This window comes from Wolbachia endosymbiont (group A) of Opomyza germinationis (genome assembly GCF_964264765.1).
In the GTDB taxonomy this organism is placed as follows: Bacteria; Pseudomonadota; Alphaproteobacteria; order Rickettsiales; family Anaplasmataceae; genus Wolbachia; species Wolbachia pipientis.
The window spans coordinates 115,344-230,686 of the sequence record NZ_OZ183482.1 but is presented as its reverse complement, the minus strand read 5'-3'; the positions used below and the strand labels follow the sequence as shown (position 1 = coordinate 230,686).

Genomic DNA, 115,343 nt, shown 5'->3' with positions numbered 1-115,343 from the left:
TACATTCATTCAATGAAGAAGTAAGGAAAAGTGGCAGAAATATTAAGTCATTAGTAAGTGATCAATATAAACTTGGTTCTTCTATTGAAGTGCTAAAAGGTAAGTATGGTAAGCTTGGGTCTGCAATACGTAGTCACCAAAGTTTTTTAGCAAGTAAAGCACATTTTAAGTCACAAATAATAGAGACTATTGGGCTAGGGCTAACGCTTGCAGCGCCAATCAAAGTTGCGATTGATTTTGAAAGTGCTATGGCTGATGTTACAAAAGTGGTAGATTTTAAAAAAGGAACGGATGAAGCAACTAAATTTGCAAAGAAGTTAAAAGAGATGTCACGCACTATACCATTATCAGCCGCAGAACTGGCACAAATAGCTGCAAGTGGTGGTCAACTTGGTATCAAGAAAGAAGATCTTTTTATGTTTACAGAAACAGTGGCAAAAATGTCTACAGCATTTGATATGTCTGCAGAGCAAGCAGGTGATTCTATAGCTAAACTCTCTAACGTTTATGGAATTGATGTTAGTAAAATGGAACATGTTGGTAATGTGATCAACCACTTATCAGATAACACTGCTGCTAAAGCAAGAGATATGGTTGAAACTCTAGCAATAGTTGGTGGTACTGCAAAGCAGTTTGGTTTGGATATCGAGAAAACAAGTAGTTTAGCAAATGCTTTCATTAGCTTAGGTAAAACACCTGAAAAAGCTGCAACTGCTATAAATGCTCTACTTAGTAAACTTCAGACTGCTGAAGAACAAGGAGGGGATTTTAAAGCAGCACTAGAGCAAATGGGAATAACTGCAGAAGAAATAGTACAAAGAATAAGCGAAAACGGCGAAGAAGCATTACTCTACTTTTTTCAAACTCTAAAGAAAATGGATAACCAGGAACGTTCTACAATCCTTATGAAACTTTTCGGTCAGGAATATCAAGATGATATTGCATTATTAGCTGGAAGTTTTAACAAATATGAAGATGCTATAAGGTTACTAGCTGACACAGAAGAGTACAAGAGCTCGTTGCAGAAAGAATTTCAAAACCGTGTAGACACCACAGCCAGTAAATTACGACTTCTTCGAAACGCAATAGCTGAAGTTGGTATGAACCTGGGTTCAGTGATGCTGCCTACTTTAAAATCTATAGCTGAATTTTTACAAGAAAAAACTAGAAGCATAGCGTTATTTGCAGAAAAATATCCAACTTTAACCAAAGCAATCATGGGAACTATAGCAGCTTTAATAAGTTTGAAAATCTTAGTAGTGGGCTTAGGTTATGGATTTACTTTTTTAGCAAGTACAGTTCTCGGTTTAAGAGCAAAAATAATTGCAACATTTTCATTTTTATCAGCTACAGTTTTTCCTGCAGTAATAACAGGACTAAGAGCAGTAACACTCGCTGTAATGAGTAACCCGATTGGATTTTTAATAGCAAGTCTTGTTACTGGTGCAGCTCTTGTTGTGACTAACTGGCAAAAGGTGAAAGACTTTTTCTCTAGCTTTTGGAAATCACTTATTAAACCTATAGGAGAAGCTTTTTCATGGATAGGGGAAAGTGTATTTGGAAAAGTACTGGGGAATAGCACATTGAAAGAGCTTAAAAAAAGGAAAAGTATTGTTACTGAAGTAAAAGCAGTCCATACTCCCTTAAAGAGCAACATTTTCAACAGTGGAAATCCTTTGTTAGGTAACAGTATAATTAAAGAATTTTCCAAGAGAAATAAGAATATCTTTAGAGTCAAAAGCCTTATCGAAGAGAAAAAGTCCACAGAAAACGATAAGATACTTGCTGACTTTGCAAGGAGTAAATTTGAAAATAAAGAACAAAATAAAACTCAGAACATCACTAATAATTACACTATCAGCATTAAAGCAGAACCTAACCAAGATGTTCGTAGTCTTGCAGATGAAGTAATAAAAAGGATAAGAGAAAAGTCACGTGATGTTTTATTTGATACGGTAGAGACATTTTATTGATGCTATCTCTTGGTCCGTATAAGTTTGCTCCCACAAGTTTAAAGTATAGCAGAGAAAATCGTTGGAGCACGATTGAGTGTATTGAAAATATGCCACTATTACAAAATATCGGTCAAGGTGTAGAAAATATAGATTTAGAAGGAACGATTTATCTGCATAATCTCAACGGGCTAAATCAATTAAAGAGTGTGAAAGAAGCTGAAAAACCACATATTTTAGTAGATAGTTTAGGTAATATTTTAGGACAATTCGTAATTACTAGGTTAGAAGAAAAGCAGATGTATTTTTTACCTAATGGACTACCAAGAAAAGTTGAATTTAGTTTGAGTTTAAAAAGCTATAGATGACTGTATACTATGTGAGTAAAGAAAATGAGATGTTAGATCTGATTTGCTGGAAACATTACGGATTTACTGATGGAGTAGTGGAATTAGTACTAGCAGAGAACTTAGGTTTGGCAGAATACGGAAGCTTTTTGCCTGCAGGATTAAAGATAAAGCTTCCTACTATTAAGAAAATAGTACAAAAGTCAAAATTAAAGGTCTGGGAATAAATGCAGCCAGATTTTATAATAGATAAATGTGAATCAATTAAAGATAGAGTTATATCATTGCACCTTACAGATGAATCAGGAATAATAGATGATGTAGTTGAAGTGTGTGTTGATTACAGGGATGAAGACATAGATATTCCGAATGAATTGAACATAGCACTAGGTTATAAGGAAATTGGAATCTTTCCAATGGGTATATATACAGTCAACGAAGTGACTATACAGGCTCCACCTAAAACTCTACTAATAAAAGCTCATGCAACAAATTTAAGAATATCTTTGAAGGCAAAAGTATCAAAAGAATGGCATCAAATTACCATAGAAAACTTAGTGAAAGAAATAGCTCAAAAACATGGATATGGACATAAAGTTGCTGAGGAATTTAAGAATGTATTGATACCCCATATTAATCAGGCAGATGAAAGTGATATAAGTCTGTTAACAAAGATCGCAACAGAGCGTGAAGCAATGGCAAAATTAGCTGGTGGGTATATATTATTTATTTCAAAAAACATGGCAAAATCAGCCACAGGAAAAGCTTTAGGAACAACGACTATTAGACCTCAAGATACAATTAACTGGAAAGTGCATTTTACCGTACGTGATAAGTATAATTCAGTAGTGGCAAAGTGGCATAGCTATGAAAAGGGTGAAACTATTAAAGAAACAGTTGGTAGCGGCGAGCCAAGTTATATTATGCTAGAAATGTACTCAAATGCAGAATCAGCACTAAGTGCAGCAAATGCTAAGTTAAAACAACTAAAGCGAAATAATGCAGTATTGGATATCACTATACCTGGTAATCCAGAGTTATTTGCAGAAGCTAAACTTAATCTTATAGCTTTTAATCAAGCGGTAGATGGTGAATGGATAGTTAACAGAGCGGAGCATACTTTAAATAGCTCAGGTTACCTTACTATGTTGTCAGCATCTTTGAGTAAGTAATGTTAATAAAAAATGAGTAAATGATCTATTTAATATTAAAAAGATGTTGAATATGGATAAATTGGGTCAAGATACAAAAAACAAGCTGCATTTTTGGTGGCTTATAACAGTAATAGTATGTATTATTGCTACCTATTCCTACATGAAGGCAAAGGCTGCAGATAATTATAAAACGATATTACGCATTGCTTCTCAAAATTGTAACTTAGAGACTGTAAAATTCTTAGTAGAAAATCTATTAGATATTAATGTGCAGATCCCTAAATTAACAGCACTACATTATGCTGCAGAAGAGGGATGTGCAGAGGTTGTAAAATTCCTAGTAGAAAAAGGAGTTGATATAAATGCTACGAAATATGAAAGATGGACACCTTTACATGCAGCTACATATGAAGGCAAATTGGAGATAATTAGATTTTTATTAGACAAAGGTTCAGACCCTACCATTAGAGATACAGATGGAAAAAATCCAAGAGATGTAGCTGTATTAAGGTCAAGGCACAATAAAGATAAACCTTACAGGGAAATCATAAAGCTACTTGCTAAAGCAGAAGATCAATACGAATCAACAAAAAGTAATCACTAAAGCTGTAAGTTTTCTATAATCTGCATATAAATTTCCAAAACTATCCATAACAAGTTAATATTTTCACATGAAAAAGCAAAAAATCCCAATAGCGGTAATAATAACAATAGTTCTACAGACTGTAGGATTCATATGGTGGTTGGCAAAACTTGACTTACGTGTACACATCCATGATAAATTTATAGAAAAAAACCAAGGACTAATCGAAATAGTCTATCGACTTGAAGAGAGAGTGAAAAACCTCACTGAAGAAGTCAACGAACTTGAAGCTATTCACAAACACAAATAAATTTTACAGTGACAAAGTACATTTTATCTGTAGATGGAGGTGGCATTAGAGGGATAATACCTGCCATTATTCTTGCAGAAATTGAATCTAGGACAAAAAAGCCAATTTCCCAGATTTTTGATTTAATGGCAGGAACCTCAACCGGTGGGATTATTGTTGCTGGACTTTGTAAAAGCAATAAACTTCAATACTCTGCCAATGATTTGGTTGAACTTTATCAAGAGTATGGAGCATATATCTTTCAATCATCATTTTGGAGAAAATCAATTGCTTCTTGGCTGAGTGGTTCTCAGTACTCATATAGAAATATGGAATTTATTCTCAACAAATACTTTGGTGAAAGTACTATGGCCGATGTTGCGAGTAATCTACTACTCACCAGTTATGACATTCACAATAGTTGTGAATTTTTCTTCAAAAGTTGGAAAGAAAAAAACATTAAGTTGAAAGATGCACTCAGAGCTACAACAGCTGCTCCAACGTACTTCACACCAAAACGTCTAAAAATTAGCCAAACAGAGAGAGTGTTGATAGATGGCGGAGTGTTTGCCAATAATCCAGCGGCTTGTGCATATGCAAGTGCTAAGAGGTTATTTCCAAATGATGAGATTATACTGCTATCAATAGGCACTGGTAGAACAGATAGAAGTATAAAGTATGCTAACTCAAGGAAATTTGGCAAAATAGGGTGGGTCAAGCCACTACTGAATGTGATGTTTGCCTCTGGATTGGATTGCGTTGATTATCAACTAGAACAAGTAATAGACGATAAATATATACGTATACAATCGCAACTAAAAATAGCATCACCTGACATGGATAATATTACATCAAAAAATATCAAATCTCTTCAGCAAGAGGCAAAGGCAATGATAGAGGACAATCAGAAAGTGATAGAAAAATTCTGTATAGAAATATTAAATATATAACTATTTTTACTTATATCTTAATATATTGTTTAACACAATTCAATTTTCACAATCACCCAACTCACCAGCAGTTAGACCACTTGCTCGCACAATAATATCAATAGCAACACCTGCCTTTGCTAGATCTTTCGCAATCTTGATTTTCTCTGCTTTTTTAACTTTTTCCTTGCCACTTTTCATATCTTCAGATAGAGATTTGACTAATGATTCTTGTTCTCCGTACTCATCCATTAAACTCAATAGCTTTTTGCTTTCTCTTGTTTTAGGTAGCAGAACTTTAATATTCACTGATAATCCTTCTGCTATTTGATATAATTTATCAAATGATATGGCAGTGTATCCTTTTTCATACTCGTGTATTTCTTTGAGTGTTAAACCAACTTTATCCGCCAAATCTTTTTGAGTATACCTTCTTATCAATCTCCATTCTCTTATTCTTTGCCCTACTCTGTAATATATAGAATCAGTGCAGATTTCTCTCTCTGTATTATCATACTCGTAGATAGATAAGCCGGTTGCTTGGGAAATTATGTCAACTGAAACCCCTTCTTTCACTAGATTTTTTGCTATTTCCAACCTTGCCTCTTCTTGATTGATTTTTTCGCTGATATGAACAAACCTGATTAATGAAGGTACTATCTTACCTAACTTTTGATTCTCGTATATTTTCGTTAGATAGAGTATTTCTTCGTCTTCATCTTTATACTCTCTTACTGTTATTGGTTTAGGTAATAGATCTACAGCATTAACTGATAATACTCTTGCTATTACATATAGTACTCCAATTGGAATAGGAGTATAACCATTCTCATAGCTGTTCACTTCTTGGTATGTTAAACCTACTTGACCTGCTAATCCTATTTGAGTATGACCTCGCATTAATCTACAATCTTCTATTTTTTGCCCTATTTTGTAGTGTATAGAACTAACATCTCTTACAGAAACAAACATATATACCTTACTTAGAAATAAATTTTCATGCAATTTGATCAGCGGATAAACCAACTATTTGCAAAATAATATCAATAGAAATTCCCCCTTTTACTAAATCCTTTGCAACTTTGATCCTTTCCGCTTTTCTTACTTTTTCTTCACAAATCCGTATGCCTTCAAACAAAGATTTTATTAGTGCATTACGTAGTTCTTGACTTTCAATCTTTTTGTATTCTTCAATTAAATTCGGTAGTTCATTTTCTACTTTACTACCTTCCTCTATTAGCAGATCTGTAATATTAATCGATAATGTTTCTGCTATTACATATAATTTTCCCAGTGGAGTAGCTACACGTCCTTGTTCATAGTTGCTTATTTCGTGACGGGTTGTATTCATTTTCTTTCCTAAATCTTTTTGAGTATACTCTTTTACTAGCCTCCATTCTTTTATCTTCCTTCCTATTTGGCAGTAAATAGAACCAACTTTTTCTTCAACACATTCATCAGCAGACAGACCAATTGTTTTTGCAACAATATCAACAGAAACTCCTGCTTTAACCAGACTCTTTGCAATTTTTATTTTTTCCGATTTTCTACTACTTTTCTCACTAACTTTGACAAATTTGGTTAGCAAACAAAACATCTTACGTAACTCCTGATCGTTAATCTTTTTATATTCTTTTACTAGATTTAATATTTCTTCTCCCTCATCTTCAAGACAGCTTTTTGATACAGGAATAAGATCCGTAATACTGATTGATAGTGCCTCAGCTATAGCATATAACCTTTCAATTGAAATTCTACGATTCCCTTTCTCATATTGCAGTATTACCCAGTATTTTACACCAATTTTCTCAGCTAAATCTTTCTGAGTATACCCCCTCTCTAACCTCCAACTTTTCACTTTTTCCCCTACTTCATAGTCTAGAATTTTTTCCACGAAAACAACCATGCGTATAATATTTTCTACTATAGCTCAGATATAACGGTAGAAAAAACCTCTGGAACCTTAAAGTTTGCTGTAGACGCATTAAAGTTCCCTAAAGGTTTCTTTACTACTTCCACATACCCTATTTACCCATGAAGACAATACTTCATCATTGCTAATCTCTTTTATAGCATACTTTTCATTCCATATGCCACATCTAGTGAAATTACCTCTTTCTACCACTTCCTTAAGCTTCACTCCCCCAAAGAGGCAATTTTTTCCTATTTCTTCTCCTCTTTGTTGTAAATCAGCCCACATTTCCTTGTTTTCTACTCTGACTTGTACTTGATCATATTTTTTTACATCATGGCACAATATGATATTAAGCTTACCAATGCTCGTAGGAAATTCTAATACAATAGAGCTTCCATCTGACATATCAGTATAGTTTCTTATATCTCCTTTCTCGCTTTTAACCTCTACTGCATTATTGCCCATTCTTAAAATTAAACCTCTGTTTGCTTCCAGTATTTTGGCTACCTCTACCTTACTATCATCAGAAAATTCTATATACGATGTTGTATTGTCTATCTCGATATCTATTAATTCTCCTTCTTGCACAGCACTTTCGCCAGCTTTCTCTAGCTCTTCTAGTTGCTTATCTATCTGTGGCTGAACTTCTGGCTGTAGCTCATTACAGATTTCACCTATCAGTTTATTCTGTAGTAGAGTATCATGAAACTCTGCACCACTTAGCATTAATTTACGTATTAGCTTTTTTCGATCACTTTTTTCTAATCTGTGAAAATGTGTACCTAATACTACATATTCTGCGAAGCTCCATTCGCCATCATTACATGCATTTAGCCTTGCTCCAGCAGCTAGTGCTTCGTCTACAGCCTTGTGCAGTTCACTTGGACTTTTTGCTCTTACTACAGCACTTTTAAACCAGCTCAACTTTTCGCTTTCGCTTATACTTGGCTTTATTTTTTGCAAAGCTGAAGCAAATGGATTTAACCCTTCTGGATAATCTGCTTGATTACTCAAAGGTTTTGTGCCATAAATATAGTCAAATCCTTTCCCATAGTTGATTTGGTTTTCGCGAACTTCTCTACAAGGGAAAGGTACTACTTCTTTATCTCCAAGCTTTTTAGCATTATTAATTTTGCTTACAAAGGTGGATTGCTCCTTAGTACGACCAATTCCTACAATAGCATTTAACATCTCACCTTTTGATAATCTATCAAGATCAACGTTTAACTCGTAAACACCCCCCTCTTTATCACTAAAAGGTACAATTATTTTATTATTCATATTAGCCTCCGCTATTAAATATACTTTCTAAGTGTACAGTTATTATACACTTTATTACTTATAATAAATCATAGTGAGTAGATTTGCAAATACTTTCTGCTATAACAATCCACTTTCTCTAAAACTAAAATAGCCCCCACTTGTAATGATAATATGATCAAATAATCTAACGCTTACAGTACTACATGCTGCTGCTAAGCTCTTTGTTACTGCTTGATCTTCTTCTGATGGTTCTAAGCGTCCCCCAGGATGGTTGTGTGACATTATTACTAATGTTGCATTCTTTATTAATGCTTTTCTTATAATTTCCTTTATGTATACTGGTGCTTTTTCCATTTCACCAATATAGGATTCTTCTCCGATTAATTGGCGCCTTTTATTCAAGTACAGTATTTTTACACATTCCCTTTCTGAGTGGCCTATACTTACGTTTAAGTACTCTACTAGCCCTTGTAAGTCCATTATTGGCTCACTTTTGAGCTTTTCTCTCAGTACCCTTTCTAGTGTTTCCTTAACACACATAATCATTGCTACTGCAGAATCAGTTACTCCTTCTATAACTTTCAGGTCATCCATTTCTCTACCTAAAATCCTTCCTACTCCCGTATAAGTATTCACCAGATTTTTAGCAATTTCTTGAGCCTGTGGCCTTTCATGTACTGCACTTAAAAACGTTTCCATTATTTCACGATCAAGTAGTGCTTTGCCTTTGCTTTCTAATATTCTGAATTCGATTTCTTCTTTACTTTTATTCATATAATTTACCTTTCACTAACAACAAACTTTTTTTAGATATTTACTGCTGTTTTTTATCAGCATTGGCATAGAGCCATAGCTTTCGAGTGAAGTCAAATCAATTTTTCAATCTTTTTTACTTATTTTTTCATGAATAAGTAAAGATATTAATATATACTGATTTTTTATTTTAAATCTGTTGAATTTCGCCTAAAGAGAGGCCTGTTATTTGCAAAATAATATCGGTAGAAATTCCTCCTTTCACTAAATCCTTTATCTTTTCTGCTCTTTTCACTTTTTCTTCGCAAATTTGTATGCTTTCAAACAGAGATTTTATTAGCGCATAGCGTAATTCTTGACTCTCAATTTTTTTGTATTCTTTTATTAAATCAGTTAGCTCACTTTCTACTATCTCATCTTCCTCTATGAGCAGATCTGTAATGCTAATTGATAATGTTTCTGCTATTGCATATAATTTTTCCAGTGGAATGGCCACACGTCCTTGCTCATAGTTGCTTATTTCATCACGTGTTGTATCCATTTTCTCAGCCAAATCCTTTTGAGTATACTCTCTTCCATTCTTTTATCTTTTTTCCTATTTGGTAGTAGATAGAACCCGTTTTTTCTTCAACACATTCATCAGCAGACAGACCAATTGTTTTTGAAACAGTATCAACAGAAACTCCTGCTTTAACCAGACCTTTTGCAATTTTTATTCTCTCTGTTTTTTTACTACTTTTCTCACTAACTTGAACAAATTTGGTTAATAAACAAAACATCCTACGTAACTCCTGATCGTTAATCTTCCTATACTTTCTTATTAGATTTAATATCTCTTCTTCTTCAGTTTTAAGGCAAATTTTCTCATTTGATACAGGAATGAGGTCTACAATACCAATTGATAACACCTTTGCTATAGAGTACAACTTTTCAATCGAAATTTTTCGTGTTCCTTTTTCATATTGTAGTACTATTTGATACGTTACGCCAATTTTTCCCGCTAAATCTTTTTGAGTATATCCCTTTGTTAATCTAAGATTTCTTACTTTTTGTGCTATCTGGTATCTTGTGGAAATATTTGTCATAAATACTATATAGGTTAATACTACCAAATAAAGATATACAAAATGTTTGCATTTTAGTTGAATATTTCTTCACAATTGTGTATAATTATTAATGCTTTCTAGGTTAATTCGTCATGGCTTTTTCTAAATTTCTCGATCCAAAGAACAACTTTGCGTTTCGGCGCATCTTTGGTACTGAGAAAAATAAGGATATTCTGATTCATTTTCTCAATGATGTTCTAGGTCTAACTGGTGAAGCTGAAATAAAGGATGTACAATTTCTAAGTCCAATTCGAAACCCTGAAATTGCCACTAAAAAGGAGAGTATTGTCGATGTGCTCTGTAGAGATTCTAAAGGTATTCAAACGATTGTTGAGATGGTGCGACCTGAAAGTCTTCGGTCATATTGTTTAAAAGGAGAGGAATTCATTCAGAAAGAAACTGAAAGGATTCTAAAACTTATTAAACCAGATGTTTTGCCATCTGAGTCTACGCATCAGTGCGAATCGGGCAACCGGTTGGTGCCAAGCGATGCGGACAATGAACCTCCTCTTGAAAAAGAAGATGCTCAATCGTGAGAGGGGCATAAACTTCAAGCATCATGTGGTTGGAGGGCTAGGCTTAGTGGTATGGTGAACGTAAGTGAAGCTTTATAAGTACCGATACGATGAAAGAGCTAAAGATGCTGATAAGCTCTGACCAAAAGGTAATGTGGATAAGATACATTTTTCATCTCTGGATGTACGCAAATCACCGGTATAGAGAAGCCACCTAACCCACTGTTGTATGACTGGAGAAACAGGGTAAGCCTGTATTTTCGCCTACATGGCAAGCAAACCGCAAGGAATGCTGATGGAAGTGCAGGTAAAGGAGAATGGAGAAAGCGAATGCCATTTTGTAACGAAATGGATAGAATTTGTAACATTAATTCTCGTGAAAACGAGCAGACTTCCATTTGGTCCCTCGTGACAAGAAACTTTGTTAACCACTTAAGGTAGGAAAGCAGATGATTACAAGTAAACCTGTAAGTGCATCTACCGAAAGCTTTGAAGCATGGAAGCAATTGCCATGGAAGAAATGCCAGAAAGTTATTGTGAGGCTACAAAGACGTATTGTTAAGGCTGTCCAAGAAGGAAGATGGGGTAAGGTAAAAGCTTTACAACATCTTCTCACACGCTCTTTTAGCGGAAAAGCTTTGGCTGTTAAGAGAGTAACTGAAAACCAAGGAAAAACCACAGCAGGTGTAGATCGTCAACTATGGTCAACTTGCAATGCTAAATTTCAAGGAATAAAGCTGCTAAAACAAAGAGGATATAAACCTTCTCCGCTCAAACGAATTTATATCAGTAAATCTAATGGCAAAAGAAGGCCTCTTGGTATACCCACGATAAAAGATAGAGCGATGCAAGCATTGTATCTGCTCGCGTTGGAACCGGTAGCTGAAACAATCAGTGATCGTCACTCTTACGGCTTTAGACCTAAAAGATCCTGCGCAGACGCTACTGTGGCTTGCCACTTATTACTGGCAAGTCGTAATCAACTACAATGGATACTCGAAGGTGATATCAAAGGTTGTTTTGATAACATTAACCATGAATGGCTCATGAAGCATATTCCTATGGAGAAGAAAATTCTTCATAGATGGTTAAAAGCTGGTTTCCTAGAATCGAAAACTCTGTATCCCACAACTGCTGGCACTCCGCAAGGAAGTATAATTTCTCCAATACTAGCTAACTTTACCTTAGATGGTCTTGAACAGTTATTAGAAAGTCGCTTTGGTAAATTAGGTAGCAAAAGAAGAGGAAAAATCAGAAGTGGAGTGAATGTAATCAGGTACGCAGACGACTTTATTATTTCAGGTTTCACACATGAAGTACTGGAAAATGAAGTTAAGCCTTTAGTATCATCTTTTCTTCATGAGCGAGGTTTAATTCTGTCAGAAGAGAAGACAAAGATTACATCTATCACAACAGGGTTTGACTTTCTTGGTTGTAATGTACGTAGATATAATAAGAAGTTAATTATTAAACCTTCGAAAGAAAGTATTAAAAGACTTCTGAATAAAGCACGTACATTGATAAAAGCAAATATAGCGAACACTCAGGCTATAGTAATTAAGTCACTCAATTCTCTACTGAGAGGATGGGGAAATTACTATCACCATGTGTGTGCTAAAAAAGCGTTTAGAAAGATCGACAATGAAATTTGGCATAGTTTATGGAAATGGGCAAAGAAAAGACATCCTCGTAAAGGATTACGTTGGATAAAGAATCGTTACTTCAAAGTAATGGGTCAACGCCAATGGGTTTTTGCTGCACCCATATGCAAGAACAAACCAAAAGAGATACGGTATTTAAGACTGCTTAAGCTGATTGATATACCTATCAGACGACATGTTAAAATCAGAGCGGATGCAAATCCCCTTGACTTAAAATGGAAAAAGTATTTTGATGAGAGAGTAAAACGAACAAGAATGTTGGCAAGCTCCTTTTCAAGAGAAGGTTCTCTACTATTAGTGTCACCACTAAAGTTGATGTATTCTGAGGATTTATGAAAGACAAGCCGGTTCGACAAAAGAAGAACTTAGATAAGGGGCTCAAGCGTAGTGTGGGGAAACCTGCATGCTGCGTTTCTAAGGGAGGGAGTAGTAGTAATACTGCTTCCTTACCTGACCAGCTTGCTCGTGATAAAGGCTTCGAAAAACGAGCTCAATTATACGCTGCTAAGGCTTACTCAAGGCAGGCTGATAAAGGTGGTAAGTACATTGATTTAAAGAAGGTTTTCTTTATTGCTATTTCTAATTGTAATTTATTTCCTGATAAGCTTGATTATATATCTAGCCATACCATAAGAGATGAGAAAACTAACGAGCATGACTTAAAAGATTTTCAATTTATTTTCATTGAGTTACCAAAGTTTCCTAAGAGCAGAGAAGAACAGCTAGAAAATGTAGTAGATCGTTGGCTATTTTTCTTTAAATATGCAGAAGAAACAACTGATGAAGATTTAAGAAAAATAGCAGAAAAGTCACCGATAATAAAGTTAGCATATGATGAGTTAGACAAGTTTCATTGGAATGAGAAAGATCTTGTAGCTTATGAAGAAAGGGTCATGGATTTACAGAAAGAAGCTGCTATCTTAGAACAAAAACTTGATGATGCTAAACATGAAGGCATCCAAATCGGCCATCAAAAAGGTAAAATTGAAGGTAAAATTGAAGTTGCAAAAAACTCACTCAAGGCCGGTGTCTCTATTGATGTTATAGCTCAAATTACCGGTCTCTCTCATTCTGAAATTTTGCAACTTAAGAAAAAAACATAATTATTCACTTTAACATTTATAAAAACCTTTTCTAAGTTAGACATATCCCCTAATTAAGAATCTAGTGAACTGTCTAAAACAGCTATGAAGATTGCACACAGAATTATATAAATTACTATCATAACATTACCCAAACTTCTATATCAAAGCTACGTGCTGTAAGTTCAATATGGAAAACACATTAACCACTTATTTACCAATTCTAGTCTTGTATTTCTTATTCCTATTTCATCCATTTTAGTATTGGGATCATCAAACTTAGTCTGGTATCCCTAATTATTTTGGCTACCCTCACTTTAAATTTTCCACTACTTGGCATATTATAGCTCCACCCCTTATATTATAACTTACCTATTGAGATTACCTCCAAGCTTAGTTACTCCCATCTCAGAAAGACAAGTTGATACTTTTGAATGGCTGTGAACTGAAGCATTACTTAAATAACTTTGAGGCTCTAAACTCATTTGCTTTGCATCATCAACTTCTAATGTACCATCTCTGTTGTGTAATATCTGCTCTATTGATTGATTTAGCAGACCCTTATTAAATTGAGCTATAAACTGATCAAATTTCTTCGGACTTAATTTACCAGCTCCTCTACCAGGGAACGCTTTCTCTACATATGAGCTTAAAATCCCTGAAATTTCATTAAATTTACCACTCATGACTTTTCTAGTAATCTCTTTCTGCATTCCCACATAATCAATATTTAATCGATGCATTGACACACCACTTTTTAATCCAGCTTGCTCTACTACTTTCTCAAATCTATTTGTAATATTGAGTGCATAGCCCTGTGCTTCTAATAAAGAAATAGGGCTTTCTACTAAAGATATATATTTTTGAACCGTAACTTTTCTAATCAATAAATCAAGTAACATTATTGTACCATTTACATCTATTGGTGCATCAATTTGTGAAATTGAACTTGTAGTATTTAATGTCTCCTCAGGTAAAACAGCTTTAGAATTAAATAACCCACCTATAGAGCTTTTTATCCAGCCAAATAAATCATTTATACGTGAAGATAGCTTTTCTGTACTACTACTTACTGCTATGTTAGCTTGATTACCTAATTCTCCGACTGCATGTGATAAATTTTGCTCATTACGATGGTGACGACGATGACGAATTTGCTTTCTACTGTGTTCATGTCTGTGCTTATGCATCAATTTAGGTTGATCAGATAACGTTACTTCTGGACTTCTTTTCTTATTGAAAACATCATTATACACTTGATCCTTATGTTCTTTTTTCACAACATTCACGTCTCTTGCTGTACTTATTTCTTCCTGATGATCTTTTAACACTACCTCTTTATCAGCAAATTTTATAGATAACGTTGCCATTTTAGGTGTTTCATAGAACCTACTAAGTGTAATGCTACAGAGACCATTCTGAGTAATACTAAAGTCAAAAGCATTTGTGATCATTAGATCATTACTATTACTACGAACAAACGTATAATTTCCTCCTTTTCTAGGTATAATAAGCTCAGTATCCTTCTCCACATCTTGATCCGTTATCACAATAACTTCTTTATCCTTTTCGAAGATCAAAGGTTGTGGTTTTAAACACCATTCATTTTTATCAACGCTGATTCTCATAGGAACATTTTCTACTATCACATGAGTCTTATTATACCTCTCTACTCCATCTTTTAATCTCACAGTAAAATACTCATGCTTCTCTGCCGTTGCTCTTAATAATAAATCATTTTCAGATTCAATTACTTGTAATTCAAAATTGTCTTTTGCTTTTTTTACTACATTTCTTAAGTCAATCGTATCTATTGAATTCTCTTCATCAACATCATAAATAATAACCTCTGGAACATTATCAGTCTCAGAGTCAACTACATATATGTTTTCACCACCATTGCCCACTAGATGACTCTTATGTAGTGGATTATTGTGTATTACCTCATGATTACCACTCCCTATTGCAACGGTTTCACTACTTAATAGTGATTGTATAAAAAATGACATTTTATTTAGTCGATTCGCTACAACTAAATACTCCTTTATAATTTCATCAACTGATTTATTCGTGTTCTCAAGCATATAAAAGTTACCTCTATTTCCTATTTTTATTTCAGCACCATTACCTAGTATATAAGAGGCATTAGCTGGAATATCCGAAATAGTTATATTAAATTTTTCATTAGTAGACTCACCTTTTAATGAAGGTGATAGAAAACTAAACGTAACATTCTTTATTGTATGAGTCATCTTTCCATAGCCAGCATAGCGATAACTGATATCTTTAATATTTTCAGTATCAACGCTTACTAAGTTAAAAATAGTATAGTTAAATAAAAAATTATGCTTTTTTTGCTGTGCAAAAGTGTAGTCATGTTCAATATTGATATTGGCTTTCCCCTTATCAGAAGGAATAATGTAATCAAAAATTCCGTGACGTGATTGGTATAAGTTATTTATTTCAGTACTAGGTCTTACTATTATTTTCTTTTCACTAGGTCTATGACAATATGGTATGGTGATATTATCAGGACTGTTGTTACTTAAACCTCCTTGACCATCTATATATCTCACATAGCACCCACAATCCACTATATCCTGTTTTCCTTTCCTACCATAAATTATATTCATATTTTTTATTCTAATATCATTAGAGGACGAGGATATTAAACCATAGTGCTTAAATAGATTAAAATTAACACTTATATAATCTTTATCTAAAGCAAATCCTGCTAAGTTTAATGTGTTATTTCCATCGCCCCCATCTAATGTTCCTATAGTCTTGTTACCCACGAGGATAAAAACGTCATCTTTATCACCTCCAGTCAACTCCTTATTTCCATCATCTACTAAGAAAATATTAGGACTATCCCTAAATCCTGTTGCTCTATCTCGACCTTTTCCCAAAGCAATTAAAGTACTATTTCCGGTCCTATCAGCTAAATAAAATAGACCTATTGCATTATGACAAAGATAAGCATTTTCACCTCCAACTTCAGGACGTATTGGACCAGTCGGAAGACAGAACAACTTACCTACATTTGGATTATCTGGTTTTGCTCTATGCCAAATAACATGATCTACTGTATTGCCAAGAAGTGCTAGATTATCTAAATCCATTTGGAGCTTATGTGATACTTCTTGGTCAGAATCTATAACTAACTCACCAGTGGGAAAAACATACCCTTGAATATCACTATGTTGTTTTAAGTACTCAAGCCCTTGATTAACTAGTTGGTTATTAACCTGTTTCTTTTCGATCAATTCTTCTATATACTGTTCAGGTTGCATATCTATAAATGCACGTAACCCTTCAATAAATTTTTCATTCCCTTTTAAATGAATAATCTGATCAATTTCATCAACTCTCTTTACTGCCATATAAATATCAGTTCCAACAAATACTACAGCGCCAATTGCAGCTCCAATAGGACCAGTGACAGATGATACTCCTTCTAGTACTTCAAAAGCTTCAGCAACTTCTATGCCAATCTCTGCAGCATCAACTCCCAAGTAAATACTATCTCCTACTATGCCAACTAATGCTTCCTCAGTACCATTTTTAAATGCTTTTACCTGATTTACTAGATCGTAGATAACAAAGGCAGAAGTACCACGAGAAAGAAAAGGAGATGCTGCTCTTAAAGAACTGCCAAGTAATAATTTTCCTTCTGAAGCTAATTTTAGTCCTTTAAGAGATGTAGCTTCAGCAACTTTAGCAAACCCCTGACCACCAGCAATAAAGCCTACATTAATTGCTACCCCTTGATAATTACCGTTTAAAAAGTCAGCTAATACATTTTTAGCCATCATTCCATGCATTGCTATACCAGAGATTCTTCCTACTACAGCTAGATGACTCATGATTTTTTGATTACTGATCAACCTATTAACTAGGCCTTGAGATCTGCCTTTAACTCTAGCCTCATCTGCTAGGTGAATTAGCTGAGAGCGTTTTTCCTCTGGTAGGTCTTTAATGTAATTAACAAACTTTTCACTATCTATGTTAATTTTATTGAAGTCTCTTTTCTCACCTCTCTCAACATTAAACTCATCAACATCTTCCCATGTGAATAAACATTCACTTTCTGCTTCTCTTTTGCTCCTATGACTTCTACCTGGTAAGCATTCCTCTAAAGTTCTTTTCGAACCTTCATGATTTAAACGGCTCTTTTTATTTTTGAGATATTGTTCTACATTAAAGTTCCGATGAGCAATTGCCAAGCGTATAGGTAATTCTCCAGCTTCACTAAAGATACTAGGGTCAGCCCCTTTCTCTACAAGATATTCTACTACATCTGAGTGACCATTAAAAGCAGCCCAGTGTAGAGGTGTATAACCAGCGAGGTCTGCGAGGTTAACTTCAGCCCCTTTCTCTACAAGATATTCTACTACATCTGAGTGACCATTAAAAGCAGCCCAGTGTAGAGGTGTATAACCAGCGAGGTCTGCGAGGTTAACTTCAGCCCCTTTCTTTATAAGATATTCTACTATCTTTAAGTGATCATTTGAAGCAGCACAGTGTAGAGGTGTATAACCATTGCGGTCTTTGAGATTAACTTTAGCCCCTTTCTTTATAAGATATTCTACTACATCTGAGTAACCATAAAAAGCAGCCCAGTGTAGAGGTGTATAACCAGCGAGGTCTGCGAGGTTAACTTCAGCCCCTTTCTTTATAAGATATTCTACTACATCTGAGTAACCATAAAAAGCAGCCCAGTGTAGAGGTGTATAACCAGCGAGGTCTGCGAGGTTAACTTCAGCCCCTTTCTCTACAAGATATTCTACTACATCTGAGTGACCATTAAAAGCAGCCCAGTGTAGAGGTGTATAACCAGCGAGGTCTGCGAGGTTAACTTCAGCCCCTTTCTCTACAAGATATTCTACTATCTTTAAGTGATCATTTGAAGCAGCCCAGTGTAGAGGTGTATAACTATTGCGGTCTTTGAGATTAACTTCAGCCCCTTTCTTTATAAGATATTCTACTATCTTTAAGTGATCATTTGAAGCAGCCCAGTGTAGAGGTGTATAACCATTGCGGTCTTTGAGATTAACTTTAGCCCCTTTCTTTATAAGATATTCTACTACATCTGAGTAACCATAAAAAGCAGCCCAGTGTAGAGGTGTATAACCAGCGAGGTCTGCGAGGTTAACTTCAGCCCCTTTCTTTATAAGATATTCTACTACATCTGAGTGACCATAAAAAGCAGCCCAGTGTAGAGGTGTATAACCATTGCGTTCTGCGAGGTTAACTTCAGCCCCTTTCTCTACAAGATATTCTACTACATCTGAGTGACCATAAAAAGCAGCCCAGTGTAGAGGTGTATAACCATTGCGTTCTGCGAGGTTAACTTCAGCCCCTTTCTCTACAAGATATTCTACTACATCTGAGTAACCATTAAAAGCAGCCCAGTGTAGAGGTGTATAACCAGCGAGGTCTGCGAGGTTAACTTCAGCCCCTTTCTCTACAAGATATTCTACTACATCTGAGTGACCATTAAAAGCAGCCCAGTGTAGAGGTGTATAACCAGCGAGGTCTGCGAGGTTAACTTCAGCCCCTTTCTCTACAAGATATTCTACTATCTTTAAGTGATCATTTGAAGCAGCCCAGTGTAGAGGTGTATAACTATTGCGGTCTTTGAGATTAACTTCAGCCCCTTTCTTTATAAGATATTCTACTATCTTTAAGTGATCATTTGAAGCAGCCCAGTGTAGAGGTGTATAACTATTGCGGTCTTTGAGATTAACTTCAGCCCCTTTCTCTACAAGATATTCTACTATCTTTAAGTTATCATTTGAAGCAGCCCAGTGTAGAGGTGTATAACCATTGCGGTCTTTGAGATTAACTTTAGCCCCTTTCTTTATAAGATATTCTACTACATCTGAGTAACCATTAAAAGCAGCCCAGTGTAGAGGTGTATAACCATTGCGGTCTTTGAGATTAACTTTAGCCCCTTTCTTTATAAGATATTCTACTATCTTTAAGTTATCATTTGAAGCAGCCCAGTGTAGAGGTGTATAACCATTGCGGTCTTTGAGATTAACTTTAGCCCCTTTCTTTATAAGATATTCTACTATCTTTAAGTGATCATTTGAAGCAGCCCAGTGTAGAGGTGTATAACCATTGCGGTCTTTGAGATTAACTTTAGCCCCTTTCTTTATAAGATATTCTACTACATCTGAGTAACCATTAAAAGCAGCTAAATGTAGAGAAGCCATACCGCCTTCATTAACAGAATTTAAATCAAAAACTTTCTTGTCGGCAAGATATTGTATTATATCCAATTGTCCATGTGAAACAGCAGAATGTAAAAGATTTCCTATAGATTTATAAAAACCTCCAAAATTTGCACCACTTTCTATAAGCAAATCTAATATCCTTAAGCTACCAACTTCAACCGCAAGAAAAACGGGAGCATGATTACTGTCAGCATTAGTATTAACAACTTCAAGGAGTTTATCTCTATGATTAGTCTTTATAGATTTAAGTATATTATCAACTGCTTGCTCTTCACAATCCTGAATAAGTAAATCTAAGGGAGTATCATAGTAACTACCATATCTAGAATTAAAGTAAAAATTATTAATTAAATCATCATATTTACTTGCATATTTCCAAATAGATGCAACTTGAGTTATACTATCTTCATCCATTTCACTCTTGATTGATGCTAGAACTTTTTTGAGAACTCCTGCTTCTCTTGCTTCCTTTGTTAATTTTAACCTTGTTACTTCTTGTACTAATCTATGAATCTTCAGGAATAATTCCCCTTCTACCATACTCACCATTGAATACCGCTCTACTAACCGAATGGCATAAGATACTTCTTCTTCATCACCATCTATTAATTCTAACAACATTTTTACAGGAATCCTATCAGGAAAAAAATATGCAATGATTTCTAAGAGCTCTTTAGCTTGTTGACCACATTTTTCATCTTGAAATATCTTGTCAATAGTAATTTCCCAAGTTGTAAGGGTAGTCCTAGTATATAAGTTATCACTATCTTCAAGAAATTTAAAGTCAAGCAACTCTTGTTTTTTTTCCTCATAAATTTTTAAGTAATCATCAATACTAAATCTTTTTCTTGCATTTCCTAGTTTATTAGCCTCTTTAATATACGTTACTGCTTGTCTCAATGCTAAAGGAAGAAATCCCAGAATCTCTGATAATTTTCTTATATTTTCTTTTTGTTCACCATCCTCTATGCCTAAACTATCTTGAATAAATAACTTAGCCTCTTCTAGATCAAACGCAGGCAATTCCAATAATTCTATGTCTTGTAACAATTCCCGATCACGAGAAGTAATCAAAACATAAGGCTTATTAACAGCATGCATTGAGAAAGATGATGGTAAAAATTTACCGAAGCTTTTATCTTTCTCAGCGTTATCAAAGATAAATAAGCTCCTCCTCCCATCAAAAAACTTGTACACATCTTCTATAATAGATTTTTTACTCCTTGACCCCCCATCTCCATCTTTTGTAGTAATACCTAATTTATCCCTAGCTAACCTATTAAATGACTCTACAAGAGTTGCCTCACTTTCAGCATTAATCCATACAATATTACCGTCATAATAGCTGTAACAAAGACGAGCATACTCTCTAGCCAACTCACTTTTTCCTACTCCTCCTAAACCAGTAATTAAAGCCCCTCCTGCTGCTGCTAATTTTCCCGAACTGTAATTTATTCCTTTATGTAAAGCATCGATCACGTTTTTTCTTCCAGTGAATAACTTCATTGGTTGTTCCACATCAAACAAAACACTCCTATATGTTTGTTTATTGTTCTGCTGCGCTTTCATATCAGAATGGATTACTTCCAACTTGTCTTCTATTCTACCTACTCCTTTATCTAAGGTTTTTAACTCTTGTTGCATTGAACTTAAAGTGCTAACTCGTGATTCAAATTCCCTGAAAAAACTCTTTATGTCTATGTCAGAAAGAAATCTTCCTTCTTTGTCCTTCATCCAGTTTAGTATTTGTATTTGAAGCTTATTATAAGCATCGATACCTAATTCACCAATATAATCAAACTTTCTACTAAATTCCTCACTTATCTTTTTTTCAAGTATTTTACCAATCTCAACTTCATTAGGCTGACCAACTGCAAATACTAGTTTTTCTAAGAATTCATCTATCTCTTCATTTTTTACTTCATCATTCGGCAATACTTGTTCAGTTTTTTGAAAATAGTATTTATCCTTTCTATATTCTTCATAATCCTCTTCTCCGCAGGTCTCAAAATCACTGATTTTCAGCTGGCATTGTTTAAGAAAAGAAAAAGGTATTCGTTTCTCGAGTAGTGCTTTTTCTAATTTATCCCTAAAATCTTTCAGGCTTTTAGATAATGCGTTGCCTTTATCCTCTTTACCATAATCCAAAAACCCCTCTCTAAACTTTACCTTACCATCTTGCTCTATTAATACATGCCCTGCCAGTTTATCAATATTACCCTTAATAATCTCAGACTGTCTACGAAGAACTATAGTTTCACCTGAAGATATAGAATCAGCAAATTTTTGAGCAAGTTCTTGCACTGGATCGCGAGAGCCTTTTTTAAGAATCTGAAGATTCTCTTCTATCCTAAACATCTTGCCAAAATTCAAAGATATTTTTAAATCCCCACCCTGTAGCTCTTTTTTAAACTCATCCTCTAACAAATTACTTTCTTTCAATAAAATTCTTCTCAGTTTACTTGCTTCTTCAGATAAATTATCATTATTTACAAAACAAGTGCTAAATTTCTTACCTTTGATATCAATTACTTCTTTTGCTAACGCTCTATGATATTTTTTAAAAACACAATTTCTTAAATCCATAACCTTATCACTATTTGTGGTACCACTTTTAAAAACGTACGCAGCTAATTCTTGTCCTAACTCTTTTAAATCTGAAGCGTCTTTCAATAAAGAAACCAAGCTTTCTTTTTCAAGAGAAGTACCTCCTTTAAATTTCAATCTCTTGGCTCTTCCGTTATTACCTTCTTGTATATCTAAAATATCATCCTCGCCTTTCATCAGTTCAAAGCTGTCTTGCAAATTTTCATTAAAATCAGCATTCGTACAAATAACAAAGTCTTCTAATTCACGATTTTTGCCATTAAATTCTAGCTTTTCCTTGATTTTGCGATAGGATATAAAATATTTTTTTAGACTAAATGGACCATTTTTTTCTGCAAGTAAATCATTAACAGTAATTTCTTTACTACCATCTTGTTTATGCTTAGCTTGCAAGAAACGAAATACTGAACCATCTTTTTTTTCATTTTTACGCTCAAAAACTAAGTCATCAAATTTTTCAGCTATATCCATTTCTGTAGCTAAACGGAACACATATTTTTTATCTAATCCTTGCTTTAAAAATAGCATTAGTAACCTTAATTGATAGATAATGCCATGCAGACTATTTGTTAAACCACCTTTAGAATACTCTTGTTTAGTGCTTTCTTTACCATCGTCAGACCTAAGATATTGAATCTCTTTTCTACCAAGGACTGGTTCAAAATGATTATTACCCCTATTTATTATGTGTATAGTATATTGATCATCATAGTCTACACTATCTGATGAAATGGAAAAAGAACCTGAAGAACTAATAAGCTGATGTATATTATCCAATCCATGAAAAGGTTTCATACCTTCTAATAGACCAGATGCTTCTTTAGATTGATCGTTTTGTAATTTCGAAGCAAATGTTTCGTCAGAATTAAAATCCATTATTATCGAGTTGATGTTTTTACCAAACCCTCTTTCACCATCCAATACTCGTTGCTGCAAATGTAAAAGATATGATAACTTTTCAATAACATGAAGCTTTACCTGATACTTTTCACAGAGTATTCTACCTTCAACTTCAGGATCACCCCATCTGTTACTATTGACGATGACACTCGCATAAGAATCTAGAGTTTCAGTACGTACTCTGCCACTATTGTCATGACTGTTAGCAATAGCATTTATGAACCATTCCGGTGGATTGTTTCGTGCAAAATCTCTGCAATAGCATCGCAGTTGTTCAACATTCACTTGTATTCCTAATTGTTGTTCTAGTCCTTGTCTGAACGAATCAAAGAAACAGTCTCCATTTGTAGTTGCCAGCCCTATCTTCAAATTCTCTGGTAATTCTGGATTATCATCTGAGCCTTCGAAGTGGAGAGCCTCTCGTTGTGAAGTTATCTGCTTTACATGTTGCGCTCCTTCCAATGTTTCTGAACTAGATTTCCCTTTCTTTAGATAGTCTATCTTTAGCATAAACCCCCCTGCCTATTTCATATAAAAACCTAAGATTGTATTAGATTTAGCCATATGTTAACAAATGAAATTAGCAATGCAAGTAGTGTTTACTCATACTATAGTATTTTATTTTTAGGCTGTTTTATTTAAGCTTTTGAGCTGAGCTTGTAGCAGAGTTTCATTCTATCTTTGAATTTCGTTTTTGCTGTAAATTACCTCAATTTTTCTTTTTATTCCCAGATGGATTGGTATTAGTTTAGTAGTATATACTATTAAAATTAAATGATCTAACCATTTCCAGCACCCAAAATCAGCTAGTGAGAGAAGAGTTTGTTTTGGGATGGCATGGACTACCATATGTACCATACGAACTTTTTAATATAACAATTTAACTATACGCTAAAACTAGCTATATTAGCCCATTTCATCCATATCTACATACGAACTTTTTTGCCTAAGCTTATTGAAATAATTTAAATCTTCTATTTTTATAACCTTATTTTTACGCGGCTTGTTCTCACAAATATACGACCTTTTTTGCAATCTTAGGAAGAGTCAATAATTCAATTCCTTATAACACTAGCTAGCATGGTATCTTCACTAAAATATTTTTTTAAAAAGTTAGTTGACTTATAAATAATTCTCTACTAATACTAGCATATGTTTGTTTATTCTGCTGAAGTGGCTCCGCAGGTTACTGTATAAGCTTCAGCAGTTTTTGTACTCCTTTAAAGCATCATATTCCTATATATTAAATATAGCTGGTGTTCTCAATTTTGTTGATCTATAGTAAAATTGGCTAAAACTTCCAGTAATAAACAACTTTTAACCTAGCAGTACTCACCATAAAAACTTAACAAAAATATGAGTAGTAAAAAGATTATGTTGAAATTAACTTGACACATACTACACATTCTATATAATATATTCTATATCTAGAGCTAGGAGGTAATATGGATACAGGGTCAGTAAAATATATTGCAGAACCTATCAGTGAACAAAGCAAACACACTGATGAGCAAAAACTGAAGTGTGACCTAAGTGCTTGACAAGAGTTTTCAGAAATAGGTAGCCCAAAAACAGAAGCAACTGGATTACCAGTAGATAGTTATTATGAATTCATTAAGCGAGATTTATTTTCGGCTGATAGAAGTTTGATAGATGATAAAAAATACTTAGAGGATTTAATAGATGAGTGGCTTATTCATGCACCTAACTTAGGACTGGAAGAGAGTCAAAAAAAGTTAAATCAAAAATTACTCAATAGTATTATAAAAGATTTTAATATGGGAAATTATGACTCATTTTCAAATCTTAAGCAGTTTTTAGAAAGTAACGAGAAAAATAAAGACCTGAAGTACGTTCTTAATCTAAAAAGAGGGCATCTAGGAACAACAATATTGAACGTGTTTCTCGAATACGACGAAATTATTCCTTCTCTTCTCAAAGCTGGTGCTGATCTAAATATGCAGGATAATAAAGGTAAAACACTTTTGCATGATACTGCTATTTATTCTAGTGGATATGAAGATCTTGGGTATCTCTTAGATGCAAAAGCTGATCCAAATATACAAGATGAAAAAGGTAACACACCTTTACACTATTATGCTGCTAAGTGTAGTGATCAAAGCAGAAAAACTATGGATTTGCTCATAAGCAAAGGAGCTGATTTAAGCATAAAAAATAACGATGGAAAAACTCCACTGCAAGTTGCAATTGATAATGACAACATTATAGGATGTTTATTAACTAATAGTCAAAAAAAATTAAGAGAGCAACTAGGTAAAATGCTTCTCGCTACAAGTTCTGATGAAGATTGGGATAATGCTTATGATCCAGAGGTTGAAAATCTAAGAAAGTTTTTAAATCAATATGAAAATGACAACGACTTAAAGATAGTTTTAAATGTTAAGGATGATAGTTCAGTACTTCTTGATTCGCCATCTCGTCAATTTCCTAATGTAAAAGCCTTGCTCTTAAAAGCAGGAGCAGCTGATTTTATAGGTAAAAAACAAGACAATTATGAAAAATGCGATAGTTTTTTATCAGAGATTTATCAAATAAATTACCTTGCTAAACGCAATGAGTTTTTAAGTAAGGTAGTAAAAGCTAAAAGCATGATTGAATTACAAGAAGTTGTAAATGAGATTATAGCTTCTGGAATGAGATTAAATTTTGCTAAAGACAAAGATTATTACTTTGCAGATCACGTACTAGAAAAAATTGCTCAGCTAGAAGGAAGCTATGGAATTGCCAGTGATATAGTATGTACATTAATATCAAGAGGAGCAAAGTTAAAAAGGTCAGAAAGTTTAAAAGTCATTGATACAATAGAATTAAAGTTCAAAGCTCATAAGGCTAATATGATCAGTGCTCATTTAGAGTATGTTAGTAATACTGAGGAATTTTTTAGAATTGCAAAGGCTGCTACCAGCGGTCAACTATATGATGGAAAAATCGATAATAATGTATTTTACTTAGAATACTCAGAGGATAGTATAATAGATGTTGCAAGAATCACAGATAGAACAAGAAATCTGGAACTAATTCAGGAATCATATAGAAGGGATATAATAAAAATTGGCAAAAGTAAGATGGAAATTATAACCGAAAACGGCATAAGGTATTACACAGATCTTACAGAAGGCAGCGATATAGTATTAACTTTCTATACTAGTTTGGGAAATATAGACCTTAGACTGTATCCTGACATACAGGATAAAAGCAAGATTATAGTAGAAGTGAGTAATAGAGAAGAAATATTAGAAAAATTCAAAGGTCGCGAAGAAGAGTTAGGCAATGATTGCGCGCTCGGTGGCTACTCGGTCTACAATGCTATTGAACAGGGATATTTTGAAAGGTCTAGAAAATTAATGCGTCCTGAAGTAATAAGCGAGTCTAACAACAAATGGACAGAACGTGAAGAGTTAAGAAGGGATTCTATGGAGGAAATTGCTAGAAGGCATAAGTTATTACAAGATTTACGCAATATTGAGTCTAATATTGTACAAAAGGAGAAGAATTTTGACATAAAAACTTACCTGATAGACATCTTTAAAACTTTATCTAGGTTCTATGAAGAAAAAGGGGATATTTCTAAAACAGACTTAGCTAAAGCAGCAGAAAAGGAAAGTAAAAAATTGGGGTTAGAAGGTAAATACAACTGGAGTAAGATTTTTGGTTTAGAGGAAGAAATTATTGAAAAGGTAGAAAAACAAGGTGATAAAGAGCAAAAATCAAACATACCTGATGACTTCTATTTAGGGCACGCAATCAATAATGGAAGCTGTTTTTTTGATTCATTCAGGCAAAGTCTAGAACAACAGAAGGGAATCAAAGTTACTGTAGAGCAGTTAAGGAATGAGTGTAAGAGATTTGCGCAAGACAATCCTCCAGAGTGGTTTATAAGTAAAATTGGCAATGACTTTGATGAGGTTGAAAGTGAGCTCGTAAATCGTGGAATTACGTGTAACCAATATATCAATAGCATTGGAAAGAATGAATTTTGGGGACGTTCCGATATCGAGGGCAGAGTACTTTGTGATAAGTATGGTGTGAAATTGCATGTTGCAGAAAGTAACCCATTGCACACTATTGATAAGCAACAAGATCCGTTCTTGCATCAGTTAATAGATAGCTCAGGATCAAAAGCAGGTAAGATAGATTATAGTCACAATAGTGCCTTACATATGGTAAATGGAGGCCATGATCATTTTCAACCCCTACTTTATAGAAATAAGGCCTTGGCAAAACAAACGCAAGAACAAAAAGATTCCTTATGCTATTCAAGCTTGCCAAGCTGTAGTATGGATGAGTTAAAAATAGAAAAAGCCAACATAAGGCACTGCTTGTAAGTAGACCATAGCTTTGTATATGACTTGTTACACAACAATGAAGGGGAAAGTTTATTTATTAAGTTAAAAAAGAAATTATTTTACTTAAAAAACTTACTTAGTGCTTATGAATTTTCAAGTACACTTTCAGATTCAAAGAGGCTATAGATTGCTCGACATGTACTACTTCGTGGAGTTGTGTGCTGAAGTTTAGAGTATTGCTTTTTTTGATGTTTACAGAATTTTCCTCCAAATCTACTATTAAAATATGCAGTTAAAGTTGGATACATTTTTTATCACTATTGCATCTGATATGCTAAAATCTTCATTATTTATATTGATATTTTCGCATAATTGATTCTGTAACATTGACTTACTTTTCTATATCAATTTCAACATCTTTTTGTGTGGCCCTTTTCTGTTGCTTTTATAAATCAAGACCATAGAATTTCTCCCTTTGCTCACTCCACAGCATCGGTATTTCTTTTAAATCAACTAACTTCAAACCCCTTGGCTGCCTCCCATTTACTATATCTTCCTTAATCTTTGGTGCTAAATAATTTAATCTTAAAATTTGCTGTATACGTCTTGTACCTACGTTTATTTTCTTACTCAGCTCTTTCACACTTCTATATTTTCCTTCTTCCAATTGCCGTTTCCAGGAATGGGCTCTCACCACTGCCTTCAATAGTGCATTATTTGTTTTACCTTCTGGTTCGATTACTATGCATTTGTTTCCTTTCTTCTTCATTGGTATAAATTTTTCCTCTGATTCAGAACACACTTCTATTCCATCTTCTTTTACCATTACTCCCTTTATTAATTTTTTCATTGCTTCTTTCTGTTCTCTGAAGCTTAAATTTTCTCCATCCCCATATAAGCATTCGGCTCTTTTCATCACTTCTTTTTCTATTTCCCCAGCTACTATAGTTCGATTTACTGATTCACAATTCTTCCCCCTTAAGTGATTGTTGCATACGTAATATCTATACCTTTTGTTCTCTTTTTTTGAGTATGTCAGAGTCATATTTACATCACAGCTCTTGCACTTGATTATTCCCTTTAGCAGTGCTTCCTCATATTTTGCTTTTCTATATGGCTGATTACTTATCAATTCCTGCGCTTTTTGCCATTTTTCTTCTTCTATTATCGCTTCATGCTTTCCTTTATACTGTTTCTCATAATGCCTGATTTTTCCCATATATATTGGGTTTGTTATTATTCTCCTCACTGTTGCCTTTTTAAAGATATCTGATTTTGCTTTCGTTCGATATCCTTCTCTGTTTAACTCTCTTGCCAATTCTGCCATTGACTTCAGCTCCATATACCTCTCAAATATATGCTTTATTATTTTTGCTTCTTTTTCATTTATTATTAATTCCTTTTCTTTTACATCATAGCCAAGCGGTGGATTTCCTCCCATCCATAACCCTTGTTCTTTCGATGTTGCTATTTTATTTTTTACTCTCTCTACTATCATTTCTCTTTCTAGTTGTGCCGCCCCTGATAGCACTGTTTGTACAAATTTTCCCATTGGCGTATTATTGTCGAATATTTGTGTTACTGCTACAAAACTTATCCGGTGCCTTCTAAAAAATGATGTTACTTCTATGCAGTCCTTTGTTTCTCTTGATAACCTATCTAGCGTATATACTACTACACAGTCGACTTCTCCTACCTTTACATCTTCAAACAATTCCTTTATCGCTGGTCTATTCAAATTACTCCCTGAGAACCCTCCATCATCGTACTTTTTTGCCAATACTACCCACCCTTCTCGGCTTTTTATATACTTCTCACATACTACTCGCTGTGCATCTAAACTATTAAACTTTTGTTCTAGCCCGTCTTCATTTGATTTTCTCGTATATATCGCGCATCTTACCTCTTTCAGCATTCTTTCTCCTTATCTCTCATTCCAAATAGGAGCGGTCCATTATAACTCATTCCCATTATTTTGCCGGCTACTGCTGATAATGACGTATAAAACTCTTCTTTATAGATTAAACCCTTATCTGTTACCATTACCGCATGCGTCTCTTCCCCTCTTTCTAATATTAGCTCTGTTCCCTCTACTGGCAGTTTATCGCTACTTATCCTTTTTCCCTTCTCTAGTCGATCTGCCAGGTATTCTAGTCTTTTTGCCCCTTTTCTTGATATTTCTCCGTACGCTTTTTCCTGCATTCTATAAGCTAATCTTGGTATCAGGTATTTCTTTGAGTATCTAGGCGCTCCTTCTCCATATACCTTTTTCCATATTTTCCTCACCTCTTCCAACGCTTTTTTCTCTAAATTCATTACTTTCTTTTCTATTTCTTCCTTTCTTTCCATATTTTCAGCCTCTCATAATTTCTCAAATAACTTTTCTATTCTGTCTGTTTCTTTCTTCAATACTTCAGTTACCTCTTTACTATTTTTCGCATAATCCATCGCTGTCATCCCAAATTTATCTGCTTGTTCTATTTCAGCCCCTGCTTTTACTAGCTCCTCCACTATTTCCACTTTCCCCACCATACATGCAAGGTGCAGCGGTGTGCATTTACTGCCATACTCTTCAGCATTTACATTCCCTCCTGATTTTATCAATTCTCTAACTGTTTCTAGACGTTTCTCCGTTATCGCTAGGTGCAGTGCTGTATATCCTTCTACATCCGCTGCATTCACATTCGCTCCTTTTTCAACTAATAAGCTCACTGTTTTTCCGTCTACTGCATAATGCAGTTCCTTTTTTGTCCCCTTAATATTTTTACCTGAGTTCTCTAATAATTCTTTTAGTGCATCCTCTTTTTCTTTTTTACTCATAACCTACCTCACCTTTTCTTTAAATTTAAGTCCCTTTTTTAATTCTCACCACCTCATCTATCATTTCGTTTACTTGGCACATTATCTTGGTTGCTAAATTTTGACATTCTTTCTTTATTAATGATTTGTCTCTCTTCCTTATTTCTTCGATCTCCATTATTTTTAGCTCTGGCATATAGCTCCTATCCAACTTGTCTGCTATTTCTCCCACTAGCCCCTCTATTCCATAGCACGTCAGTTTTCTACTTTTTGTTACTCCACCTTTTGCTCTCAAAAATTTACTTGCCTTTTCACTCTCTTCCCTATCACATAGACAATACTTTTCACTTTCCCATATGTAATACATTGGTGTTGAACCATACTTATTCAGTTGATTAACTTCAGATCCTGCTTTTACTAGCTCTTTTATTATTTCAACTCCTGCTCCTCCTATTTTACATGCAGAGTGCAGTGGCGTACATCCACTGACATATTGAGTGGCATTTATTTCCGCTCCTGACCTTAGCAGTACTTTTACATTTTCTAAACTTTTTGCGAATACTGCACAGTGCAGTGGCGTATAACCATTTTTATCTCTTGCATTGATCTCCGCTCCTTTTTCTATTAATAACCTCACTGTTTTGTGATCGGAATTTTCTACTGCATGGTGCAATACTGTTTCTCCTTTTTCATCCCTTTTATTAATATTTTTAAATCCATTCCTTGATACTTCTTTAAAAAACTTGTTAAAAGATTCTTTCTTTTCTTCGCTGAACCCCATTTCATACCTCACAAAATTATCTTTTCTAGCGCCAGACAAATTTCTTATATTTACCTGCTGCTATTCAAGTTATGTGCGTTTTGGCATAAAAAGGCAAGTCTTTTTTCGCGTAGTACACCTTTTTAACTAAATACTAATATAGTATATGAAGATATAAATATATATGCTTAATGCATTAAACATATTACTTGTTTCTCTTCCCAACCTCTGTTCAAATGACGATGTTCGTGCCACGTTAGTACGCCTGGGTAAAACACTAAAACGTAATTTTCCGGTTCATGTATTGAATCCTTTTGCTCTGAATTTAAATCCCTTTCAAAATGAATATTGTGCTCTGCCACACCAAATATTATAACTTTTTGGTTGGTAAAATCTTCTACTTTGTAGTGGTGAGTAACGCTAAACCTTTCTAAAATTGGCTTGTGTTTTAAATTCCACAGTTGTTCAGATAGTTTATCACTTCCTAGTAAAAATTTACTTCCTTTCTCTTCTCCACTCGTAACCGGAAAACACGCGTTTATTTCTCCTAAGTTCCAGCTATCTGATAATACTATCTGCGCTTTAGCAAACTTAATCTTAGGTAATAAGCTCTGTGGTAGCGGATATAGCGCTTTGAAGTTATACCACACATGATTTCGTTCATAAATACCGTTGTAGTTCTTAGTATGAGGCTCGGTTTCTCCAAGTATTGCTACATCCAAGCGATATATGTCATTGCTTAAAGCTCGTTCATAATGATCGCGTAGATAGTTTTCTACAATCCTAATAACCGGACCATGAGACCTGAAAAAATTTACTCTTCCAAATGATAAAACTGGCCCATCTTTTTCTATTTTTACCCCGGAATAATCCGATAATAAACTTCCGAAAAAACTCTCATCCAATATGAACCTGCTAATGTTGTAATAATCGTTAAAAATCCTCATTAGCCTCGATCTTGCAGGCAATGATAGTTTTGCTAGTTCTACTACTGCATCAACGAAGAAGTCATTCGGAACATCTTTTATCCCTATCTGCAGTTCAAAGAAGTGCTTGCCAGATGGTTCTTCGATAATTGTAATATCTTCTATATTTGCCCATTTTAGTGCTATTTTCAGTGAAGCAGGTGTTCCTCTTAAACGCTGAAATTTTATCCCTTTTTTTATCGCCTTTCTTTTGTCTTTTACCCAATGTAGGATTTCTCCTAGCCCATATTCCTCTATTATCCATGGCAACACTTTTTCCCCTTGGCTAAATTTAAACCCTCTGATACAACCAGGATCTACTTTGTAATCTATTGCATCAACCAGCGCTTTTTCCTTTTTTGTTGCGTTTGGCGGTAATAGCATTAATTTAACTCAACATTTAAACTTTTTAAGAAAGCGCACTCATTTCCTTTCACAACTATGTCTTCTCTTGGCTCTATTAATTCCACGTTTTCTACTCCTTCCATAAACAAATTGGCTATTATCCATGATCTTGTTACCTTCCATCCTAATCTTTTCGTTGTTCCAAATTTTTCGATAAATTTCTTCTTCACCGTTTCAATAATATCTGGTCTTTTAATGCTAATTTTACTGTGGATATCTATTTCTATCATATTGCAACTTACCACTTCAACTGTATCTGTTAAAATCCTCACATCCTCCCTGTTTAGCTGATTTTTGACAATTTCTAGTAATTCTTCTTGCAGTGTGGATAATTCTGTGGATAAGATTGAAACTTGTACTTTCCCTGGTATAGGTGATTCTACTAATGCATCCTTTACTCTACTATCTGCTGACAGTGCATGATATCGATAGTGTTCTTTACTTCCTCCCGTGCTCCAGCCTATTATCTTTGCTTTAATTATTTTTCTAAAACGTTCGTCATCTTCTTCTTTCTGCCTCTCCACTCCATAAAATTCAGCTAAATTATCAAGATCTTCTCCTGTCGCAAACTTAAGTAAATTACTCTTTACTGCTTCGTTTATCCTTTGTCTCAGCAAAAGCTCTCTCCAGGCTGCTACTTCTAATACCTTCATCGCTGAGTCACTTTCTACTAATGCCGTAAAACTTTCATCTCGACTTATTAATTCTTCTTTCATACGTGAAAAGATTTCTTCGAAGTTCAGTGGCTCAATAATGTTAGTCTGCTGCATCTTTATACTACAACCTCATCGAAGCGAATCTTTTTCCCCATTGGTACGTACAACCCTTCCAGGTCAAGCGTTACTTTTCCCTCTTTTACTTCTGTCATTTTTACTTTTTCTAATTTAAACCTTTTTTCCCATTTTTCCAAAGCTTCTGCAGTTGCTGCGTAAATTTCTAGTGTTAAATCACGATTAACTGGCTTATCCAATAATTCAAATAGCCTAGACCCGTAATTCCTCATCATAATTCGTGATCCTATAGGAGTCGTAAGTATATCAATTATTGATTGCTTTAAGTGCTCTATTCCTTCTAACGCTTTTCCTGTTTTACCATCCATACCCTTCATTTCTATTTTGCAAAGACGCTTTTACTGCCTTTTATTACTTTTAACCCACAAGATACTGAATCCCCTACTCTTCCTACACCATGACCATTTGCAAACACTGTTTTTGATCCTTGAATCATTACTTTTCCTTCGTTAAAATTGTCTCCTTTCCTACAGACTGGGAAATCATTTACAAAAACATTATTACTGCCGCTAATGCAAAAATGTGGTGTTGCTTCTCCACAATAATCTCCTACTCGCACAACTGATTTATTCATTTTCCAATTAATTAAGTTCTATTCTATCTGCTTTCAGTTTTATTTCGCTCCTTGTCATCTCTATACTTGATTCCCCAGCTTTCAATGTTATTTTGTCCACTACTTCAATCTCTAAATGATGCTTCTCTTTATCATATAACAATCTTGTCCCATCTTGAATTTTTACACTATTTATTTCTTTTTTATTCTCTGGTGCAGGGTATTTTTCCTGATATATTCCTGCTAATACCACCCCTAATGATAGTTCTCCTAGCGCAGAAAGTATAATAACCTGTTCATCGATATCTGGAGGAGACCAATTTCTATCTTTTCCTGCTTTACTTGTTATCCATGGCAACCAATCTGTTAAAAATTCCCCTATTTGCACTTTTACTCTCGCTTTTTCATAATCTACTTCTTTCACAAGCCCAATACGTACAATGTTAGCTAACTTTCTTTGCAACTCTGAAATAGCAAAATTACTTTCCAACATTTATTTCACCGATTTCTATTTTGTGTGGCATAAATTTTCCCTCTTCCCAAATAGATCGACCCAAGTGTACTTCATGCACCCAGTCTACCATCCACACTAAATACGCGTCTAATTCTGGCCTAAATCCGTCAATTTCTGCTGATATAAATTCACCTGGCGAAACATTTTTTACGTTCCAAGTATTTTTATTTACTACTCTCGCAACCTCAGCAGCTAATTCTCTGACAATAATAGCTGCATTCTCTATTGTGCTATCAATCACAATTCGTGCCTCAAATCTTGCTTTCAGGGCTAATTCTTCTGTTCCTGAATCTTTTCCTTGCTCTAAACTTGACAATTCCACAAATACCGCTGGTGCTACTATTTCCCTTCTTATCATTGGATATATTTCACATGTCTGTATCGCTGGTATTTCTTTCTTCAACATTCTGCAAATTGCTTTGTGCAACTCAATTAAAATCATACTTTTACAATATAGTTTAATTCACGCTCAAAATATTTCTCAAATATCCCTTCTGTTTCATAATTAACTAGCTCCTTTATTATTTTTGATGCTTCTGGTTCCAGTCCTAATTTTACCTCTTGTATTGGCAAAGCTGTTCTTCCTTCACGCCTAAAAACACCACTATTTCCTCTTGGCATTGTTGCCATAAATCCTCCTATAAACTTATGTTTTCCTACTTTCGCTCCTTTTCTTGTTTGTCTCATCTTGCCAATTGCTGATACCCTAATATCATATAAATTTGCTCTCATTAATACATCTAACCTACTTGTCTTAGCCTTAAAAATTCTTAGCCTTTTTCTCATTACCGTTAATTTTATCTTCTTTTCCTCACTAATTTCCTTAGCTGCTTGCGTTTTTAACCATAGTGCTGTTTTGTTCAATGCCCTCACCGCTGCTTTTTCCACTTTTTTCCTTTCAGCATTTACATTTTCAATTACCTTATTAATATTATCGGTAACTTCTATATTAATAGACATTTTACACCCCCGATGCTTGAATTTTCCATACCATTCCTGAATTATCTCTAAGTGGTGGTGTGTGTACTCTGTATCTACAACTACCTATGGAAAAAGTATCTCCTTGTATCTTGTCAAAAGCATCTGATGTTTTAAGCTTAAGCATTAGGTGGAGAAGGGAAGAACTTTGAATATCTCCTTAGATATAAAATCTGTGTGGTAGACAAGAGTTCCCTTCTCAAAAGTATAGGCTGAACGGTATCGTAGAAAGACCTAAATGGTTATAATTCTGTATCCACAAGGTTAGCCTTACTTTTCATTTTAATAGTAACGTATGGAGTTATATATGATCAACAACTTTTTGGGTATAGACATATCAAAAGATCGCTTTGATGTTTCTCTTTCATTCATAAGCAACAAAGGAAAACGTGAAACCAGGAAAAGGAGTTTCAAGAATAATGATCATGGGTTTCAAGGTTTACTGAGCTTTCTACAAAAGCATAATGTAGAACAAGTAAAAGCCTGCATGGAAGCTACTGGTTGTTATAGTGAAGCCTTAGCTGAATTTCTACACAATACTGGACATTTTGTGAGTGTTGTTAATCCAGCTTGTATAAGATTTTATGCAAAAAGTAAGCTTATACGACAAAAGAATGATCAGACTGATGCAGAGATAATTGCCGATTATTGCCAAAGACAGGAACCTATTCGTTGGGCACCACCTTCTCCTGAGTTAAAGAAATTAAAGCATCTTTATCGTTGCTCGGCTGCGTTAAAAGATGAATTGACATTAGTAAATAACCACTTAGAAAAAAAAGAGAGACTGCCTAAAGAAGTTGCAAATGCTTGGGAAGACCTTGCAATGAACATAAAACAAAAAATAGAAAGAATAAAAAACTCCTTACGTGAACTATTAAATAAACACAAAGAATTGTTGGAAAATTTTCAACTTCTATTGACCATTCCAGGAATAGGAGAAGAATCAGCAGTAGCTATTTTGGCTGAAGTTCCTAACATAAAAGCTTTCAAGGATGCCAGGCAATTGGCAGCATATGCTGGAGCTATACCACGAAATATAACGTCAGGTACGTCTGTACATGCCAAGCCCAGATTAAGTAAATCCGGTTCACGAACATTATGTAAGGCAATGTACTTTCCTGCCATAGTAGCTAAGAATCATAATCCTACTATTATGACTTTTTGCAAAAGGTTAAAAGAGAAAGGCAAGCATAACATGGCCATTGTGGGAGCTGCAATGCGTAAGTTACTCCATATTGTTTTTGGTGTTTTAAGGTCAAAGAAGGCTTTTGATCCAGATCATATCAAAAACTACAGAGCTAGGAGTTTGGCTGAAAGTTTAGTGCTTTAAAATCAAAAAACGCTCCAATTATGTAAAATAGTATCTTACACAAATTTTGTAACTGGTTAGTGAATATGTTGATAAGTAAATTAATTTTATACGTACAAAAAAGCGGAAATTTACTTATCAACATATTCACTAACTATAATCTGTGTACCGTTACACAAAATGTGAATTGGAAGTATTTTTTAATTTTATGATACAGCTTGAACAATTTTTGTAATTTTTTTGTTGACTTGCAAGACGGTATCTACTACTGGCTGCAATACATCGAATATACTCACCTCCAAAATCAATATCTCCCCTACAAATTGTCCTTCACCAATCTCGTATAATTTATCTGGCTGTTGTTTTAATATTTGCACCATATATGACTTATCCTTTGATTCATACAACGCTTGCTGCCCTAGATGTGCAAAACAATCTGCAAATAATCTTTTAATATCTCTAAACATAATTTTTTAGTTGCTTTTTATTCTTTAGTTGATATAATGCTTCCTGTTCGGGGTATTAAAAACAATCTGCACTTAGCTTTACCTCACCTGTTATGCAGCAAGTTTTACAAGTATACCTGGGCGATGGCACATTGGTAGAGGGTTTGATTGGGTATGAAGGTCAGTCCCTCTATCAAATCTTCTTGGCTCTTGTTTTGCATAGAGCGGTTGTCCTAGTGTATTTACCGTTTCATTAAAGTCCGCTGGCGCAAAGTAAGTAGTAAATGTGCTTGCTGTACCAAGTGGAAAACAGTGACCTGTATCTTTCTCAATAAATCTTCTCACGGTTCCTTCAGGATCAGTTGCTTGTCCTCTGTATTCCTCAAATGTTATTCCACAAAACGTAAATCCTGATCTCATATCATTCCGAAGCGCTGCTCCTTCTTGCCATCTTTCATATGCTTCTTTTACTTTACTATGCGAAGTTAATGCATCAAAAAATTCAGGGCTTACCAAAGCATGTACTCCTGTCATATATTCACCACTTAGATTATCTTCTATATGCCGGAGTACTTCCATACACTTACGCTTTACATCTGTTGTTGCTATTCCCAGTGCAAAATTTACTACTTTTGGCGTAATTTCAAATTCGTTGTAAAGATTTAACAATTCACTGCCATCAGCGTCCAGAATAATCCCTTTCAACGCCCCCATTCGCAAATGTTCTAACGTTATCGCGTGCTTGTTCCTCATCAATTCCAGATGATCTGTTACCACGTTAGCCAACGCTTTCAGTTCATTCTCTGACCCAAATGCCCTTATCCCTTGCACTTCCTCAGGTAACACTACGTCATCATGGGGAATATGTGGTATCGTAAACGTTCTTATTTTTCGTTTTCCACGTTTTCCCACTGTTGCTGGTGCTCCGGGAACTTGCGTTGGTAATAGGCTCAAAACACCGTTTTGCTCTTCTATCGTAATATGTCGGAATCTTACCGATCTACTTGGAAATAAATTTAAGCTTTCTGTTCGACCATAATTTATCGGCAATATGTTTATTGCTTTAGTTAATTCCGTCATACTAAATGCTGAATTTGTAAATGGATTTTGCATGTTTTTTCCCCTTTAATGCTGTAGATGTTTGTTGGCTTTTAAGCCCTTTGCGAATGATTAAGATGTTTGCTGGGCTTCTAAACCCCTTTGCGGATAATGATGCCTCGTGCTTCAAGTTGCTTTATTGCTGCAGCTTTCTGCTCTTCTGTTATATTTGCTGGCCACACAACTGCATGATCTGCTAGCATTGCTATACGTGTAATGATTACTGCTTTGGTATTTTCTTTCACGTTTACATCACTTGCTATCACTCCTATAGCTGTTTGCGTACCATCTGTTGCAGTTGGATTGATAATCTTAATTACATTATCTTCAATATTACAGCCAACTACAGTACCCAAGCTTAGGTTTTGCCCCTTTGCTACTGTTATTTGGTCTCTTGAGTATAGATTTGATGCCTCATACTTTAATAGGTCACCAAGGTTATTTTGTTCGGTTATACAACTCATAAATGTTTCTCCTATGATTGTTGTCAATAAGAAATTTCATATTTTGTAAAATCTTTGAAAATCCAGTTGTTTTTAAGAGTATAGAAAATAGTTGTGAGAAACTTCCTAGCAGTAGCAATAATAGCCTTAGCAGAACCACGCTTTTTTTCACACGCTCGTAAAAACTTTTCAGATAAGGACTATAACGTATAGCAATCCAAGTACACTGTACTAAAGAAGTACGCCCAATTTTTGATCCACGTTTAGTAATTCTTCCAATTGTGCATTGTTGATTGGATTGAGAAACTCGCGGTACAACTCCAAAATAAGCTGTAAGTTTTTCAGGATTACTAAAATCATTAATATCACCAATTGTTGCAACAAAAACTGCTGCAGAAATCGCACCAATACCTTTAATGCTGATGAGATTATTAAATCCAGGAAGCTGCTGAGCAAAAGCTATAATTTCCTTTTCAAGTTTTTTGAGACTTTCTCGAATGACTTCCAGATTACTGCTAATCACTTCAATCTCAACCTTTTCCAAGTGACTCCAATCATGTTTACCAAGAGAGCATTCAAATCCCGCTTTGATTGTCAGTACTTCCTTTTTAATCTTTATTCCGTGGTAATTGAAAAGTCCATGTATTTTATTGATTAAAGATACCCGTGATTTTACTAACTGATCTCTTGTTTTAAGAAGAGAAGCTAACTGTTGGCATTGTTTGCTCTTGCATTTTGCTTCAGGCAACATATCTTTGCTGAGAAAAAAAGCAATAGCTCTTGCATCATGTTTATCTGTTTTGTTCACAGAACGACGAATAACTTCAAATTGCAAGGGAGCAACCACAACAACGCGCTTAACGTAAGGTGACACTTCATCATAAAAGAAACAGCTATTTCCCGTTGCCTCTAAGGCTACTTCATCTGTTTCTTGAAGATTTTTGATAAAATTACCTAAATCCTGTAAGCGAAACGTTTTAATATACTCTGGTTTTTCCTGTTCTAAGTAGCAAGCAGTGAAACTATTAGTATGTAAATCAACACCTATGTAACGCATAAATCTTCTCCCTTATTGAATACTCCAACATATCAGAGTAGAATATTACCGGTTGGTCCATTCTCCTATACGCGGTCACTAAATTTTATAGGCCGCACGATGGTTTTCGGTGGCAGGGGCGATTAATCTCCTTCACGAGGTCTTTTTCCTATACTGCAAAAAGCAGAAAGGGCCTCACAAACATTTTCAATCTGCCACCTATCCACTCTGAGAAGGTATTATCTTCTCATGCTTCCAACCAAGCAATAACTATTCATACCATCTCCTTAATTGTTTTACCGCCGCTTTTGTTAGTGTTATATACGGCGGTTACAAGATTTGTTTACCGCGGTGTTTAAAGTTGCTATACGTCGCGGTGAAAACTTTATAATTGGCTATTCTGGCGGACTTGTTTACCGCGGCATTTGTAATTGCTGGTACCTAAATTTCTCAAATGCCAGATTGCGCTCGAGTTCTTGCTACCTGCATCATTAAATCTTCTGATGAACTTTGTGGTATTGTGCTCAGTATCTCTGTCTTCTTCGTTCTCTCCGCCAGTATCGACATTAATATCTCTTGGGCTTGTTTTGCGTTTACATCCTGCTCAATAAATTCTCCTATCTTCTCTGGCATCTTTGACAAATTACACAATCTTATTACCTCTAATACTTCCTTGCGGCACCTCTCATAACCTATTCGTTTTGATTCTTCCATTAACTCATCAGCATCGATGGTGTGGCCCTTATAGTTAAATTCAGCTTTACTCATATTGTTTCTCCTATCTATAAATTCAGAATATGTTATCACTTCATCAGCAAGTCCAATCTCTATTGCTTTCTCACCAAAATATAGCCCTGCTTCCGTTGATTTGATTTTTTCCGTGGAAAGATTCCTATTTCTTGCTACAAGCTCGACAAACATCTCATATAGGCGGTCTACTTCATCTTGTAAGCTTTCCACACTTTCTGATGTTATCGGCTCATGCGGATTTAAATCGTTTTTTCTCTTTCCTGCAAATACTGTGGTATATTTTATCCCCTGTTTTTCATCAAACCCACTTTGATCTATATGACTTGCTATTACTCCTATGCTTCCAACTCCTGAAGTCCTCGTTACCAATACTTTTTCAGCACTTGACGCTATTGCATACGCCGCAGAATACGCATCATCATTTGCTATTGCTACGATCTTTTTTAATCCCCTTGCTTCGTAAATAAAATCAGAAAGGTCGAATAAACCGTTTACTTCCCCTCCAGGGCTGTCTATGTCCAAAATTATTGTTTCTACTTCTTCATCTATTAAAGCTTTTTCTATCTCTTCACGTATCTTCTCATATGATGTCATTCCCAACATGTCATCAAAAGCTCCTGGTTTCTTGGTCAAAATTCCATGTATTGGTATTATTGCTATTTTTTCTACGTTGTTTTCTGCAGTGTGTTTTATGTTTTTAAACGTAGGGTGTTTTCCAGCATGTAATGACAATAATTCAAAACTCCTTTGCTCTATCATCATCGGCTTATTCATCCAATTTATTTGTGTCGTCATATGTTTTTAAAATTTTTTATTTGTGTCTGGGGCAATAAAAACCCATTTGTCATAGAAATAGAATTTTATATCATTTCAGCATTAGAATTCACATCAGAATCAAAACTTAAGCCCAGTTCACTCGCACGTCTTTGATCCTCAGCAATTTCTTGGTCTATTTCTTCTACATCATAACCTAGTTCTGAAACCACTTCCGATCGACTCTTAAATCCATTTCTTACTGCCATTTGCTGTGCTTGCTGGTCTTTTAGTGGATCTACGTAAGCACACCCTTGCGGTATCCATTTTACCTCTTTTGCTGTTTCTTTTGCCCAATTTTCACCTATGTCCAGTTCTCCAGAGAGTAGTGCTAATTCTAGCCACCTATTCCATACTGGCCGGCAAAGCTGAAATACTACCACGTTATGCTGTAACATCGCGCACTTCCTACGAAACTCTATTAACCCAGCTCTTATTGATGAATAATTGACACCACTTAGATCTCCTGTTAGCTGCTCGTAAGTTATCCCTGTGCCTACTGCTATTGCCCTAAGCTGCTGTTTCATGAATGCTTCATAACTTCCCCCAACGTCTGATGGTTCCGAGAACTTAATATCTTCTCCGGGATCAAGTAATTGCATAGTCCCAGGTTCTAAGCCAGACAGCGCTACTCCATGTTCATTACTCTCTCCTTCTCCCATGATGTTTGCTTCAGGATCAAGTCTGGTAATAAATCCCGCAAACATTGCTGCAGTCTTTTTTCTGACTAATTCCGCATCATCGTATTGATCAAGTTCATAGAGCTTTAACAGTACACTGGACAACCATGGTACTCCTCGAATCTGCCCAGGTCTTAGTGGTCTATAGATATGTAAAACATCGTTTGCTGGCACTCTAACTGATTCTCCAAACGAGCCTTCACCCGGATGTTCTCGAAAAAGGTAATACGCTTCTCTTTGCCCAAGTCGGTTAAATTCAATCCCGTTTCTAATTACATTACCATTGGCAAGGGTTTGATTGCTCTTATTGTCTAAATGCTCTGACTCAAGTACTTGTAATTGCAACGGCACACAAAGACCATCTTCTCGTTTTCTTGTTCGAAGTCTTACAAAACATTCTCCTCCTTCTATCATGCTCCTACAAACCAAAGCTTGTAACCCATAAAATCACTTACTCCACTACTGTCTGCTTCATCTGTCCATCTCAGCCATAATTCTTGCACTTTTTTCCGAAATTCTCCATCCTTGGCTTTTGATTGCGGTTTTATTCCCGTTCCAACGCAATTACTCACTATCGTATCGATTATGTTTGCCGCATAGGAGTTCTTTCTTACCATGTCACGTGACCGACTACGCAGGTGTTCAAGGCTCTGGGAAAGACAGGGACAACATTTACAAGCAGGCAATATTAGATCTACTAAAACATTAAGAAAAGACATTTGTGCAGGAATCTCTTGCATAAATAGAAAATGTCAACAGCTTGTTTTCTCCAGCAGCTTGACGTAATTTTAAATAGCGCAACAATTTATTGCCCAATTAATAGTCTAAATGTTACTCAAATCATTCAAACAATTATTCCGCAAACCAAAAATCAAGAGCTCAGCCTGGGATGCGTCAGGCTCAGGAAGAAGATTATTGCACTTTCAACCAGAAGTAGGAAGTATAAATAGCTGTGTCCTATTGAAACAATAGTTACTTTACGTTCTGCAGTATTTACACGATAGACGACACGATAATCATCAACTCTTATTCTTCTGTGTCCTTTTAATCTATTACGTAGCAATACACCATTACCAATGGGATCAGTTGCAAGATACTCTCTTATTGCATCTTTAATTTTTGGCTTTATAGCTTCTGGTAAGGAGGGCAAATTCCTTTTAAGAACATGCTTAAGGTATTTTATAGTGTACCGCTTATTTCCAGATGTCTTCACTATCCTCTACTTCTTCTGAATCGTCAGCATCAAGCTCCCTAACAATTTTGGAAAACGCAATGTCTTCTGCTTCAAGCTCAATTGCTTCTTTGATTAGCTTTTCTGTTAATTTTTGAACAGACTGCTTAGTTGCTTTAGCTAGTTCAATAAGATGCTGTGAAGTTTTTGGATTGAAGGTTACATTAACTCTTGAGTTTACCATATGTTTAACCAAACCTAGATGTTACACTAATTATACAGTATCTCTTTTAATTTTTCAATAAGTATTTCTTTATACAATCCCTTTGTTCGTCGAAATCACAACTCTCCTCTTTACGTCCCGGATCTCCTTTAAATACTTAACAATTGGTTAACCAATTTCCTCAGCTTTTTTCCGTTAGGATAATTTTTTCCGCATTCAATTTAAACCATTAGATGTAGTCTCCCTGCCATAACATGCTCTATAGTAACGTCTGTTAAAAACGTACTCACTTGCTCATTAAAGCTTTCTCGATCATAAGGAATATCTTGTCTTCTACCCAATTCTTCTGATGTTCTTCCTCCAGCACTCCTAATAGCACCTTCTAATTCTCTAAATGCATTGTTATTTATTCTCGGCCTTTCATTTATTCTTGGATTATTACCTTGACTGTCAAACATAATTGCACAATCTAAAGCTGTAAACTGCCTGCCATCAAGAGTCATAATAGTATCATTAATGTGATCTTCTCCTAATTGATTGACAATCTCTAATGCCCTTGTATTACTACTCCCCAAAGAAATAGACCCCATTTCTTCAAGTAGTTCTCTTTGCAATCTTTCTACATTTCCTATCATGTTACCCCTATATTTATAAATTATCTAACGTACAGTATTACATTTTCACTTGTCAATTCCTTTATTCGTTGAAATAACAATCTTTCTCTTCACACCTGCAACTTTCAGCTCAGCTTTAATGCGTTGTCTTAAGCTCAAGAGGTCATTTATCTGCACTTCTCCGTACCTAACCACGTGATCGCCATATGCAATCGATACTACTCTTTCCCCGCTCTGTAGCTTCTTTATCGCTTCTTTTACTTGAGTTAAATATTCTTGGTTGTACATCAACTTTTCTCACTCAACCATTGACTTCTTCTCACTTTTTTTGACTTTTTAGCTTTTTCACCTACTAAACTCTCCCACTTACTCTCTGGCCAACGATCAATCCCCAGGGCAATAGACGCTGCTCTTGCGTAAACTCTGCAATCTAATACTTCATTTCGGTCTCTTATCTTTTGCCACTCTTGTTTGGTATATCCTTTTACTACTTTGGTAATTAGTTGCTCTGCGGTTAGCTGCTTAAAATATTCAGGTGGATATTCGGGAAAATGACAATATCCCGGCGCCCCTTCTGTTAAAACATTCAGCAACTGAAACAATTCTGACTTTAATATCGATACTCCAACTGGCCAGAGCTTTATTCCTCTTTTTAGCTTTTGTCCGCCAACTGTTACATCTACTCTACTTGGGCTGTTAAGCGGCACTAGGGCTTTGTTTACCCCTTTCACTGCCATTACTCTTCCCGATCCTTGATGACTTCTTACCCAATTGTATACCTCCTGTGTTGCATACCCAGCATCTACCGCCATCATACTTATCATGTATTCAAGCCCATTTTCACCGATAAAATGATGATTCAAGAGCTCTGACAGTTTCCCCCATACTTCTCCACTTCCAGTATCACCTTCTAATACCTGATAGTCTATTGACCAACTCTCACGACCCATACCCCATGCTACTACTTCTGCTTCTAAGCGGTCTTTTTGTACATCAACCCCTGCCGTTAACACTATTTTTCCACCTTTTGGCACCATGCCTATCGGAAAATTTTCTCGACGCTCAAATAGTTGCTTCCAGTCTGGTACTTCTCCCTTATCTACCCAGGTTTCTCCGAGTGTTGTATTTATCCAAACTTTTAGTAATTGTTCATTTTCCTTTGCATGCAGATAATCTTCCACTGCTTGTTTCCAACTATACCAACCAACTGGGCTATACAAGCTCGATAAATGAAACCCTATTTTTGCCTCTTTTTTTCCCTCCTCCCTAGTTGCTCTCCATTCACCTCTAGCTAGCATCTCTGTTTTTTGATGGTTTTCTATTTTGCCGCTGCATTCTATACACACATAATGGGCTGTTGAGGGATCTTTATCTTTCCACTTTATCTGTGGCCATTTCAGCACCTGATAGTGATCACAATGTGGACAAGGTACAAAAAAGTATCGTTTGTCTGAACTCTCAAATTCCTTCTCTATTCTGCTTATTCCGTGAACCGTTGGTGTTGAAACTAAGAATATTTTTCTCCGCGTAAATGTATTAGTTCGGGCTATGCTGAGTAAAACTGGATCTCCTTCTCCTCCTGAATCTCCTGGATATGCATCTACTTCATCTAAAAAAAGATATCTTACCGGCATTGAACGTAAACCCACTGGACTGTTGGCACCTGTTACTACTACCGTTCCTCCGGGAAATTCCTTACTTTGTACAGTGTTGCCTGAATCCCTCGACCTTGGGTCTTTTATTTTACTCCTTAAACATGGCGTATCTTCAATGAGCGGCGCAAATCTTCCCTTTGACCAACGCTTGCCCATTTCTACTGTTGGCTGTACTACCAGCATAGGGCCTGGTGTTTGGTCGATTATATATCCTATCCAGTTATTCCCAGCTTCTGTTCCGCCTATCTGCGCTCCTTTCATGAATACCACTTTTTCGGCCGGTGAAGACGAAGATAGTGAATCCATTATTTCCTTAAGGTACGGCGTTCTCTCTGTTCTCCATTTCCCCGGCTCTGATGATGCTATCGTTGAAAGTTGACGATTTCTATCTGCCCACTCTGATACTTTGAGCAGTGGATCTGGCTTTAACCCTGTATAAAAGCTACTGCTATATATCATAATGCCATCTGCTGCAATTTTTATACTTTTACACAGCTAAGAGAAAAAGGTATTTTCCCTCTACAATAAGTATCTGCTGACGCTTTACTTAAAATCATTATTGCAACTAATATGTGAATTAGGCTCACCAAGGCGATAAGACGCTTTTTCAGTAATTTATATGTAGTCATTAAATACACTTTGTGTCAGCTCTTCTAAAGCTGTTCTGATTTCCTCAGTCAGTGTCTCATGGATCTTCTCTGTGTCATTTATCGATGCTAGTAACGCTGAAACCCTATCTGGAATGTTAAGCAAATTATTACGGACAACTCTTGCAACATTAAATGCTTCAGTCTTTACTTCTTCTACTGAGATAAGTTCACCAATCTCAGCTTTTGCTTTTGCCTCGAGCAGTCTTCCCCGCTCCATCTCATTTTTTATCCGCGTTTTTAGCAACATCATGGAAAGTTTATTATTTCCCACTTCTTCACCTTCTGGATTTTTTCTCCTCAGTGGTTGACTTGGATCTCGTATTGCTGCCACCGCTTCATTTGCTTGTTCTCGGTCAATCAAACCATCCTCCAGCTCAACTATTCCTTTCTTTACTAAGTAACAGACGTATTGCTTTGAAACTCCTAGTTCTCTTGCCCATTCCGTCTGCGTGATTTTTCCTCCTTCCACTTTTTTCTCCCTTCTTTTACCGTTTTTCTTCTTGAATTTGGGCAAAGGTTTTGCCAGTATTGGAAAGTATCGCTTCTCTTCCCGTGTATACTTGCCAACGTTTTATGGTCACATCTACAAACGTAGGATCTAGCTCTATCGTTCTACAGATTCTTCCTGTCCTCTCACATGCAATCAACGTACTCCCAGACCCGCTAAATGGATCAAGAACTATGTCCCCTGGTCTACTGCTGTTTACTATCGCTCTCTCCATTAACTCCACTGGTTTCATCGTTGGGTGCAGTGAGTTGTACGTTGGCTTATCGTAAAACCAGAGATCACTTTGATTACGTCCTCCATGCCACTCACGCTTATTGCCATTTTTCCAACCGTAGAGTATTGTTTCGTATTGTCTTTGATAATCAGATCTTCCTAGCGTAAAATGATTCTTTGCCCAAATTATAAATGTCGACCAACGACCACCTGCTTCTTCAAATACCTTTTGCAGCGTTGCCAGCTCGGATGATGATGCACAGATGTAAATTGCACCTTTGGTGTACGCTAAAACGTGAGAACAAATGTCATACAGAAAAAGTTCGTATTTTTCACCTTGATCATCGTTTAGTATTTTTTTGTCTTCTCTTTCCTGACTGTCACCATATGCTACGTTATACGGAGGGTCACACACGGTAATATCTGCCATTTTATCGTCTAATACCGCTTTAAATGATTCAACCAGACAACTATCACCACAGTAGATTCGATGACCACCTAAAATCCATAGATCCCCTGGTTTTGTTATTTTTACCTTTTTGCTATCACCGGCTAAGTCGGAAAAATCTTCTTTTTCACTGTTTTCTCCATCTAAATCATCAAGAAAACGTTGAACCTTTTCCAGCTCAAATCCAGTCATTTTTAGGTCAAACTGCAAATCTTCTAACTCTTGAATTTCCAACTTCAAAAGATCATCGTCCCACTTTGCCCAGTTAGCTGATTGATTTGCTAGTAACCGAAAAGCTTTGGTTTGGGCTTCACTTAAGTTATCACTGAGGACTACTGGAATACTTTCCATACCCAGTTTTCTTGCTGCTTTGAGGCGTAAATGACCATCAACCACAGTGCCATCGCTTTTTGCAACTATTGGAATACGAAACCCAAATTCCCGAATAGAGGCGCACATTCTGTTTACTACATCGTCATTCTTGCGAGGGTTGCGATCATATTCGACAAGATTTTCAATAGGATAGTAGTGTGTTGCTAAGTTCATATTAGTGTATTAAATTGCTATGTTTAAATTCTTAACAAAAAGTTAATAATTAAAAAACGTCTGACGCTGGAGAAGGTCCGGGGTTTCGCTCCCAAATCAGCCTTGCTGGCGGGAAGGACCCACTTCCTATGTGCTATCTAGCATGTTAAAATCTTTACTAAAATTATTAACATAGAACATCAACGCCAAAGCATCCCCCTCATTGTCATCTTGAGGAATAAACCCTTTTCCCTTCACAGCTTCAATAACTTCACTTTTACTTGCATTACCCTTACCGGTGATAAAGCGTTTTATCGTCTTGACAGGTACACCTTGATAAGGTATATTGTTTTCCTCGCACCAAGCTGTTAAATGAGCTAGAAAGCCTCCGTAGCAATGAGCAGCATCAGTTCCAAGGTGTCTTCTTACTTCTTCAAAATACACTGCTTCAATATCTGAAAATCTTTCCCTCATCTCATTGAGCCACCTACGAAAATTTAAGAAGTGCATTCCACCTGGCTTTGTTGCATCGCTAGCTATGATGGATTAAAGATAAAAAAGATAGGGAATATCAGTAGCTTATTATTCTGGTATTTATAACAAGAACGGTCAGTGAATACCTAAATTTGAGTAAAAGAAATTTCACTACCACTCACTAATCTGGCTAAAATTCAAGAATTTCAATGCTTTAGCTATTTTCAATAGAATTAAATTTATTAATATAAATAACAAATTACTATTCTTAAATTTGATCAGATTGATTGCAAAAAAACAAGATTTTCAATAGGTTGCTTATAATCCTAACTATAGTTAGCCTTTCATAAGTAGCGATGCAACAAAGCCATTCCACCTCCGCTGAAACGATTACCATGAAAACTTTCACTCCCACTTTGAATTACTCCATCTGTAAGAATAGCCCAGCCGGTTTGTTTGCCGAGGTCGAGTGTGAGGATTGACATTTGCTATTATTTAAAACTATAAGTAGCGCTAAATATCGTCTGGTTCCTTCAAAATACGCTATGAATGGGTTTTTGTTGGCCAATGACAAGAATCTTATGCTACCTACCTTAGTTAGGACTTGGTATTATATATATTCACCGATTTTACAAAAACTGTTCACTTTTTTTTAATTTTTCTTTGCAAAGCGTAAAAAACGTGCTAAACTCACCTGTGAGTTTGCTATACAGTAATAGAATTGCTAAGAATGCCATTTATTCGAGTTCTAAGGGGTATTATATGCGTTCTTTGGTAATAGTAGTATTTGTACCCTAAAGTTGCATCTAGCCTTAAAACAAAGTTTTTACCTCATCTAAAAAAATACAAATTCTCAATTACGTAACTTACCAAAAGCCTAAATTTCTTTTGCTTCCTTCAATCTTTTCTACTCTGTTTATTTGCCGACTTTTGTGTTTGAAGCACATCTACACTCAATGCCACTATACTCCGGATTTCTCACCACTTTTTCCGGGATTTTCTGAAAAAAAGTTAAAATAATTTGAATGCAGCTCAGAAATTAAAGAGAGCCTAAACTTTAAGAACCCGCTAAACGGAAGTCCGACCTCCTAGACACCTTACTATTTGAGTTGTTTCCATTTTGGAAATAACTGTTTACTGGAGCTGAGAAGAGGTCACATGAATTTTTGATAAAACAGATATTCCCCTCTATCCAGCTCATTAATAAGTTATAATAGCCCTCTAAAGACGTTTTAAAGAATTTAGTTGCAGTAGAGACAATTAATTGGTTAAATTCCTATTGATGATCAATGGTTTGTTTGTAAGTTATAGGAGATAGATAATGGATGAGAATAAGATTGTATTTTATACTACTCCAGGTGGAAATATAGAAATTGAAGTTTTATGCAGAGATGAAAATCTTTGGCTTACGCAAAAAAGGATGGCTGAATTATTTGATGTACAACTGCCAGCTATTAGTAAGCATATCAAGAACATATTTGAATCTGGTGAATTACAGGAAAAAGAAGTTGTTTCCACTTTTGAGGTAACCGCTGCAGACGGTAAAAATTACCCAACACAACTTTACAATTTAGATACAATTATAGCTGTTGGTTATCGAGTTAATTCTAAAAAAGCAACATTATTCAGAGTATGGGCTACAAAAGTTTTGAAGGATTTTATTATCAAAGGATTTGCTTTAGATAGTGAACGACTAAAAAACGGGAAAAAGTTTGGCAAAGACTACTTCAATGAATTACTTGAAAAAATCAGGGAAATACGAGCATCCGAACGTAGATTTTACCAGAAGATTACCGACATTTATGCCGAATGTTCTGCAGATTACGATCCAAATTCAGAAATAACAAAACAATTTTACGCAAAAGTACAAAACAAATTATATTGGGCAATTTATGGTTTAACTGCAGCAGAGTTGATATGTTCTCGGGTTGATCACAAAAAACCACATATGGGGCTAACTACATGGAAAGATGGTCCAGGTAAAAAAATTCACAAGAGTGATGTAAGTATTGCGAAAAATTACTTAACTGAAGAAGAACTAAGTGAACTAAACCACATTGTTTCGATGTATCTAGATTATGCAGAACTTCAAGCAAAAAAGAATCGGCTGATGAAAATGCAAGACTGGGCTGAAAAATTGGATGCATTTCTATTATTCAATGATTATGAAGTACTTAAAGATGCCGGTAAAGTTAGTGCTGAAGTTGCAAAAGCCCTGGCTGAAGGAGAATACGAAAAGTACAGAGTTATACAGGACAAATTACATGAATCTGATTTTGATGAATTAATTAAAGCAAGTAAAGAAAGTGAGAAAATAACTATCTAACTACAACAAAAACCAGCTTGTAGTTGAGTTATCTGTGTTTGACATCTTGTTTACCACCTTTTGTTTTAATTTTAAGGGGGGTGAAAAATTGTGTGCGCCAAGAAGTGCGTAAGGAACAGTTGGTGAAAATCCAACACGGGTAAAGCTTAGCCGGCAACCTGGAACAAACCATTATGCTGCGTAAGGTAACGAGCGTAGTAAAGCTAATGGAATGGACAACATAGGGTGCAACGAAAGTGAAGGTATTGAGTCCCGTAATTCACGCGTCATGGGGGCTGACACTTTACATTTGGTGGAAGGCAACATGGGTAATAACGCTAAGGCAAGATATTACTCACCTCATCGGGATCGAAGGCCGCGTCATGTGTTGAGATGGACCTTACGTGAACTTGGGAGATCCTTTGTATTCCTGTAAGGGTACTCTGGAACAAGTCAATAAAGGCGAGGACTGGAGGAAGATGCAAAGGAAGTCGGACTAACTGATAGTACTCGGAGTGTGGGAAAGCCACATACAAGGGGAAGCGGTTAGCAATATAGTGACTGGTATAGGGATTGCTATACCAATACAACAGAGATTAGAGGAGTATGCAAGGAAAACTAAACCAGATAGCAGTAAGGGCTAAGCAAGATAAGCGAGTAAAATTTACATCATTAGTTCATTTGATTAATGAAGAGAATCTTGCAGAGTGTTATAAGGAACTAAAACGCAACAAGGCTTGTGGTATAGATCGTGTGACAGTGGAAGCTTATGGAGAAAATCTAGAAGAGAAACTTAAAACACTAGTGGATAGTATGAAGAGAAAACAATATCAACCGCTACCAGTGAAAAGGGTATACATACCCAAAGCCGGGAGCAAAGAGAAGCGCGGTCTCGGAATACCATCAACGGAAGATAAGTTGGTACAGGTAATGCTAAAGAAGATATTAGAAAATATTTATGAAGCAAACTTTATGGACAGCTCGTATGGATTTCGACCAGGAAGAAATTGTCATCAGGCGATAAACGCTCTAGATAAAGCAGTTATGCACAAACCAATTAACTATATTGTAGAAGTGGATATCAAGAAGTTCTTTGATAATGTTCAACATAAATGGCTAATGAATTGTCTAAGGGAACGAATAGCTGACCCAAATTTATTGTGGTTAATAAAACGATTTCTAAAGGCAGGAATAGTCGAAGTTGGATGTTATAAAGCAACCGATCAAGGCACACCACAAGGTGGTATAGTAAGCCCTGTATTAGCTAATATATACTTACACTATGTGCTGGACTTATGGTTTGAAAAGAAATTTAAGCCAAAAGCCAGAGGATATTTACAGCTAATAAGGTTTTGCAACGATTTTGTAGTTGGCTGCGAGAGGGAAGAAGACGCAAAAGAATTTCTAGAATTACTGAAACAAAGACTAAGTAAATTTGGGTTGGAAATAGCTGAAAATAAAACAAAAATAGTAAAGTTTGGTAAGAAAGAATGGTATCAAGCAGAAAGAGAGAAACGTAGGACGGCTAGCTTCAACTTTCTAGGATTTACACATTATTGTGGAAAAAGTCGTAATGGTAAACTTATGATGAAGCAGAAAACTTCAAAAATAAGCCTAGCCAGAAAGATTAAAGAAATCAAAGAATGGTTGAAGATGGTACGAAGTCGTATCTGTCTCAAAGATTGGTGGCAGAAACTTAAAGCCAAACTAACAGGACACTATAGCTACTTCGGAGTTAGCGGAAATTATCGGTGTTTGATTCAATTCTATCGACCGGTAACAAAGTTAGCATTTAAGTGGATAAACCGACGTAGTCAAAAGAAAAGTATGGATTGGGAACAATTTATACACTATTTAAAAGTAAATCCATTACCAAAACCAAAGGTATATGTTTCTTTATACACAGGAGCACTAGTGTGAACGCTGTATTGTGGAGCCGTGTGCGGGAAATCCGCAAGCACGGTTCTTTTGGGGAGACTATGGTTATGAGACCAAATCGCTGGTTTCAAGGTCATGAGTCTCTACCAGACCCCCTCCCTTCAGAAAGCCCTATATCTCTGCTTTTTTTGACTACTACAAAAGAAGCTTTTCTGTTGGAGACGTAAATAAACTTTGCTCTTTGTCTCCATTTTAAGCAGCAATCAAATTTTACGAGCTTCTGTCTCTTCTTCTATGGCAGTAACTTCAAACTTTTTTCCTTTAGCTTCATCTACAATTTGCTGATAAAGATTGTTTCATCACTGAGAGTTTTGCAATCAATTGCTCAGAGGTTTGCAATAAAAGTTGTTGTATTCTCATATAGTCTCCATTAACCCCTTATACTCACCACAAGTTGTTCAATCTTTTTTGAAAAATTTTCTTTGCAACCAACAAAAAAACATGATAGACTAGCTTTAGGGTTTTTTGTAATAAATAAAAATTTGAGATAAAAAATAATTTAGAAATGCCTCATAATCGATTTTTAAGCTACCTTACATGAGCAACTTAGGTCTTGGTGGTATAATTGTACCCTGAAGTCGTAGAATCGTTTTAAAACCGCATTAGCAGACCAACGTTTATTTGAGTTTTATCAGCATAAAAAAAAGATGAGAGTAAGAGCCTTTTAAAAACGCACTAATTGTATTTTTCATTAAATGTAAATATCTTAATAATATTTTGTGGCAGCCTTTCTGGACTTCTTTCTTTTTGCTGTTTAAGTTATTGTACTTTATTTGTATTTTACTATTATTTTATATTATCTATTATTATTTATTACTATTATATATATATAATATATAAGGGTTTTAGGAACGCAGAATCCGCTATACTGGCTGACTTCAGACACATAATAACTAGGAACACTTTTAGGAATAGAGGGCAAAAGGTTAGGATTCAAGCGATCTTTAGCTTCCTAGTTTCTCATTACTTATTTAGTAACCAAGGAATCAGGAATATAATTCAACCATTTGATGTCTTATCCCTTTTTAATTGAAATCATAACTTATAATAGGGTTGTGGCTCCGAAGTTAGATTGAGTAGATGGTAGATTGAATAGAGAAAATAGGGCAACTCTAAAATATTTAAAGAGCCACCCATAAAGAAAGACTTATCCTAACATTAAATTTTGCCTATAGCTAAAATCTTCAGCTCCAAGAGTGAACTTTCCTATACCACAAGCAAATGGTCCAGTTGGAATGTCAAGCCACTTATCCTCTTTTGCACCTGTAGACATTCCTTTAACTAACTGCTTTGCTTGTAAAAGTTCCTGAACTATACGCTCTAGTCGATCTCTTCCCATACTGTGGAAAATCTCAGGTAGCCTATGCCGTTGTTTATATACTCCTGTGCTTCCTGTGTGAGTAAATGGGTGTCCTGCAACAGCAGATCGTGTAATTGCATCAGTAAGACATATTTTAAGGTCTTTTTCACTAGCATTTTTAACTGTTAGTTGTATTGTTATATCTTCTAGTAGCCCTGTTTCCTGATTTCTTAGGTAAGTTCTTACAGTGCGATCAGCTAAACCATTGGCCTTCACAACTGCCCCATGAAACAAAGCATTCTGTCTTGGTGTTTCTCCTACTGCCTTAAAGATTTCTAGCCTAGCTGTATTTTCTATTGGCCAAAAAGCGTATGAGCATCTAACACCATTAACAAGAGCAGAGGTACCTCTAATTGCATCGCGTGCTTGTTCAGCAGTTAATATTGGTTTTTCTCCTTTTGGCTTTCTCATGTGATGAGCAGTAATTATCGAAGCTCCAGTACTACATGCTAAATCAGATAATAAGCACATTAGATAATCCCCTACAGCAGGATCAGCATTTATATCTGCATGGATAAATGAAGCAAGTGGATCAAATACTATCAATTTCAGATCTTTAATTTCCTCGAGCTGTTTCATTACGGATTCGAATTCAGGAGAAACTTCGACGATTTTACCACGAACATTTCTGAGTATTGTAAGTGATCCTCTGACGTTTGGCAGTGGTACAATAAATAATTTATCTTTATGTTTCAACCTTTCACACTTAGGGTCGAGTCGTTCTAAGCGGCGGTGTATCTCACTTGCATCATCTTCTGCTGAAAAAATCACTACTGATCCATGTTCAGTAACAAGTGAACCAAAGCCACACATCTGATCCTTATCACTTGCAACCTTAAGCGCTAGGTCAAGAAGAAGCATACCTTTGCCTGTATCTCCCATTGCTGCTATTATTGAAGTAACACCTAAAGGAAATAGACCTTCAACAAGAAACTTTTGCTCTGGTACCGGACCTACAAAGCGCTCTGCACTCCAATCTAAAATGTTAAGTGGCTGTTTTGTGGATCTTTCTAAACTTTTCATATTTGAAGTATCAGTAGCTGGAGTATCAATAGTAAGCAACGGAGTTGAAGCTAAAAACTCTTTGACATCTATACCTTCCTCTACACAATCAGCAGCATCCCATTTCTCAGGCTTACCTCGAGGAATTTCAAGCACAGCAAGTGATGCAACTCCGATCTCTAAAAGCTTTTTTTCAGCATTTTTTGCGTATTTATTACCTGCTTCATCATTATCTGGCCAAATGATAATATGCTTACCTTTAAGTGGTGACCAGTCTGTTTTATCAATTGGTGCGTTTGCTCCAGACATTGCTGTTGTTGCTGTGATACCTTGTTCTATCAGCGCTTCTGCACATTTTTCCCCTTCAACCAGAACAACTTTATCAGACTTTAAAATACTTGGTATGTTATAGAGAGGTCTTACTTTTGGCGCACCATACCGAGATTGTTTAACATCAAAAGGCTTATATTGCTTTTTTCCTTTAGGAGGATCAGAACGATAAATTTTTACAATGACCTGACCATTTTCATCATAATAATTCCAACTGTGGGTAATAAATTTCTCGAAGTCTTCGTCAGCCTTTGCGCATTTCTTGTTATATCCAAGACATTCACTTATAGAGGCCATCACTTCACAAAAGTCTCTCTTTGTATCTTTTCCCTGTGCACCTGCCCAAATATCAAGAACATCACCTTTCTGCCCAGTTGCAAAATCCTGCCAGAGTCCGGCTTTTCCACCAGTTAATGCTACTCTGAGGCTTTGTCCTTTGTTACCATGCACATCACCTATTCGGAATTCATCTCCATGAAAAGTTCCCCTTGGGAATAAATAAGAAAGGCATGATCTTATGTTTAATAATAGTTGTCTTTTTATTTCTTCTACATCAAATTGCTCTAATGGTTCTACAGTATTATTAAAATCATAATATTCATCATTTAAAGTATTTTTTTGTTTGACATCAGTTAAAAAATCTTGTACCATAAGTTGAAACTCCTTTTAAGATTAAGCGTTTGAAAGGTTTTTGAGTAAGGCTGTTTTGATTGGGGTCTTACTCTTTCATTATGTAAGTAAAAACTACGGTGGGGGTTCTCTTGGCAAAGCTTGAAAAATATATTAACAAGTAAAGGAAGTCAGTTCAGGTGAAAGGTGAGGTTTTAGTATCTTCTTTCTTTTAAGGAAAAATACTCTATTATAATTCTACTACATTTTACTCACCATGTCAACCACTTAGTTTTTATTCTGTTGATATATTTAAAATAAATTAAAAAAACTAATGTTTTCTTTCTGCTATATAATTCATAATGGTGTCTTTGATAGAAAACCCTCTACTATATATATACCGGGTTTCTTATGACTTTTTCTGAAAAAATTAAAAACTTTTTTCTTTGGAGGAGTTTGGCCTACCTATTAATGATAATCTTTTCAAGCCATCTGTAAAAATGAAAAGTTTCTGAAAACGGCAATTACTTTTTGGTTCATGAATAGAATTATTAAAGATGCTTTTTATTCAAATTTTAAAGGGCATTACAGGTGCTAAAGGGTACAGTTTAAAGTGGAATCACTTTAAAACGTAATTACAGGCTTTTTGCCTACCAATGAGACATAAAGTACGAAATATAAATCTTTGTCTCTATTTTGAACTATTAGCGGTAGTTAGCTGGTTCTTTACATTAAATAACTCAGCTATATTATAGTGCATTTTTTATATTAACTAAATCTCTTAATTGATCGTTGTTAAATTCTGTAATCCAACTCTCGCCACTACTTATAGTTAGGTTTGCTAATTCCTTCTTGCTTTGAATCATCTCATCAATACGCTCTTCAAATGTACCTGTTGAAAGTAGCCTGTACACCATGACATTACGTTCTTGCCCGATACGATAGGCCCGATCTGTTGCTTGTGCTTCCACTGCTGGATTCCACCATAAATCGTAATGTATTACATGGTTTGCCGCTGTTAAATTAAGCCCTGTTCCACCAGCTTTTAAAGACACTATAAGAATGTTGGACTGGAATAAGTTTTGAAAGTCATTAATCATTGTATCACGTGCTTTTCTAGAAAGTCCTCCATGTAAAAATGGCACTTCTGATTCAAACCTTTCTTCAAGTAGCCTAGCTATAATCTCACCCATTTCAGTGTATTGAGTAAATATCAATGATTTTTCTGCAACTTCACCAATACTAATCAATATTTCCTCAAGCATCTGCATTTTACCGGATTGTTCAATACTCGCACGCTTTTTCTTGCCAAACTGTGATGGATGGTTACAAATTTGCTTTAAAGCATTGATAAGTTTAAAGATTAGTCCCTTACGTTCAATCCCTTCACTTTTTTCTATCTTCTCCATAGTTGTATCAACAACCTTTTGATAAAGCGCTGTTTGCTCTGAAGTGAGGGAACAATAACGATTGTTCTCAATTTTATCTGGTAAATCCTGAATAATGCTTTTATCACTCTTAAGCCTACGTAACATAAAAGGGCTAGTGATTTTCATAAACCTTTCTAGACAAGTTTTATCTCTTGCTTTTTCAATCGGTGTTGCAAAGCTGCTTTTAAACTGCTTAGGAGTACCAAGATAAGATTTGTTGATAAAGTCAAAAATGCTCCAATACTCAAGCAACCTATTCTCAACAGGCGTACCACTCATAGCTATCTTATGTTTTGCTGCAATAGTTTTAATTGCCTTGGTTTGTTCGGTATTAGGATTTTTTATATTTTGTGCTTCATCAATCACGAGCAAAAACCAGCGAATTTTATTAAGTTCTTTTTTATCACGACGTGCAAGACCATAGGATGTTAGAGCTACATCATAATCACTTGCCAATTCTCGATTTTGTCCGTGATAGACGAAAAGCTTTAATTCTGGTGCAAAACGTTCCATCTCTCGTTGCCAATTACTTAATATGCTTGTGGGAGCTACTACCAAGACTCTGTCCCGATCCAAAAACCCTGTATTTTTGCAACACAGAATAGCTGCTATAACCTGTAATGTTTTACCAAGACCCATATCATCAGCAATTATGCTACCAAACCCGTTTTCTATGTTCTGTACAAGCCAACTAAATCCACGTTCTTGATATGGGCGTAGTTGTGCTATTAGATTATTTGGTGTAGTAACAGGTGTGTAAGTATTAAGTTTATTAAATAAGCTTGTAAGCTGCTGGTCAAATGCTACTTTAGTTTCATTTACTTCTCCTGTTAGAGCAGCTTGCATAAGCTCTGCTTGACTTAAATAATCAGGCAATTTATCAAGTTTTTTTAATAAAGCTTCTACCTCTTTGTCATCCAAAAGGACGTACTGATCGACTATTCGCACAAGCCCTCGGGAATCTTTTAGCAATTTTTTAAATTCTGTAACGCTTAGTTTTTTATCTCCTATTGCTACTTTCCAATCAAATTTCAATAAATTTTCCAGCGTTAAAAAGCTTTCGCGATCTTCTTTTATTTTATCTTTAGTAGACAAATTAAGACTTAATTGTGGTTTTAAGATTTTTTGTAAAGATTTCGGCAAAATAACTTTGATGCCTATTGCTCTTAGTACAGGCAAGATATGCAAAAATAATGGTGCAAAATTATCTAAATTAAATGATAATGTGCTATTATCGTCAATCGACTTTTCTAGTTCAGGTATATATTCAGACAAAAGTGCAAGATCAGATAAAATACTAAGCTTTACGTTTTGATTAGAGAGTGCTTTTTCCAGCTTGATGAATGACTTCTCATCATCCAGTGATAACTGTACCTCAAGTTCAAATTTTTCATGGTGATCTTTTATCATTAAATAGAGTTTGTAAGGTTTATCTGCTAAATAAAGACGTGAAAGCCAGAGATTAATTGCTTGCGGTATTTCCTTGTTGCTAAACTCAGTAAACTTGTATGATCTTCCAGTAAAGAATAATTCAAAGATGGATTTATCTCTATGCTTATCCAGTGATGCAGGAAAGTTATCTTCTATATACCCTAAAAGGATGAGAGAGATAGCAACATTTACTTGTTCCTCTGGTTCCATAACGATTTCTTGATATTTAATCAATAGAGGCGGACAAATAGATGATATCTTGCTATGAATTTCCTTAACTGACTCATTAAACAACGCCGGAATCCACCTAATTATTACTTCTCCTCTTTTGTTTTGTAATACTTGTGGTATTAGCGCTGACTTTTCCATTAGCATATGTGCAAACTGTGAAATCATATGCATGAAGCGAAGTTCAGGGTTAAGTTTGTGGAGTAACGAACTAGGAATATCATTTAAAAATCGTGCTACATCCCTCAATACATTTCCACTGAGCCTAAATAAATTAGTTGTACCATTGCTCACTTGAGTAAGGTAATGCTGATCATCAATGAATAGTTGAAATGTTTGCCAATTCTCAATATTTCCCCATCTTTTAATAAATAGCTCCTCTTCTGATAGTTCCTTCTTAGAAGCTGGATAGTACACTAATCTTCCTGCAGGATACTTTTGCCAATGCTTATAAGCTATCTGTAAGATATTATGAAAGTTTTTTTCAAAAAAAAGTGGATTATCTGTTAAAATACTACTGATACAATCAAAAAGGTTAGGAATAGTTGATAAATCAATATCATTTAAAATTGCTTGGTTATGTATTCTAATTTTAGAACATGCCTTAAATATATCATCTATCTTTAAAATGTTTTGAGCATTTTCTAATTTTCCATTCCCAAAATCATCGATAAGTGCTGACAAATTACAATTATGAATATTAAAAATCATGAAGGGGTTTTTATCAATTTCTGCAGCAATAAGATAAATTACAGCAGCAATGTGTTTACAAGGCATAGCCCAATCAGGACAACTACAACTTGCATTCATCTCCTGCCAATTTGAAGGAAATAATTTAATCCCAAGATCATTAAGCTTATCAAACAAGCTGGCTGATAATTGTCTATTTATCAATTTAGCTAATATAGCTGGTGAAGTTTCAATAATTTGACGAATGGTCTGTTGTTCTGATGAGCTTAATTCATTGAGTATAATTTTGACTTTATATGGTTGAGGTTTTGAACCACGATATGGGTAAGATCCTGAGCTATGAACTTTAGCTGTAACTATGTGACCATTAATTTTAATACCAAAAGCTCGACCAGTATTAGCACAAGTTCTGCCACGTGGAAGACGGTTATCATAATCTATTCCGTCAAAAGACTGGAGCCACTTCTTACCCCACCATGTTCTTCCATAAATAGTCATCTTGTAAAACTATATATTTTAACCTAGATAAGCTAGATGCTGATTCTATGGACGATTTTCTCTGAATATGCAAAACTCATCTTGAACTACTACAAAATGTTAATTATAACAACAGAGAGGGCAAAAGCAATAAACACTTATATCAAAGGAAAAATTGATTAAGGGAAAAGTGAAACTTTTTAAAGGTTGTTTAATACCTTTACACCTGTGATTGTAGCACTAATGTTGTGCGATAAATGTACAGTGAAAATGTCATCAGAAGTTACCCAATTATTGAGTAGTTTTTTTTACGGCGTCAAGACTCTTGCCAGCATAGAAAATATCAGTTCCTATATAAATATCCTTATGGGCTAAAAGAAACTTCTATTGGTTGATAGAAAACAGAAAAAAACTATTTAAAAAGTATACTCAACAATATAACAAGGAAGCATAAGTTAGGAAAAGTAGTAGGCCGTTGATAAGGATTTGCCTATTTTCTCGATCAACTAGCTTTTGTATAAGTACTGATGGGTCAATATAAATGAGTAGTTCTGGGAAGCTTACTTTATCGGCTAATCTATATTAGCGTCATAGAGGATTTATATATTTCAAGCATGTTAATTATTTTTTCTGGATCATTTAGGAAACTATAGTAGACTTTACAACTCATTAATTATCACTTAACTTACCTCCTAGTAAGTTCTTGAGTTATGTATGGATAACACGTTGATAATATTAGCAGCAGGAAAAAGCAGTAGAATGAATTCACAGTACTCAAAAACACTACACCTAGTAGGAAATTTTACTCTTTTAGAGCATATAATTCACAATGCAAAACCGCTGAGTTTAAAAAGTCTATCAATTGTCATTAACAAGCCTTTTCTAAAGGAGTTAGAAAGATTTAGTACCTTAAAAGATATAATTGATAAATATAATATAAAATTGATAATTCAAGAAAATATTACAGGTACTGGCACTGCAGTTAAAATTGCCCTAGAAAGCCTGGAGCGGTTATCTGACCAAGACATAGTTTTAATACAGTACGGAGACACCCCGTTTATATCTAGTGATACAGTTATGAGAATGACTGATTGTTTAAAGTGTAATAATAAAAATTTAGTTCTTCTTGGATTTAATAGTCAAGATAAGCAATATGGAAGATTAGTAATTGATGATAATGACAATGTTCAAAAAGTCTTGAAAAGTGAAGATGAAATTCTTCTTGCAAACTCTGGAATAATGGTTTCATACGCTAAAGATCTTTATACCCTAATAAAAGAAGTAAAATTTAATGATTCGACCAACGAATGTTGTCTTAATGATATAATACCCATTGCAGCAAGCAATAACTTACGTGCAGGTTATGTAGTCGCTGACGAAAAGGAAGCAATGGGGGTAAATAACAAAGAGGATTTGGTCAAAGCAGAACGTTATTTTCAGGCAAATAGAAGAAGACAACCAACCCTTCTTTCATAACTATATTTTTTTATTCATTGATCCTTAATTTAAGTTGACATTTGTTTTATACTAGTTTTATAATGCTTTTTAAGTCTTACTTGTAAGATGATAGGTGTGAAAGATTTTCCTGGTTGTAGTGAGAGGGACACATGGGAATATTAATAACAGGTGCTGCAGGTTTGATAGGATCGGCTTTAGTAGAAAAGTTAGAAAAGCAGGGTTATGAAGTAATAAGCTGCGATATTAGGTTTCGCGACAACCCACTCAGTTTTTTTTCAGAAGATATAATGCCGCTACTCGCTAAGTGTACGGGGGTTATTCATCTGGCTGCAATTTCTAGAGTTATACATGGTGAGCTTTATCCTGAATTGTGCCAAAAAGTTAATGTCGATGGTACAATCCAATTCTTAGAATTCTGCAAGTCGCTTCCGAATAAACCATGGTTTATATATGCAAGCAGTAGAGAAGTATATGGAGAACAAAAGGAACTACCAGTTGCAGAGTCTGCTAGTATCAACCCAATAAATAATTACGCCAAAGGTAAAGCATTTATTGAAGAACAAGTAATAAATTTAAAAGGTTCTAACTTTAATGTAGCAATATTACGCTTCTCAAATGTATATGGTGGTTTACTAGATCATAGTAGTAGAGTAATTCCTGCACTCTGTATCAATGCATTGAAAGGCGATCCAATTAGGATAGAAGGTAAAGAATGTGTTTTTGATTTTACCTATTTGGATGATGTTATAGAGGGTATATACTTAACTGTTAAATATTTACAAAACGAGAAATCTTCTCTTCCTGCTATTCATCTTACTACTAATAGCCCATGTACTTTAGAAAACTTAGCAAAAACAATATTAAAAGTCACGGAAAGTGATTCTAGAATTGATTTTTATCCTCCAAGAAATTTTGACGTAACTAAGTTCCATGGTGATTTTACTAGAGCTAAAGAGCTACTTGGTTGGTCTCCAAAGCATTCATTAAAAGTAGGATTAGGTAAATTTATAAAAAGTCTACAAAACAATACACAAGAATATCCTAACAATATAGATATGGTAATATATGAAAATATTAAAAGTTATTCATGGTTACCCTCCTTATTATAGCGCTGGTTCGGAGGTTTACAGCCAAACTCTTGCCCATGAACTAGCCAATAATAATGAGGTACAAATATTTACTAGGCATGAAAACAGCTTCTTACCTGATTTCCATTATACTATAGCTCTGGACTGTAGTGATTCCCGGATCTTACTGAATTTAATTAATATACCTACAACTAAATATCGTTACAAATTTATCAATGAAGAAGTAAATATAAAATTTAAAAGAATAATAGATAACTTTCAACCAGATCTTATACATTTTGGTCATCTTAATCATCTATCAATTACTTTACCAGAAGTTGCTTTTAAAGAAAATATACCTACAATTTTTACGCTACATGATTTTTGGTTAATGTGTCCAAGAGGAAGATTTATTCAACGTAATTCTGAAGATTTGTTACGGCTTTGTGATGGACAGAAGGATCAAAAATGTGCAACCCAATGTTACAAGGGGCATTTTACAGGAGATGAAGAATTCTTGAATTCAGACTTAAATTATTGGGAACAATGGGTTGCAACTAGAATGAAGCAAACAAAGAAAGTAGTGGACTATATAGATTACTTCATTGCTCCGTCAAAATTCTTAATGGATAAATTTACTCAAGACTTTAATGTTCCGATAAACAATATTTCTTATCTTGATTATGGTTTTGATCTAAATCGTCTTAAGAATAGAAATAGGGTGCAAGAAAAAGGGTTTATTTTCGGTTATATAGGTACTCATACTCCCGAGAAAGGTGTTGACCTATTATTGAAGGCTTTTTCTCGCTTATCATCTAAAGCAAAACTTAGAATTTGGGGAGCGGCAAGGGAAGAAACTAAAACTTTAAAAGCGATTGCCGATCAGTTTCCACATGCTGTTAAAGAAAGGATAGAATGGATGGGAAGTTATAACAATAAAAATATAGTTACTGATGTATTTAATAAAGTTGATGCGATAGTTGTTCCTTCAATTTGGGGTGAAAATTCACCATTAGTAATACATGAAGCACAGCAACTGAGTGTACCAGTAATAACGGCTGATTATGGTGGCATGGCAGAATATGTAAGAGATGGAATAAACGGACTATTATTTAAGCATAGAGATACAAATAGTTTGTCAGAAAAAATGCAAGTCCTATCTACAGACCAGGAATTATACAGTGAACTGACCCAAAGAGGCTATCTTTATACTAAAAATGGTAATGTACCTTCTATAAGTGAGCATACTGAGAAACTTAACAAAATTTACCGTAATGTTATTGAAAATAAAGGCAAATCAGTGGCTACAAAACCTGGTCCTTGGAGAATTACTTTTGATACTAATCCAGATTACTGCAACTTTGCTTGTGTAATGTGTGAATGCTTTTCACCATATAGTAAAGTTAAAGAGGAGAAGAAAGCTAAAGGGATAAAACCCAAGATAATGTCAATAGAAACTATCAGGAAGGTAATTAAGGAAGCAGATGGAACACCTTTAAGGGAAATCATTCCTTCTACTATGGGTGAGCCTTTAATGTATAAAAGCTTTGATGAAATAATCAATTTGTGCCATGAGTTCGGCCTGAAGCTTAACCTCACGACCAATGGTTCTTTTCCTATTAAAGGAGCTAGAAAATGGGCTGAACTATTGGTACCAATTTTATCTGATGTTAAGATTTCCTGGAATGGGGCAACTAAAGAAACTCATGAAAGAATCATGAAAGGTTCAAAATGGGAAGTAGTGACAGAAAATTTAAAAACTTTCCTTGAAGTTAGAGATAAATACTTTAGCGATACAGGTGAAAGGTGTACCGTTACTTTACAATTAACATTTTTAGAAAGTAATTTACATGAACTTTACGACATAGTTGAGATGGCTATAAAAAATGGCATAGATAGAGTTAAAGGACATCATCTTTGGGCACATTTTAAGGAAATTAAGGATCTATCTATGAGGAGAGATGAATTAGCAATTAGTAGATGGAATACGGAGGTGGGAAGGTTATATGAACTTAGGGATAATATGCTATTGCCAAATGGTAAAAAGATAAAATTAGAAAATTTTACGATCCTTTCTCAAGAGGGTATCAAGGATTTGGCTCCAGGTGGTCAGTGCCCATTTTTAGGTAAAGAAGCATGGATAAACAATGAAGGCAAGTTTAGTCCCTGCTGTGCTCCAGATGAACTACGCAAAACATTAGGAGATTTTGGCAATGTTAATGAAGTTAAACTGGAGGAAATATGGCAAAGTAGCGAGTACCTAAACTTACAAAAGAATTATTTAAACTATGAATTATGCAAAACATGCAACATGAGAAAACCATTAGTCAATTAATGAAAGATAGTGAGTACCTTAAATCTATTAGGGTTTCCCCCTGTGAAAGGTTTCACCAATTGTCAGAAAATCCTTTGTACAAAAATAGATTTATTAGAGTTGATAAATTTCACGAGCCTGGCCTTGCACCAGTTTATGATGAGACAGGCGCTTATCACATCGATGCAATGGGAGAAGCAATTTATCGCGACAGATTTTTAAAAACTTTTGGATTTTACTGCAATAGAGCAGCCGTAGAAGATGACACAGGGTATTACCATATTGATCCATCTGGATGTAGAGTATACAAACATTCGTATCAATGGATTGGAAATTACCAAGAAGATATTTGTGTGATTAGAAAGCATGATAAGTTTTTTCATATTGATTTGAACGGCAATAGAGTTTATGAGCAAGAATACAATTATGTTGGGGATTTTAAGGATGGTATCGCTGTAGTCCATAAAGATGGTAAAGCTACACATATTAATAATCATGGAAAGTTAGTACATAATAAATGGTATAAAAAGCTTAATGTTTTTCATAAAGGATTTGCTATTGCAGAAGATAAGCATGGCTGGTTTCATATAGATATTAATGGCAATCCTGTTTACCGGCAAAGATTTAAAATGGTAGAAGCATTCTATAATGGCATGGCAAAAGTTGAAACTTTTGAAGGTGTATTAGGACAGATCGATATTACCGGAAACGTAAAGTTTAGTATTTTTGATTTAGATAAAGAATCTCAAGTGCATAAGATTTCTGCAGAACTTTCAGCCTTTTGGAAAACTTACCTCGCAAATGTTGCTATTGAACTTGATTTGTTAAATATCTTACCTGCAACTATGCCAGTTTTATCTCAAAAGTTAAATATTATCGTTCCAAATCTAGAAAGGCTGTTAAGGGCGTTGTGGGAAATAGGGTTTATTGATTACGATAAGAACAAGGACTTATGGCAACTATCATCAAAAGGTAAGTGTTTTAAGGAAATACCATTTTTGCCTAAAGCAGCAGCAATGTGGGCAAGGGTTGCCGCTGAAAAGAATTGGTTAAAAATTGCCGATATATTAAGGCAGGAGTCAATATCTTCATTTGAATCTTTTAAGGAGAAAGAAACATCAGAAGACAGGAAAATAGCGTTTTACCAAGCATTGCTAGGATATTCCAGGTTTGACACTAAAGAGTTTAATTCTAGGGTTAATATAGATGGTGCTAAAAATATATTGCTATTTGGCGTACACTCTTTATTTCTTGCTTATTCTGATATACACAATAAAGGTTCTATAGGCTTATATTATTACAACGAACATAAAGTGCCTAGGCAGGCAGTAGAAGATTTAAAAATTAAACTCATAACTCAAGAAGAATTATCAGCTACAAATTATGAATTAGGTGTCTTTTGCCGCTTTCTGCAGCATTATGATGATAATAAGGTATTGTCTTATTTAAAATTGGTAAAAAATAAAGGAATACCACGCGTTTTAGTGATAGAAACTATCCTAGATTACTACTCCCCAGTGGGAGGTTCTGTAGATATTAATGTAATGGTTGAAACAGGGGGTAAACTAAGGACATTGAGCGATTGGAAAAGAATACTAAAACAAGTAAAAGGGCTTAAAATTTTTAGTATTGTACCTTTAACAGATTATTTATCAGTTATTGACATTAGGTGTTAATATATGAAAGCATTGCAAAAAAATGGTTTTTTTATTATCAAAAATCTAGTTCCTTTAGAGTTAATAACTCAGTCTTTAAATGATATAATAAGCAAGATATCAAAGTTATCTCAAGAATTAGGTGTTTCAACTTCTGACTATTTAAACTGCACTGGAAGATGGGGTACATCATCTCAGGTAACTAGAATTGTATCTCAAGTATTAGATAAAATTATTAAAAATTATCTTGAAAAGTCACTTCAATGCCAGATACTGCAGAAAAAATCAAATGTTATATGTAAAACTGCTGATTTAATAGATGCAGTTCCCTTCCATCAGGACATCTCTTATAGCTTTAATGACCCTTATCATTTTTCTGTTTGGCTAGCTTTGAATAATGTCAATAAAACTTCAGGTGCACTACAAGTTATAGAAGATAGTCACAACTGGAAAATACAGCCTCTAGTTGATTTTTGGCATCCATACTTTTTGGATCAATACTCGGATAACCGGGAAAATTATAAAATTAAGTCACTACCTATTTCAGCAGGAGATGCGATAGTTTTTGATTCACGGTTATGGCATGGTAGTGATAAGAATATAGATGCTAAAGATAGGTTTGCTTATGTTACGAGATGGGTTGTAAAAGATAAAAGTCTTCCTTGTGTGCCAAAACCTCAGCCTTCAGTTTTTGGTATATTAAACTGTGGTGCATTAACAGAATTTATACTGAGAGAATACTTATCATTATTTCGTCGCCAGGAAAGTATAAAAACAAAAAATATGGAAGAACTTATTAAGAGCTGGTTAGCCTTTATTACAGACACAACTACAAATATTTCTGAGGTCAACACTGCTGAAGCTAAGCGAGATTTATATAAGCTACTTATTCTGAATCAAGCGTCAGCACTACATGATGCTGGAGACATTTCAGGAAAAATATACAAAAATTTATGGTTTTCACTGCTTGTATTTCTCAATAAAAAAGTCAATGTGGTGGAGCTAGCATTATAAATGAACAAAAGTAGAGTTGGTAGTTTCAAGTATATATTGGTGTTCATTTTGAATATCTTATCCAAGTTTAAGCTTAATGTGCTTGTAATGTTCCTGGTTGCCCTAGTAGTGGCTGTTGATTTATCTTTTAGAAAGTATTTAGTAAAAAATATCTTAGATACAGCTGTAAAATATCAAGAAGGTAATGTAATTGAAAATCTTTTATTACCTGTAAGCGCTTATGTTTGTATGGCATTACTTATTACTACTGCTTTTAGATTCTATGGCTATTTTGTTGACATTCGAATGTTTACCTCAATGCGTCAAAAAATAGCTGATATGTCTTTTTACAGGCTGCTTCAGCAAGACCATTCCTATTATCAAAACAACCTATCCGGAAGTTTAGCATATAAGGTCAGTAACTTAATGGATAGTGTGATAGAGCTAATAAGACTGCTTATAGACTGTTTCTTTAGTTATAGTATAGCATTAATCTTGGCTATTTATACTTTATCACTAGTAAATATAAAGTTTGCAATAGCTACATTCATTTGGGTGAACATTTTTATTTTGATTTCGGTTTTCAGTTTTCGGGTGCTTACCGGATTAGCCGATGATCATTCTAAACAAAGTTCACAAGTAATAGCGGGTATAGCCGACAGTATTTTAAATGTTATATCAGTAAGGTTATTTTCTCGGCAAGCGCATGAGAGGCATAAATTTTTTCAAGTATGCAAGAAAAAAACTATTGCAGAAAGAAAATTACAATGGGCATACTTTTGGCTTTGGTTTATATATGGCTATTCATTTGATATACTCCAAGCAGTAAACTTGTATTTTTTAATTCATGATTATCAATTGAACAAGATTGCAATAGGAGATATTGCTCTTGTACTTGGAATTAATATATCGATTATAGAGTTTCTTAACCATCTAACTAGGAATCTTACCCAATTTTCTACTCATTTCGGCAAAGTTTCAGATGCATTGCCAATCTTGACTACCGTACCAGAAATTCAAGATAAGGAAAATGCTAAAAAATTAAATTTATTAAGTGGAAGAATAACGTTTAATAATGTTTCTTTTTCTTATGAGGGTCAGAAGTCATTATTTCAAGATTTTTCAGTTACCATTAATCCTTGCGAAAAGGTAGGTCTAGTTGGTTATTCTGGAGGTGGTAAATCTACTTTTATAAACTTAATCATAAGGCTATTTGATGTTAAAAAAGGTAATATACAGATTGATAATCAAGTAGTATCGGAAGTTACACAGAGTTCTTTGAGGCAACAAATATCTGTAATACCTCAAGAACCATTGTTGTTTCATGATACTATTTTAGCAAATATTATATATGGTAAACTTCAATCTACTATCGAAGAAATAATAAGAGCTGCAAAGCTGGCTGGTATTCACGATTTCATTATGACTCTACCCGATCAATATGAAACTGTAGTCGGAGAAAAAGGCATAAAGCTATCTGGAGGGGAAAGACAAAGAATAATCATAGCGAGAGCATTTCTAAAAAACGCTCCGATATTATTTTTCGATGAGCCAACTAGTCAGTTAGATTCTATAACAGAGAAAACAATTCAAATGAGTTTATTTAAGTTGATGGAAAATAAAACCACCATTACTATAGCACACCGTATTTCTACACTTTTACATATGGACCGAATTCTAGTATTTAACAAAGGAAAAATTGTCCAAGATGGTAAACACGCTGAATTAGTTTCTAAGCAAGGTCTTTACAAGGAACTTTGGAATGCTCAAATTGGTTGTTTGAATGGCAAAAAATAAGATGGAAAAAATTATTGATCTGAGAAGTGACACTACAACTCTGCAGAGCTCCAACGTTATACATGCAATAAGTAATGCAACTGTTGGAGATTTTGCTTATGGTGAAGACAAAAGCTGTAATGACTTATCAGAATATTGCAAACAATTATTCAAAGTAGAAGAAGCATTATTTGCAACCAGCGGTATGCTTGCAAATAGATTAGCCATTGCCAGTCAAACAAGTCCTGGTGATGAACTAATAACTCATTATAATTATCACGTTAATTTTTTCGATAGCGCAGGCAATGCAAAAGTAAATAATATCGTATTTAATTGTATTAGAAATAATAGCGGAATCTTAGATGTTGCTGAAGTAGAATATGCTATTAATTCTAAGCCAAGGTACAAAATTTTTGCTCAGGTGAGTCTTGTTTCTATAGAAAATAGTATAAACGGGTTTAATGGTAAAATTTATCCTTTTGAAAAACAAGTCGAGTTATATCACTTTTTAAAAGCTCACAATGTAAATCTTCATTTAGACGGTGCAAGAATATTTAATGCTCATGTCGAAACAAATATTGCTTTAGCAGATTATGCTAAATATGTGGATACAATGAGCTTTTCTTTTACCAAAGGACTTGGAGCTCCTTTTGGTTCAATGCTTATGGGTAAAAGAGAGATAATTGAAAGGGCTAAAAAGCTACAGGTTTGGCTAGGTAGTGGTTATCATCAGATAGGGTATTGTGCTAATGCAGCAAAGTATGTACTACAGAACAATATTTCTAGGCTTAAAGAAGACAATAAACTCGCCAAACTGTTTGCAGACAAGATTAAGGAAATTCCACACATAAAACTGGTACTACCTTATCCAGAAACTAATATAGTAAGCTTTAGTATAAAAGCACTAAATGTAACTAATGAGGTTTTCTTGAGTAAGTGCCAAGCTTATGGTTTATTGCTTTTTCCTTGGCTCGAGTCTCATATAAGAGCAGTTACCCATCTTGGCACAAAGGAAACAGACATCATGAAAGCTGCTGAAATTATAAAGGAGGTTGTGTTAAATTTAATATGAGAGTAAAAATAGATTTCTTTAGCGATTCAAACACTGACCCTTCAGCTAAAATGAGGGAAGCGATGGCTAAAGCAAAAGTTGGAAACGAAGCTGCATGTGAAGATCCAACTGTGAACGAATTAGTGGCAACCGCATGTAAAATATTAGGTAAACCTGCAGGAATCTTTTTGATTTCAGGAACGATGTCCAATGTAATTGCTTATAAAGTACACATTCAAAGACCTGGTGATTACTTGCTGCTTGATGAAACTTCACATCCACTCATAGTACAATCTGGCTTGATCGCAGCCCAGGCACATGCTACTCCTTTGCCCATCAAAGGTACAAGAGGAATATTTACTGGAGAACAAATTGTTGAGTTTATTACTCGTCCTAGTTTAAGAAATATTCCGAGAGTTGGGCTTGTTTCTATCGAACAAACGACAAATTTTGGTGGTGGAGCTGTGTGGCCTTTAGAATATATTCAAGAGATCTCAAGTCTCTGCAAAGAGAATGACGTATTCACTCATTTAGATGGAGCAAGACTGTTCAACGCTTGTGCTCATACTAAAATATCTCCAAAGGAGTATGCAAGTTATTTTGATTCGGTATTCATTGATTTTAGTAAAGGATTAGGTGCTCCAATGGGTGCAATATTGCTTGGAAGTGAAGATTTTATTGAAAAAGCTTGGTACTATAAGTTTCAAATTGGCGGAGGTATGCACCAAGCTGGCATTATTTCAGCTGCATGTTTATATGCTCTACGTAATAATGTAAATTCTTTAGAAGAAGATCATAAAAAAATGCAGCACCTTATAGAAGGCCTAGACTCCATAGATCAAGTTATAATTGATATCGACCTGTATAAAACTAATATAGCGTATTTTTCATTACGTACTAATTGTATATCTACTCAAGAATTAATAAACGTACTAATGACAAATTATGGAATTAGAATGGCTAACATCAAAGGTAAAATCAGAGCTATAACACATAGAGATATAAGCTATGAAGATATTAATACTACTGTATCTGCTATAAGAAAGATACTAAGTAATTTTCTGCACTAATTGTTTGCAAACTTCTTGTCAAACAATATTATACCAATATAGTATTATGCTAGCATCTGCATAGAGCTATTTGGGAATAGGTGTGAACTTTGTCTTCTTTCAATATTTACTATTCTTCTGTGGATATATGCTGCTTTATTTATCAAGACAAAGTATACCAATTGCTCTACCACTGTTAATAGATACTGACCATGTAAAATTAAGCTATTTTTTTGCCTGCTTTTCTTTTTTTTATGGAGTATCAAAATTTGTTAATGGAATAATCATGGACTCCAAAAATAATCCATTATTTATGTTTGGGCTATGCAATATTGCAACTGGATTATTAACCATTGGTATAACTTTATCATATAATAATCTAACTTTATTACTGTTAACATTAATATTATTAGCTTGGACACAAGGGTTAGGTTGGCCAGCTATTACCAAGTTTATGGTTACAAACTCTAGCATCTCTTCAATTGCATCATCATGGGGAGTTATGAGCGCATCTCAGCAACTTGGTTCTTGTATTACTTTAATTGTATTACCAAGTATAATTAAAATATATAATGCAAAAAGTGCATTTTTGTACTCTGGTTTCTTATGCTTACTTTTTGGAATTTATATAATATTAAAGGCATATTACAAAGAAAGTGCCAACTTTACTACCTATTATAAGGTGCAGAAATCTCAAATAGGTATCAAGGTAACAAGTTCCATATGGTTTCTATGTTGTGCTACTTTTTGTGCTTATATTATAAAAATGGGAATCTTCTTTTGGTTTCCTATAATTTTAAAGAATAAATTACAAATTTCTCTTGTACAATCCTCACTAATAACAGGCGTATATGATTTAGGTGGAATCCTTGGAACTTTAATAACAGGAAGAATTAGTGATATGTACTTCTTTCAAAATAGAAGCTTGCTGGCATCACTTTATATGTTGGGTATAGCACTCACTTTTATTGCAATGAACTTTGGTCAAAACATAATTCTTATGAACCTTTGTGCAATCTTATCAGGATTCTTTATATTTGGAGTGCAAGTACTGACAGGTGTTATAGCTGTAGAAATTGCTCCACAAAATAATGTATGTGCAATTGTAAGCTTAACAGGATTATTTGGGTATATTGCAAGTTCAATATTTTCATGCGTGCTCTTAGGAGTACTTGTTAAGCACTGTGGTAACAGTATTATGTTTTCATTTTTTTCCATTTGCTCTGTTGTTGCACTCGTTTGCTTTTCCATACTATCAAGCAAAGATCTAAAAAAACTAAGTAAAGCGGTGTAAAAAAAATTTCTCAACAGTTAAACTTTGTAGATAGATTTTTTACCCAAGGAATAAACATGGTAACCATATCTTAGTAATAGCTCGCTATCTAATAAATTACGGAAATCAAAAACATTAGGTGCAGCCATAATACTCTTTAAACTTGCAAAATCTTGATTTTTAAATTCTTTCCACTCCGTTAACAATAACAAGGCTTCCGCGTCCCTTGCAGCCCCTATAGCATTGTCCGCGTATTCTATATCCTTTAGAACTTGCCTAGCATTATCCATCCCCATTGGGTCATATGCAGTAATTTTAGCCTTGTTATTCACTAACAATTGTGCAATATCTATAGCTGGGCTATTTCTTACATCATCAGTACCAGACTTAAAAGTTAGCCCCCATATTGCTATTTTTTTATTTTGGACTCCATTTAATACATATTCTACCTTTTTAGCAATGTTTGTTATATGATTATAGTTAGATTCCTTAACTGAATTTAAAATTTGTAGCTTGACATTGTGATCTTCAGCAAGCCTTATTAAAGCTGACAAATCTTTAGGAAAACATGATCCTCCAAATCCTGGACCAGCTTTGAGAAATTCCTTACCTATTCTATGGTCCATTCCCATACTGTTAGCTAAAAGGTCAATGTCTGCTCCTAATAGCTCACATAAACCTGCCATCTCATTGATAAAAGCAACCTTTGTTGCTAGAAAAGCATTAGAAGCATATTTAATCATTTCAGCAGTAACTGTATCAGTGACTATTAACGGAATATTCTTATCTATAAATGATCTATATATAACTTCTAGTTTTGCTCTAGCTAGCTTAGTTTTTACTCCTATTATTATCCTATCTGGGTATAAAAAATCTGATACTGCAGAGCCTTGCTTGAGAAACTCTGGATTAACCCCCAAATCAAAGTTATAGCCCTTATTAGATAAATAATTATATATATTTTCTGCAGTACCAGGAGGAACAGTTGACTTTATCACTATTAAGCAATCTTGATTAACTCTCTCAGAAACTTCACTTACTGCATTATATACATTCTGTAAATTTGCATTTCCTAGGGAGTCTGATGGAGTATCTACAGTTACAAACACTACTTCTGTGTTGGGATTTATTTGAGAATACGAATCGAAGAATCTTATCCTTTGTAACTTTATATTATTCTCTAAATAGTCTGCTAATCCAGGCTCATATATAGGAATTTTTCCTAATTTCAATAACTCAATCTTCTTAGTATTTATGTCAATGCAATCAACGTTATGACCCTGCTCTGATAACATTGCACAAGATACTAAACCTACATACCCTATTCCTATAATGGTTATATACATCTTGTCATCACCTTAAAAATATCCTAATGTAGCTCAACTGCTTAAACATTTAAAAAGAACATCATTAACAATTAGAGTCATAAATTTTTACTCTAGCGTTGCATACATTATTTTTCTTAATTACTTTACTTTCTGAATAAACTATAAACAAAGTCGATGGTATTAATATTAAAATACCATACAAAGCACTTTTATCAGGCAACTCATTAAACATAACATATGTTACTATTGCAGAAATTATTAGCTCTATGTATCTATATGGTGCAAGTGCAGTAGCATCTGCAAGAGTAAAAGCTTTTAATGTGAAGAACAGAATTAGATTTGAATTAATTCCCAAAATCAGTAGTAATACTAATTCTAACAAGGAAGGCAAATGCCAATAAAACAGCAAAGGCACAGTGGAAAAAATAGTTGTTGTTAGAGCTGAATAAAATAACATACTTATTACGGACTCTTTTATTGCGAGTTTCTTATTAAGTATGTCTAATATAGCAAAGATTAATGTAGATACAATAAAAATAAGAATTTTAGGATTAAAGTCTTCACTATAAGCTTTGGTAGTAATAGCAATACCAACAAAGCCAATAACAGTTACTGACCATCTTTGCCAAATTATATTTTCATTTAGTAAAGGGATTGCAAGAAGTATAACAAATAATGGTATAGAAAAACTTATAATTGTTGCAGTTACTATGGGAAAAATAGCTAACCCATAGGTCCACAAGGTTATTCCAACAAATAACAATACTCCTCTAGTTATCTGAATAGATATTTGACTTGTTTTAAAAGCTTCTCTTCCATAGTAAAGCATAAAAGGTACAAGGGTAATAGTGCTAAATAAAAAGCGGAAAAAGATTACTTCAAAACTTTGGAGATGTAAACTTAGATATTTTGATATAGTATCATTAGCTACACTACTAAGTAAACTGAGTATAAACCAGGTAACTCCAAGCAAATAAGCTCTTAATCTGTGATCCATAAAACTCCCAATTTAATATTTTATGAGATAACTTTACTATAAAAAAGATCAATACTAGACAAGTTTTCCTCTATCTACTGTTTAACCATATTCATAAATATTTAGTAGAAATGATTTGAGAAGTATTATATAAAGTGCAGCTTTATTGTATAATTTTAATAAACAGAAATGCTAACTGATTTTTTTGTAATATATGATAATACTTGCGAATACTATCACATTATCAGGAAAAGTAATCGGGAGTACTGACGGCTGTGGCAATTTTACCAACTAGCTTCTCTGCTAGCATTAGCAATATGTGTTTTCAGTGTTAGCTGTGAAGACGTTAAAGAAAGTTATCAAACAAGCAAATTAGCAGCAAAACTTTACGAAAATGCTTCAGTTGAGTCAGCTAAACAAATTTTCAGAATAGATGTATTAAATACGTAACCATCTTTACTTATATCTTAATATAATGTTTCTCAGTACCGTCTTTAACACAATTCAATTTTCACACTCATCAGCAGTTAGGCCACTTGCTCGCACAATAATATCAATTGCAACACCTGCCTTTGCTAGATTTTTCGCAACCCTGATTTTCTCTGCTTTTTTAACTTTTTCCTTGCCGCTTTTCATATCTTCAGATAGAGATTTGACTAACGCATCTAATGATTCCGGTTCTCTGTACTCGTTTATTAAACTCAATAGCTTTTTACTTTCTCTCGTTTCAGGTAGCAAGACTTTAATATTTACTGATAATGCTCCTGCTATTTCATATAATTTATCAAATAGTATGGTAGTATAACCTCTTTCATATTCATGTATTTCCTTGAGTGTTACGCCAACTTTATCCGCTAAATCTTTTTGAGTATACCTTCTTATTAACCTCCATTCTCTTATTCTTTGCCCTATTCTGTAATATATAGAATCAGTGCAGATTTCTCTCTCTGTATTATCATACTCGTAAATAGATAAGCCGGTTGCCTGGGAAATTATGTCAACTGAAACTCCTTCTTTCACTAGATTTTTTGCTATTTCCAACCTTGCCTCTTCTTGATTAATTTTTTCGCTAATATGAACAAACCTGACTAATGAAGGTACTATTTTGCCTAACTTTTGATTCTCATATATTTTCGTTAGATAGAGTATTTCCTCGTCTTCATAGCTGTCTTCCCTTACTATTACTGGTTCGGGTAATAAATCTATAGCATTAACTGACAATACTCTTGCTATTACATATAGTACTTCAATTGGAATAGGAATATACCCATTTTCATAGCTGTTTACTTCTTGGTATGTTAAACCTATTTCACTTGCCAATTCTACTTGAGTATGCCCTCGCATTAACCTGCTATCTTCTATTTTTTGTCCTATTTTGTAGCTTATAGAACTAATATCGCTTACAGAAACAAACATATATACCTTACTTAGAAATAAATTTTCATGCAATTTGATCAACGGATAAACCGATTATTTGCAAAATAATATCAATAGAAATTCCCCCTTTTACTAAATCCTTTGCAACTTTAATCCTTTCTATCTCTCTCACTTTCTCCTCACAAATCCGTATCCCTTCAAACAAAGACTTTATTAGTGCATGCCGTAGTTCTTGGCTCTCAATTTCTTTGTATTCTTTAATCAAATCAGGTAGCTCATTTTTCACTTTACTCCCTTCCTCTATTAGTAGATCCGTAATATTAATCGATAATGCTTCTGCCATTTCATATAATTTATCAAGTGGAACAGCAGTCCTTCCTTGCTCATAGTTGCTTATTTCGTCACGTGTTGTACTCATTTTTTCTACTAAATCTTTTTGAGTATACTCTCTCACTAGCCTCCATTCTTTTATCTTCTTTCCTATTTGGCAGTAAATAGAACCTCCTTTTTCTTCAACGCATTCATCAGCAGAGAGGCCAATTGTTTTTGCAACAATATCAACAGAAACTCCTGCTTTAACCAAACCTTTTGCAATCTTTATTTTCTCTGCTTTTTTACTACTTTTTTCACTAACTTGGACAAAATTGGTTAGTAAACAAAACATCTTACGTAACTCCTGGTCATTAATCTTTTTATATTCTCTTACTAGATTTAAGATTTCTTCTCCCTCATCTTCAAGACAGCTTTTTGATATAGGAATTAGATCCGTAATACTGATTGATAGTGCCTCAGTTATAGCATATAACCTTTCAATTGAAATTCTACGATTCCCTTTTTCATATTGAAGTATTACCCAGTACTTTACACCAAGTTTCTCTGCTAAATCTTTCTGAGTATACCCTCTCTCTAACCTCCAACTTTTTAATTTTTCTCCCACTTTATAATCTAGACTTTTTTCCACAAAAAGAACCATACATATAATATTTTATACTATAGCTCAAAGGCTCCAGATATAATAGCCAGACTCTGGAACCTTTAAATTGATGAATTAAAGTGCCCTACAAGTTTCTTTACTATTTTCACGTACTTTGTCTGCCCATGAAAACAATTTTTCACTTACTTCCTTCTGCTTTTCACTCCATATGCCGCACCTAGTGAAATTACCTCTTTCTACCACTTTCTTAAGTTTCACTCCCCCAAAAAGGCAATTTTTTCCAATTTCTTCTCCTCTTTTTTGTAATTCAGCCCACATTTCCTTATCCGCTACTTTTACTTGTACCTGACTGCAGTTTTTTACGTCCTGGTACAATACAATATTTAGCTTACCAAGGCTTGTAGGAAATTCTAACACAACGGAGCTACCATCTGATACATCAACGTAATTTCTTGCACCTCCTTCCTCCCTTCTGATCTCAACTGCATTATTACCCATTTTTAAAATGTTACTCCCTAACTCTCTCAGTATTTTGGCTACCTCTACCTTGCTATTCCCAGAAAACTCTATGTACGATGTTGTATTATCTATCTCAATATCTATTAATTCTCCTTCTTGCACAGCACTTTCGCCAGCTTTCTCTAGTTCTTCTAGTCTCTCATCTATCTGTGGCTGAACTTCTGGTTGTAGCTCATTATAGATTTCACCTATCAGTTTATTCTGTAGTAGAGTATCATGAAACTCTGCACCACTTAGCATTAGCTTACGCATTATCTTTTTTCGATCACTTTTTTCTAATCTGTGAAAGTGTGTGCCCAATATCATGTATTCTGCGAAGCTCCACTCCCCATCATTACATGCATTTACTCTTGCTCCAGAGGCTAATACTTGCTCTATAACTTTATGCAATGCATTTACGTTTTTTGTCTCTACTACAGCACTCTTAAACCAGCTCAACTTTTCACTTTCGCTTGCACTTGGTTTTATTTTTTGCAAATTTGAAGCAAATGGATTTAAATCTTCTGCTTGATCATTTAAAGGTTTTGTGCCATAAACATAGTCAAGGCTTTTCCCGTAGTTGATTTTGTTTTCGCGAATGTTTCTGCTAGGGGAGGCCTCCCGGTTTATCTCCTTCTGGTTATTAATTTTACTCACAAATTTAGACTGCTTTATATCAACGCCTTCAAGAGCACCAAATATTTTCTTGTGATTAACATTAGTCTTTTTATTCCGATCTTTACTAGTCATATAAACCTCATATTAAAAATACTTTTTAAGCGTACAATAAACTTTATACATCTTACTACTCATTATAAATTATAATGAGTAGATTTGCAAATACTTTCTACTATAACAATCCATTTTCTCGAAAGCTGAAATAGCCTCCACTTGTGATGATAATATGGTCAAACAATTTTACGCTTACAGTACTACATGCTGCTGCTAAGCTCTTCGTTACTGCTTGATCTTCTTCTGATGGCTCTAAGCTCCCTCCAGGATGGTTATGTGACATTATTATTGATGTTGCATTTTTCATTAATGCCTTTCTTGTAATTTCCTTTATGTATACTGATGCTTTTTCCATTTCACCAATATAGGATTCTTCTCCAATTAGTTGACGCCTTTTATTCAAGTACAGTATTTTTACACATTCCCTTTCTGAGTGGCCTATACTTACGTTTAAGTACTCTACTATCCCTTGTAAGTCCATGATTGGCTCACTCTTAAGCTTTTCTTTCAGTACCCTTTCTAGTGTTTCCTTAACACACATAATCATTGCTACTGCAGAATCAGTTACTCCTTCTATAACTTTCAGGTCATCCATTTCTCTACCTAAAATCCTTCCTACTCCTGTATAAGTATTCACCAAATTTTTAGCAATTTCTTGAGCCTGTGGGCTTTCATGTACTGCACTTAGAAACGTTTCCATTATTTCACGATCAAGTAGTGCTTTGCCTTTGCTTTCTAATATTCTGAATTCGATTTCTTCTTTACTTTTATTCATATAATTTACCTTTCACTAACAACAAACTTTTTTTAGATATTTACTGCTGTTTTTTATCAGCATTGGCATAAAGCCATAGCTTTCGAGTGAAGTCAAATCAATTTCTCAATCTTTTTTACTTATTTTTTCATCTAAGAGTAAAGATATTAATATATACTGATTTTTTATTTTAAATCTGTTGAATTTCGCCTAAAGAGAGGCCTGTTATTTGCAAAATAATATCGGTAGAAATTCCTCCTTTCACTAAATCCTTTGCAATTTTCATCTTTTCTGCTCTTTTCACTTTTTCTTCGCAAATTTGTATGCTTTCAAACAGAGATTTTATTAGCGCATAGCGTAATTCTTGACTCTCAATTTTTTTGTATTCTTTTATTAAATCAGGTAGCTCACTTTCTACTATCTCATCTTCCTCTATGAGCAGATCTGTAATGCTAATTGATAATGTTTCTGCTATTGCATATAATTTTTCCAGTGGAATGGCCACACGTCCTTGCTCATAGTTGCTTATTTCATCACGTGTTGTATCCATTTTCTCAGCCAAATCCTTTTGAGTATACTCTCTTCCATTCTTTTATCTTTTTTCCTATTTGGTAGTAGATAGAACCTGTTTTTTCTTCAACACACTCATTAGCAGAGAGGCCAATTGCTTGTGAAACAATATCAACAGAAATTCCTGCTTTAACCATACCCTTTGCAATTTTTACCTTCTCTGCTTTTTTACTACTTTTCTCACCAACTCGGGTAAATTTTGTTAGCAAGTAAAACACCTTGCGCAACTCTTGATCATTAATCGTTTTATATTTTCTTACTAGATTTAATATTTCCTCTTCTTCGTTTTTAAGGCAAATTTTTTCACTTGATACAGGAATAAGATCTATGATGCCAACCGATAACACTTCTGCTATAGCATACAATTTCTCAATCGAAATTTTACGTGTTCCTTTTTCATATTGTAGTACTACTTGATACGTTACGCCAATTTTTCCCGCTAAATCTTTTTGAGTATAACCTCGCTTTAACCTCCAGCTCCTTACTTTTTGTGCTATTTTGTACCTTATCGAGATATTTGCCATAAATATTATACAGGTTAATACTACCAAATAAAGATATACAAAAGGGATGCTTCTTTCTATGTTTGAATTTTAGTTGAATATTTCTTCACAATTGTGTATAATTATTAATGCTTTTTAAGTGGATTTCCTATGGCTCTTTCGAAGTTTCTCGATCCCAAGAATGATATATCGTTCAAGCGCATCTTTGGTACTGAAAAAAATAAAGATATCCTTATTCACTTTCTTAATGATATTCTCGGCTTTGCTGGAACAAATGCAATACAGGATATAGAGTTTTTAAGTACTATTCAAGATCCTGATATTGCTTCTAAAAAACAAAGCATTGTTGATGCTCTTTGTAGAGATAAAAATGGGCTGCAAGTGATAGTCGAAATGCAGGTCGCTAAAACTAAGGGCTTTGAAAAACGTGCTCAATACTATGCTGCTAAAGCCTATTCAAGACAGGCTGACAAAGGCGATCAATATCATGACCTTAAGGAAATTATCTTTATTGCTATAGCAGACTGTATTTTATTTCCTGATAAGTCTGAGTATAAGTCAAAGCATACCATTCGCGATGAAGATACTAATGAACATGATCTAAAAGATTTTTACTTTATATTTATTGAGTTGCCTAAATTTCCAAAAACCAAAGAAGATCAGCTTTCAAGTATTGTTGAGAAATGGGTCTACTTCTTTAAATATGCAGATGAGACTAGTGAAGAAGAGCTGGAAAAAATAATAGGTAGTGATCTAATAATTAAAAAGGCCTATGAAGAACTAAATAGGTTCAACTGGTCAGAAAAAGAATTTATTGCCTATGAACAGGAAATAAAACGTATTCTTGATGAACAGGCTGTCCTTGCTCAAAAACTTGATGATGCTACTGCAAAAGGCATCCTCATCGGACATGAAAAAGGCAGAAAAGAGAGGGAAATTGAAGTTGCAAAGAATCTACTTAAAGCAGGAGTTTCTATTGATATCATAGCTCAAACTACTGGTCTTACAGCTAATGAAATTAAAGACTTAAGCTCTTTGGATGTTTAGATGAACATCTTTGTACTAGATGAAAACCCAGAGATTGCGGCAAAAATGTTATGTGATAAGCATATAGTAAAAATGCTATTAGAAACTGCTCAGTTACTGAGTAATGTTTTTTCAATAGCATTAAAAGTGCCAAATCCTTTAGTCAGCATCACAGACCAGAATATAGAAGTTCCATATAAACTTACTCACAAAAACCACCCTTGTTCTCTATGGGCTAGACAATCCAAAGGGAACTTTTTCTGGTTAATAAAATACGGAAGGGAGCTGTGCAAAGAGTATACTTGGCGATATAAAAGAAAACATAGATCAGAAGAAGTTATAGATTGGTGTGATAGTAATAAGAATTTGCTTGTTTTTCAATCAACCGATATAAAGCCTTTTGTACAGGCGTTACCAGATCAATATAAGTCTAGTCATTCAGTAAAAGCTTACAGAGAGTACTACCTAAAAGAAAAGATGAGGTTTGCTAAGTGGGAAAAGGGTAGAGAAGTACCGGATTGGTTGCTAAGCAGAATCGTACGTCTGAAAAGCCGCAAATAAAAAGAACGCCTTAATTAGTAGAGAGGAAGGTGCATAAAAACTAAAACATCTTCTCACTTTAACTCTTAATTAGATTTGAGGTAAATCATTAAAATCTCCACTCTTTTAACTGAGTCTGATAAAATTTAAAAACGGCAGTTTATTGAATACTTTACATGATTAAACCATTAAAACTCTTCAATTTTACTGAATTGATGGTAATTTCAAGGTATTTGCTGCTCAAATTTAGATACATGCTAATTTCTCTATTATAAATACTTAAATTATAAACTATTTACTCTTTAATTTTGGTTATTAGTACTGCGATCCAGAGGTATTCCAACATCACTCACTTCAGAAGAGCAAAGTACTCTGATAATCTGGAATTTCAAAGTAAGGTCTCGATATTACTTCTTTTATAACCTAACGAAAATCTGAGTTCAGAACATAAAACCAGTCCCTTAATATAACTACTTTGCTGTTCCCTTACTATCATTTACAAAGAAGCCCTTATATTTTTCTACTAAATCTGGTCTTTTCTTCATCTATATCTCCTTCTACACCTAGAACTCTATTCGCCAATTTCCTATTCTCTAGAGAAATAAGTAATGCTCTATATCACCGTCAGAAATTAATCTGCCGCACCGAGAACTGATAGACCTTTTTATCTTTCCCATTATCTCTTTTCTTGGGGTGAGTAAAACAATATATTTTTCCACATAGTTATAAGCTGGGAACCATAAAAACAGCTTCATGATCAGCCATTTTAAAAGTTCGATCAAGTTCAATATTCCTAAGCGTTGTACTTGCCTTATATGAACAATAACATCCCAATGTAAGGAAAGTTAATGCAGTCAAAGCAAGTGAAATAGATATTCCTAAATGAGACATTGTTAAACTTGTGCCAACAGCAAATACTCCAGATAATATAAGAGAAGCAGAGGCATAAATTATTTGCTTTCTACTCTGAGCTCTTGCTTCTGAGAATTGAGATTTTACTGCTGAACTTTGTTCAGAGACTCGAGATAGGTTGCTAGTCCTTTTACTATAACCTTGTTTTACATTAACACCCACAGACTCAGTGGCAACTTTTGAATCCATCTCATCCTGGATTGATATATCAATATTTTCCGGCTGTTCATTAGCTAGAATAAGCTCATCATGCAAATTTTTTACAGAGCAAAAATGTGAGGGATCGATACTAAAGCTTTCTTCAATGCCTTCTAATCGTTTATTCTCTTCCTTTAATCGTTCTATATTTCCTCGTAATATACTATTTTCTAATAGCAATTCCTCACATTGTTTCCCTTTTGCATCTATCTCTTGTTCCAGCTTTACTAGTTTAATTTCATAGTCTTTACATAACTCAGCTTTTCCTTCCGGTATATCTGCATCCTCCACTTGTATACACGAATCTTCGGTTTCTCTTTTTGTCTTTTCCGCTCTTAACAAATACTCATAATCATCTTCTAACCCATTTATTTTTTGCATTAATCGTTGATTGTTCTCATTCAGCCCATTTATAACTTCCTGCATCTTTTCTTTTTTATTAAATAGCAATTCCTTTTCTTCTTTCGCTGTAGCAAGTTTTTCCTTAAGTTCATCATTTTCTGCTAGAAAATCTTTATTCTCTTTTTCAAGTTTATCTACTTTTTTCTCTAACTCTTGAACACTGTTATCTAAGGATTCATTCATCTTTTCCAATCCCTTCAATTTTTGTTCAAGATACATGCTTTTAGAATCACTTTGTGGTAATCTTGTACCAATATCTACGAGAATTTCTCCTACAAAATCCATAAACTTTTTGAAATGTCTCTCATGAACTATCACTTCTTCACTTAGTGTAGTATTACCCAGCTTTTCCACAATTTCTTGGATTTTTTTTAAACTATTGGATAATAGCTCCATTCGTTCAACAATTTTAGTTACTTCACTTACGTTCAATTCATCACTCAGATCTGCATTACTAGTATAATTCTCACCAGTGGTAACTAGGTTAGATGGATTGGCAGGTTTAATCGGGGTACTCGTATCAACAGAAGCTCCAAATGGCATAAACAGTGCACTTCGGCTGCTCTTAATCGATCTACCTAGTGAAGGTATATCACTATTATAAAGTGTTCTATCACCACTAGAGGCAACTTGCTCTTGTCTATAATTTGTAGAAGTTCCTGTTGGACTAGTACCATTTTTCTGATCTTCTCTACTGCTTTCATTCGTAAAGCGCTTCACTCCCATTACCCTCCTAACATTCTCTCCAAGTTCTTCTCTTTCGATTATAATACGAGATTCATTTTTTTCATAGTTAATTTTATCATATAATTGTTCACATTCTTTGTAGGACAATATTGGTTGTAGCGTCTTCTTCTTTACTTCTTCATCGTAGAAAGCTCTCAGCTTATCATTTGATAATATTGCTATAGCTTCTTTTACATCAGGATGCAATTGAGAATGCCCATTTTTGCATGAATGAACACGGTTCAGTAGAAAAATCTTAACAGAGTGTTGCTTGTATTCCATAATTTCCTCTAATGTAATCCCCATAACTTTTTCTTGTGATTCTATGTATCCTAGAGCTTCTTCAAAGTCTTGTCTGTTAGAGGTGAGAGGTTGAGCTTTTTTTAACTTTTTGATCTCACTATCTTTTGGATGCACACCATTAACTTCAATAACAGGGATAACACTTGCAGAGTCAATCGCATTTAACACAATACTACAATCATCTTGATTTTTTAGGAAAGCTTTTAGCTGTTTTTTAAAGTTCAATAAATTACTTAATTTATCTTCATTAGTTTTAGATTTTTTGATTTGATCATAAACGTTTCTGGCTGCTTGGTTATTCTCTTTATCAGTCCTTATTTTACTTTCTAACTTACCAAGGAGTTTGCTCAGTGGTTTTTTAAGTTTCTTATAATCGTTAACAAGCAGTTCTCTTATCCGTCTTTCAAAATCTCCTTTTTCTTTGAATCTCAAAACAGTATATAGATCATCTTCAGCCCTCTGCTGATCGGATTTTGTATTTACAACCATAACCTTACCTAACACTAACAGATACTGCTGAACAGAACTTAAGGGCGAAGTTAAAACACACTTAGTTAAAGTCATAAGCACTTCTCCAATTAATCTTACTAATATTCTTCTGGAAAACAACATATCTACTGACCTTATTCTTGGGAATATAAATAGAAAAAGTGCATCACCTATAGTCTCCAGAAAACCTGGTGTTAGCTGTCAAATTAAGATTTCTAGAAAATACTCAATAATTCCAGACAGATTTCTCTAGGCCTGACCAGAACGTTTGGGTATCAAATAGGTCTTTCTGGAGTAATTAGGTGTTGTAACTTAGTTACAAATTTAGTACCATAGCGTTGTTTTCATGATATAGGGAGGTTTAAATGCCAATAGAAACAAAACGTCAGGCTGAAGTGCTTAAAAAGCTACAAGATGTGATAAAACATACAGATCGTGACATTGCGGCTGGAAGAAAGTTAGCTATTAAAAGGTGGGTCGAGACCTATATAGAGTATATCAAACTTTTTAAGGATGATAAGCTGGAATTCTTATATAATGTTTTTCGAGATGAAGGTTGTTGGTTAGGTACAAGGTTAAATAATACTGTTTTAGGTCAGAAATTGACTGAAGAGAAAATAGGAGAAATCGATAACCCACTACCAAGGTATGGTATGGCATCTAGGTACTGTATAACGGGCAAGATAGGTGATTTTTTCAACAAACAGTTTGTACTCTCTAGAGGTCAATTTACTTCAGAAGAGGTAGATAGTCAAGGTAATCCGATCAGTGATCAATATGTAAGAAACATTCTGCTATCATCCATGAAGAGAAATGGTCCTGTGTTTGATTTCTGGATCGATAGAGAATCTGGGGAATTAAAGAAGTATGATGCAGTAGAAGGTTTTGACAGTGCTGTAAAACTTAAGTGGAGCGAAGGGGTAGAGTATTTTTATAATCAGTTAGAGGAAAAAGATAAGGAGAAGAAGCTTACAGAAGCTATTGTTGCTCTTTCTCGTCCTCAATCTGTTGAGAAAGACGCTCCTATTTTAGATTTTTGTGTAAGGAATATAGGCGATAAAGATACTCTTTTACAGAAATTATTGCAGAAAGATAAGGGAGTATATTCCCTTCTTGCTGAATTAATAGAGTCATGTTTTTTTGATACGGTTCATGATTTGGTACAGTGCTGGTGTTATAAAGGCGTTTCAGCAGGAGGAGACTGTTCGGACAAGATATTCTCACAGCAAGACTATGAACTTTTTCTTTATTCACTTTCAAATGTGATGTTGAAAAATCCTGAGTTAAGTGTTCAAGCTAGATCCCTTATTATGGAGATTTGGAAATGTGAACGCTTTGCTGAATACAGAGAGACCTCTGTTAATACTTCTAATTATACAGTTCCTATAAAGAGTGTACTTGGGGGATTAATCATTAATTGGAAACGAGAAGATGTTTGTAAGCCCGATAGGGAAATAGAGAAAGAAGAAATATTAGATATGATTTCATTTGCCAAAGGTTGCTTTCCTGAAAAGTTTGACCTTTTTAAAGAAGTCATGATAGAAAATCTTAGAATATGTGGTAGGGAAGGAAAGAGGAAAGGTGTAGATTACGGCAAGTTTGCAGAAGAGTTATTTCTTCAGTTAGAGAAAGTAACTTTACCTTCTGTAGGTGATGGTCCTTGGAATAATTTGCGGTCTCAATCTAAGGTATCTTTGCCACTTGATGGTTCTGGTGATGGCCCACAGTCTGAGTTTGAAGCTCCTAGTGTGAGTGGTATTTCTGGTTCTCATAAGAAAAGAAGAATCTAGTCTACTCATTAATGTGAGTGGTTTTTCTGGTCTTAGCAAATAGAGAGGTGCTTTGTGTCTTTAATAAGAAGTTTAGTGGATGGAGATCTTGATGGTTTTAGACAAGAGTTTGAATCCTTTTTAGATCAATGTCCATTTTTCTTGTATCATGTAAGTACAGGACGTTTCCTTCCTGTATTCTTTTTCAGTATGTTTGCTACTGCTCATGATGCTAATATCTTAAAAGCAAATGAGAGAGTGTATTTTCGTTTTGATAATCATGGTATTGATACAGGTGGTAGAAATAGAAATACAGGGAACCTAAAAGTCGCTGTTTATCGTGACGGACAGCAAGTTGTCAGATGCTACAGTATTTCTGATCGTCTTAATAGTGATGGGTTAAGGTTCAGTACAAGGGAAAGAAATGCTCTAGTGCGAGAGATTAGAGGGCAAAATCCAAATTTAAGGGAAGAAGACCTAAATTTTGAGCAATACAAAGTATGCATGCATGGAAAGGGCAAGAGTCAGGGAGAGGCGATTGCAACAGTATTCGAGGTGATTCGTGAAAAAGATTCTCAAGGTAGAGATAGATTTGCTAAATATTCAGCGTCTGAGATTAGCCTTCTTAGGCATATAGAACGCAATAGGCTTAATGGGATTAATGCGCCTGCGCCACGCAGTTTGTTGACAGTTAAGGAAATAGGAAGTATACGACTCAATCAAGATCAGAGAGTACAGCTTGGTCATTTGGTCAATTTTGTGCAAGTTGCACCGGGTCAGCAAGGGATTTTCAGTTTTATGGAAGTGCTAGCAAGTAACCAAAGAATAAATATAGAACGTGGAATAAATGAAGGAATTTTGCCATACATAACTCGAATCTATCGTAGTTACCTAGGCAGCCTACAAAATGACATTCAAAATCGCAGTCAAAAGTTTGAGAGTCACGGATTTTTCTTAGGTTTGTTGGCAAATTTTATTCATCTCTACACAATAGATATTGACCTTGACTTGTCTCCTGGAAATTCATATGTTGCTTTTCTTATATGTCATCAGGCAGAGAGAGAAAACATTCCTATCGTTATTAATGTTACTAGATGGAGGACATCGTCTGATATTGCATTAAACCGCGCTAGAGCTGATGCTAAAAGATTACATGCTTCTTCATTTATATCTATTCACACTGAATCAAGAAATGCTGTTTGTATTGGATTAAATTTTAATCTGAATATAGATCCTTTTAGTATTGATACAGTAGAGTTTTTAGAGAATAGATTTCCTTTGGTACAAAGATTATTTGAGTGTTTGGAGGATGAAGGAATTAGAGAAAATATTAGAGATTTCTTGCTTCAACATCTTCCTAACGAAATACCAAGAAATGCAGAGAATTATAACAGAATATTTGATTGCATAACTGGTTTTGCTTTTGGGAATAGTATTTTAGAAGAGTTCAGATTAGTAAACGCAGTTCAACAACGTGTAAGAAAGTATATATTTAGATATGGTGATGAGAATCATGCTTTAACCATGGTCTTCCATACTCAAGGTTCTGATATAGTTATACTTCATATTAGAGATAACAACGCTGTACAACAAGGAGCCATCAATTTACAAGATCTTAATGTTGACGGAAATAATGTTCATGTACGGGAAGTTTCATGCACACTTAATAATCAACTTGGCCTTAATATTCATACAGATAACCTTGGTTTATATCACAATTACCAAAATAATAATGCAAATAATTTTCTTGGTGGTAATCTTGTGCAAGTGCCTAATGCTGGAAATGTGCATAATGCTTTAAATCAAGTTATGAATGATGGCTGGCAAGATAGATTTCAGCATCAAGAATTATTTAGAAACATTTCTGCAGTATTAATGCCAGAAGATACGCATGGCAATATGATAATAGATGTAAATAGCAAAGATAAGTTTCGCTCTATACTACATGGTACATTTTATGCTAGTGATAATCCTTATAAAGTGCTTGCTATGTATAAAGTTGGTCAAACATATAGTTTAAAAAGGTGGCAGGAAGAAGAAGGAGAAAGGGTAATACTTACAAGAGTTACAGAACAGAGACTAGGTCTTCTATTATTAAGACAACCTACAGCAGATACTCACCCAATTGGATATGTATTAGGATTTGCTGATAATGCAGAAGAAGTAGAACAGGAGCAAGACGAGGCAAGGTACAAAATAACAGAATTGATGAGCAAACAAAGGGGATATTTGCCTATTACTTCTGGAAATGAGGTGGTTTTGTCTTATGCTGTATTTAATAGAGGTGCACAGAGAGCAGAAGACTTTATATCTCTTCCACAACAAGCAGTGTATGTACATAGACTTGATCGTCGTGGTCATGACTCAAGACCAGAAGTATTAGTGGGACCTGAAAGTGTTATTGATGAAAATCCACCAGAAAATCTATTGTCAGATCAAACTCGTGAAAATTTCAGGCGCTTTTACATGGAAAAAAGACCAGGACAGAACTCGATTTTTTTGCTTGATATAGATGATAATCTGCACGTTCCATTTAGTTACTTGCAAGGTACTAGAGCACAGGCAATAGAAACATTAAGGTCAAGAATAAGGGGAGGTGGTACTTCTACAGCACAAGGAATATTACAACAAATAAACACTATCCTTCGTAGAAACAACGCTCGTGAAATAGAAGATGTGCATAATCTACTTGCACTAGACTTTGCAACAGAAAATCAAAATTTCCGTTATTGGCTACAAACTCATGACATGTTTTTCGCTGCACGACAATATACTTTCCATGATGATCGATCTAATCCAACTAATGATCGTCATGATTTTGCAATAACTTCAGTAGGAGTCGATGGAAATCAAAATGATCCAACAGGTAGGGACTTATTAAGTAGTAACATAGATAACTTTAAACAAAAAGTAGATTCGGGTGAAAAAGATAGATTAACTGCTATTATTAATGTAGGTAATCGTCATTGGGTTACATTAGTTATTGTCCACCAAAATGGAAATTATTATGGGTATTATGCTGATTCACTTGGTCCAGATAGTCGTATTGACAATAATATTCGAGGAGCTTTAAGAGAATGTGATATTAGCGATGATAATGTCCATGATGTTTCCGTTCATCAGCAAACAGATGGCCATAATTGTGGCATATGGGCATACGAAAATGCTAGGGATATTAACCAAGCTATTGATCAAGCTTTACAGGGAAATAGTAACTTTGGAGAGAAAGGTGAAGGTATTATAGGTTATATACGTGGTCTTCTTAGTGCAGGAATTGGAAATGACACTAGACAACCTCAAAGAAATGAACAATACTTTAGAAATCGGAGAAGAAATATTTCACAATTATTCCAAAATGATTCTCTATCTTCTCCTAGGGGTAGATTGATTCAAGGTCGTCCAGGAATTCAACATGAAATTGATCCATTACTATTACAATTTTTAGAACTCCAATATCCACAGCGTGGAGGTGGGGGAGCATTGCAATTAGGCGGAGAAAGAGTGATATCAATTGATTTTGGTCCGCAATCTGTATTGGATGAAATTGATGGAGTGAATAGAGTTTATGATCATAGCAATGGTAGAGGCAGTAGGTAGAGGTTAATAGGTGAATGAAGTATTTCTTTACTCCATATTTACGCGTTGGTTGTAATGGGTCTTTTAATTTATTTCTGCATATTTTTTTTGGGGGGTTGTTTATTAACAATAATATAGAAGATATTAATAAAGCTTTTGTCCGTAAAGCACATTCATGAGAGCGATATTTTCTTAAAATCAGCTAGCTTTAGATGCTGAAGTTGTGTACCGTTTAGAATAACTTCCTTAATTTTGGATATAAAATAATTTAAACGTAAGATCCACTGTAAAAGATAAGATTTAATTTGGAAGAAAAATTGATGTGATTAGAACTTGACCTTACATAGTATAGGAATATTTTTTATAAAAAGAACAATATCCATTTGAAATGTAAAATTATCATAAATTTTTCTTTTTGTTCTCAAATGAATTACTATTAATTTAGTATTATATATTGCTAATAACTTAAATAATCCAACCATTTCCAGCAACAAAAACCGCTACCCGTGAGAACATTTTTCTTTGGGATGGGATGGTCTACCGCTTGTTCTGTGCGAACTTTTACTTATAATGATTTTACTATACCCTAAAACTAGCTATTTTAGCCTATTTTGCCACATTTATATACGAACTAATTCGCTTAGCTTTGTTGTAATAATTTTACGTTTTTGTTTTTGAAACACCCCTTTTACGTAAAAAACTCTCACAAATATACGTACTTTTTTTGTGTTTTGTGAAGAAAGTAAATAATTGAATTGCTGTTAACGCTAGTTACTGTAATATTCCTCCCAGAAACGCTCCTGAACAAATATTGCTTGTACCGTTGAAGACGAAAAGATTTATGGTTAATCTTATTAAATTGATAACTTATTTGACTAAATAATTGCATAGTGGTATACTAAGTTAATTAAGCTTGTAGTAAGTAAGAAATATGCCAGGTGTTATTGATAATCAAAATTCTATTAGCGATGATTTTGTAAATATTAGCAATACTTTAATAAAAGAGGTCTTAATTGAAAAGCTCGGACCAATTAAGAGTGAATTAGAAGCTCGAGATGAACATGATCTCGACGCGCTTTTGAATCAAGACATTTCTAGTTTAATTAAAATATGGAAGAATATAGAGCGTTCTGAGAATAGTGAGTTAAATGATGCTTCTGACCTTGCCGATCTGATAACAGGACAAATTGCAGAATTTGATAAAGAAAAATTACTAGAAATGTGTACTCTCAGTAAAATTGCCTATGGTGATGGGGACAGGAAATTAAAGAAAGATGAATATGAAACTAAAAGGCAGTTTGAAGAAGCAGGTTATCAAATAATAAAATTTTATGACAATGAACTCATTCAAGATAAATATTGCTCAGATAGTGATTATAAATTAGAACAACACAATGTCGGCTATGCTTTGACGGGTAGCAATTCATACAATCGAGATGTTGGTTATGTTTTTATTAAAGACAAGGAAGTAACTATAGCTTATCATGGTACTCGCGATTTGAATGATTTGAAGGAAGATCTTCGTGCATCTTTGACTAAGTTATCATTTTTATCTGGAGATAATTATATCCACTCTGGTTTCTACTCTTTATTCAAACGCTCTTGGCCCAGCGTACACAAGATATTACAAGGGCATGCTAATGATAAAGGATTAGAAGGAATCAAAAGTTTAAAAATTAATGTTACAGGTCATAGCATGGGAGGTGCTCTTGCTACTATAGCTGCTTTATGTCTTGATAAAACAGAAGAAGCCAAAGAGGTTGTCCGGAAACAAGTAAAAGGCTATAATATCTGAAATTTTAGTACGGGGTAAAGATGAGAAAAAAGTATCCAACAGATCTAAGCGAAAGGGAATGGGCAAGAATAGAAAAACACTTCAGAGTATCATACAAGAAAGGAGGAAGGCCGCCAAAGTATAGCAAAAGAGAAATATTAGAAGCAATTTTCTATGTATTGCGTACAGGGTGTCAATGGCGGTATTTACCAAATGATTTTCCGCTATGGAAGACTGTGTATGAGCAGTTCAGGCAATGGAAGAAGCAGGGAATTTTTGAGAAAATGAATTATGAAATTACAAAATATAGTAGAAGAAAAATAGGAAGGAATGAGCAGCCGAGTGCCTGTATAGTAGATAGTCAATCTGTAAAGACTACAGAAAAGGGGGGATCAAAGGCTATGATGGAAGTAAAAAAGTAAAGGGTAGAAAAAGGCATATAATTACAGACACTCAGGGTTTTATACTAGGTTGTTACGTAGGCGCTGCTAACGAAAATGATAGAGATGGTATTAAAATAGCATTAAACAATATGAGAACAAAATATACTAAAGTTAAAAAAATGTGGGCTGACATGGGATACCAAGGAAGAAATTTAAAGAATCACATAAAGGAAGAATATGACATAGATATTGAAATTGTTAAAAGGCCTCCATGTAGATTTTGGGTGCACAAAGATACGCCACCTGAGCTACTACCAACAAGAGAACAAGGGTTTAAAGTACAGCCAAGAAGATGGGTTGTAGAAAGGACTTTTGCTTGGGTTAATAGGAATAGAAGGCTATCGAAGGAGTATGATTTACTCACAACATCCACTGAGAATTTCATATACCTAGCTATGAGTAGGGTTATGTTAAAGAGGGAATATGCTTGAATTTACTAGTTTCCGGACAACCTCTAATAGTGACGTTGTTTGTTATAAAAAATTTCTATATATTCAAATATAGCAGTTTTGATATGCTGTTTAGAGTGCCGAGAGGTGTCTATTGGTAACTCCCTTTTTAGAGAACTGAAGAAGCTTTCCACAACAGAATTGTCGTAACAACAACCTTTATAACTCATCTATGTTTTTTATGGATAAGAGATATTGATAACCTTGCGAAGTATATTGTGAACCTTGATCACTATGTAATAGTAGATTTTTGGCAGGTTTACGCTTGTTAACGGCCATTAATAAAGAGTCCATAACCAATTGTTTATTTATTGAACTGCTCATTAACTACCATGCGTGAATATAGATCGATTATTGTTGCCAAATATAGCCATCCTTCTTTGGTTTTTATATAAGTAATCCCATACTTTATTTGGTTGATCGACAATAAAGTTTTGGTCTAATATATTGGGAGCTACTGTCCGTTTGTTGTTTCTTAATTTTAAATTTTCTTCTCAATATAGCCTGAATACCATTTTTCTGCATAATACTTTGCACTGTTTTTAAGTTGCAACTTTTACCCAAAGCCTTCAATTCAGCATGAATTTTAGGAGCTCCATATCTACATTTAGAAGCTTGATATATTTTTTGAATATCTGCTAATAACTCTTTATTTGCTGATTCTCTACTGCTTATTTTCCTTGTAGTCCACTTATAGTAGCCACTAGCAGAAAACCCTACATAATTCCTGCACTTTATAGTGTTTACTATGCTCTTTTATGAAAAAATATTTTACTCTTTTTGACTGGCTAGGGCTTTTTTTAAAATGTCTCTTTCTCTTGTTACTTTTGCTAACTCTTTCTGTAAATCAAATCTCTCTTTGTCATAAGGTGCTACATCTGGAAATGCATTTGCCGCTGACTTTTTTTCGTTATATTTCTTCATCCATTTTCCTAATACACTATCCCTTATTCCTAGATCTCTTGCTACTTTTGCAACTGGTTGACCTACCTTTCTTTGTTCATTTGCCAGCTTAACAGCTTCCAATTTGAATTCTGCCGTATATTCTCTTGCCATTTCTAATCCTCCAAAATTTTATTTTACCCGAAAAAACTCCTTTCTTTCTCTCCACTTTTTCTGGGTAAGGTCAAGAAGCCTATTGTCTAATTATGTACCTAAATTTTATTACGGCACTTTCACTACTACTTTAACGAGTGAGCTACCTTTCTATAAAAGACCTATCGACTGTTGCAATTATAGGCGTAAACAAGAATGATAAAAGAGTACGAGATTGAGTAACTATGTACACTTCTGCTGGCATACCAGGGTATAGGTATACGTTTTTAAACTGAGCAAGCTCTGGTTTTGGTATCACTACACGTACTGAATAATAACGCCCTAGTCTTGGATCATCAAGAGCGTCAGGAGAAATATGGCTTACTATACCACTAATTAAACTTAAACGACGTGCACTGTAAGCACTTAACCGGACTTTAACCTTTAGCCCTTCTAGCCCATCAATAGAGACTATGTTGCTATCTTTCTTTTGTGCCGACAGTACCTCTTCTATGTTTCTGGTCTGAATTTTAGCATCTATTATTAGGTCATCATCCGATGGCACTACGCTCATGATCGGAACTCCAGATTGTATAACACCACCTTCAGTATGGTATCTTATATCTGTGACTATCCCATCTTGAGGCGATTTAATTATTGTACGTGCTAATGAATCTTCAGCAACCATCAGCCTCTCTTTCAAGTCTGCAATAGACGTACTAACTTCCTTAAGTTCAGCGTTTGCTCTTTCTTGAGAATCGTTTCTCACGTTTATAATTTCTAATTCGTTCTCTCCAATTTTTTGCTGCACTTGAGATATTGCAGAACGGTAATGTCCAACTCTGCCTTCAATTTCAGCAAACTGCTTTTCTAAAGCTAAAATGTGTGGTTTGCTTATATGGCCACTATCAAGTAATTGTCTTTTTGTTTCCAACTCCTCAGTTATCAAGTCATATTGCTTATGAGCTGCATTTAGTTGAAAGTTTAGCCCCGCTAATTCATCATTTAACTGCTTTATACGTTGTTGCAGTATGTCTGTTTTTCCCAATATGCTCTTTCTCTGAGAGTTGAACAACTTTACTTGATTCTTTATCGCTTTATTTACAAGTTCATCGTGAGATAATTTTTTAACCTCATCAGGAAACTCGAGCGTGTCCAAATCTACTCTGATTGCAAGAAGCCTTGCTTCTGTTGCTAAAAATGATAAGAGCTTCTCTTTGATAATACTTAAATTCGCCTTCTCGTTAACATCACTCAACAAAACTAGAGGCTCATCTTTTTTAACTGCTTGGCTCTCTTTGACTAAAATTTTGCTTATTATTCCTCCACCCAAGTGTTGAACTATTTTCCTATTTGAAGATACAATAACTTCTCCACTTGCATGCACCGCACCGTCAATTGGAGCTATAGCCGACCAAATACCACCTATCCCAAAAAAGATAAGTATTACTACCAGACCAAAAAATAGTGGTCCCCATGTTACTCTCAGAACTTCATTTACGTTATTACTTTCACGTTTTAAAATAAAATTTATCATCGCATCAATCAATGCGAACGTCTTATCCAAAAATTTTGGGTACTTCTTCTTTTTATTTTTTGCTCCTTGCATATTTATATTATCACTATGGCCAATCAAGCCTGTCAAAGAAAATCCAGTGCTAAGCTTTTTTAACTTACTGATCATAATACTACTGTGAATTTGTGTTAACTCAAGATAACACACAAAAACAAAGAATCTATAATTTAAGCATTCCATTTAGACTGTAGAGCACCAGAATAAACTATTTAGTAACAATTCCTGCATAACTATGTTTTTAAAATTTTTTGACGTTTAACTTTATTATAACTTTTCCTTTATTTTGTGAATATCTGAGTTACTTATATTATGTAAGAAATCTATTGCCAACTAGTCAATATTCTGTTAGGAATTAAGATAATATAAAGTTATTATGTTTGGATTGGAAAGCAGAAAGTTCCTGATTACTGGTGCATCAGGCGGAATAGGGCAAGCAATTGTAAAAATTATGCACAAAGCCGGAGCAACTTTATGTGTTTCTGGCACAAAAAAAGAAGTGCTCGAAGAAGTTGCTAAACAATATGAAAAAAATATGCACGTACTCCCTTGTGATTTATCAAATGCTGAGGAAGTAAATCAACTAGTAAACAGAGCAAGTGAGTTGATGGAAGGCTTTGACGGGCTTGTATGCAACGCGGGCATTACGCAAGACAGTTTATTATTGAGAATGACAGATGAAACATGGCAAAAAGTAATTGATATTAACTTGAGTTCTACATTTAAGCTGAGTAGAGAAGCATGCAGGAAACTAATTAAGAATAATTGGGGAAGAATTATAAATATTTCCTCAATAATAGGGCTGACAGGAAACGCCGGGCAAGCAAATTATGCAGCGTCTAAAGCTGGAATAATAGCTATGAGCAAATCTATAGCAAAAGAAGTTGCAAGTCGTAATATAACAGTAAATTGTATTGCTCCTGGGTTTATAGATACTAAAATGACTGAAGTTTTAAATGAAGTGCAAAAGGGAAAAATATTAGATAATATTCCAATGAAAAGAATGGGAACAGGGGAAGAAATAGCAGCAGGGGTCTTATTTTTAGCAAGTGATGAAGCAAAATATATAACAGGGCATGTGCTTAACATTAATGGTGGGTTATTTATGTAGCAACACTTATGTATGGACAAATTATAATTTTTACTTTAAAATAAAAATATGTGTAGGTGTAGGTTTACGTTAATTTATTATTTAGAGGCAAAAAAATGAGCTCTATAATGGAATTTTTTAGTGTTTTTTGCGTAGTATTGCTTTTCTCTTTCTCAGGTTATGCAGCTGACCCTGATATGGATGACACAACTAAAGTAATATGCAATATTATTGGTTATGTTTGGGGGATAGGCGGTCCACTTATGACGGTAGTAATAATTGGTGCAGCTTTGCTTGCAATATTTGGCAGGATGCCGTGGCCAGCCCTCTTTGCTCTTGGCATGTTCTGTGGTGTATTTTTTGGCGCTAAAACTATCATAACGAAAATTATGCCCAATGTAAGCGATGAAGCAAAAGCTATGTTGGAAAATTGTGGAAAGAGAAACCCATAAAAGTACAGAAATGCTTTTTTGTTATCCATTAAATCGCTTCATATCTTCAACTTGCAACAAATAAGGGCTATCTTTTGGTAAAGTTTTAACAGCTAGCTCAGCATATTTTGTAAATTGCTTTAAATCACCTTCAATACAAGCCTTTTTTGTCAAAGCAAAATAATGCATTGCCGTATCAGCGTCACATTTATATGCAACGCTTAAATATTTCCAGACAAAAGCGTTATTTGGTTCTACATTCAAAATCTGCTCCAGGTAAAAAATTGCCTTTTTTGCATCACCGTGTAATAATAAAGTATGAGATAATGCAAGTTTCACTAAATAACTGTTTTTCTCAGATAAATACCTAAGCGATTCCTCATACATTTTTATTGCTTCACTTAAATTTCCAGCCTTGTATAGCATTTCTGCTTTTAATTCATATAGGTATGGGTCATTGCGTGACTCTTGAATCAATGAATTAACTTTAGCAATAGCCTCCTCTATCTTTCCTTGCCTATAGCAAACTATAGCATTTACATACTCAGAATTATCTTCATATTTATTAGATAACACATGAATAGGAGCAAAGAAAGAGTCTAGCTTTGCAACCACACGCTCAAACTTTAGTAACTTATCCGCAAAAATTGGTTTTACGTTGTTTTTGACCTTATAATTCTGTACAGCAAATATACGTTTCTCACTAAGTGGGTGAGTACGGAAATATTCCTCGGTATTCTCATGCTCAATACTTTTAAAATAATCAAAAATCTCTTTCATACCTGAATTATCATAGCCAGATTCATCAAGGTACCTTAAAGCATAGCTATCTGCTACACTTTCTTGCTCTTGAGAATAGTTAAAAAATAGCCTTGAACTGAGTGCTACACCACTAAGCAAAATTGCACCAGCAACCTGAGGGTTAATGATAATACTAGAAACTAATCCTACCATATAACTAATCATTGCTATCGATTGAAAATAACCCATAGCACTACTCATTTGCAATATATGACCAGCAGATATGTGAGCAATCTCATGTGCTAATATACCAAGCAAGACATAAGGTTTAGCCGAATATCGTAAAAGCCCTAAATGAATGAAGATACTGTTATTGTTAATTACAAAAGCATTAATCGAACTGTCATTAATTACAAAAACTTTCACTTGATCATGATCAATATCTGCAGCAGAAAATAAAGGTTGCGCTAGCTCTTTCACTATTGCTTCCACCTCACTATCTCTAATAATGTTAATAGAGTAAGCATTATTATAATATGCAAGAAAGAACAATAAGGTCAAAAACTTAGCAATTCTAAACATGAAAATTCTGTGCTTGTATAATTTACAGGAATTTTATATTTTAACACTTAAATTATACAAATTTATAAACGCTAGTTTAATTTTTTAACGTAACTGATAAGTTTGTCGATGGTAGTTAACTTAATTTTATGTTGTTCAGCAAATTTAAGCAACTGAGGTAAGCGCATCATAGAGCCATCATCATTCACTAATTCACACCCTACAGCTGCATGATTAAGACCAACCAACTTTGCTATTTCAACACTTGCTTCAGTGTGACCATTGCGTGCTAAAACCCCGCCTTCATTTGCAATAATAGGGAAAACATGCCCTGGAGTAATAATATCGTCCTTAGTACTCTTTTCATCAATGGCAGTAAGTATCGTATGCGTTCTATCATGAGCAGAAACACCTGTTGTAATGCCATAACGCGCATCAATTGACGTAGTAAATGCAGTATGAGGAGTAAGCTTTTCATCTACATTGCTCTTCCTCATAAACTCAAGATTTAGTTTACTCATATGAAGCTTTGTCATAGCTAAAAATACAATACCAGTACCGTATCTAACCATAAAAGCCATATGTTCTGGTTTTACTTTTTCAGCTAAGACAACCAAATCACCTTCATTCTCTCTACTTTCATCATCAACTAAAATGAACAATTTACCGGAACGAGCATCCTCTAATACATCTTCCACAGAAGAAATACCGGGTAGACTCATTGAAGCATAAGTGGCCTGTACCATAATAATTTACTTAAATTCAATCTTAACTATTTTATACAATTTCTCTCCATTTGGCACTGTCACTTCCACATACTCACCGACTTTTTTGCCGATTAAGGCACTCCCGAGTGGTGAACTAGTAGATATTAACTGCTTTGAAACATCAGCTTCATATTCGCCTACAACCTTATAAACATATTCCACTTCACCGTTATTATCACTTAACATTCTTAATGTCACAGTTGCACCAAATATTACTGAATCACCAGACAAATTTTTTACTTCTATTACTTCCGCATGTGAGAGCTTACTTTCTATCTCCATTATACGGCCTTCAATAAAACCTAACCTTTCCCGTGCAGCATGATACTCTGCGTTTTCAGACAAATCACCTTGATCACGAGCATCAGAAATAGCTTGTATAACAGAAGGCTTTTCTTCCTTTAATTTTTCAAGTTCGGCTTGCATATTCTCAAAACCTTCCCTCGTCATAGGAAATTTATTAATAATAGATGAAGCCATAATTACCACCTAAACGCAATTAAATTGAGTAACAAAATTACTCACAATATTAAAAATATCACCTTTTATATCACCATTCATGTCATTTGACAACTTTTTTAAAACCCCAGGGTGTACAGTACGAAAATAATTAACAAGATCATGTTCAAATTTATTAACGTTACTTATTTGTATTTTACTTAACTGATTATACAGGTTAGAAAAAATATACATCAGCACTACTTGCTCTTCTATTGACATAGGTAAATGTTGTTTTTGCTTTAATAACTCAACAAGATATTTACCCTTATTCAAGGATAATTGAACACTAGCATCAAGATCAGAACCAAATTTTGCAAAATCTTCTAATTCTCTATACTGAGCTAAGCTTAGCTTTATAGAACCAGCAACTTTTTTCACAGACTTTAATTGTGCAGCAGAACCAACCCGTGAAACCGACAAACCTATATTTACTGCAGGTCGAAATCCTTTATAAAATAATTCAGACTCAAGAAAGATCTGCCCATCGGTAATTGAAATAACATTTGTTGGCACATATGCGGATACATCACCAGCTTGAGTTTCGACAATTGGCAAAGCAGTTAAAGAACCCTGCCCTTTTTTATCAGACATTTTAGCAGCTCTTTCAAGCAAGCGAGAATGTACATAGAATATATCTCCAGGGTAAGCTTCACGACCAGGAGGACGTCTGAGCAATAAAGACATCTGCCTATATGCCACAGCATGCTTAGATAAATCATCATATATAATCAAACAATGCATTCCATTGTCACGGAAAAATTCCCCAATAGTGCAACCAGCATAAGGTGCTAAAAATTGCATAGGCGCGCAGTCAGATGCACTAGCCACAACTACAGTTGTATACTCTAATGCTCCGCTTTCTTTCAGCTTATTTACCACTTTTGCTACTGTTGAAATTTTTTGCCCAATAGCAACATAAACACAGTAAACTTTTTGATTTTCGTTTACCTCATCGTTAATCTTCTTCTGATTGATAATAGTATCAAGCGCAATAGTAGTTTTACCAATTTGTCTATCACCAATAATTAATTCACGCTGCCCTCTACCTATTGGAATTAGCAAATCTATAATTTTAATTCCTGTTTGCAGTGGCTCATGCACAGACTTACGATCAATAATGCCTGGCGCTTTAGATTCTATATCCATTCTGTTTTTGGCTCTAATTTCCCCACCGTCGTCCATAGGATGGCCCAACGCATTTACAACTCTCCCTAACAATTCATGCCCTACAGGCACCTGCACAACATCACCACTACATTTTACAACGTCCCCTTCTTTCACATCACGGTCATTACCAAGCACAACTATTCCAGCCGTATTATGATCTAAATCGAGAACTATTCCTTCTACACCACTTGCAAAAAATACCTTTTCACCGAATTTTGCTTTTTCCAGCCCATAAACCAATGCGATACCATCTGTTACTGAAATTACTTCACCTATATTTTCCCGCTTTATAGGATTATCAAACGTCTCAACCTTTTCTCTTATTATACTTGCTATCTCAGAAACATTCATACTGTTCTTCATACAAAATTCCTTACTTTTAATATTTCCATTTTACTTAAGTCAACTAACCTATCCAAGTAACTTTTTAGCGAAGCATCGATCAAATTAAAACCATACCTAACTACGAAGCCACCTAGTATAGAAGGGTCAACCACATTGCTTACTTTTATTATTTTACCAAGAAAGCTCAAAGATTCAGTAATTATTTTTATATCAGATTCCTTTAAAGTTTCTGCTGACTTTATAGTAATTTCGAATTCATTTTCATTTTCTCTTGCAAGACTTAAGAATTTTTCTAATATAAGGATCAATAAACTAGAGCGTTTATTTGCAAATATAACCATAATAAATTTTACTAAATTCTCACTCAAGTGCTCATTTATAGAAAGCATCACTTCTTTTTTGTGTGCAAAAGAAATCATAGGATGAGATAGGTACACAAAAACATCACGTTGATCCTTAAAAAAAGCCAACAAAAATTCTACTTCTTTCCTTATAATACCTAACCTGCTTCCTGAGACATGAAATAGCACTCTAGCGTAAGATGAAACTAAATTATTGTATTGGGTCTTTTTCATATTAAATCCAGTAAATCTAAATTAATTCAGCTACAAATCTTTCATTCTTCAATCCAAGCATTTTTTATATAAACAGGTCTTCTCTTTAAGGAAAGAAAATATAAATCATATCTGACTGAATAATCTAAAAAACTAAGGTTTTTACTTAAGAAATACTTAGAAGAATTTATAATAGACTGACATTGAAGATGAGATATCGGTATTTCTTTTCCAAGTAAACTTGTTTTAACTTCTATAAAAATCAGCTCCTTTTTTTTAGATACAATTAAGTCAATTTCACCGAACTTACAACGGTAACGGCGTTTTATAACATTATACCATTTCAGTTTTAAATATACTAAAACTAATAACTCGCCAAAGTAACCTACAAAGTAGCGTAACCTACTTACCACAAGAAGAACAATTATGATAACAATTAACTTTGTGTAACTACTTTGCCTCCTTCTTTATTTTTACTATAAACCTTACCTCTTGCTGCAATATCCCTATCAACCAGTTCTATCACTGCCATTGAAGCGCAATCACCCTTTCGAGTGCTAAATTTTATTATTCTAGAATACCCACCTTTACGATCTTGATAACGGCTGGCTAAGACGTTTAATAACTTATCAACTGCTAACTTACTATTATGAAGGCGTGAAAGCAAAAGTCTTCTACCATGTAAAGTATTCTTATTCTTAGCAATTGTAATAAACTTTTCGACATATGGACGAAGTTCCTTAGCTTTTGGTAAAGTAGTTACAATCTGCTCATGGTTAATTAATGAGATAGATAGATTCTTTAACGTCGATAATCTATGTTCAGTACAACGAGATAGTTTACGTTTTTTTATTCCATGTTTCATATATCACCTAATCTTCATCAGTATGTTGTTTAGCCAACTCATCTATATCCTTAGGTGGCCAGTTTAGCACATTCATACCCAAAGACAAGCCAAAATTAGTCAAAACTGCCTTAATCTCATTCAAAGACTTTCTGCCAAAATTAGCAGTTCTTAACATTTCACCTTCTGTCTTTTGTACAAGATCACCTATATAAGTGATGTTTTCGTTTTTCAGACAGTTATGAGACCTGACAGATAATTCCATTTCATCTACCTTACGCAATAAGACAGGGTCATAACCCAAATCTTTAGCACCACTAGACGAAGAAACCTGCGATTTTTTATAACTTACATCAGAACTAATAAAGGGCTGAAGTTGCTCCTGTAATATTCTTGCAGCAGAGTCAACAGCTTGACTCGGAGAAATTGTACCATCAGTTTCAATTGACAATATCAGCTTATCCTTATCAGTCACTTGGCCAACACGACTGTTCTCTACCCTGTACGAAACCCTGTTGACAGGGCTATACAAAGCATTAACTGGAATAAAACCAATTAAATCCTGTTCACTCATAAGCTTCAAAAGTTCATTTTCTTTATATTTAGTTACAGGAAGATAACCTTTTCCGCTAGCCACATATATGGTCATGTTAAGCTCCACATTTTGCCCCAGCGTACATATTAACAAATCTTTATTAACAATAGAGCATTGATCATCAGTTTCTATCATCCCAGCTAATACCTGGCAAGGCCCTTTAGCGTTTAAATTTAAGCATTTATTAGAAGCACCATTTAATTTACACCTCAACATACCCATATTTAATACTATATCAGTTACGTCTTCTCTCACCCCTTGAATTGAAGTGAACTCATGAGTTACACCTTCAATTTTTATTCCATAAACAGCACTACCTTTAAGAGAAGATAACATTACACGTCTTAATGCATTGCCTAATGTTAAAGCAAAACCACTTTCCAACGGTTCTAGCACTATATCACTTTTTTCACTTGAATCATCTGATATTACCTTAACTGAACTAGGTTTAATCAATTTATCTAAATTGCTACAGAGAGAAACATCATTATTATAATACATAAAACAACCTTTTCAAATATCCTATACTCTTCTTTTTTTTCTTAACCTGCACCCATTATGAGGAATTGCGGTTTTATCTGCAATTGAAGTCACAGTCAACCCACAGCTCTGAAGTGCTTTAACCGCAGCTTCGGTACCAAAGCCAGGGCCGCGAATTATTACAGAGACAACCTTCATACCAAATCTCTCCATTGCGTTCTTCGCAGCAGACTCCGCAGCCTTACCTGCAGCATAAGGTGTGGATTTTCTCGAACCTGAAAAACCACATGCACCCACAGAAGTTTGACATAGCGTATTACCATGAACATCAGTTACATTTACAAAAGTATTATTAAAAGTTGCACGAATATGGACAACACCAGTAATAAACTCCTTCTTACTCTTACTAACCGTTTTGACTTTTTTCATTAAAACTCACAATAATAATAAATTTTATTTTTTCCCAGCAATAGGCAACCGAGATCTACCTTTACGAGTCTTAGCATTAGTATGAGTCCTTTGCCCTCTCACAGGTAAACCTTTTCTATGTCTCACCCCTCTATAGCATCCCATTTCCACTAAAGATTTTATGTTCATAGCCACTTCTTTTCTGAGCTCACCTTCTATAACATAATTTTGTCTAATGAAACCGCTGATCTTTTCTATATCTTCATCTCGTAATTCTGAAACACGTTTGCGCTTATCAACTTCGCAAGCGTGACAAATTACATTCGCAGTAGCAATACCTATACCATATATATAAGTTAATGCAAAAGGAACACATTTCCTCACTGGAATATTCATGCCTGCAATACGTGCCACTGGTACCTCGATACTTTATTAATAACAACTCTTAATTTATACCATAAAACAACTCAGAGTCAAACCAAATTACAAGAAATTTTACTTTCAATCTCTTGCGTTACCTCATCAACACTCAAATTAGCGTCAATTGTTAATAATTTGCCTTTATAATACTCGCGTAAACCTTTCATTTGAAGGTGATATTCACTTATTCTCTTATTAATTGCAGACATATCAGCATCATCAATTCTTTTCTCTAACCTCGTACTTTTACATTTAGCACAAGTAGTACTCTTAAAAGAAGATACACTATATATGCTTTTACAGTCCAAACACGCGAGACGATTTTTTAACCTATCGATTGCAATATTATCGTCAAGCTGCAGCTCAACTACAATGTCAACATCCCTATTATATTTTTCTTGCAAAACTTGAGTCAAAAAATGAGCCTGGTTTAAATTTCTCGGAAAACCATCTAATAAGCAATTATCATCCACTAATGCAAGCTGGTCACGTAATAATCCACATATAATTTCATCTTGAATTAAATTACCAGATTCCACGGTACCCTTTATTTTTTTACCTAACTCACTACTGCTAGATATAATATTCCTTAATAAATCCCCTACTGAAATTAATTTTAAATTATATTTTGCTATTAACAAGCTTGACTGAGTACCTTTACCAGAACCTGGAGGACCAAAAATCGTAATGATCATCTTACTTTCCTCGTTTTAGACTCATATTTCTTTATCCAGTTGTCGTACCTATTTGAAAAAATATAAGATTGTATTTGCATAATAGTATCAGTAATAACGTTCACTATAATCAGTAAGCTCGTCCCACCAAAAATAAATGGTATATCATAATAATATCTCATAACTTCAGGTACAGTACATATGACTACCAAATACGCAGAGCCAATGAATGTCAACTTAAAAACTATATCTTGAAGGTAATCAGAAGTATGTTTCCCAGGCCTTCTACCAGGTATAAAACCACCATTTTTTTTAAGAAAATCTGCGTTTTCCTCTGGATTAAATATAAAATTGGTATAGAAAAAATTAAAAAATACTATCAGCACCAAATAGGCTACAATATATACTACTTTATTTGCCATAAAGTAATTCAAAATAAAATCAGAAAAAGCGTGCCCCTTATAGAAATTTGCAATTGAAATAGGTGTCAATAAAATTGCATTAGCAAAAATGGTTGGTACTACACCAGATAAATTAATCTTCAATGGAATATAAGTAAAATCGTCATTATGTAATCTTTTAAATTGCTTTTTAGGATGTTGAACAATAACCTTTCTATAAGAAGACTCTACAAAAATGACTAAGAGTAGCAGCAAAAAAAACAATACCAAAACAAAAAGGATAATAAATAACGATACGCTACCGTTTTTATTTAACGTTAACAAAGATGACAAAGCGCTGTGTAACTCTGATATTATACCCGTGAAAATGATTAATGAGATACCATTGCCTATACCGCTAGCGCTGATTCGTTCACCAAGCCATATTAAAAGCATAGTTCCACCTAAAAGGCTGAAAACACCTATTGTACGAAACATAACACCAGGTTCGATTACAACCAATACCCCTTCCCTATTCATCCCTTCCAATCCAACCAAAATTGGAATTGATTGAAATACACAAATTACTATGGTCAGATAGCGTATATAAGAATTCATCTTTCTACGGCCTGACTCTCCATCATTCTTAACTTCCTTCATTCCTTTAATCGCAGAAGAAAGTAACTGAATAATGATAGAAGCCATTATATATGGCATAACGTTCAATGCTAGAATTGTCATTCTAGCCAATGCACCACCAGAAAATAAATTAAATACTCCAAAAACGCCTGAGCCATCTTTGGGAAATATATCATTAATTACATCAAGATTAATTCCAGGAATAGGCACATAAGTACCCAAGCGATAGCAAATTAAAGCTATTAGCGTAAAAAATATACGCTTTAATAAATCGCCTTTATATAACAACGTAGGATCCAAGCTATTAAATGCTGATTTATTGCCCATGACTTACGATAGTATTTCCACACTACCACCAACTGAAGCTACAGATTTTTTTGCAGCTTCTGACGCAAAATCAACATGAAACACAAATTTTTCGCTCAACTTACCTTTATTAAGAAGTTTAATTTTATCCTTAATAGACTTTATAAAACCTAATTTATACAGCCTCTCCTTATCTATAACAGAGTCTTTCACTATTTTTTTAGCTTCCATTAAGCGCTGTATATCGCCAACATTAATTATAGAGTATATGCTCCTACGTATAGGCTTAAAACCTCTTTTAGGCAAACGAGTATATATAGACTGTTGTCCACCCTCAAAACCATTTATAGAAACTCCACTTCTAGCCTTCTGCCCTTTATACCCTCTACCGGATGTTTTACCTTTACCACAACCGATACCTCTACCCAGCAACTTAGGCTTCTTTTTCTTAGATAATTTAGTAAATATAGAGTTTAATTTTACAGCATTATTCATACTTTACCTGTTTCCAACTATCTCGCTAATCTTTTTGCCTCTTTTGCTTGCTACCTGACGAGGAGATAACATACTATCAAAAGCCTTAAACACCGCACATATAACGTTATGAGGATTATTTGATCTAGTGGATTTAGCTACCACATCCTTTATACCTAACACCTCAAAAACTGATCTAATCGCTCCACCAGCAATAATACCTGTTCCGGCTCTTGCGGTTCTTAAAACTATCTCACCAGAACAAAATTTAGCTTTAATATCATGATGCAAAGTTCTACCTTCACGCAAGTACACTCTAATCATTGATTTCTTTGCAGCATTTACAGCTTTGACTCTTGCTTCAGCAACTTCTGCGTGCTTACCTATTCCACACCCTACCCTACCCTTCTCATCGCCAACAACAACCAAAATTGAAAATGAAAATCTTCTACCACCTTTGGTAACCGTTGTCACTCTTCGTACCGAAACTAAAAGCTCTGATAAATCATTATTATTTTGTAAATTCTTTATAGCCATATTCAAAACCTTCTAAAATTCAAATCCAGAACTTCTTAAAGCCTCAGCAAATTGAGAAACTAATCCTGTGTATTTATACGCTCCACGATCAAACGTAAGCTGCTGCTCTAATTTCATGCCAGACAGACGCTCAACCATTAAAGAAGAAACCTGTTTTATAGTTTCAGCGTTGACTTTCCCTTTACATACATCCTTAATTTTAGCATCCAAAGTAGAAGCTGAAGTGAGAGTTATTCCTTTTACATCATTAATTAACTGGACATAAAAATGCCTATTAGATTTAAATATGGATATACGTAAACGTTCAGCGCTCTTGTCAAGCTTCGCTCTATTACGTAACTTCCTTTTTTCAGAATTACTTAAAAAATTATACGATCTTTTCATTTTTATTACTTCTTTTTACTTACAACCTTACGCAGCATAAATTTGCCTTTTATTACAACACCCTTACCTTTATAAGGATCATATTTTCTAATTTTGCATATATCAGACGCCACCATATAGACCTTCTGCTTATCCATACCACTAACTACTAAGTGAGTTGGCTTTATGCACTTAATCTCAACATCTTTAGGCACTTTATATTTAACATTATGGCTATAACCAAGATATAAAGTCAAATACTTACCATCACACTCTGCCTTATATCCCACACCGTTAATCTCAAGATTAACAGAAAAACCATCAACCATGCCGTTAATGATATTATTAATATTACTCCTATAAGTGCCCCACATAGGCTTTATTTTATCATAATTATCTTTATCTTGATCAACAGAAAGCAATAGCTGATTATCAATAATCTGACACACAACATCCCTGATCAAGCTAACTTCCTTTTCAGCCTTAGCACTCTTTATTAACATACTACCATTATTATATTCAACTGAAACACCAGCAGGAATATTGATAGGAGCAGCACCTATACGAGACATGAATTTCTCCTATTATTTAAAACACACGACACAAAACTTCTCCACCAACCTTTAATTTATGTGCATTATAATCAGTCATCACTCCTTTGGGTGTCGATATAATAAAAATACCAAGACCATTATATGCTTTAGAAATGTCCTTATACTTAGAATAACGACGACAACCAGGCTTTGACACCCTAACTATGTCACTAATTACAGGTGACTTCTCATAATACTTCAATTTTACAATGAAAGAAGGTAAGTTATCTACAACTTGCTTTTCATAATCAAGGATATACCCTTCCTCTTTTAAAATCTCCAATATAGAAGAATTCATCTTAGAAAATAGTACCCTTGTTGCCCTATGCATTGCCAATTGAGCATTACGTATCCTTGTTAAAAAATCACCAATACTATCAGATAACGCCACAATATACTCCTTATATTATATTTACCAACTAGACTTTGTAACTCCTGGAATTTGCCCAAAAGAACATAAATCACGCAAAACAATTCTACATAAACCAAATTTTCTATATACTCCTCTTGGTCTCCCAGTTAAAGCACACCTATTTCTAATTTTGGTTTTAGAAGAATTTCTAGGCAATTTTTTAATTAATTTATTTTGAGCTGTAAACCTTTCTACAATAGACAAATTCTTATTATTTATTATAGATTTCAATTTTTCTCTTTTTTCTTTATATTGATCGCACAACTTTATTCTGCGAAGATTTCTTTCTATCATAGATTTTTTTGCCATATATTTCTCCTCTCAATTAATCAAAAAAAGGAAATTTAAGAGCCAGTAATAATTCCTTTGCTTCCTTATCACTAACTGCACTTGTTATAATATTAATATCCATACCTCTAATTTTACTTATTTTATCATAGTCTATTTCTAAAAACGAGATATGTTCCTTTATACCAAAGGAAAAATTACCATTACCGTCAAATTGCTTCACACTAAATCCTCTAAAATCTTTTTCCCTTGGCAAAGCAATATATATCAATCTTTCTAAAAACTCATACATTTTATCTCTACGCAAAGTTACTTTGCAACCTACTGTAGCACCTTTTCTGATCTTGAAGCCAGAAATAGATTTTTTTGCAAAAGTTGATAAAGGCTTCTGCCCAGCAATCAAATATAGGCTATCAAGTGGTTCATTTATTGCTTTACTATCTGTAGCAGCATCTCCAACGCCCATATTGATACACACCTTGACAAGTTTAGGCACTTGCATTATATTGCCGTAATTAAACTTATCCTTCAAGGACTTTACTATGCTATCTTTATACAATTCTTTAAACATATCAACCTAATCTATCACTTCTCCAGAAACTTTTGCAAAACGCACTTTTCTACCGTCTATAACCTTAAACCCCACTCTAGTTGGAGTTTTATATTTAGGGTCCAATGTTGCAACGTTGGATATATCAATAGCTAACTCTTTATTTAATATACCACCACTACTACCAGCTTTTGGTTTAGTATGTCTCTTATGCACATTCACTCCAGAAACAATTACTTTCTTTTTAGCATCACGTGCTATAACTTTGATTACCTTACCAATTTTTCCCTTATCTTTACCAGTTAAAACTATAACGTCGTCACCACTTTTTATTTTAGCACTCATTATAAAACCTCAACAGCTAATGACATTATCTTCATAAAAGAACCAGATGATAACTTTTTTACCGGACCAAACACCCGAGTGCCAAGTGGTTCACCTTGATCGTTAATCAAAACTACAGCATTGCTAGAAAAACGAATTACAGAACCATCAGATTTCCTAATAGGGCTTTTCACCCTCACCACAACTGCTCTATATACTTTTCCCTTCTCAACTTTCCCTCTTGGAGTAATAGATTTAGTAGATACAATAACTGTGTCACCTATAGATGCAGACTTTCTACCACCCAATAAACCAATACAAAGCACTGCACGCGCGCCAGAATTATCAGCTACTTCCAACAATGTATTTTTTTGAATCATATAAATATCCTATTCAATGTGAGCTATTAACAATAACCCATTTTTTAGTAGTAGAAATAGGCTTGTGTTCTTGTATTAAAACCTTGTCCCCTTCTTTACAACTATTATTCTCATCATGTGCTGTATACTTCTTGTATTTTTTTATAACCTTTTTATACAGCTCATCCTTATACACTTGTAATACCGAAACCTTTACAGTCTTATCACACTTAGCCTTAGTTACAGTACCACAAAAAACCTTTTTAGGCATTCTTTTCCTCTCTTCTTCTTTTATTTAATGTAGTTAAAATACGAGCTATGCTCTTTCTTATTAAGCTAAAACGCGAAATATTGTTGCACTGGCCCAGCTTCTTTTGAAAAACCAAATTAACAAACTCTTTTCTCAAATTCACAAGAATTTCATGCAATTCTTGCGAGGACCTCGATTCAATGTCAGCTATATCCATTGCAACTCCATTTAATTATGATTAGATACAAATTTACACTTCATAGGAAGCTTAGCAGTTGCCTTTTCAAGCGCCAATCTTGCTAAATGCATGGGAACATCACTGCTAATTTCAAACAACATTCTACCGGGCTTAGCTTTAAATACCCAAAACTCAACACTACCTTTCCCTTTACCCATACGCACATCCGCCGGCTTTTTACTAACAGGGGTATCAGGAAAAATTCTTATCCACACTTTACCAGAGCGTTTTAATGTTCTAGATATTACACGCCTTGCAGTTTCAATATGCTTAGATTGAATCCTACCTGCTTCCATAGCCTTTAGACCATAATCTCCAAAAGATAATGTGCTACCACCTTTCGTGTTACCCTTAATTCGTCCTTTAAATACTTTTTTATATTTACTTTTTTTAGGAATAAACATTTCAATATACCTAATTAGTTACCAATATAAACCCAGACCTTAACTCCTATGATGCCATATATAGTTTTTGCTTCAGCAAAAGCATAATCTATATTAGCACGTAAAGTATGCAAAGGCAAACGGCCTTCTTTATACCACTCAGTACGAGCTATCTCAGCTCCGCCAAGGCGCCCAGAACAACTTACTTTAATACCTCTAGCACCCATCCTCAAACAACTTTGAATAGCTTTTTTCATCGCTCTTCTAAATGAAACCCTTTTTTCTAACTGCTGTGCAATGCTGTTTGATATTAAAACTGCATCTATTTCAGACCTTTTAACCCCTACTACATTCACTTCCACATTATTTTTTACTTTTTCAGCTATCTTTTGCTTTATCTTCTCAATATCCGAGCCTTTCTTACCTATTATCACTCCAGGTCTAGAAGAATGTATTATTACAGATACCAAATCGATCGTACGCTCTATAATTACTTTAGAAACACCAGCATGCTTAAAAGATTCATTTATATAACTGCGAATAGATAAATCTTGATGCAACCCTTGTTTATAACCCTTCTCAGCATACCAAATAGATGACCAAGTATTAATTATTTTTAACCTAAATCCTTTAGGATTAACGTTTCCCATATTTTTGCACTTTCCTTATTAATTTTCTATTTTTATGAATCATATAATTTCCCCCAATTTTACAGTTATATTACTATAACGTTTACTAACTCTATTAGCTCTACCCATAGCTTTTGGACATACCCTACGCAAAGTAAGAGACTTACCTATTAAAATTTCTTTTATATATAAATTATCGATATCCAATCCATAATTTTGAGCATTAGCAATCGCAGAATTTAATACCTTCCTTATAAGACCTGCAGCTTTCTTTTCACAAAATCTTAATTGCACAGTGGCAAAAGAAACTTTTTTATTACGTACTAAACCAGCAACCAAATTCAATTTACGAGGAGTTGATTTTAAAACCCTAGAACCAGCTTTAACTATTACATCTCTGTTTTTCATATCAATTACCTTCTTGTCGCCTTTTTATCACCACTATGCCCAGTAAATTTACGAGTGGGTGAAAACTCACCAAACTTATGACCTATCATATTCTGATCATTAACATTCACAGGAATGTAATCCTTACCATTATAAACAGCAAACTTTAAACCTAAACAATTAGGAAGAATTACAGAAGCCCTGGAATGAACTTTTATAGCCATGTTAACAAACCCCTTGTTTAAAGCATTATTCACCGACTTTAATATAGAAGGATGACAAAAAGGAGGCTTCCATGCAGATCTACTCATAAACTAACCTTTCAATTGTTTTATATACTTATCACTAGATTTATTTCTCCTTCGAGTTTTCTTTCCTTTTGTTGCAACACCCCAAGGAGTAACAGGATGACGACCACCAGAGGTTTTTCCTTCCCCGCCTCCATGAGGATGGTCAACTGGATTCATTGCAACTCCACGTACAGTAGGTCTAATCCCAAGCCACCTACTTCTCCCAGCTTTACCCAACTTTCTATTCTTATGGTCAGGGTTAGATACTACACCAATAGTAGCCTTGCAAGAAGATAAAATCAACCTAATTTGACCAGACCTGAGTCGTAATAAAACATATTGGCCATCACGACCAACGATTTGTGCATAACAACCAGCAGCTCTAGCAATCGCAGCACCATTACCTGGCTTCAGCTCAACATTATGAACGAAAGAACCAACAGGTATATGCTTGAGTAGTAAACAATTCCCTGGCAAAATATCAGCATCATTCCCAGCTGTAACAACATCACCTGGCTTCATACCTTGAGGAGCTAATATATAAGACTTAATATCATCTTCCTTATATGATATTAACGCCAAAAACCCACTTCTATTTGGGTCATACTCTATTTTTTCAACTATACCTTGACCACTTCTATTACGCTTAAAATCTATCACTCTATACTTCTTTTTGTGACCACCACCCCTATGACGAGTTGTAATTCTACCATGATTATTTCTTCCACCACTGGACTTTTTACCGGATGTAAGAGACTTTTCTGGCTCATCTTTTGATAAACCAACTTTACTTACTAACACAGTCCCACGAGAAGACGGAGTAACAGGATTAAAAAATTTCATACCCATACTAAACGCTCATTATATCTAATTTTTGACCATCCATCAAAGAAAAATAAACTTTCTTTTTCTGTTTTTCACAACCAACCACACCCCTAAAACGCCTATATTTAGGCTTAATTCTAACAACATTTATAGAAGAAATTTTAACATCAAATAGAGACTCTATTGCCAACTTTATTTGACGCTTATTTACATTTACAAAAACATACAAAGAATATTTATTAAACTTCTCCCTCAAAAAAGAGGCCTTTTCTGTAATTATAGAAGATTTTATTATATTATTATATTTGATCATAACAATCTACCTTCAAGATGCTTTAAAGTATCCTTTGTCAACATCACGCATTCGTGATTCAATATATCAAAAACATTTAACCCAATAGGTTTGATTAAGTCTACATAGTGCAAGTTTTTAGCCGCACGCAACAAATCATCTCCATAATCACCAACTATCAAAAAGGAAGAAAATTTAAAATTTTTAATACATTTACACATTTCAGACGTTTTCTTCACATCAATATTTAAATTATCCAGAATAATTACTTGATTATTTAAATACTTTAGAGATAAAGCAATTTTTAAACCAAATTTGCGTACCTTCTTATTAAGAGAATAAGTATGACTCCTCACAACAGGGCCGAAAATAATCCCACCACCTCTAAATTGAGGAGATCGCAAGCTCCCTTGTCTTGCCCTACCGGTACGTTTTTGACCATAAGGTTTAGCTGTTGTACCAGAGACATCACTAATACCTTTTGTTTTATGAGTACCAGCTCTTCTCTTCGCTAATTGCCATCTCACTATATCATGCAAAATACTCAATTTTTGCTTAGCAGAAAATATCAAAGGATTGAGCTGAGCAGTACCTACATTATCATTAGATAGATTAACTAAATTACATTCCATAACTAACTTACCAAATTACTAGCATCATCATTTACATCTAACAGTAAACCTACCGGAAAAGGAACATCTTTATGTAAAGATTTTTTAACTGCATCTCTTACAAAAACATAGGAATTTTTAAACCCAGGAACATTATTACCCTTCACAGCAATTATACTATTTTCATGATCAATGGATAATATCTTCATATTTTGTGCAGTTATCCTGCTGTTACCTAAATGACCAGCCATTTTCTTTCCTTTGAATACTCTACCAGGATCCTGACATTGGCCAGTGGAACCTTGTGATCTGTGAGCAATAGAAACACCATGAGATGCCCTAAGCCCACTGAAATTATGCCGCTTCATCACACCAGCAAATCCTTTACCTATAGAATAACCCGTAATATCAAGATATTGACCAACCACAAAATGATTGATTCCCACTTTTTTACCACATTCTATTCCCGACAGGTCATTTAATCTACTTTCGTATAACTTACATTTATTATTTATACCCTTTTTCTTTAAATATTCCAACTGAGGTTTTGCTATATTTTTAAAATCTCCTGTGCCTAAAATGACTGAATTATAGCCACATTTATCTTGTCCTTTTATATCAATAATATGAGTTTCGCTGAGATGCAATAAAGTTACAGCCATGCGACTATTGTCAGAATACATAGCAGTATGACCAATATTCATCATTAGTAAACCAATTCTCCTCAGCGAATTTATTCTCTTCATTTCCTTCTCCTAAACCTTAACTTCCTTGACTTTTAAATCCACTTCTACGCCAGCAGAAAAAGATAAACCTGTAAGCATCTGCATCATAGTAGGAGTAAGATCATGTAAAACAATCAAACGCCTAGAAGTTCTCATTTCAA

At 34.6% G+C, this 115,343-nt stretch carries 108 protein-coding genes and 5 pseudogenes (2 of these 113 cut by a window edge); 33 read left to right on the top strand and 80 right to left on the bottom strand.

All coding sequences use genetic code 11. The annotated features are described in order from the left end of the window. The 7 genes from ACFEL3_RS01140 to ACFEL3_RS01110 all read left to right on the top strand — a co-directional run. Nucleotides 1-1,973, top strand: partial view of a phage tail tape measure protein gene (locus ACFEL3_RS01140; RefSeq protein ID WP_264683203.1) — the 3' portion only. It extends 328 nt beyond the left edge of the window; 1,973 of the gene's 2,301 nt are visible here — the last part of the coding sequence; its start codon lies off the left edge, out of view; its stop codon occupies nucleotides 1,971-1,973. After that, on the top strand, nucleotides 1,973-2,320 hold the full coding sequence (locus tag ACFEL3_RS01135) for a phage tail protein (protein ID WP_007303025.1): 348 nt from the start codon (nucleotides 1,973-1,975) through the stop codon (nucleotides 2,318-2,320). The genes ACFEL3_RS01140 and ACFEL3_RS01135 overlap by 1 nt, the downstream gene beginning before the upstream one ends. Then, the gene (locus ACFEL3_RS01130; RefSeq protein WP_006015620.1) at nucleotides 2,317-2,526 is read left to right on the top strand and encodes a tail protein X; all 210 of its coding nucleotides are present in this window, start codon (nucleotides 2,317-2,319) and stop codon (nucleotides 2,524-2,526) included. Before ACFEL3_RS01135 ends, ACFEL3_RS01130 begins: the two co-directional genes overlap by 4 nt. After that, a complete protein-coding gene (locus ACFEL3_RS01125) occupies nucleotides 2,527-3,471 on the top strand; it encodes a phage tail protein (protein ID WP_375316769.1) in 945 nt (314 codons plus the stop codon). It begins immediately after the preceding gene. A 52-nt stretch (nucleotides 3,472-3,523) separates the two neighbouring features. Next, nucleotides 3,524-4,057 carry an ankyrin repeat domain-containing protein gene (locus tag ACFEL3_RS01120; RefSeq protein ID WP_007303027.1) on the top strand — a complete coding sequence of 178 codons (534 nt, stop codon included), beginning with the start codon at nucleotides 3,524-3,526 and terminating at the stop codon, nucleotides 4,055-4,057. Between the two features lie 67 nt (nucleotides 4,058-4,124). Continuing rightward, entirely contained in the window at nucleotides 4,125-4,346 is a 222-nt protein-coding gene (locus ACFEL3_RS01115) for a hypothetical protein (protein WP_015589022.1), read from the top strand. 8 nt (nucleotides 4,347-4,354) lie between these two features. Continuing rightward, complete coding sequence (locus tag ACFEL3_RS01110; RefSeq protein WP_007303028.1) at nucleotides 4,355-5,275, top strand: patatin-like phospholipase family protein; 921 nt, start codon at nucleotides 4,355-4,357, stop codon at nucleotides 5,273-5,275. 39 nt (nucleotides 5,276-5,314) lie between these two features. Here ACFEL3_RS01110 and ACFEL3_RS01105 read toward each other — a convergent pair whose 3' ends face one another. From ACFEL3_RS01105 to ACFEL3_RS01085, 5 genes and pseudogenes are all read right to left on the bottom strand, one after another. Beyond that, the gene (locus tag ACFEL3_RS01105) at nucleotides 5,315-6,226 is read right to left on the bottom strand and encodes a helix-turn-helix domain-containing protein (protein WP_264687636.1); all 912 of its coding nucleotides are present in this window, start codon (nucleotides 6,224-6,226) and stop codon (nucleotides 5,315-5,317) included. 25 nt (nucleotides 6,227-6,251) lie between these two features. Then, a complete protein-coding gene (locus ACFEL3_RS01100; RefSeq protein WP_265039619.1) occupies nucleotides 6,252-7,160 on the bottom strand; it encodes a helix-turn-helix domain-containing protein in 909 nt (302 codons plus the stop codon). A gap of 78 nt (nucleotides 7,161-7,238) precedes the next feature. Continuing rightward, on the bottom strand, nucleotides 7,239-8,450 hold the full coding sequence (locus tag ACFEL3_RS01095; protein ID WP_265039618.1) for a hypothetical protein: 1,212 nt from the start codon (nucleotides 8,448-8,450) through the stop codon (nucleotides 7,239-7,241). 99 nt (nucleotides 8,451-8,549) lie between these two features. Further along, nucleotides 8,550-9,206: a RadC family protein gene (locus ACFEL3_RS01090; RefSeq protein ID WP_265039617.1), complete on the bottom strand. Its 657-nt coding sequence runs from the start codon at nucleotides 9,204-9,206 to the stop codon at nucleotides 8,550-8,552. A 169-nt stretch (nucleotides 9,207-9,375) separates the two neighbouring features. Further along, nucleotides 9,376-10,270, bottom strand: a pseudogene (locus ACFEL3_RS01085) (helix-turn-helix domain-containing protein). 113 nt (nucleotides 10,271-10,383) lie between these two features. On the opposite strand from ACFEL3_RS01085, the gene ACFEL3_RS01080 reads away from it, so the two are divergent. From ACFEL3_RS01080 to ACFEL3_RS01065, 4 genes are all read left to right on the top strand, one after another. Beyond that, nucleotides 10,384-10,827, top strand: coding sequence for an Rpn family recombination-promoting nuclease/putative transposase (locus ACFEL3_RS01080; protein ID WP_265039616.1), 444 nt, complete (start codon nucleotides 10,384-10,386; stop codon nucleotides 10,825-10,827). Between the two features lie 247 nt (nucleotides 10,828-11,074). Next, complete coding sequence (locus ACFEL3_RS01075) at nucleotides 11,075-11,218, top strand: hypothetical protein (protein WP_265039615.1); 144 nt, start codon at nucleotides 11,075-11,077, stop codon at nucleotides 11,216-11,218. Nucleotides 11,219-11,255: 37 nt separating this feature from the next. Then, entirely contained in the window at nucleotides 11,256-12,803 is a 1,548-nt protein-coding gene (ltrA, locus tag ACFEL3_RS01070; protein ID WP_155968541.1) for a group II intron reverse transcriptase/maturase, read from the top strand. Further along, nucleotides 12,800-13,570: an Rpn family recombination-promoting nuclease/putative transposase gene (locus ACFEL3_RS01065; protein ID WP_265039614.1), complete on the top strand. Its 771-nt coding sequence runs from the start codon at nucleotides 12,800-12,802 to the stop codon at nucleotides 13,568-13,570. Before ltrA (ACFEL3_RS01070) ends, ACFEL3_RS01065 begins: the two co-directional genes overlap by 4 nt. A gap of 347 nt (nucleotides 13,571-13,917) precedes the next feature. Here the strand turns inward: ACFEL3_RS01065 and ACFEL3_RS01060 are convergent, their stop codons facing one another. Next, the gene (locus ACFEL3_RS01060) at nucleotides 13,918-23,808 is read right to left on the bottom strand and encodes an ankyrin repeat domain-containing protein (RefSeq protein WP_375316768.1); all 9,891 of its coding nucleotides are present in this window, start codon (nucleotides 23,806-23,808) and stop codon (nucleotides 13,918-13,920) included. A 165-nt stretch (nucleotides 23,809-23,973) separates the two neighbouring features. Continuing rightward, a complete protein-coding gene (locus tag ACFEL3_RS01055; RefSeq protein ID WP_375316767.1) occupies nucleotides 23,974-24,156 on the bottom strand; it encodes a hypothetical protein in 183 nt (60 codons plus the stop codon). Between the two features lie 788 nt (nucleotides 24,157-24,944). Between ACFEL3_RS01055 and ACFEL3_RS01050 the strand changes: the two genes are divergently transcribed. After that, nucleotides 24,945-27,644: an ankyrin repeat domain-containing protein gene (locus ACFEL3_RS01050; protein WP_375316766.1), complete on the top strand. Its 2,700-nt coding sequence runs from the start codon at nucleotides 24,945-24,947 to the stop codon at nucleotides 27,642-27,644. A 406-nt stretch (nucleotides 27,645-28,050) separates the two neighbouring features. Here the strand turns inward: ACFEL3_RS01050 and ACFEL3_RS01045 are convergent, their stop codons facing one another. The 11 genes from ACFEL3_RS01045 to ACFEL3_RS00995 all read right to left on the bottom strand — a co-directional run bounded on the left by ACFEL3_RS01045 (nucleotide 28,051) and on the right by ACFEL3_RS00995 (nucleotide 35,352). Then, nucleotides 28,051-29,520 carry a recombinase family protein gene (locus ACFEL3_RS01045; RefSeq protein WP_375316765.1) on the bottom strand — a complete coding sequence of 490 codons (1,470 nt, stop codon included), beginning with the start codon at nucleotides 29,518-29,520 and terminating at the stop codon, nucleotides 28,051-28,053. After that, a complete protein-coding gene (locus ACFEL3_RS01040; protein ID WP_044471239.1) occupies nucleotides 29,514-29,954 on the bottom strand; it encodes a DUF2924 domain-containing protein in 441 nt (146 codons plus the stop codon). Before ACFEL3_RS01040 ends, ACFEL3_RS01045 begins: the two co-directional genes overlap by 7 nt. Before the next feature lie 12 nt (nucleotides 29,955-29,966). Then, the gene (locus tag ACFEL3_RS01035) at nucleotides 29,967-30,425 is read right to left on the bottom strand and encodes an ankyrin repeat domain-containing protein (RefSeq protein ID WP_007549613.1); all 459 of its coding nucleotides are present in this window, start codon (nucleotides 30,423-30,425) and stop codon (nucleotides 29,967-29,969) included. A gap of 25 nt (nucleotides 30,426-30,450) precedes the next feature. Beyond that, nucleotides 30,451-31,185: an ankyrin repeat domain-containing protein gene (locus ACFEL3_RS01030; RefSeq protein WP_006280237.1), complete on the bottom strand. Its 735-nt coding sequence runs from the start codon at nucleotides 31,183-31,185 to the stop codon at nucleotides 30,451-30,453. A 167-nt stretch (nucleotides 31,186-31,352) separates the two neighbouring features. Continuing rightward, entirely contained in the window at nucleotides 31,353-32,513 is a 1,161-nt protein-coding gene (locus ACFEL3_RS01025; protein ID WP_044471240.1) for a phage tail protein, read from the bottom strand. Beyond that, a complete protein-coding gene (locus tag ACFEL3_RS01020) occupies nucleotides 32,513-33,304 on the bottom strand; it encodes a baseplate J/gp47 family protein (protein ID WP_012673194.1) in 792 nt (263 codons plus the stop codon). The genes ACFEL3_RS01025 and ACFEL3_RS01020 overlap by 1 nt, the downstream gene beginning before the upstream one ends. Nucleotides 33,305-33,306: 2 nt before the next feature. Further along, on the bottom strand, nucleotides 33,307-33,642 hold the full coding sequence (locus tag ACFEL3_RS01015; RefSeq protein WP_007552425.1) for a GPW/gp25 family protein: 336 nt from the start codon (nucleotides 33,640-33,642) through the stop codon (nucleotides 33,307-33,309). A gap of 2 nt (nucleotides 33,643-33,644) precedes the next feature. Next, on the bottom strand, nucleotides 33,645-33,899 hold the full coding sequence (locus ACFEL3_RS01010; RefSeq protein ID WP_010082105.1) for a PAAR domain-containing protein: 255 nt from the start codon (nucleotides 33,897-33,899) through the stop codon (nucleotides 33,645-33,647). A 7-nt stretch (nucleotides 33,900-33,906) separates the two neighbouring features. Next, the gene (locus tag ACFEL3_RS01005; RefSeq protein ID WP_012673195.1) at nucleotides 33,907-34,371 is read right to left on the bottom strand and encodes a phage baseplate assembly protein V; all 465 of its coding nucleotides are present in this window, start codon (nucleotides 34,369-34,371) and stop codon (nucleotides 33,907-33,909) included. After that, the gene (locus ACFEL3_RS01000; protein ID WP_010962732.1) at nucleotides 34,358-34,834 is read right to left on the bottom strand and encodes a hypothetical protein; all 477 of its coding nucleotides are present in this window, start codon (nucleotides 34,832-34,834) and stop codon (nucleotides 34,358-34,360) included. The genes ACFEL3_RS01005 and ACFEL3_RS01000 overlap by 14 nt, the downstream gene beginning before the upstream one ends. After that, entirely contained in the window at nucleotides 34,831-35,352 is a 522-nt protein-coding gene (locus ACFEL3_RS00995; RefSeq protein WP_006280676.1) for a phage tail protein, read from the bottom strand. The genes ACFEL3_RS01000 and ACFEL3_RS00995 overlap by 4 nt, the downstream gene beginning before the upstream one ends. Before the next feature lie 325 nt (nucleotides 35,353-35,677). On the opposite strand from ACFEL3_RS00995, the gene ACFEL3_RS00990 reads away from it, so the two are divergent. Further along, nucleotides 35,678-36,700, top strand: a complete 1,023-nt coding sequence (locus tag ACFEL3_RS00990) for an IS110 family transposase (protein WP_070357039.1) — start codon at nucleotides 35,678-35,680, stop codon at nucleotides 36,698-36,700. Nucleotides 36,701-36,885: 185 nt separating this feature from the next. Here ACFEL3_RS00990 and ACFEL3_RS00985 read toward each other — a convergent pair whose 3' ends face one another. The 15 genes and pseudogenes from ACFEL3_RS00985 to ACFEL3_RS00915 all read right to left on the bottom strand — a co-directional run bounded on the left by ACFEL3_RS00985 (nucleotide 36,886) and on the right by ACFEL3_RS00915 (nucleotide 48,911). Beyond that, nucleotides 36,886-37,146 (bottom strand): hypothetical protein, encoded by a 261-nt coding sequence (locus tag ACFEL3_RS00985; RefSeq protein ID WP_010082171.1) that lies wholly within the window; start codon nucleotides 37,144-37,146, stop codon nucleotides 36,886-36,888. A 90-nt stretch (nucleotides 37,147-37,236) separates the two neighbouring features. Next, complete coding sequence (locus ACFEL3_RS00980; RefSeq protein WP_010962476.1) at nucleotides 37,237-38,238, bottom strand: major capsid protein; 1,002 nt, start codon at nucleotides 38,236-38,238, stop codon at nucleotides 37,237-37,239. 77 nt (nucleotides 38,239-38,315) lie between these two features. After that, nucleotides 38,316-38,687, bottom strand: coding sequence for a head decoration protein (locus tag ACFEL3_RS00975; protein WP_070356777.1), 372 nt, complete (start codon nucleotides 38,685-38,687; stop codon nucleotides 38,316-38,318). A gap of 23 nt (nucleotides 38,688-38,710) precedes the next feature. Continuing rightward, nucleotides 38,711-39,723 (bottom strand): IS110-like element ISWpi14 family transposase gene (locus ACFEL3_RS00970; RefSeq protein WP_076611893.1). Its coding sequence is split into 2 segments (ribosomal slippage): nucleotides 38,711-38,835 and nucleotides 38,835-39,723, totalling 1,014 coding nucleotides; the frame shifts between segments, so codons are not numbered across the junction. A 429-nt stretch (nucleotides 39,724-40,152) separates the two neighbouring features. Next, nucleotides 40,153-41,247, bottom strand: coding sequence for a S49 family peptidase (locus tag ACFEL3_RS00965; RefSeq protein ID WP_015588915.1), 1,095 nt, complete (start codon nucleotides 41,245-41,247; stop codon nucleotides 40,153-40,155). A gap of 65 nt (nucleotides 41,248-41,312) precedes the next feature. Further along, nucleotides 41,313-42,604 (bottom strand): annotated as a pseudogene (locus ACFEL3_RS00960) (phage portal protein); the annotation flags it as partial. A gap of 350 nt (nucleotides 42,605-42,954) precedes the next feature. After that, nucleotides 42,955-43,158, bottom strand: a pseudogene (locus tag ACFEL3_RS00955) (type II toxin-antitoxin system RelE family toxin); the annotation flags it as partial. Further along, the gene (locus ACFEL3_RS00950; RefSeq protein ID WP_010082195.1) at nucleotides 43,139-43,360 is read right to left on the bottom strand and encodes a hypothetical protein; all 222 of its coding nucleotides are present in this window, start codon (nucleotides 43,358-43,360) and stop codon (nucleotides 43,139-43,141) included. The gene ACFEL3_RS00950 and the pseudogene ACFEL3_RS00955, both read right to left, overlap by 20 nt. 200 nt (nucleotides 43,361-43,560) lie before the next feature. Then, nucleotides 43,561-43,974, bottom strand: a complete 414-nt coding sequence (locus tag ACFEL3_RS00945) for a hypothetical protein (RefSeq protein ID WP_010082194.1) — start codon at nucleotides 43,972-43,974, stop codon at nucleotides 43,561-43,563. A 45-nt stretch (nucleotides 43,975-44,019) separates the two neighbouring features. Further along, a complete protein-coding gene (locus ACFEL3_RS00940) occupies nucleotides 44,020-44,241 on the bottom strand; it encodes a gpW family head-tail joining protein (RefSeq protein ID WP_010082193.1) in 222 nt (73 codons plus the stop codon). Further along, the gene (locus ACFEL3_RS00935) at nucleotides 44,241-46,067 is read right to left on the bottom strand and encodes a phage terminase large subunit family protein (protein WP_015588914.1); all 1,827 of its coding nucleotides are present in this window, start codon (nucleotides 46,065-46,067) and stop codon (nucleotides 44,241-44,243) included. Before ACFEL3_RS00935 ends, ACFEL3_RS00940 begins: the two co-directional genes overlap by 1 nt. Nucleotides 46,068-46,223: 156 nt before the next feature. Further along, nucleotides 46,224-46,727, bottom strand: coding sequence for a MarR family transcriptional regulator (locus ACFEL3_RS00930; protein WP_265017941.1), 504 nt, complete (start codon nucleotides 46,725-46,727; stop codon nucleotides 46,224-46,226). Nucleotides 46,728-46,743: 16 nt separating this feature from the next. Then, on the bottom strand, nucleotides 46,744-47,973 hold the full coding sequence (locus ACFEL3_RS00925) for a DNA modification methylase (RefSeq protein WP_095742730.1): 1,230 nt from the start codon (nucleotides 47,971-47,973) through the stop codon (nucleotides 46,744-46,746). Nucleotides 47,974-48,099: 126 nt separating this feature from the next. Further along, a pseudogene (locus tag ACFEL3_RS00920) lies at nucleotides 48,100-48,468 on the bottom strand (Holliday junction resolvase); the annotation flags it as partial. Nucleotides 48,469-48,770: 302 nt separating this feature from the next. Then, complete coding sequence (locus ACFEL3_RS00915; RefSeq protein WP_010962469.1) at nucleotides 48,771-48,911, bottom strand: hypothetical protein; 141 nt, start codon at nucleotides 48,909-48,911, stop codon at nucleotides 48,771-48,773. A gap of 836 nt (nucleotides 48,912-49,747) precedes the next feature. Here ACFEL3_RS00915 and ACFEL3_RS00910 point away from each other — a divergent pair. The 3 genes from ACFEL3_RS00910 to ltrA (ACFEL3_RS00900) all read left to right on the top strand — a co-directional run bounded on the left by ACFEL3_RS00910 (nucleotide 49,748) and on the right by ltrA (ACFEL3_RS00900) (nucleotide 52,651). Beyond that, nucleotides 49,748-50,752: a virulence RhuM family protein gene (locus ACFEL3_RS00910; protein WP_010962468.1), complete on the top strand. Its 1,005-nt coding sequence runs from the start codon at nucleotides 49,748-49,750 to the stop codon at nucleotides 50,750-50,752. Between the two features lie 494 nt (nucleotides 50,753-51,246). Beyond that, nucleotides 51,247-51,375 carry a hypothetical protein gene (locus tag ACFEL3_RS00905; protein ID WP_255324786.1) on the top strand — a complete coding sequence of 43 codons (129 nt, stop codon included), beginning with the start codon at nucleotides 51,247-51,249 and terminating at the stop codon, nucleotides 51,373-51,375. Beyond that, nucleotides 51,338-52,651 carry a group II intron reverse transcriptase/maturase gene (ltrA, locus tag ACFEL3_RS00900; protein ID WP_265017942.1) on the top strand — a complete coding sequence of 438 codons (1,314 nt, stop codon included), beginning with the start codon at nucleotides 51,338-51,340 and terminating at the stop codon, nucleotides 52,649-52,651. The genes ACFEL3_RS00905 and ltrA (ACFEL3_RS00900) overlap by 38 nt, the downstream gene beginning before the upstream one ends. Nucleotides 52,652-53,816: 1,165 nt before the next feature. Here the strand turns inward: ltrA (ACFEL3_RS00900) and ACFEL3_RS00895 are convergent. Beyond that, nucleotides 53,817-56,012, bottom strand: coding sequence for an AAA family ATPase (locus ACFEL3_RS00895; RefSeq protein ID WP_006280189.1), 2,196 nt, complete (start codon nucleotides 56,010-56,012; stop codon nucleotides 53,817-53,819). A 707-nt stretch (nucleotides 56,013-56,719) separates the two neighbouring features. Then, the gene (locus tag ACFEL3_RS00890; protein WP_044471241.1) at nucleotides 56,720-60,247 is read right to left on the bottom strand and encodes a DEAD/DEAH box helicase; all 3,528 of its coding nucleotides are present in this window, start codon (nucleotides 60,245-60,247) and stop codon (nucleotides 56,720-56,722) included. 693 nt (nucleotides 60,248-60,940) lie between these two features. Here ACFEL3_RS00890 and ACFEL3_RS00885 point away from each other — a divergent pair. From ACFEL3_RS00885 to ACFEL3_RS00845, 9 genes are all read left to right on the top strand, one after another. Next, nucleotides 60,941-61,702, top strand: coding sequence for a sugar phosphate nucleotidyltransferase (locus tag ACFEL3_RS00885; RefSeq protein ID WP_010082157.1), 762 nt, complete (start codon nucleotides 60,941-60,943; stop codon nucleotides 61,700-61,702). Between the two features lie 131 nt (nucleotides 61,703-61,833). After that, a complete protein-coding gene (locus tag ACFEL3_RS00880; protein WP_006280064.1) occupies nucleotides 61,834-62,793 on the top strand; it encodes an NAD-dependent epimerase/dehydratase family protein in 960 nt (319 codons plus the stop codon). Continuing rightward, entirely contained in the window at nucleotides 62,750-65,086 is a 2,337-nt protein-coding gene (locus ACFEL3_RS00875; protein ID WP_375316764.1) for a glycosyltransferase, read from the top strand. Before ACFEL3_RS00880 ends, ACFEL3_RS00875 begins: the two co-directional genes overlap by 44 nt. Continuing rightward, nucleotides 65,047-66,741: a WG repeat-containing protein gene (locus ACFEL3_RS00870; RefSeq protein WP_006280066.1), complete on the top strand. Its 1,695-nt coding sequence runs from the start codon at nucleotides 65,047-65,049 to the stop codon at nucleotides 66,739-66,741. Before ACFEL3_RS00875 ends, ACFEL3_RS00870 begins: the two co-directional genes overlap by 40 nt. Nucleotides 66,742-66,744: 3 nt before the next feature. After that, nucleotides 66,745-67,734, top strand: coding sequence for a phytanoyl-CoA dioxygenase family protein (locus tag ACFEL3_RS00865; RefSeq protein WP_006280067.1), 990 nt, complete (start codon nucleotides 66,745-66,747; stop codon nucleotides 67,732-67,734). Beyond that, nucleotides 67,735-69,510, top strand: a complete 1,776-nt coding sequence (locus ACFEL3_RS00860) for an ABC transporter ATP-binding protein (RefSeq protein WP_265017943.1) — start codon at nucleotides 67,735-67,737, stop codon at nucleotides 69,508-69,510. Nucleotide 69,511: 1 nt separating this feature from the next. Next, complete coding sequence (locus tag ACFEL3_RS00855; RefSeq protein ID WP_006280069.1) at nucleotides 69,512-70,561, top strand: threonine aldolase family protein; 1,050 nt, start codon at nucleotides 69,512-69,514, stop codon at nucleotides 70,559-70,561. After that, entirely contained in the window at nucleotides 70,558-71,610 is a 1,053-nt protein-coding gene (locus tag ACFEL3_RS00850) for a threonine aldolase family protein (protein ID WP_006280070.1), read from the top strand. Before ACFEL3_RS00855 ends, ACFEL3_RS00850 begins: the two co-directional genes overlap by 4 nt. Nucleotides 71,611-71,737: 127 nt before the next feature. Next, the gene (locus ACFEL3_RS00845) at nucleotides 71,738-72,883 is read left to right on the top strand and encodes an MFS transporter (protein ID WP_006280071.1); all 1,146 of its coding nucleotides are present in this window, start codon (nucleotides 71,738-71,740) and stop codon (nucleotides 72,881-72,883) included. Nucleotides 72,884-72,900: 17 nt separating this feature from the next. Here ACFEL3_RS00845 and ACFEL3_RS00840 read toward each other — a convergent pair whose 3' ends face one another. The 7 genes and pseudogenes from ACFEL3_RS00840 to ACFEL3_RS00810 all read right to left on the bottom strand — a co-directional run bounded on the left by ACFEL3_RS00840 (nucleotide 72,901) and on the right by ACFEL3_RS00810 (nucleotide 80,555). Further along, nucleotides 72,901-74,208 (bottom strand): UDP-glucose dehydrogenase family protein, encoded by a 1,308-nt coding sequence (locus ACFEL3_RS00840; RefSeq protein ID WP_006280072.1) that lies wholly within the window; start codon nucleotides 74,206-74,208, stop codon nucleotides 72,901-72,903. 64 nt (nucleotides 74,209-74,272) lie between these two features. Then, complete coding sequence (locus ACFEL3_RS00835) at nucleotides 74,273-75,187, bottom strand: DMT family transporter (protein ID WP_006280073.1); 915 nt, start codon at nucleotides 75,185-75,187, stop codon at nucleotides 74,273-74,275. A gap of 483 nt (nucleotides 75,188-75,670) precedes the next feature. Then, on the bottom strand, nucleotides 75,671-76,582 hold the full coding sequence (locus tag ACFEL3_RS00830; protein ID WP_010962716.1) for a helix-turn-helix domain-containing protein: 912 nt from the start codon (nucleotides 76,580-76,582) through the stop codon (nucleotides 75,671-75,673). A gap of 25 nt (nucleotides 76,583-76,607) precedes the next feature. Then, nucleotides 76,608-77,516 carry a helix-turn-helix domain-containing protein gene (locus ACFEL3_RS00825; RefSeq protein ID WP_006280075.1) on the bottom strand — a complete coding sequence of 303 codons (909 nt, stop codon included), beginning with the start codon at nucleotides 77,514-77,516 and terminating at the stop codon, nucleotides 76,608-76,610. A gap of 75 nt (nucleotides 77,517-77,591) precedes the next feature. After that, complete coding sequence (locus tag ACFEL3_RS00820) at nucleotides 77,592-78,725, bottom strand: hypothetical protein (protein ID WP_375316763.1); 1,134 nt, start codon at nucleotides 78,723-78,725, stop codon at nucleotides 77,592-77,594. 100 nt (nucleotides 78,726-78,825) lie between these two features. Continuing rightward, complete coding sequence (locus tag ACFEL3_RS00815) at nucleotides 78,826-79,482, bottom strand: RadC family protein (protein ID WP_265039536.1); 657 nt, start codon at nucleotides 79,480-79,482, stop codon at nucleotides 78,826-78,828. A gap of 169 nt (nucleotides 79,483-79,651) precedes the next feature. After that, nucleotides 79,652-80,555, bottom strand: a pseudogene (locus ACFEL3_RS00810) (helix-turn-helix domain-containing protein). A 129-nt stretch (nucleotides 80,556-80,684) separates the two neighbouring features. Here ACFEL3_RS00810 and ACFEL3_RS00805 point away from each other — a divergent pair. Further along, a complete protein-coding gene (locus tag ACFEL3_RS00805) occupies nucleotides 80,685-81,581 on the top strand; it encodes an Rpn family recombination-promoting nuclease/putative transposase (protein ID WP_265017944.1) in 897 nt (298 codons plus the stop codon). Continuing rightward, nucleotides 81,582-82,121, top strand: a complete 540-nt coding sequence (locus ACFEL3_RS00800; protein ID WP_010082266.1) for a pyrimidine dimer DNA glycosylase/endonuclease V — start codon at nucleotides 81,582-81,584, stop codon at nucleotides 82,119-82,121. It abuts the gene before it with no gap. Between the two features lie 702 nt (nucleotides 82,122-82,823). Here ACFEL3_RS00800 and ACFEL3_RS00795 read toward each other — a convergent pair. Next, nucleotides 82,824-85,253, bottom strand: a complete 2,430-nt coding sequence (locus ACFEL3_RS00795; protein ID WP_208571664.1) for a hypothetical protein — start codon at nucleotides 85,251-85,253, stop codon at nucleotides 82,824-82,826. A gap of 242 nt (nucleotides 85,254-85,495) precedes the next feature. Between ACFEL3_RS00795 and cifA the strand changes: the two genes are divergently transcribed. The 4 genes from cifA to ACFEL3_RS00775 all read left to right on the top strand — a co-directional run bounded on the left by cifA (nucleotide 85,496) and on the right by ACFEL3_RS00775 (nucleotide 93,123). After that, nucleotides 85,496-86,920, top strand: coding sequence for a cytoplasmic incompatibility factor CifA (gene cifA, locus ACFEL3_RS00790; protein WP_155968735.1), 1,425 nt, complete (start codon nucleotides 85,496-85,498; stop codon nucleotides 86,918-86,920). A 75-nt stretch (nucleotides 86,921-86,995) separates the two neighbouring features. Next, the gene (gene cifB, locus ACFEL3_RS00785; protein WP_182365082.1) at nucleotides 86,996-90,496 is read left to right on the top strand and encodes a cytoplasmic incompatibility factor CifB; all 3,501 of its coding nucleotides are present in this window, start codon (nucleotides 86,996-86,998) and stop codon (nucleotides 90,494-90,496) included. 910 nt (nucleotides 90,497-91,406) lie between these two features. Next, nucleotides 91,407-92,270, top strand: a complete 864-nt coding sequence (locus ACFEL3_RS00780) for a lipase family protein (protein ID WP_138317963.1) — start codon at nucleotides 91,407-91,409, stop codon at nucleotides 92,268-92,270. 20 nt (nucleotides 92,271-92,290) lie between these two features. Beyond that, nucleotides 92,291-93,123 (top strand): IS5-like element ISWpi1 family transposase gene (locus ACFEL3_RS00775; protein WP_094189578.1). Its coding sequence is split into 2 segments (ribosomal slippage): nucleotides 92,291-92,660 and nucleotides 92,660-93,123, totalling 834 coding nucleotides; the frame shifts between segments, so codons are not numbered across the junction. 23 nt (nucleotides 93,124-93,146) lie between these two features. On the opposite strand, the gene ACFEL3_RS00770 is transcribed toward ACFEL3_RS00775, so the two are convergent. From ACFEL3_RS00770 to ACFEL3_RS00750, 5 genes are all read right to left on the bottom strand, one after another. Next, entirely contained in the window at nucleotides 93,147-93,311 is a 165-nt protein-coding gene (locus ACFEL3_RS00770; protein ID WP_080717620.1) for an IS3 family transposase, read from the bottom strand. After that, nucleotides 93,301-93,435: a hypothetical protein gene (locus ACFEL3_RS00765; protein WP_375316743.1), complete on the bottom strand. Its 135-nt coding sequence runs from the start codon at nucleotides 93,433-93,435 to the stop codon at nucleotides 93,301-93,303. The genes ACFEL3_RS00770 and ACFEL3_RS00765 overlap by 11 nt, the downstream gene beginning before the upstream one ends. Nucleotides 93,436-93,549: 114 nt before the next feature. Continuing rightward, nucleotides 93,550-93,765, bottom strand: a complete 216-nt coding sequence (locus ACFEL3_RS00760; RefSeq protein ID WP_245836010.1) for an IS3 family transposase — start codon at nucleotides 93,763-93,765, stop codon at nucleotides 93,550-93,552. Between the two features lie 147 nt (nucleotides 93,766-93,912). Then, the gene (locus ACFEL3_RS00755; RefSeq protein ID WP_038198869.1) at nucleotides 93,913-94,197 is read right to left on the bottom strand and encodes a transposase; all 285 of its coding nucleotides are present in this window, start codon (nucleotides 94,195-94,197) and stop codon (nucleotides 93,913-93,915) included. Between the two features lie 142 nt (nucleotides 94,198-94,339). Next, nucleotides 94,340-95,860, bottom strand: coding sequence for an HlyD family type I secretion periplasmic adaptor subunit (locus tag ACFEL3_RS00750; RefSeq protein ID WP_010962735.1), 1,521 nt, complete (start codon nucleotides 95,858-95,860; stop codon nucleotides 94,340-94,342). Nucleotides 95,861-96,125: 265 nt separating this feature from the next. Between ACFEL3_RS00750 and fabG the strand changes: the two genes are divergently transcribed. Both fabG and ACFEL3_RS00740 read left to right on the top strand, forming a co-directional pair. Continuing rightward, on the top strand, nucleotides 96,126-96,860 hold the full coding sequence (gene fabG, locus ACFEL3_RS00745) for a 3-oxoacyl-[acyl-carrier-protein] reductase (protein ID WP_010962736.1): 735 nt from the start codon (nucleotides 96,126-96,128) through the stop codon (nucleotides 96,858-96,860). A 95-nt stretch (nucleotides 96,861-96,955) separates the two neighbouring features. Continuing rightward, complete coding sequence (locus tag ACFEL3_RS00740) at nucleotides 96,956-97,291, top strand: TrbC/VirB2 family protein (protein ID WP_070356877.1); 336 nt, start codon at nucleotides 96,956-96,958, stop codon at nucleotides 97,289-97,291. Between the two features lie 21 nt (nucleotides 97,292-97,312). On the opposite strand, the gene ACFEL3_RS00735 is transcribed toward ACFEL3_RS00740, so the two are convergent. From ACFEL3_RS00735 to rpsJ, 32 genes are all read right to left on the bottom strand, one after another. Further along, the gene (locus tag ACFEL3_RS00735; protein ID WP_182282544.1) at nucleotides 97,313-98,593 is read right to left on the bottom strand and encodes a M48 family metalloprotease; all 1,281 of its coding nucleotides are present in this window, start codon (nucleotides 98,591-98,593) and stop codon (nucleotides 97,313-97,315) included. Nucleotides 98,594-98,664: 71 nt separating this feature from the next. Then, nucleotides 98,665-99,318, bottom strand: a complete 654-nt coding sequence (ribB, locus tag ACFEL3_RS00730; protein WP_038198925.1) for a 3,4-dihydroxy-2-butanone-4-phosphate synthase — start codon at nucleotides 99,316-99,318, stop codon at nucleotides 98,665-98,667. 6 nt (nucleotides 99,319-99,324) lie between these two features. Further along, nucleotides 99,325-99,819, bottom strand: coding sequence for a transcription elongation factor GreA (gene greA, locus ACFEL3_RS00725; RefSeq protein ID WP_010962740.1), 495 nt, complete (start codon nucleotides 99,817-99,819; stop codon nucleotides 99,325-99,327). 9 nt (nucleotides 99,820-99,828) lie between these two features. Next, a complete protein-coding gene (gene atpA / locus ACFEL3_RS00720; protein ID WP_038198926.1) occupies nucleotides 99,829-101,370 on the bottom strand; it encodes a F0F1 ATP synthase subunit alpha in 1,542 nt (513 codons plus the stop codon). After that, nucleotides 101,367-101,927, bottom strand: coding sequence for an ATP synthase F1 subunit delta (atpH, locus tag ACFEL3_RS00715; protein WP_010962742.1), 561 nt, complete (start codon nucleotides 101,925-101,927; stop codon nucleotides 101,367-101,369). Before atpH ends, atpA begins: the two co-directional genes overlap by 4 nt. A 41-nt stretch (nucleotides 101,928-101,968) precedes the next feature. Further along, the gene (locus ACFEL3_RS00710) at nucleotides 101,969-102,319 is read right to left on the bottom strand and encodes a YraN family protein (RefSeq protein ID WP_012673177.1); all 351 of its coding nucleotides are present in this window, start codon (nucleotides 102,317-102,319) and stop codon (nucleotides 101,969-101,971) included. A 23-nt stretch (nucleotides 102,320-102,342) separates the two neighbouring features. Further along, nucleotides 102,343-102,771, bottom strand: a complete 429-nt coding sequence (gene rplQ / locus ACFEL3_RS00705; RefSeq protein WP_007550873.1) for a 50S ribosomal protein L17 — start codon at nucleotides 102,769-102,771, stop codon at nucleotides 102,343-102,345. 7 nt (nucleotides 102,772-102,778) lie between these two features. Then, nucleotides 102,779-103,846, bottom strand: coding sequence for a DNA-directed RNA polymerase subunit alpha (locus ACFEL3_RS00700; protein ID WP_012673178.1), 1,068 nt, complete (start codon nucleotides 103,844-103,846; stop codon nucleotides 102,779-102,781). A gap of 21 nt (nucleotides 103,847-103,867) precedes the next feature. Then, nucleotides 103,868-104,254: a 30S ribosomal protein S11 gene (gene rpsK / locus ACFEL3_RS00695; protein ID WP_015589137.1), complete on the bottom strand. Its 387-nt coding sequence runs from the start codon at nucleotides 104,252-104,254 to the stop codon at nucleotides 103,868-103,870. A gap of 24 nt (nucleotides 104,255-104,278) precedes the next feature. After that, nucleotides 104,279-104,647: a 30S ribosomal protein S13 gene (gene rpsM / locus ACFEL3_RS00690; RefSeq protein ID WP_265018040.1), complete on the bottom strand. Its 369-nt coding sequence runs from the start codon at nucleotides 104,645-104,647 to the stop codon at nucleotides 104,279-104,281. A gap of 59 nt (nucleotides 104,648-104,706) precedes the next feature. After that, nucleotides 104,707-105,348 (bottom strand): adenylate kinase family protein, encoded by a 642-nt coding sequence (locus tag ACFEL3_RS00685; protein WP_007550178.1) that lies wholly within the window; start codon nucleotides 105,346-105,348, stop codon nucleotides 104,707-104,709. Then, nucleotides 105,345-106,673 carry a preprotein translocase subunit SecY gene (gene secY / locus ACFEL3_RS00680; protein WP_010962747.1) on the bottom strand — a complete coding sequence of 443 codons (1,329 nt, stop codon included), beginning with the start codon at nucleotides 106,671-106,673 and terminating at the stop codon, nucleotides 105,345-105,347. Before secY ends, ACFEL3_RS00685 begins: the two co-directional genes overlap by 4 nt. A gap of 3 nt (nucleotides 106,674-106,676) precedes the next feature. Further along, nucleotides 106,677-107,147, bottom strand: a complete 471-nt coding sequence (gene rplO, locus ACFEL3_RS00675) for a 50S ribosomal protein L15 (RefSeq protein WP_265018039.1) — start codon at nucleotides 107,145-107,147, stop codon at nucleotides 106,677-106,679. A 3-nt stretch (nucleotides 107,148-107,150) separates the two neighbouring features. Further along, entirely contained in the window at nucleotides 107,151-107,663 is a 513-nt protein-coding gene (gene rpsE / locus ACFEL3_RS00670; protein ID WP_010962748.1) for a 30S ribosomal protein S5, read from the bottom strand. Between the two features lie 12 nt (nucleotides 107,664-107,675). Further along, nucleotides 107,676-108,047, bottom strand: coding sequence for a 50S ribosomal protein L18 (rplR, locus tag ACFEL3_RS00665; RefSeq protein WP_006279867.1), 372 nt, complete (start codon nucleotides 108,045-108,047; stop codon nucleotides 107,676-107,678). Between the two features lie 5 nt (nucleotides 108,048-108,052). Next, entirely contained in the window at nucleotides 108,053-108,598 is a 546-nt protein-coding gene (gene rplF / locus ACFEL3_RS00660; protein WP_007551152.1) for a 50S ribosomal protein L6, read from the bottom strand. Between the two features lie 16 nt (nucleotides 108,599-108,614). Next, nucleotides 108,615-109,010, bottom strand: coding sequence for a 30S ribosomal protein S8 (gene rpsH / locus ACFEL3_RS00655; RefSeq protein ID WP_007551150.1), 396 nt, complete (start codon nucleotides 109,008-109,010; stop codon nucleotides 108,615-108,617). A gap of 21 nt (nucleotides 109,011-109,031) precedes the next feature. Next, nucleotides 109,032-109,340 (bottom strand): 30S ribosomal protein S14, encoded by a 309-nt coding sequence (gene rpsN / locus ACFEL3_RS00650; protein ID WP_006279345.1) that lies wholly within the window; start codon nucleotides 109,338-109,340, stop codon nucleotides 109,032-109,034. Between the two features lie 16 nt (nucleotides 109,341-109,356). After that, nucleotides 109,357-109,890, bottom strand: coding sequence for a 50S ribosomal protein L5 (rplE, locus tag ACFEL3_RS00645; RefSeq protein ID WP_010962750.1), 534 nt, complete (start codon nucleotides 109,888-109,890; stop codon nucleotides 109,357-109,359). 6 nt (nucleotides 109,891-109,896) lie between these two features. After that, nucleotides 109,897-110,214: a 50S ribosomal protein L24 gene (rplX, locus tag ACFEL3_RS00640; protein WP_006279347.1), complete on the bottom strand. Its 318-nt coding sequence runs from the start codon at nucleotides 110,212-110,214 to the stop codon at nucleotides 109,897-109,899. Then, the gene (rplN, locus tag ACFEL3_RS00635; protein WP_006279348.1) at nucleotides 110,214-110,573 is read right to left on the bottom strand and encodes a 50S ribosomal protein L14; all 360 of its coding nucleotides are present in this window, start codon (nucleotides 110,571-110,573) and stop codon (nucleotides 110,214-110,216) included. Before rplN ends, rplX begins: the two co-directional genes overlap by 1 nt. Before the next feature lie 13 nt (nucleotides 110,574-110,586). Next, entirely contained in the window at nucleotides 110,587-110,823 is a 237-nt protein-coding gene (gene rpsQ, locus ACFEL3_RS00630) for a 30S ribosomal protein S17 (RefSeq protein ID WP_007549925.1), read from the bottom strand. Then, complete coding sequence (gene rpmC / locus ACFEL3_RS00625; protein ID WP_006279350.1) at nucleotides 110,816-111,019, bottom strand: 50S ribosomal protein L29; 204 nt, start codon at nucleotides 111,017-111,019, stop codon at nucleotides 110,816-110,818. Before rpmC ends, rpsQ begins: the two co-directional genes overlap by 8 nt. Nucleotides 111,020-111,030: 11 nt before the next feature. Further along, nucleotides 111,031-111,444 carry a 50S ribosomal protein L16 gene (gene rplP / locus ACFEL3_RS00620; protein ID WP_010962752.1) on the bottom strand — a complete coding sequence of 138 codons (414 nt, stop codon included), beginning with the start codon at nucleotides 111,442-111,444 and terminating at the stop codon, nucleotides 111,031-111,033. 14 nt (nucleotides 111,445-111,458) lie between these two features. After that, nucleotides 111,459-112,073 (bottom strand): 30S ribosomal protein S3, encoded by a 615-nt coding sequence (gene rpsC, locus ACFEL3_RS00615; protein WP_010962753.1) that lies wholly within the window; start codon nucleotides 112,071-112,073, stop codon nucleotides 111,459-111,461. Between the two features lie 39 nt (nucleotides 112,074-112,112). Beyond that, entirely contained in the window at nucleotides 112,113-112,460 is a 348-nt protein-coding gene (gene rplV, locus ACFEL3_RS00610) for a 50S ribosomal protein L22 (protein WP_007549821.1), read from the bottom strand. A gap of 5 nt (nucleotides 112,461-112,465) precedes the next feature. Then, nucleotides 112,466-112,750, bottom strand: a complete 285-nt coding sequence (rpsS, locus tag ACFEL3_RS00605; protein ID WP_006279181.1) for a 30S ribosomal protein S19 — start codon at nucleotides 112,748-112,750, stop codon at nucleotides 112,466-112,468. Nucleotides 112,751-112,753: 3 nt separating this feature from the next. Then, the gene (gene rplB / locus ACFEL3_RS00600) at nucleotides 112,754-113,578 is read right to left on the bottom strand and encodes a 50S ribosomal protein L2 (protein ID WP_015589143.1); all 825 of its coding nucleotides are present in this window, start codon (nucleotides 113,576-113,578) and stop codon (nucleotides 112,754-112,756) included. A gap of 1 nt (nucleotide 113,579) precedes the next feature. Then, on the bottom strand, nucleotides 113,580-113,867 hold the full coding sequence (locus tag ACFEL3_RS00595; protein ID WP_010962755.1) for a 50S ribosomal protein L23: 288 nt from the start codon (nucleotides 113,865-113,867) through the stop codon (nucleotides 113,580-113,582). Further along, nucleotides 113,864-114,478: a 50S ribosomal protein L4 gene (rplD, locus tag ACFEL3_RS00590; protein WP_012673183.1), complete on the bottom strand. Its 615-nt coding sequence runs from the start codon at nucleotides 114,476-114,478 to the stop codon at nucleotides 113,864-113,866. The genes ACFEL3_RS00595 and rplD overlap by 4 nt, the downstream gene beginning before the upstream one ends. Before the next feature lie 2 nt (nucleotides 114,479-114,480). Continuing rightward, nucleotides 114,481-115,203: a 50S ribosomal protein L3 gene (gene rplC, locus ACFEL3_RS00585; RefSeq protein WP_010962757.1), complete on the bottom strand. Its 723-nt coding sequence runs from the start codon at nucleotides 115,201-115,203 to the stop codon at nucleotides 114,481-114,483. A gap of 9 nt (nucleotides 115,204-115,212) precedes the next feature. Further along, nucleotides 115,213-115,343, bottom strand: the final stretch of a protein-coding gene (rpsJ, locus tag ACFEL3_RS00580; RefSeq protein ID WP_012673184.1) for a 30S ribosomal protein S10. It continues 190 nt past the right edge of the window; 131 of the gene's 321 nt are visible here — the last part of the coding sequence; its start codon lies beyond the right edge, outside the window; the stop codon is at nucleotides 115,213-115,215.

Coding starts and splice junctions, on each gene's coding strand:
- ACFEL3_RS00755 (WP_038198869.1), bottom strand. CDS start 94,197: ATGGCAAGAGAATATACGGCAGAATTCAAATTGGAAGCTGTTAAGCTG.
- ACFEL3_RS00980 (WP_010962476.1), bottom strand. CDS start 38,238: ATGCAAAATCCATTTACAAATTCAGCATTTAGTATGACGGAATTAACT.
- rplQ (WP_007550873.1), bottom strand. CDS start 102,771: ATGAAACATGGAATAAAAAAACGTAAACTATCTCGTTGTACTGAACAT.
- ACFEL3_RS00795 (WP_208571664.1), bottom strand. CDS start 85,253: ATGTTGTTTTCCAGAAGAATATTAGTAAGATTAATTGGAGAAGTGCTT.
- ACFEL3_RS00840 (WP_006280072.1), bottom strand. CDS start 74,208: ATGTATATAACCATTATAGGAATAGGGTATGTAGGTTTAGTATCTTGT.
- ACFEL3_RS00830 (WP_010962716.1), bottom strand. CDS start 76,582: ATGTTTGTTTCTGTAAGCGATATTAGTTCTATAAGCTACAAAATAGGA.
- ACFEL3_RS01075 (WP_265039615.1), top strand. CDS start 11,075: ATGGCAAGCAAACCGCAAGGAATGCTGATGGAAGTGCAGGTAAAGGAG.
- ACFEL3_RS01095 (WP_265039618.1), bottom strand. CDS start 8,450: ATGAATAATAAAATAATTGTACCTTTTAGTGATAAAGAGGGGGGTGTT.
- rpsK (WP_015589137.1), bottom strand. CDS start 104,254: ATGAAAAAAGTCAAAACGGTTAGTAAGAGTAAGAAGGAGTTTATTACT.
- ACFEL3_RS00865 (WP_006280067.1), top strand. CDS start 66,745: ATGAAAGCATTGCAAAAAAATGGTTTTTTTATTATCAAAAATCTAGTT.
- ACFEL3_RS00850 (WP_006280070.1), top strand. CDS start 70,558: ATGAGAGTAAAAATAGATTTCTTTAGCGATTCAAACACTGACCCTTCA.
- ACFEL3_RS01105 (WP_264687636.1), bottom strand. CDS start 6,226: ATGTTTGTTTCTGTAAGAGATGTTAGTTCTATACACTACAAAATAGGG.
- ACFEL3_RS00835 (WP_006280073.1), bottom strand. CDS start 75,187: ATGGATCACAGATTAAGAGCTTATTTGCTTGGAGTTACCTGGTTTATA.
- ltrA (WP_265017942.1), top strand. CDS start 51,338: ATGCAAGGAAAACTAAACCAGATAGCAGTAAGGGCTAAGCAAGATAAG.
- rplN (WP_006279348.1), bottom strand. CDS start 110,573: ATGATTCAAAAAAATACATTGTTGGAAGTAGCTGATAATTCTGGCGCG.
- ACFEL3_RS01035 (WP_007549613.1), bottom strand. CDS start 30,425: ATGAGTAAAAAAGAAAAAGAGGATGCACTAAAAGAATTATTAGAGAAC.
- ACFEL3_RS00770 (WP_080717620.1), bottom strand. CDS start 93,311: ATGAGTTATAAAGGTTGTTGTTACGACAATTCTGTTGTGGAAAGCTTC.
- ribB (WP_038198925.1), bottom strand. CDS start 99,318: ATGGTACAGGCCACTTATGCTTCAATGAGTCTACCCGGTATTTCTTCT.
- ACFEL3_RS01015 (WP_007552425.1), bottom strand. CDS start 33,642: ATGAAGGGTATGGATGGTAAAACAGGAAAAGCGTTAGAAGGAATAGAG.
- rplB (WP_015589143.1), bottom strand. CDS start 113,578: ATGGGTATGAAATTTTTTAATCCTGTTACTCCGTCTTCTCGTGGGACT.
- ACFEL3_RS00940 (WP_010082193.1), bottom strand. CDS start 44,241: ATGTACAACCAAGAATATTTAACTCAAGTAAAAGAAGCGATAAAGAAG.
- rpsQ (WP_007549925.1), bottom strand. CDS start 110,823: ATGCCTAAAAAGGTTTTTTGTGGTACTGTAACTAAGGCTAAGTGTGAT.
- ACFEL3_RS00700 (WP_012673178.1), bottom strand. CDS start 103,846: ATGTATTATAATAATGATGTTTCTCTCTGTAGCAATTTAGATAAATTG.
- ACFEL3_RS00935 (WP_015588914.1), bottom strand. CDS start 46,067: ATGATATATAGCAGTAGCTTTTATACAGGGTTAAAGCCAGATCCACTG.
- rplD (WP_012673183.1), bottom strand. CDS start 114,478: ATGGAATGTAATTTAGTTAATCTATCTAATGATAATGTAGGTACTGCT.
- ACFEL3_RS00805 (WP_265017944.1), top strand. CDS start 80,685: ATGGCTCTTTCGAAGTTTCTCGATCCCAAGAATGATATATCGTTCAAG.
- rpsC (WP_010962753.1), bottom strand. CDS start 112,073: ATGGGAAACGTTAATCCTAAAGGATTTAGGTTAAAAATAATTAATACT.
- ACFEL3_RS00985 (WP_010082171.1), bottom strand. CDS start 37,146: ATGTTTAGAGATATTAAAAGATTATTTGCAGATTGTTTTGCACATCTA.
- ACFEL3_RS00945 (WP_010082194.1), bottom strand. CDS start 43,974: ATGATAGGAAATGTAGAAAGATTGCAAAGAGAACTACTTGAAGAAATG.
- ACFEL3_RS01065 (WP_265039614.1), top strand. CDS start 12,800: ATGAAAGACAAGCCGGTTCGACAAAAGAAGAACTTAGATAAGGGGCTC.
- ACFEL3_RS00895 (WP_006280189.1), bottom strand. CDS start 56,012: ATGGTACAAGATTTTTTAACTGATGTCAAACAAAAAAATACTTTAAAT.
- cifA (WP_155968735.1), top strand. CDS start 85,496: ATGCCAATAGAAACAAAACGTCAGGCTGAAGTGCTTAAAAAGCTACAA.
- fabG (WP_010962736.1), top strand. CDS start 96,126: ATGTTTGGATTGGAAAGCAGAAAGTTCCTGATTACTGGTGCATCAGGC.
- ACFEL3_RS00845 (WP_006280071.1), top strand. CDS start 71,738: ATGCTGCTTTATTTATCAAGACAAAGTATACCAATTGCTCTACCACTG.
- ACFEL3_RS01125 (WP_375316769.1), top strand. CDS start 2,527: ATGCAGCCAGATTTTATAATAGATAAATGTGAATCAATTAAAGATAGA.
- rplX (WP_006279347.1), bottom strand. CDS start 110,214: ATGAGTGCTAAAATAAAAAGTGGTGACGACGTTATAGTTTTAACTGGT.
- ACFEL3_RS00875 (WP_375316764.1), top strand. CDS start 62,750: ATGAAAATATTAAAAGTTATTCATGGTTACCCTCCTTATTATAGCGCT.
- greA (WP_010962740.1), bottom strand. CDS start 99,819: ATGGCTTCATCTATTATTAATAAATTTCCTATGACGAGGGAAGGTTTT.
- ACFEL3_RS01025 (WP_044471240.1), bottom strand. CDS start 32,513: ATGCTATTACCGCCAAACGCAACAAAAAAGGAAAAAGCGCTGGTTGAT.
- ACFEL3_RS01115 (WP_015589022.1), top strand. CDS start 4,125: ATGAAAAAGCAAAAAATCCCAATAGCGGTAATAATAACAATAGTTCTA.
- rpmC (WP_006279350.1), bottom strand. CDS start 111,019: ATGGATATAGCTGACATTGAATCGAGGTCCTCGCAAGAATTGCATGAA.
- ACFEL3_RS01120 (WP_007303027.1), top strand. CDS start 3,524: ATGGATAAATTGGGTCAAGATACAAAAAACAAGCTGCATTTTTGGTGG.
- rplV (WP_007549821.1), bottom strand. CDS start 112,460: ATGAAAAACAGAGATGTAATAGTTAAAGCTGGTTCTAGGGTTTTAAAA.
- ACFEL3_RS01060 (WP_375316768.1), bottom strand. CDS start 23,808: ATGCTAAAGATAGACTATCTAAAGAAAGGGAAATCTAGTTCAGAAACA.
- ACFEL3_RS00740 (WP_070356877.1), top strand. CDS start 96,956: ATGAGCTCTATAATGGAATTTTTTAGTGTTTTTTGCGTAGTATTGCTT.
- ACFEL3_RS01020 (WP_012673194.1), bottom strand. CDS start 33,304: ATGCAGCAGACTAACATTATTGAGCCACTGAACTTCGAAGAAATCTTT.
- ACFEL3_RS00820 (WP_375316763.1), bottom strand. CDS start 78,725: ATGACTAGTAAAGATCGGAATAAAAAGACTAATGTTAATCACAAGAAA.
- ACFEL3_RS01080 (WP_265039616.1), top strand. CDS start 10,384: ATGGCTTTTTCTAAATTTCTCGATCCAAAGAACAACTTTGCGTTTCGG.
- ACFEL3_RS01045 (WP_375316765.1), bottom strand. CDS start 29,520: ATGCTGAAAGAGGTAAGATGCGCGATATATACGAGAAAATCAAATGAA.
- ACFEL3_RS00765 (WP_375316743.1), bottom strand. CDS start 93,435: ATGGACTCTTTATTAATGGCCGTTAACAAGCGTAAACCTGCCAAAAAT.
- ACFEL3_RS00915 (WP_010962469.1), bottom strand. CDS start 48,911: ATGTCAATCCTCACACTCGACCTCGGCAAACAAACCGGCTGGGCTATT.
- ACFEL3_RS00800 (WP_010082266.1), top strand. CDS start 81,582: ATGAACATCTTTGTACTAGATGAAAACCCAGAGATTGCGGCAAAAATG.
- ACFEL3_RS00750 (WP_010962735.1), bottom strand. CDS start 95,860: ATGATCAGTAAGTTAAAAAAGCTTAGCACTGGATTTTCTTTGACAGGC.
- rpsE (WP_010962748.1), bottom strand. CDS start 107,663: ATGGCTATAAAGAATTTACAAAATAATAATGATTTATCAGAGCTTTTA.
- ACFEL3_RS00975 (WP_070356777.1), bottom strand. CDS start 38,687: ATGAGTTGTATAACCGAACAAAATAACCTTGGTGACCTATTAAAGTAT.
- ACFEL3_RS00880 (WP_006280064.1), top strand. CDS start 61,834: ATGGGAATATTAATAACAGGTGCTGCAGGTTTGATAGGATCGGCTTTA.
- ACFEL3_RS00595 (WP_010962755.1), bottom strand. CDS start 113,867: ATGATCAAATATAATAATATAATAAAATCTTCTATAATTACAGAAAAG.
- ltrA (WP_155968541.1), top strand. CDS start 11,256: ATGATTACAAGTAAACCTGTAAGTGCATCTACCGAAAGCTTTGAAGCA.
- secY (WP_010962747.1), bottom strand. CDS start 106,673: ATGGGCAATAAATCAGCATTTAATAGCTTGGATCCTACGTTGTTATAT.
- ACFEL3_RS00995 (WP_006280676.1), bottom strand. CDS start 35,352: ATGTCTATTAATATAGAAGTTACCGATAATATTAATAAGGTAATTGAA.
- ACFEL3_RS01030 (WP_006280237.1), bottom strand. CDS start 31,185: ATGGGGTTCAGCGAAGAAAAGAAAGAATCTTTTAACAAGTTTTTTAAA.
- rplC (WP_010962757.1), bottom strand. CDS start 115,203: ATGAAGAGAATAAATTCGCTGAGGAGAATTGGTTTACTAATGATGAAT.
- ACFEL3_RS01090 (WP_265039617.1), bottom strand. CDS start 9,206: ATGAATAAAAGTAAAGAAGAAATCGAATTCAGAATATTAGAAAGCAAA.
- ACFEL3_RS00990 (WP_070357039.1), top strand. CDS start 35,678: ATGATCAACAACTTTTTGGGTATAGACATATCAAAAGATCGCTTTGAT.
- ACFEL3_RS00855 (WP_006280069.1), top strand. CDS start 69,512: ATGGAAAAAATTATTGATCTGAGAAGTGACACTACAACTCTGCAGAGC.
- ACFEL3_RS00735 (WP_182282544.1), bottom strand. CDS start 98,593: ATGTTTAGAATTGCTAAGTTTTTGACCTTATTGTTCTTTCTTGCATAT.
- ACFEL3_RS00910 (WP_010962468.1), top strand. CDS start 49,748: ATGGATGAGAATAAGATTGTATTTTATACTACTCCAGGTGGAAATATA.
- ACFEL3_RS01100 (WP_265039619.1), bottom strand. CDS start 7,160: ATGGTTGTTTTCGTGGAAAAAATTCTAGACTATGAAGTAGGGGAAAAA.
- ACFEL3_RS00925 (WP_095742730.1), bottom strand. CDS start 47,973: ATGAACTTAGCAACACACTACTATCCTATTGAAAATCTTGTCGAATAT.
- ACFEL3_RS00825 (WP_006280075.1), bottom strand. CDS start 77,516: ATGGTTCTTTTTGTGGAAAAAAGTCTAGATTATAAAGTGGGAGAAAAA.
- ACFEL3_RS00860 (WP_265017943.1), top strand. CDS start 67,735: ATGAACAAAAGTAGAGTTGGTAGTTTCAAGTATATATTGGTGTTCATT.
- ACFEL3_RS00815 (WP_265039536.1), bottom strand. CDS start 79,482: ATGAATAAAAGTAAAGAAGAAATCGAATTCAGAATATTAGAAAGCAAA.
- ACFEL3_RS01010 (WP_010082105.1), bottom strand. CDS start 33,899: ATGAATAAATCAGTTGTGCGAGTAGGAGATTATTGTGGAGAAGCAACA.
- ACFEL3_RS00885 (WP_010082157.1), top strand. CDS start 60,941: ATGGATAACACGTTGATAATATTAGCAGCAGGAAAAAGCAGTAGAATG.
- rpsS (WP_006279181.1), bottom strand. CDS start 112,750: ATGAGTAGATCTGCATGGAAGCCTCCTTTTTGTCATCCTTCTATATTA.
- ACFEL3_RS01130 (WP_006015620.1), top strand. CDS start 2,317: ATGACTGTATACTATGTGAGTAAAGAAAATGAGATGTTAGATCTGATT.
- rpsN (WP_006279345.1), bottom strand. CDS start 109,340: ATGGCAAAAAAATCTATGATAGAAAGAAATCTTCGCAGAATAAAGTTG.
- atpH (WP_010962742.1), bottom strand. CDS start 101,927: ATGAAAAAGACCCAATACAATAATTTAGTTTCATCTTACGCTAGAGTG.
- ACFEL3_RS00685 (WP_007550178.1), bottom strand. CDS start 105,348: ATGATCATTACGATTTTTGGTCCTCCAGGTTCTGGTAAAGGTACTCAG.
- atpA (WP_038198926.1), bottom strand. CDS start 101,370: ATGAAGAACAGTATGAATGTTTCTGAGATAGCAAGTATAATAAGAGAA.
- rplF (WP_007551152.1), bottom strand. CDS start 108,598: ATGTCTCGTATAGGTGCTGCTCCTATCAATATTCCTGCTGGTGTTTCA.
- ACFEL3_RS01005 (WP_012673195.1), bottom strand. CDS start 34,371: ATGTTGGAAAGTAATTTTGCTATTTCAGAGTTGCAAAGAAAGTTAGCT.
- rplO (WP_265018039.1), bottom strand. CDS start 107,147: ATGAATAATGCTGTAAAATTAAACTCTATATTTACTAAATTATCTAAG.
- ACFEL3_RS00780 (WP_138317963.1), top strand. CDS start 91,407: ATGCCAGGTGTTATTGATAATCAAAATTCTATTAGCGATGATTTTGTA.
- rplE (WP_010962750.1), bottom strand. CDS start 109,890: ATGTTTAAAGAATTGTATAAAGATAGCATAGTAAAGTCCTTGAAGGAT.
- ACFEL3_RS01135 (WP_007303025.1), top strand. CDS start 1,973: ATGCTATCTCTTGGTCCGTATAAGTTTGCTCCCACAAGTTTAAAGTAT.
- ACFEL3_RS01040 (WP_044471239.1), bottom strand. CDS start 29,954: ATGGAAAGAAAGGAAGAAATAGAAAAGAAAGTAATGAATTTAGAGAAA.
- ACFEL3_RS00965 (WP_015588915.1), bottom strand. CDS start 41,247: ATGACGACACAAATAAATTGGATGAATAAGCCGATGATGATAGAGCAA.
- ACFEL3_RS00950 (WP_010082195.1), bottom strand. CDS start 43,360: ATGGTAAACTCAAGAGTTAATGTAACCTTCAATCCAAAAACTTCACAG.
- rplP (WP_010962752.1), bottom strand. CDS start 111,444: ATGTTTATTCCTAAAAAAAGTAAATATAAAAAAGTATTTAAAGGACGA.
- ACFEL3_RS00890 (WP_044471241.1), bottom strand. CDS start 60,247: ATGACTATTTATGGAAGAACATGGTGGGGTAAGAAGTGGCTCCAGTCT.
- rplR (WP_006279867.1), bottom strand. CDS start 108,047: ATGAAAAGATCGTATAATTTTTTAAGTAATTCTGAAAAAAGGAAGTTA.
- ACFEL3_RS01000 (WP_010962732.1), bottom strand. CDS start 34,834: ATGATTTTAATTGAGTTGCACAAAGCAATTTGCAGAATGTTGAAGAAA.
- ACFEL3_RS00870 (WP_006280066.1), top strand. CDS start 65,047: ATGCAAAACATGCAACATGAGAAAACCATTAGTCAATTAATGAAAGAT.
- ACFEL3_RS01055 (WP_375316767.1), bottom strand. CDS start 24,156: ATGGTACATATGGTAGTCCATGCCATCCCAAAACAAACTCTTCTCTCA.